Genomic DNA, 105499 nt, shown 5'->3' with positions numbered 1-105499 from the left:
CCTCCCTGCCCTACGCCTCCTCCCTGTGCGGCGCCTGCTACGAGGTCTGCCCCGTCGCCATCGACATCCCCGAGGTCCTCGTCCACCTCCGGGAGCGGGTGGTGCAGGGCGGCCCGGCCGTCCGGGGCGGCAACCGGGTCGTGCTGAAGCCCGCCAAGGGACACGCCGCCGAGCGGGCGGCGATGCGGGCGGCGCGGTGGGCGTTCACGCACCCGGGCGCGCTGCGGACCGGGCAGCGGCTGGCCTCGCGCACCCGTCGGCTGCATCCGCGCACGCTGCCCGGCCCCGGCCGGGCGTGGAGCGGCAGCCGGGACCTGCCGACGGTGCCCGCGGAGCCGTTCCGGGACTGGTGGCAGCGCACGCACGGTGGAAAGGGCGGGGCGAAGTGAGCAGTAGGGAACGCGTCCTGGGCCGGGTGCGGCGGGCGCTGGCGGATGTGCCGGACGACGCGAGGCCCTACGAGGAGGCCGTCGCCCGGGACTGTCTGCGCGAGCACGGGCAGCGGTCCGTCCGGGAGACGGTGGACCTGCTCGCCGAGAACCTGGCGGACTACCGGGCGGTCGTGCACCGCACGGACGAGGAGGAACTGCCGCTGCTCCTCATGCGGCTGCTCGCCCAGCGTGGACCCCGGTACGTACTGGTGCCGCCGGGCCTGCCGCCCGAGTGGATGTCGGCCGCCGATCCGACGCGCGTGCACGACCGGGCGGTGAGCACACCGCAGGAGCTGGACCGCGTGGAGAGCGTCGTGACCGGCTGCGCCGTCGCCGTCGCCGAGACCGGCACGATCGTCCTGGACGGCTCCCCCGACCAGGGGCGGCGGCGCATCACCCTGATCCCCGACCACCACATCTGCGTCGTGCGGGTGCCCGACCAGGTCGTGTCGTCGGTGCCCGAGGCCCTGGAACGCATCGACCCGAAGCGGCCGTTGACGTGGATCTCCGGGCCGTCCGCCACCAGCGACATCGAGCTGGACCGCGTCGAGGGGGTGCACGGCCCGCGCACCCTTGAGGTGGTGCTGCTGAGCGGTTCGTAGCGGCCTGCCGGGGTGTCGCTGAGTACACCCCCGATACGGGCTCTGCACCCAGTGTGGTCCGGTCCCACTCTCCGTAGCGTCTTCCACGAGGCACCGCACAGGGCGTGCCACACGGAGGGTGATGACGATGTTCCGCACCGGCGCACGAGGCGACGACCCGGGCCCCGCCTCCCCGGAGGCGCTGCGCCTGGTCAAGGTCACCAGGACCTACGGCACCGCCGCGAACGCCGTGACCGCGCTGGACGGGGTGACGCTGACCCTGGGGCGCGGCACGTTCACCGCGGTCATGGGACCGTCGGGCTCGGGCAAGTCCACGCTGCTGCAGTGCGCGGCCGGGCTCGACCGGCCGGACGGCGGCATCGTGTGCGTGGACGGCACGGAACTGACGGGGGGCAGCGAGGCGGAACTGACCCGGTTCCGGCGCGGCCGGGTCGGCTTCGTGTTCCAGCAGTACAACCTGCTGGAGACGCTGACGGTCGCGCAGAACACGGTGCTGCCGCTCAGACTCGCCGGCCGGCGGGTGGACCGGAGGCGGACCCGGGAGATCCTGACCACCGTCGGTCTCGGTGACCGGCTCGGCCACCGGCCCGACCAGCTCTCCGGAGGTCAGCGGCAGCGGGTGGCGATCGCCCGCGCGCTGGTCACCGAGCCCCGCGTGGTCTTCGCGGACGAACCCACCGGCGCGCTGGACACGCGCAGCGCACGGCAGGTGATGCTGCTGCTCCAGCAGGCGGTGCGGGTGCACGGCCGGACGGTGGTGATGGTGACGCACGACCCGGTCGCCGCCTCGTACGCCGACTCGGTCCTCTTCCTCGCCGACGGACGGCTGGCGGGGCGGATGGACGCCCCGACCCCCGAGGCGGTCGCGGAACGGCTCGCACACCTCGGCGACGACGTGCCGTCGGGGGTGTGACCGATGTTCGTGCTGGCCCTGCGGTCGATCCGGCGACGCCCCGGACGGTTCCTCGCGACGCTGCTGTCCGCCTTCCTGGGCGCGGTGATCATCATGACGTTCCACTCGATGCACGACACCGCCGGTCAGGACGGCGTGGACCCGGTCAGCGCGGACACGCTGGGCACGGCGGCGGGGGTCGTGGGCGGCTACGGGACCCTGCTGGTCTTCTTCGCGGTCGCCTCGACGCTCACCGTCAACGTGCGTCAGCGCGCCGCCGAACTGGATCTGCTGCGCTGCTCGGGGGCGACCCCGGCGCAGATCAAGCGGCTGGTCGTGGGTGAGGCGGTGGCGGTGGCCCTGGTGGGCACCGCGGCGGCGACCGGCCCGGCGGTGCTCGGCGGGCGGGCCCTGCTGGGGATGTTCCAGGACGGCGGCCAGGTGGCGCGGTCGGTCGAGTACTCCTTCGGCCCCCTCGCGCTGTCCAGCGGCGTGGGTGTCACCCTGCTCGCGTCGGCGGGCGCCGCCTTCCTGGCGGTGCGGCGGGTGACGCGGGGCGGCCGCGAGCGGGCCGGGGCCAAGCGGTTCCTGGCCTACGGCGCGCTGGTCACCGGTGCCGCGGGGGCGGGCTCCACCCTCCTGTTCTCCGCGACGGACGAGGCACTGATGGCACCGCCGGCCTACGGGGCGATCCTGCTGTCGGTGGGCTTCGCGCTGCTGTCGCCTCGGCTGCTGAAAGGCGTGCTCGTCCGGCTTCCGCTGAACGGGGCGAGCGGCTGGCTGGCCGTGCGCAACCTGCGCGAGCGGGCCGATCACCTCGCCGGCATCCTGGTGTCGCTGATCATGTTCACGGCGGTCTCGACGGCGACGATCACCATGCAGGCGGTGGAGAGCGACGCGGTGCGGGCGTCCGGCCTGGTCAAGTCCGTCGACGCCAAGAACCTGGAGACGCTCAACCTCACGGTGGTCGGCATCGTCGCGGTCTTCGTCTGCGTGATGCTGGTCAACTCGCTGTACGCGGCGACGACCTACCGTTCCCGTGAGTTCGGCCAGCAGCGGCTGGCGGGGGCCACTCCGGGGCAGGTGCTGGGCGTGGTCGGCGCCGAGGGCGCGATCCTGACGCTGACCGGCGTGTTCTTCGGGACGGTCGCCGCGCTGGCCGGGGTGGTGCCCTTCACGGTGGTACGGACCGACGCGGTGCTGCCGGACCGGTTCCCCGGCGTCTGGCTCGCGATGGTGGCGGTGACGGCCGCGGTGACCCTGGGGACCAGCCTGGGGACGGCCCGGCGGACGCTGCGCACACCGGCGGTCGCGGCGGTGGTGTCAACCGCGTGAAGGGGGCGGTCCGGATCGCGGACGGGGGGGGCGGCCACCGCGCTGGTCGCCCCCCTCGTCCGCGATCCGGGCCGACGCCCGGCCCGTCGTCCGGTTCTCAGATCCTCTGTCCGAGGTCACGGATCAGCGACGTGATCTTCACGGCGTCTCCATGTGCGTGCATCATGCACCTCACACCATGATCTTCAGGAGCCCCATGAGCCACCCCACGCCGCCGCCCCTGCCCGACTCGCCGTCGTCGGCGCAGGCTCCTGGAAAGCCCCGCCCGAAGGCGCTCGTCATCGGAGCAACGGTCACCACCATCGCCGCGATCATCGGCACCGGTGCCATCATCACGCACCTTCCACGCGACGACGGTGCGCAGGCCACGACCGCCAGGTCGAGCGCCCCGGCCGAGGCTCCCGCCACCCCCGAAGCGCAAGAGTCGACCCCGAGAAGAACGGTCTACGCCGAGCCCACCGTCGACGATTTCCTCATCACGCTGCACACCACGAAGCGGCAGTGTTCCGGAAACGCAGGCTGCACTGTGATCGTCGAGCCGGACTTCGCGTACATCGGTGCCGAGGACACCGACCCCGTCGCGTCGTACGACGTCACCTACGAGATTCGAGGCGACAAGTCCGGCCCGATCACAGCGACCGCCGAGCTGTACCCGGAGAGCATGTCCTTCTCGCCCACGATGGTCGAAACCGCCTCGTCGGACACGAAGGTGACCGTGAGGATGACCGACATCGTGCGCGGGGCGTACTGACCCGCGCCCCGCACACGCGCAGACCTGATCCGACCGAAGTCGCCTAGTCCGCCTTGGCGTACTCCTTCGCCATGGCGCCCGCGAAGTCGTACACCACGCACTGGTCGTCGCCGACGACCCAGGCGTCGTGGCCGGGCGAGCAGACGAAGACGTCCCCGGGCCCTACCTCGCTCTCCTCGCCGTCGTCCATGCGGACGCACATGCGACCCTCGGACACGTAGCAGTTGTGGTGGATCATGCAGCTGTCGGTGCCCGCGATGGGCGCCACGGACTCCGACCAGCGCCAGCCCGGTTCGAAGGTGGCGACGGCGAAGTCGAGTCCCTCCATGTGCACGGCCTCGATGTGCCCGCGGGGGAAATCGCGTCGCTCGTCCGGCTTGTCGAGCGTCTTTGCCTCGAACATGACGCTCCTCCTTTCGCTGGCCCCACCACCCCATCGTCCGCCTGTCAACTCGGCGCCGCCATCCGGGGGACGCCCGGGGTCAGCGGGTGCCGCCGCAGAGCTCGGCGAACCGGCCCGCGTCCACGTTGCCGCCGGACAGGATCACGCCGACCCGGCGCGGCAGGGGGCCCGCGCGGCCGGTGAGGAGTGCTGCCAGTGAGGTGGCGCCGCTCGGTTCGAGGACGGTCTTCAGCCGCTCGAAGGCGAAGCGCATCGCGTCCCGGATCTCGTCGTCGGAGACCAGCACGACCCCGTCGAGCAGCCGGCGGTTGAGGGAGAAGGTCAGCTCGCCCGGCGTGGGCAGGGCCTGGCCGTCGGCGATGGTGCGCGGGACCGGGACCGTGACGCGCCGACCGGCTTCGAGGGAACGCCTGGTGTCGTCACCGGCCTCCGGTTCGACGCCGATCACCCGGGTCCCGGCGTGCAGGCCCTTCACGGCGGTCGCGCTCCCGGCGATCAGCCCGCCGCCGCCGACCGGTGCGATCAGCGCGTCCAGCTCCCCCGTCTCCTCGACGAGTTCGAGGGCGGCGGTGCCCTGTCCGGCGATGACGTGCGGGTGTTCGTAGGGCGGGATCAGGCTCAGCCCCCGTTCGGCGGCCAGGACCTCGGCGACGGCGACGCGGTCGCCGGTGTAGCGGTCGTAGGTGACGATCTCGGCGCCGTAGCCGGCGGTGGCCGCACGCTTGGAGGGCGGCGCGTCCTCGGGCATGACGATGACGGCGGTCGTGCCCAGCTCTCGCGCGGCCAGGGCGACCGCCTGGGCGTGGTTGCCCGAGGAGTAGGCGGCGATGCCCCGGGACAGCTGCTCCGGCATGAGGCGGGAGGCCGCGTTGTAGGCACCGCGGAACTTGAAGGCGCCCACACGCTGGAGGTTCTCGCACTTGAGGAAGACCTCGGCGCCGGCCAGGGCGTCCAGGGTGCGCGAGCGCAGCACCGGGGTGCGGTGCGCGACGCCGGCCAGGCGTGCGGCGGCGGAACGGACGTCGTCGAGGGTGACCGGCGGGGTCGTGGTCGTCACGCGTGTCCTCCAGCGGGGTCGGCGGCCGGGCCGGCCTCGGCGCGGGCCCGGGCGAGGTAGGTGTAGGCGGAGGCCCGGGAGATGCCGAGCCGGGCGGCGACCTGTTCGACCGAGCGGCGCACGGCGAACACGCCGCGTCCGTCCAGGTCGCGGAAGAGCTCCAGGCGCCGGTCGCGGTCCAGTGCCGCCCAGCTCCGGTCCCGGCGCAGCGGGTGGGCGTCCAGGATGGCGTCGACCACCTTGTCGATGTCGTCGCCGAAGGTGGTCGCCGGTGGCTCGGCCAGGGCCGCCACGGTTCCGGAGAGGGCCCCGAGCAGGGCCTGGGCGCGGTCGACGGCGGTGACGTCCAGGTTGACGCACAGGGCCCCGAAGACGGCTCCCGTGGAGTCGCGCAGGGCGATCGTGGAGGACTTCAGCAGGGTGCCGTCGGTCGTCCGCGTGACGTAGTTCAGCTCGTCCCGTGCCTCGTCGCCGCGGGCGAGCATCCGCATGCCGATCTCGCTCATCGCCCCGCCCACCGACCGCCCGGTCACGGAGCCGGCGACGGCCACGACCGACCGCTCGGGGCGCCGGTAGTCGTGCAGGACCACCTCGCAGACCGGGCCGAACGTGGCAGCGATGCCGTCGACGACGGGGCGCAGCGCGGCGAGGACGGCGTCCTGTTCGGCGCCGCGTACGGCATCCCGTTCGACCTCCCGCTCGACGCTCCCGCCCACCATGCGTTCGGCGTCCCCGTCGGCGTCGTGTTCGACGTTCCGTCCGGTGTTCCGCTCGGCGTCCCGCGCCGGTTCGTTCACGAGGTGCCTCCCAGTCCGAACCCCCACCAGGGGCGAGACTATACGTCCAAGCCCTGGACGGAAAGTCCACGTGGCGTGATCGCGGCGTCCGGCCACCGCGAAGACGTCCGGAACCGGCCCCCACCCGTCCGGCCGCGAGCCGAAGGGGTGCACGGCCCGGCGCGGCCATGTCGTCCGCTTCCGCGCGGCCGGTCCGGCCGGAGACTACTGGTCGTTCCAGTGGGCCGGCACGGCCCTCCCCGGCACCCTCCTCACCGCCCCGCCCCTCACCCGGAGGTCGATCCGCCCGTGCCCGAGGCAGCCGAGTCCCCGAAACTGCGCAGCAACCGCGCCGCGCTCCGCCACAAGGTCGGATACGCGCTGCGCCACCCCGAGCGCGTCGGCCCGTACCTCCGGCGGGCCGGCCGGGACGCCTGGCTGCGGCTCAGGCAACCGGACCACGTCGGTTACTACCGGGCGGTGATGGCCTCCGACGCCCGCCGCGACCCGGAGGCGGCGGTGGGCAGCCGGACCCACGACCGCTGGCTGGCGCTCGGGCGGATGCAGTTCGACTACCTGGTCGAGCACGGCCTGCGTCCCGAGCACCGCATGCTCGACATCGGCTGCGGCAACCTGCGCGGCGGCTGGCGGTTCATCGACCACCTGGACGCCGGCCACTACTACGGCATCGACATCTCGCCGGACATCCTGATCGCGGCGAAGGACACCGTGACCGAACGGGGCCTCCAGGCGAAGCTGCCCCACCTGACGCTCACCCGGGACCTCCGGCTGGAGTTCCTGCCCGGGGACCACTTCGACGTCGTCCACGCGCACAGCGTCTTCTCGCACTCGCCGCCGAGCGTCATCGACGAATGCCTCGCGCACGTCGGGCGCGTCCTGACCGCCACCGGGTTCTTCGACTTCACCTTCGACCGTACGGAGGGCGCCGAGCACCAGGTGCTCCGGGAGGACTTCTACTACCGCACCGACACCCTGCTCACGCTGGCCGCCCGGCACCGCCTGCACGCCCGCTTCATGGAGGACTGGGAGAAGCGGCCGCACGGCCAGTCCAAGATCCGCGTCAGCCGCTCGCCGCTGCCCTCGTAGGCGCTCCCCGCCCGCACGACACCCGTGCGGTAAGGACCATGCCCCGGCCCTACGGGCGCGGGTTGACGCGCCGCCAGCCCGGGCGGGCGTCCGCACCCCGGCGGCCCGCCGCGGCGGCGCAGCGGGGGCAGACCCGGCGGACCTCGTCGGCCGCACCGCCCGACTCGGGCAGCACGTCGGTCCAGGCGACCGCCGCGAAACGGGACAGCCGCGAACGGTGGAGCGAGAGGCCGCACACCGTCTGGTTCATGCCCTGCTCCCAGGCGTGCACCTCGCCGGCCGGCAGCCACCGGTTGTCCTCCGGGTCCCACCAGCGACCGGATGCGGCCACGCCGTAGCGCCGTGTCCTGGCCATCGGCTCCGCCACCCGCCTTCCTCGTACCCGTCCCGTGCGCCCCTTCCCCGGACGGCCCGGGTGCCCCGGGCGCGGGGCGCCACACCGGCGTACCTCCTCCTGTGTGATCACTCAGCAAGTCCTGACGGTTTCGGCTGTTTTGTCTGCTTAGAGTGCGGGGTCCGCGCATCACGGGTCGACGCCACCGCGCGACGGGACCCCGGCACGGACGGCGCACCACACCGGCCCGCCCCGACGGCGAGTACCCCGGGCCGGCGTGCGTCGGGCGACCGCCCGGGGCCACCCGGTTCCCCGTGCCGCTCGTCCACGGACCGCCCGCCCCGTACGAGAGGACACCAGATGGCGCCCACGGGCCGTCACAGCCGACTGGCCGAGCACGCCTTCTCCCCGCACGACGCCGTGATGGGCGCCGCCGCACGCCACATCGGCCGCCGGCGCTTCCTCACCGTCACCGCGGCCGCCGCCGCGCTCGCCTTCTCCACCAACCTGCCGGCCCGCGGCGCGGTCGCCGCCCCCCTGCGCAAGGCCCGGATCACCAGCGACCCGTTCACCCTCGGCGTCGCCTCCGGCGACCCGCTGCCGGGCTCGGTGCTGCTGTGGACCCGGCTGGCGCCCGAGCCGTTCCTGGAGGACGGCGGGATGGGCACGGAGCGGGTCACGGTCGAGTGGGAGGTCGCCCTCGACGAGTACTTCGCGGCCGTCCTGTTCCGGGGCACCGCCGAGGCGCACGCCGAGTACGCCCACAGCGTGCACGTCGACGTCCAGGGCCTGACCCCGGGCACGGTGTACTACTACCGGTTCCGCACCGGCGTCTGGCTCAGTCCGACGGGCCGCACCCGCACCGCTCCGGCGGAGAGCAGCGCGACCTCCTCGATGAAGCTGGCGGCCGTCGCCTGCCAGGCCTACCAGGACGGCTACTACACGGTCTACCGGCACGTCGCCCAGGACGACGTCGACGTCGTCCTCCACCTCGGCGACTACCTCTACGAGTACGCGGTCAACTCGGCGGGCGGAGAGCGCCGCTACACCGACATCGTGCTGCCCGACGTGTTCAACCGCGAGACCATGACCCTCGCGGACTACCGGCTGCGCTACTCGCTGTACAAGAGCGACGAGGACCTCAAGGCCGCCCACGCCGCGCATCCCTTCGTGGTCACCTGGGACGATCACGAGACCGAGAACAACTACGCGGGCAGCATCCCGGAGAACGGCATCCCGCCGGAGGAGTTCCTGCTGCGGCGGGCGGCCGCCTACCGCGCCTTCTGGGAGAACCAGCCGCTGCGCGCGGCCCAGCTGCCCCAGGGCCCGGACGCCCAGCTGTACCGCCGGCTGCACTGGGGCACGCTCGCCCAGTTCGACCTCCTCGACACCCGCCAGTACCGCTCCGACCAGGCCTACGACGACCGGCCGCACGCGCCCGGCCCCGAGTCGGACGACCCGGCGCGCACCATCACCGGCGCCGCGCAGGAGCAGTGGCTGCTCAACGGCTGGCAGAGCTCGTCGGCACTGTGGAACGTGATGCCCCAGCAGGTCTGCTTCTCGCAGCGCAAGTTCGACGTGACCGCCGACGCCGCGCTGTCCATGGACGCCTGGGACGGCTACCGCGCGTCCCGCGCCCGGGTCGTCGCCGGGGCGAAGGCGGCGGGGGTCGAGAACTGGCTGATCCTCACCGGCGACGTGCACGTGGGCTACGCCCTCGACGTCAAGGAGGACTTCGACGACCCGGCCTCCGCCACCGTCGGCACCGAGGTCACCTGCACCTCCGTGGCCAGTGGCCGGGACGGCGTCGAGAAGCCCGCGAACTGGGACCTGTACATGCAGGCCAACCCGCACATGAAGCACTACGACGCCAGGCGCGGCTACGTCCGGGCCGAACTCGGGCGGCTGTCGACCCGCCTCGACTTCAGGACCGTCTCCGCCATCAGCACGCCCGGTGCCCCCGTCGCCACGACCGCGTCCTTCGTCACCGAGGCGGGCGCGCCCGGCCTGAAGCCGGCCTGAGCGCGGCCCGGCGGGCGCCCGCGTACTGCACATGGCACCCACCGCGTCCCCCATAGCGCGAAAGAGGGCCGGGTCCGACATCCCGGCGCGTCCGCGCGGCAAGGACTGAGACGTCGCCGCAGTCGCACCCCGACCGACGGTCCCCCACCGATCCCGCTGTCTCGCACAGCCCCTGAAGGAGGCACATCGCATGGTCGCCGGACATGCCGCGCGCAGCCGCCGCGCCGCCCTGACCGCGCTCGGCACCCTGGTCCTGACGGCACTTCCCTCGGTCGCCTCGGCCGCGCCGCCACCCGCCCCGGGGCCGCGGCCCTCCGCCGCGCCGACCCTCGGCGCCGACCGGCCGTCGGCGCAGGTGCTGCACGCGATGGAGCGGGACCTGGAACTGACGCCGGGCCAGGCGTCGGCCCGGCTGGTCAACGAGGCCGAGGCGGGCACCCGCGCGGGCATGCTGCGCAACACGCTGGGCGACCGCTTCGCCGGCGCCTGGGTGAGCGGCGCGACCTCCGCCGAGCTGACGGTCGCCACCACCGACGCCGCAGACACCGCCGCCATCGAGGCGCAGGGCGCCAAGGCCGCCGTCGTCGCCAGGGGGCTCGGTGAGCTGCGGACGGTCAAGCAGCGGCTGGACGACGCCGCCGCGGCCGGTTCGCAGTCCCCCGAGACGCCGGTCTGGTACGTCGACGTGAAGGCCAACCGGGTCACGGTCCAGGCCACCAGCGAGCGGGCCGCGGCGGCCTTCGCCGAGGCCGCCGGAGTCGGGAGCCAGGACATCGGTGTCCGGGTCTCGGCCAACCGGCCCCGGGTGCTGGAGGACCTCGTCGGCGGCGACGCCTACTACATCGACGGACAGGCCCGCTGCTCCATCGGGTTCTCCGTGACCAAGGACCAGCAGCAGGGCTTCGCCACGGCGGGGCACTGCGGCAAGCCGGGCGCGACGACCACCGGCTTCAACGAGGCGGCCCAGGGCACCTTCCAGGCGTCGACGTTCCCGGGCAAGGACATGGCCTGGGTGGGCGTCGGCGCGGACTGGACGGCCACGCCGGACGTCAAGGCGCAGGACGGCCAGAAGGTGCAGATCGCCGGCTCGGTGGAGGCGCTGGTGGGCGCGTCGGTGTGCCGTTCGGGTTCCACCACCGGGTGGCACTGCGGCACGGTCCAGCAGCACGACACGAGCGTCAACTACGCGGAGGGCACCGTCGACGGGCTGACCGAGACGACGGTGTGCGCGGAACCCGGCGACTCGGGCGGCCCGTTCGTCGCGGGCGCCCAGGCGCAGGGCACCACGTCCGGCGGCTCCGGTGACTGCACGAACGGCGGGACCACGTTCTACCAGCCGATCAACCCGCTGCTCAGCGACTTCGGTCTGACCCTGAAGACCACCTCCGCCGAGGCGGGGACGCCCGCGCCGCAGGACAACGCGGCGGCCGACGCGTGGGCCGCGGGCCGGGTCTACGAGACCGGGACCACGGTGTCCCACTCGGGCGTGCGGTACCGCTGCCTGCAGAACCACCAGGCGCAGGGCGTCTGGTCGCCCGAGAGCACGCCGGCCCTGTGGCAGCGTGTCTGACCGACGGTGAACCGCCGGGCGGCGGCCGGCGCTGGACGCGGCGGCCCCGCGCCCGCCGTTCCCGGTGGCCCCGTCACCCGTCCATGAGGAACGCGTACGCGGTGGCGATGAACGGGTCGCGGGCGCGGAACCGCCGGCTGCACAGTGCGGCCAGGGCCGTGCCGGTGTCGGGCCGGAAGCCCAGGAACGCCTGCTGGCCCAGGGTGGCTCCGCTGTGGAAGTACATCGGTCCGCCGTCGGCGGGGTGCCGGAACCAGGCCACGGTGTGCACGTGCCGGTGCCCGAGCCCGCGCCTGAGCACCGGCACGCGTACGGCCCGCAGCGCGCCCGCCAACGGTGAACCCGCCGGATCGAGGTGGGCCTCGAGGAAGGCGAGCAGGTCGCGAGGGGTGGAGCGGACGGCGCCGGCCGCCTGGAAGCCGCCGGCGTCCAGCGCGGGCACGGGCGTGCGGCCGTCCTTGCGGTGCCCGGTGGCGTCGGTCCCGGGACCCTCGGCGTGCAGGGCCGTGCCGCTCAGTCCGAGCGGGCGCAGGACGTGCGCGGTGAGCAGGTCCTCCCACGCCGTGCCGGTGGCCGCGGCGACGGCGTGGCCGAGGACGGAGACACCGTAGTTGGAGTAGTGCCAGCGGGCGCCGGGGCGGTGCCTCGGGCGGTGGTCGAGGAACGCGGCGGTCAACCGCTCGGCCGGGTAGCGGGCGTAGGGGTTGGTGCGCCACTCGGGGAGGGCACGGCGGACGAAGCCGGGGGGCAGCGCGGGCAGTCCCGAGGTGTGGGTGACGAGGTGGGCGAGCGTGACCGGGTCCGGGCCGGGCGGCCGGGTCGCGTCGAGGCAGACGGCCGCCGCTTCGCCGCCGGTGAGCGCGCCGCCTCGGATCAGCCGGGCCAGCAGCAGTCCGGTGAACGTCTTGGAGGCCGAGCCGATCTCGTAGCGCAGGTCCTCGCGCGGGACGGCGGGCGGCGGGGCGGTGCCCCCGCTGTGCAGGGTGCGCCGGCCGTGCCGGGAGACGGCGAAGACGACGTCGGGTGCGTCGGCGGCGTCGACGGCCTCGGCCAGCCGCTCGCGCAGCGCCCGCTCGTCGCCGGGCCCCGGGAGGTCCGGGCGCGGGGGCGGTGCCGGGACGTCCTCGTCGGCGGGGTCGCCGGGCCAGGGTGCGGCACGGCCCGTCATGAGGCGGTGTGCGCCAGCTCGGACAGGGCGCGGGAGGTGGCCAGCACCGAGGCGAAGGCGGCGACCAGCGTCGGATGGTAGATCATGTCGAACACGCTGTCGCGGTCGCCCTCGGGCATCGTCCGCACGGCGGGCATGGCGCCGTCGGGCTGCTGGGCCGCGGCGAAGCCCTGCCAGGCGGGTTCGTCGAGGGTGGGCCGGGGCAGGCAGGCGTCGACGACGAGGAGTTCCCCGAGCAGGTCCCAGCGTTCCAGGTCCAGCCAGTCGTCGATCCACACCGGGAGCCAGGTGGCGAGGTAGTCGGCGACGGGGCCGGGCAGGCCCTCGGGGTGCTCGCCCCAGTCGGTGAGGTGGAAGACGGTGTGGGTGATGTCGTAGGCGGTGTGGCCCTCGACGGTCCACGGTTCGGGGGTGCCGGCCAGCCAGGTGGTGCCCACCAGGTCGGCCTCGGGGGGCCGGGCCGCCAGGCCGAAGCGGCGCTGGAAGGCGGACAGGCCCAGGCGCCGGGTCGCCGTCATCGGGAACCGTGCCCAGCTGTCCAGCCGGTGGTTGAGCACCGCGGCCCGCTCCACGTCGGGCTGGCTGTACCCCAGTTCCTTGAACGGCAGGTACACCTCGAAGGGGACGGGCGAGAAGGGCTCGATGCGCTGCCCGCGCACCAGCATGCGGCCGCCGTCCAGGGTGTCCCGCCAGACGTGGTCGAGCAGCTGCCGGGCCAGTTGCGCCTGCCGGGACCCGGCGACGCCCTCACGGAAGAGCACCTTGCAGATGAGGGCGAGTTCACCGATCGGCTTGAAGCGTTCCAGGAAGCCGATCTCGGGGTCCACGTCCGGCTCCAGCCGGAAGCCGTCGCGGTGGGCCCAGAGCCACTCCAGGGCGTCGGCTCCGACGCGGTGGATCAGGCGGGTGTCCGTCATCTGGGCACTCCTTGTCCGGCGTGGTCCACGTCCCTGAGCCGTGCGGTGGTGAGGGCAGCCGCGAACACGGCCATCAGGGTGGAGTGGTAGCAGTCGGTGAAGGCGTAGGGGTCCTCGTGGCCGGCCCCGGACCCGCCTGCCGCGGCGTCCTGCGTCGCGCCCTCCTCGGGGAGCGCGCCGGACGCGTGCTGCGCCTCGGCGACGCGCTGCCAGGCGTCCTCCAGCACCGCCGGTCCGGGCGGCCGCGGCAGGCTCGCCGCCACGGCCAGCAGCTCGCAGCTCAGGTCCCACATCCGGGCCTCCAGGCAGGTGTCGAGCCAGGGGGGCAGCCAGTGCAGCAGGTAGTCCGCGAGGTCCGGTGGCATCCCCTGGGGGGTGCGGCCCCACTCGGTGAGGTGGAAGACGACGTGGGTCAGCGCGTAGCCGCTCGCACGTTCGAAGGTCCACGGTTCCGGCAGGCCGCCCAGCCAGGTGCGGCTCAGGGCCTGTGGCACCGGGCCGTGCGGGCGCAGACCGCTGCGCCGCTCCGCCTCGACGACCCCCAGCCGACGGGTGGGGTACTGCTCGGTCAGCCGCCAGCCGCGGGTCCGGGCCACCACGGCGGCGGACGCCTCGTAACCGGCGTGCCGGTGGCCCGCCGAGGCGAAGGCCGCGTACACCTCCAGCGGGTAGGTGGCGAACGGCTCCAGCGACTGCATCAGCGGGAACAGTTCGCCGCGGCGGGTCTGTTGCCAGGCGAACTCCAGCAGCTCGGAGGCGCGGGCGTGGACCGGGTCCGACGGCACCGTGCAGGCGGACACCGACGCGCAGACCTGAGCCAGTTCGCCCAGCGGCTTCCAGGTGCGGTTCACCTGCCCGTCGGCGGCCAGCGCGTCCTCTCCGAGCACGAACCCGTCGCGGTGCGCGCTCACCCACTCCAGGGCGGCCTCCTCCACCCGCCGGACGCTCACAGGAGCACTCCGGCGGGCATCAGCCGGGCCGCCTCGAGCTGGAGGGCCACCCGGGGGTCGCCGCCGCCCATCAGCCGTACGAAGTCCAGTCCGGTCTCCAGGCCGAGGGTGTCGGGCACCCCGTCCAGCAGGGAGAGCCAGCGGCCGGCTCCGGCCGCCTGCCGCCAGTCGCGGCGGCGGACCGCCCGTACGAAGCCGCGGGCGACGTCCACCGGCCGGTCGCGGGCCGCACGGGTCACCGCGCACTCCTCGCCGGGCAGCGCGAGCGGCGCGAGGACGGCGAGCTGATGGGTCAGGACCTGCCAGCTCGCTCCGTCGAGCCAGCCGGCGTCGGGCTCCGCGCCTGGGTCGCCGGCGAGCGGGTCGTCCAGGGGCTGTTCGATCCGGCACAGGGCCCGGGCCATGGCCCAGTGGCTCCACACCACGGCGGGGGCCGCGTCGTCGCGCGGCGGATGGGACGCCACGGCGTCCTTGAACACGGCCAGTTGCCCCGGGTCGGGCGGAACGCGCAGCAGGGCGGTGGGCAGCAGCGTGTCGGCACCCAGCACGCGCATCGCCGCACGCGCCACGCCGTCACCCGCGCCGCCTCCCGCCGAGGTGATGCCCCCCGCTCGCACGTGGTCTCCGCTCCGAAGAGCGGAGACCACGTCGGAAGCGAGGTCCAGCACCGTGCCCTCTAGGAGGGCTGATGTGCTCGACTGCTCCATGTTGTCACTCCCGTCGATCCGTCAGCCCTTCTTCGGGCGCGGGGTCGGCGGCGAGAGCAGCAGACTGGTTCCTCCGGACTGGAGGGCGAGCGCGGCGCACTCGCGGCTGTCACGGAAGACTCCGTCAGGCTCGGCGGGGTCGAGTGCCGCTTCGATGTCGATGTTCTCGGTGCGGGTGAGTTCCTCGAGCACCTTGTCCTTGGAAGTCATTTCTCCATCTCCCTCTGGTAGCCGAAGGGCCTTCACACCACAGGTGTCCGGTGAGCCACAAAGCATGCCTCTCTTCTCAAAATTCTCAGAAGATAACTTCTTCAACAAAACGGACATGCAGGATGCGGGGGGGGTCAGCCCTCGCCCCCGCCCTCCTCCGGTGCGACGGTGAGCAGGTCCTCCCGGCCGGCCAGGGCCTCCAGGGACAGCGTGCGGTAGCCGGCCCGGTCGAACAGGACGGTGATGCGGTCCCCGTCCTCGCTCAGCACCGTCCCCTCGCCCCACTCGGCGTGCCGCACCCGCGTACCCACCGGATAGGCGCCGGCGGGCGTCGCCGGCGCCCCGCCCTCCCGGGGCCCGTTCCCCTGAGACCCGTTCTCCTGTGACCCCTTCTCCTGAGCCCCGCCCTCCCGTGCCTCGCAGACGTCGCAGGCGCCGCACGGAGGCTCGTACTCCTCACCGAAGTAGCCGAGCAGGAACCGGCGTCTGCAGCCGGTGGTCTCGGCGTACGCGCGGGCCATCGCGACGCGGGTCCGGTCGGTCCGCCGATGGGCGTCGGCCGCGTCCTCGGCCAGGTCGGCCGCCGCCTCGGGCGGCGTGCCGGGGTCCGGCCGGACCCCGCCGTCCTCGCCGGTGGCGACGGCCCCGGACTCCTCCAGCAGGTTCACCGCGGCGGTGACGCGGTTGCGCGACATCCCGGTGTCCCGGCGCAGTTCGTCCAGGTCCGCCGGGTCGGTTCCGTGGTCGTGGACGGCGTCGGCGACCTCGGACAGCACGCCGCGGCCGGGGGTGCGGCCGGCGAAGTACGTCTGCATGCCGGTGTCCTCGGGCCGGTAGTGGAGTACGGCGAGCGCCGGATCGCCGTCCCGGCCGCAACGGCCGATCTCCTGGTAGTACGCGTCCGGCGAGCCCGGCAGCGAGGCGTGCAGCACGAACCGTACGTCCTCCTTGTCGATGCCCATCCCGAACGCGGAGGTGGCCACGACCACGTCGGCGTCCCCGGCGAGGAACGCGTCGTGGACACGGGTGCGTTCGGCCGCGCGCAGTCCCGCGTGGTAGGCCTCGGCGGCCAGCCCGAGGGCGGACAGCTCCTCGGCGAAGTACTCGGCGTCCTTGCGGGTGGCCGCGTAGACGATGCCGGGTTTCGGTTCGGCGGCGGCCCGTTCGACGAGCGCGCGGCGCCGGTCGTCCTCGTCGCGGAAGCGCTGGACCTCCAGCCGGATGTTCGGGCGGTCGAAGCTCGTCACCGTCACCCGGGGCCGGTCCATGCCGAGCCGTTCGGTGATCTCCCGGCGCACGGGCGGGGCCGCCGTCGCGGTGAGGGCGAGCACCGGGGGCCGGCCCACGCGCCGGGCGGCCTGTCCGAGGCGGAGGTAGTCGGGGCGGAAGTCGTGGCCCCAGGAGGCGACGCACTGGGCCTCGTCCACCACGAAGAGGGCGGGCCGGGCATCGGCCAGCCGTTCCAGCACCTCGTCCTTGGCCAGTTGCTCCGGCGACAGGTACAGGAACCGGGCCTCGCCCCGCCGCACCGCGTCCCAGGCGGCCTCGGTCCGGGCCGCGCTGAGGTCGGAGTTCACCGCCACGGCACCCGGGGCGCGGGCCCCCTCGGGCAGCCCGGCGATCTGGTCCCGCTGGAGGGCGAGCAGCGGGGAGACGACCACCACCGGTCCGGACAGCAGGACGCCGGGGACCTGGTAGACCGCCGACTTGCCGGAGCCGGTCGGCATGACGACCAGGGCGTCCCGGCCGCCCAGCACCGCCTCCATGGCCTCCAGTTGCTCGGGCAGGAGGCTGTCCCAGCCGTACACCTCGGCGGCGGTACGGCGCAGGCGCGCCGCCCGCCCTTCGGCCTCCGACCGACTCTGCTCACCCATGGCGGCTCCCTCGCTCCCCGGTTCCTGTCCGGGCGCACCGGTGCCGGTCACGCCCGCGGCCTGGGTACCCGGGGCGGCCTGCGGGAACCGGCCCGGGACAGCGCTGCGCGGGGCGGGGGCTCACACCCTCCGCAGACGCCACACGTGGTCGTCGCGGTGGCCCTCGACGCCCTCGGGGGAGACGCTCGGCCGGCGGACGGTCTCCTTGGTGTCGACGGTCCACTCGCCGTCCGGCAGGGCGAGTTCGGCGAGGACGCCGTCCAGGGTGGGGAAGACCGCGTCGAAGGGCGGTTCGGTCTGCCAGGAGGGCCAGCCCGCGTGCAGGACCAGCAGCAGGGTGCCGCCGTCGGCCACGGCCCGTGCCGCGTCGCGCAGGACGGTCCGCTGGTCGAGCGGCACCGGGGACTGCAGGTAGTGGGCGCTCACCAGGTCGAAGGACCCGTCGGGGAAGGACCGGCCCAGTTCGTGGCGTTCCCAGGCGACCCGGTCGCCCACCCCGGCGTCGGCGGCGTGGCCGGCGGCGCGCTCCAACGCGGTGCCGGAGATGTCCACACCGGTGACCCGCCAGCCGCGTGCGGCCAGCCACACGGCGTCCGCCCCCTCGCCGCAGCCGAGGTCCAGCGCGGTGCCGGGGGCGAGGCCGCTCGCCTCGCGGACCAGCAGATCGTTGGGACGGCCGCTCCAGACGCGGTCGGCGTCACGGTAGCGGGCCTCCCAGAAGTCGGTGGCGGAAGCCTGCGCGGACGGGTCGGTCATGGTGCCTCCCGGAGACGGACGGAACGGTGCTCGGCGGACACGCGGCGACCCGCGCGCCCTGGGTGCAGGCTGCCCCCGGTGGGGCCCGGACGACAAAGAACTTTGCCGGTCCGGCAAACCCGCACACCGGGCCGGCGGCCCGCCCACGAGGCAGGCCAACGCGCTCAGGGGCCCTCGACCCCGCGCCGCGGTCCGCTTCGGTGGCCACGCGGCCGGCTACGTCGTCCAGCGCGGCGACGACGACCGGTTCGGGCGGTCCGTCCGCTCGGCGGGCCTAGGCGTCGGCCTCCGCCGCGTCACCGCGCATCCACACCGCCCGCGCGAAGGGGATGTCGATCCCGGCCGCGTCGAGGGCGTCCTTGACGCGGCGCCGCAGTTCACGGGTGACGGCCCACCGCTGAAGCGGCACGGTCCGCACCGCGACGCGCACCGTGACCCCGTCGGCGTCCAGCGCCTGCACGCCCCACACCGAGACGTCCTCGAGCAGGAGGTCGGCGAAGTCGGGGTCCTCGCTCAGGGTCCGGCCGGCCTCCTCCAGCACGCGGTAGACCGTGTCCAGGTCGGCGTCGTAGGTCACCGCGACGTCCAGGACCGCGCGCGCCCACTCCTGGCTGTCGTTGCGGACCCGCATGATCTCGCCGTTGCGGATGTGCCACAGTCCGCCGTTGAGGTCGCGCACGTGGGTCAGGCGCAGGCCCACCTGTTCGACCTCTCCGACGGCCTCGCCGAGGTCGACCGAGTCACCGACGCCGTACTGGTCCTCGATCATGATGAGCAGGCCGGACAGGTAGTCGGCGACCAGGCTCTGCGCGCCGAAGCCGATCGCCAGACCGACCACCCCGGCACTGGCCAGGAGCGGGCCGAGCGCGATGCCGACCTGGTCGAGCACCATGGCCACGCCGACCATGAACAGCACGATGGTCACGGCGCTGCTGAGCACCGAGCCGATCGTGCGGGCCCGTTGTTCGCGCCGCTGCCGCGCCCGGGACCGGTCGCGGTGCAGTACGGCGGCGCCGCGGCCGGAGCGCCGGGGGCGGCTGCGTTCGGGCTCGCCCGCCGGAGGCTCCAGCACCCGCTGGACGACCCGGGTGATGGCCCGCTTGGCCAGTGCGCGCACCACCAGCAGGATGACGACGATGAGCGCGATGCGCAGGGGTATCCCGACCAGTGCCGCCGTGTGGTCGCCGAACCAGTGCGACCACGAGGCCGCCGACTGCGCGTTCTCGGTCGTGCCGGTGGGCGGTGAGGTGTGCGACATCGACTCAGGTGCTCCGTTCCTCGGGGATGACGTGTCTGCCGTCGGCCCCGCCTACCCAGGGACGGTGCGAGCATGGCGCCTGACCGGATTCGCCCCGATCAGTCAGATGATGTCTGCTCATATGCCTTTGGGTGGGTTCAGTGCGTTTGCCTGATGGTTGCGGCATCTTCACTCGGGACCGGCCATCACCGGCGCCGGGCCGGGCAGCCGGGAGGAGTCGTCCACCGGAGGGGGCCCCGGCGTGGTTGTCGTCGCCGTCCTGCTGCTGCCCGGCCTGGGGCTGCTGCTGTACACCATGACCTGCCTGGAGGACCGGCTCTTCGGTGATCCGGACTCGACCGCCCGGCACGCCCGGCGCCGCCATCTGCGACTGATCCCCGGGGGCGGAGCCGGCGGCCCCGCGGCCAGGCGTTCCGGGCCGGCCGGGCAGCAGGCCGCCGCGCACCGGTCAGCCGGACGCCGGTCGGCCGGACACGGGGCGGCCGGACGCCGGTCGGCCGACCGCGACGCCGCCTGAGCCGGGGCCGCCGCGCACGGATCCGCGGACCGGCCGCCCGCGACGGCGCCCGCGCTCGGGCCGCCAGGTGGCCACCAGCGCCGCGGCCAGCAGGAGTTCGGCGAGGTCTCCCGCGTAGTACATGATCTCCGCCGCCTGCCGCACCTGGTCGACAGGTGCGCGGACGTGGACGAAGAGCCCGCCGTACATCGCCTGGGCGATGAGGGCGTGGGCGGCGATAGCGACGCCCAGGTACACCAGCCGGGCCGGTACGCCGGGGCGACCGGGAGCCGGGTCGGGGCCGGCGACGGCGTACGCGAAGAGGCATCCGGAGGCCAGGAAGTGGGCGTTCATCAGCCAGTGCCCCGCGGGGTGGCCCATCGCCGCCTCGTACAGCGGGGTGAAGTACAGCAGGCCGAGGGTGCCGGTGCTCAGTACGAGCGCGGCGGCGGGGTGGGCGACCAGGCGTGCGGGGCGGCTGTGCAGCAGCGAGGTGATCCGGCGGGCACCGGCCGGTGACAGGGCGCGGAGCGCCAGGGTGACCGGGGCGGCCAGCACCAGGGCCGGCGGGGCGTACATGCCGATGAGCATGTGCTGGGCCATGTGCCCCCGGAAGTCGGTGTGTGCGGCCGGCCCCAGCGGGGGCAGCAGGGCGACGGCCACCACCGCCAGCCCGCCGAGGAACGACGCCGTCCGCCAGGCGCTCCAGCCCCGGGCGGGGTTGCGGTGCCGGGCCCGGCGGACGGCCAGCAGGTACCCGGCGGCCGCGACCAGGACGAGGGCGAGGACGAGCACGGTCGGCGCCGCCTCCAGGAGGCCGCCCGCGGTGCCCGGGTCGTCGTGGTGCGCGGGGTGCGCGGGGTGGACGCCGTCGTGCGGGGCGTGGGGTGAGCCGAGGGACGAGCCGAGGGGCGAGTCGTCCATCAGGCGCGGCCCTCCGTGCGGCGCGGAGCCTCGGGGTCGAAGGGCTGTCCGCCGCGCTGGAGCAGATGCCCGCCGGCCACGAGCAGGGCGCCGAGGACCAGGAACCCGGCGTCCCACCATGCCTGGTGGGGGCCGCCGTGGACGTGGTGGATGCCCAGGACGTGGTGGTCCAGCACGCCCTCGACCAGGTTGAACAGGCCCCACCCGACGAGGATCCAGCCCCACAGCACCCGGGAGGCCCACACCGCCCGCCGGTGGTGGGTGACCCGGGAGTACAGGAGGGCCAGCCCCAGCAGGACCGAGAGCCAGCACACCGTGTGGAAGACGCCGTCCCACACGGTGTTCATCTCCAGCCCGGAGACGGTGTGCGGGTTGTAGTACTTCACTCCGATGCGGTCGTGGTTGGTGCTGGTGAGCATGTGGTGCCACTGGAGGAGCTGGTGGAGGAGGATGCCGTCGACGAAGCCCCCGAGTCCGACCCCGAGGACGATGCCGGGCAGCCTGATGCTGTTCGGCGCCGTCGCGGCCGCTCGGGTCTCCCCTGTCGTGCTGGCCATCGCCTGTACTCCGTCCCGTCGGCGTGCGCGGACCTTCGGGACACGGCTTCCCTCCGGGCGGCCTCCTGTCACGCGCCGGCCGGATCCTTCCGCCCTTTCCCGTCAGATGTGCCGGTGGCTGACCCGGCCCTTGCGCGGCCCGGTCCCCCGGCCATCGGGGGGGTGCGCGCCGCCGGTGCCACCCCGGTCGCGCACACTGGTCGGGCCGGCCCCGGCGCCACCACCTCCGGGCGCCGCGGCACCCCACGTGAGGAGATGCGATGAACACCGAGGAACTGCACGAGGCGGACGCGGAGTTCGTGGAGTTCTGGCGGGAGCGCCGGGTGTGCTTCCTGTCGACGCCGCGCGCCGACGGGAGCCCGCACCTGGTCCCGGTCGGGGTGACGTACGACCACACCACCCGTACGGCGCGGGTCATCACGAGCCGGGGCACCGCGAAGGTCCGCAACGTCGAGCGGGCGGGGCGTCCCGTCGTCGCCGTGGGCCAGGTGGACGGCAGGCGCTGGTCCACCCTGGAGGGCGTCGCCACCGTGCGGGACGACGCCGAGTCGGTCCGCGACGCGGAGGCCCGGTACGCGGACCGCTACCGGCAGCCCCGGGCGAACCCGGAGCGGGTCGTCATCGAGATCGCCGTACGGCGCTGCCTCGGCACGGTGCGCCCCCTCGCACCGGCCGGGGCGGACGCCCGACGCGGCTGAGTCCGGGTCAGCCGCCGTCGGTGGGGCGGTCGGCCGGCGTGCCGGACCGCTCGCCCGGCTCCTCCCGGGAGAGACGGCCGGGCCACCACGCGACGGCGCCGATGTCGCGGGCGAGCGCCGGAACCAGCAGCGAACGCACCACCAGCGTGTCCAGCAGGACGCCGAAGGCCACGATGAAGGCGATCTGCACGAGGAACGCCAGCGGGATCACCCCGAGCGCGGCGAAGGTGGCGGCGAGGACGACACCGGCCGAGGTGATCACTCCGCCGGTGGCGGTCAGGCCCCGCAGGATGCCCTCCCGCACGCCGTGCTGGAGCGCCTCCTGCCGTACCCGGGACATCAGGAAGATGTTGTAGTCCACGCCGAGGGCGACCAGGAACACGAACCCGTACAGGGGCACGGAGGCGTCGGTGCCGCTGAAGCCGAACACATGGGTGAAGACGAGAGCCGAGACGCCCAGGGTGGCGAGGAAGTTCAGCGCCACCGTGGCCACCAGCAGCACCGGCATCAGCAGGGAGCGCAGCAGGGCGATCAGGATGACCAGGATGATGCCGAGGACCACGGGCACGATGAGCGTGCGGTCGTGTGCGGCGGTGCGCTGGGTGTCGTACTGCTGGGCGGTGTAGCCGCCGACCAGGGCGTCGGCCCCGGGCACGTCGTGGACGGCGGACCTGAGCCGGGCCACCGTGTCCTTGGCGGCGTCGCTGTCCGCCGGTGCCTGGAGCGTGGCGTCGATCCGCACCCGCCCGTCGACCACCTTGGGGTCCGCGCCGCCGGGCCGGCCGGAGGCGGTCACCGCGTCCGCGGAGGCGATGCCGCGGGTGTCGCGGGCCGCCGCGAGGACGGGATCGAGCCGGTCGGCGTCCGCGATGACGACGGCGGGGTTGCCGGAACCGCCCGGGAAGTGCCGGGCCAGGGTCTGCTGGGCGGCGACGGAGGGCGTGTCGTTGACGAAGATCTCGTCCAGCGGGACGCCCTTGGACGAGAGGCCCGGCGCGAAGGCGGCGCAGGCGATCAGCGCGGCCAGCGAGACGGCCCACACCCGTCGGGGCGCCCGGTCGACCAGGGCGGCGATGCGGTGCCACAGGCGGTGCCCGGCCTCCGGGTCGCCGGCCCGGACGGGCTTGGCCGGCCAGTAGGCGGCCCGGCCGAGCAGGACCAGGACGGCGGGCAGGAAGGTGAGGGTGCTCAGCACGGCGCAGACGATGCCGATGGCGCCGACGGGTCCGAGCGCGCGGTTGTTGGTCAGGTCGCTGAGCAGCAGCGCGAGCAGGCCCAGGGCGACGGTTCCCGCGCTGGCGACGACGGCCCCCCAGGAGGCGCGCAGGGCGGCGCGCACGGCGCCGAAGCGGTCGGGGTGCAGGGCCAGTTCCTCGCGGAAGCGGGCGGTGACCAGCAGCGCGTAGTCGGTGGCGGCGCCGATGACGAGGATGGAGAGGATGCCCTGGACCTGCCCGTCGACGCGTACGACGCCGCGGTCGGCGAGCGCGTAGACGATCGCGCAGGCCAGCCCCAGCGCGAAGACGGCGCCCAGGATGATGACCAGGGGCAGCAGGACGCTGCGGTAGACGAGCAGCAGGATCACCAGCACCGTGATCAGCGCGACGCCGAGCAGCAGTCCGTCGATGCCCGAGAACGCGTCGGAGAGGTCTGCCTGGGAGGCCGCCGGGCCGGCCAGTTGCGCCCGGGTGTCCGGGACCCGGTCGGCGGCCGCGCCGATGCGTTCCAGCACGTCGGGCAGGCGGTCACCGAGGTCGGGCTCGACCTGGACGACGGCCTGCAGTGCCTCGCCGTCCTCGGACGGCAGGGCGGGTGTCACGGGGCCGGCGACGCCGGGCTCCCCCTCCAGGCCGGCCACCGACCGGGTGGCCTCGGCCCGGTGGCCGGTGACGGCGCCGCCGCCGTCCGCGGTCCACACCACGATCACGGGAAGGGTCTCGTCCTGCTGGAAGGCCTCCTGCTCGTCGATCACCCGGGTGGACTCGGCGCTGCGGGGCAGGAAGGCGGCCTGGTCGTTGGTGGCGACCTCGCCGAGCTTCCCCGCGTACGGTCCGAGCGCACCCCCGATGCCGAGCCAGGCCAGGAGCAGGACGACGGGGACGAGCCAGCGGGCGCGTCGGGAGGGGATGGACATCGGTGTTCAGGTCTCCTGGAGCTCAGAGGCGCGGAAAAGTGACTCGATCATAAACAATCTCAATGATTGAATTACTTGGGTCCTCGTGACACGCCTACTACTGCCCGCGCCCCTCCCCCGGATGCACCACGCGTGCGGGAATCAGCGCTCGTCCGTCCGGACGAGCCCCAGCTCCTCGTTCATCGCCGCCATGAAGCGGAGCACGACCGCCAGCTCCCCCTCGTCGAAGCGGGTGCAGGCGGCGGCTGCCGCGCCGGCCAGCGGACGGAAGTAGCTCCGGGCCGCCGCGCGCGCCTCGGGCACGTAGTGCAGATGGACCACGCGACGGTCGGCGGCCTCCCGGACCCGGCGCACGTGCCCCGCGCGCTCCAGCCGGTCCACGCAGGCCGTGACCGCTCCCGAGGTGAGCCCGAGGTGCTCGCGGAGCCGGCCCGGCGTCATGGGCTCCTCGGCGTCCAGGATCGCCGCGAGCGCCTGCACGTCGGTGGCGTGCAGACCGTGGGTGCCGGCGAAACCGTGCACGAGGCGGTTGATCTCGCCGTTCATCCGCCGCATCCGCGCGGCGAGTTCCTGCAGGTCGCCCGCCTCAGGCCCGGTCCGGGTCCCCCGTTCGTGCGCGTGCTGTCCGCGCTGGTTCGCTGTCGACACGTGATCAGCGTATAGAAGGCCCGTCGTGTGCGGCCGCGCGTCCACCGCCGGGACCCGCAGACCACTGCCGTCAGGCGAAGGGGGCGTTCGGCCGCCGGGTGCCGGGGCTGTCGGGGCGAGCCGTGTGGTCCGGGTGGCCCCGGGTCCGGCGGGTCTCCTTCATCTCCGCCTCGAACAGGTGGTCGCGACCGTCCGCGAGCCGCTCCACCGCCTCGCGCTCCAGGTTTTTGAACGCCTGGTAGTACGTCCGGTCGTAGGCCTCCACGATCTGGAACGTCCAGTGGCCCGGGATGACGTTGCGCCCCAGGATCTCCCGCTCGACCCGCTCCGCCCACTCCGGGTGGCCCGCCTTGCGCAGCAGTTCCACCGCGCGGTCCAGTTCGAGGTCCGCCGTGCCGGTGAGCTGGTGGAAGGAGAACAGGTGCCCGCGGGCACGCTCGGTCGTCTCCAGGGCCTTGGACAGTGATCCGAGGGCCGCCACCGTGTCGTCGTCGAGACCTTCCGGGCGCTGGTGCGCGTCCTGTTCGTCCATGTGCCGCAGGTTCCTTCCGTCGATGCGCTGGTGCTGTGCGGGCCTGGCGCCGTGCGGGGCCTCGAAGGGGGGCGAGGCGCGTGGGCGCGCCGTCAGGCCAGTGGGTCGTGGCCCCAGTTCATGAGCGAGTACCGCCACTTGGTGTCCTGGACGTCGCCCGAGGGGCGCTGGGCCAGGTGCCGGCGGATGTAGCCGACGACCTTGCGCATGTGGCGGTAGTCGTCCTCCGTGAGGTCGCCCTTCTTCGTCCGCTGGATCTCCACGATCCGGCGGCCGGACGCGTGACCGGTGGACTCTCCCCCGTCCTGGTGCTGTCCCACGTCCCTGGACCGGTCGGACTCCAGCCATTTCTCCAGGTCGGCCGGCTTCATGTTCACCAGCTCCTGGAAGCCGTCCCAGGTCTCCTTCTGCTCCTCGGCGTCCACGGCCGCCTCACTTCTTCTTCAACGAGGACGGCTTGTGCACCGCGGACTTCCCGGACTTGTCACTGCGGACCTCGTACTGCGGGTCGTCGGGGGAGGCGTCCACCGTGCGGCCCGCGGCCTCGGTCCGCTCGGTGATCTTCTTCTCGACCTCGCCCTCGGTCGTGGTGCCGTGGGTGCTCCAGCTGACCTCGTCGCCCTTCTTCAGGTGGTCGCCCTTGTCGCGGTTCTTCGCCATGTCGTGCTCCTTCGTACGTCGGTCGATCCGGACGGCGGGGGCTCGCCGGTCGTGTCCGGCGCCTGGCTCGCCGCTCGTCGCGGGGACGGGAGGGCGGGTCACGGCGGTACGCCGTCCCTCCCGGTGTTCGCGGGAAGCGCGTCCGTCGGATGCGGTCGCGCCCACAGGTCCGCCAGGACGTCCCGCGCCGCCCGGCTGCCGGAGGCCAGCGCGCCCTGGACCGATCCGGTGGCCCGGTGGTCGCCGCAGACGTAGCGGCCCTCGGACCAGCGTGTGGTGCGGCTCAACGGCCACGGGGGACGCATGACGGGGAGCGCGCCCTCGACGGTGTACGTGGCGACCGACCGCCAGTCGGCCGTGTCCGTCTCGTACAGCTGTGCCAGCCGCCGCCGGACGCCGTCCTCCCGGCCCGGCGCGTCCGCGCCCAGGACCGACGTGGACACCAGGGCGGTGCCCGGCGGCGCGTAGGTGGGGCTGACCTCGGTCAGCACGCAGGTGTTCAGGACGGCCAGCGTGCTGTCGACCACGAGGATCGGCTCCGACAGCGGTGAGCGGTCGGTGGCGTGGTAGTAGGTGGTGACGGTCCGGCCTGGCGGTACGTCGAGTCCCGGCAGCAGCCGGGCCGCCGTCGCCGCGTCGGTGGCCACGACCACGGCGCCGGCCCGCAGCTCGGTGCCGTCCTGGAGGACCGCGCCCCGGTCGGTGAGGCTCCGTACGGGTGACTCGAGTCGCACGGTGCCCTCGGGGAGCCGGGCGGCCAGCAGCCGCGGCACGCTGCCGATCCCGCGGGCCGGCAGGCAGAGCGTGCCGCGGGCCGTGCTGCGCCACACGAGGTGGAAGAAGCGGGCCGACGTCTCCAGCTCCGGCTCCAGGAACACCCCCGCCAGGAAGGGACGCAGCAGGTGGTCCACCGCCTCGCGGGACAGTCCGCTGCGCGCCAGGGCCTCGGCGGTGGTGCGGTCGCGGCCGCGCTTCAGCAGGGCGGCCGGGGCCACCACGTCCCTGGCGGTGAGGCCGGTCAGGGCGGCCAGGTCCCTGGCCCCCAGGGCCCGGCCCGGCAGCAGCCGGCCGGCCTCGCGCGGGCGGCGGGTCGGGTCGGTGAGCCGGACGACGCCGGACGGCGTGTGGGCCAGCACCCCCGGGGTGAACGGCCGCAGTCCGAGTCTGCGCAGCGGCAGCCGGCGCCGTACCTGCGGATAGGCGGTGTTGAAGACCTGGAAGCCGCGGTCCAGGAGGAAGCCGTCCCGGCGGTCCGTGCGCATCCGTCCGCCGACCTCGTCGGAGGCCTCGTGGACCGTCACGTGCAGGTTGGCACGGCTGAGGTCGAAGGCGCAGGCCAGCCCGGCGAGACCGCCCCCGACCACGAGGACGTCCGGTTCCCGGCCGTGCCCGTTGCTCATCATGCGCGCTCCTTAGGCTGTGCACCAGCGTGGACCCGGTGCCGGGGTTCCACCACTCGGCCGCGGACCGCCGACCGCCGTGCGACGGCCGGGCGAAGGTCCGGGTCCCCGGTTCGGGGGCGTCGATCCGGCCGTCCGCCGCGGATCCGTCCTGGGCGCGGCCCGGGCCCCGCCGTCCGGGGGACGCCTCGCCACCGTCGCCGTTCCAGGAGCAGCCCGTTGCACACCAGCGCAGCGACCCCGGACAGCCCCTACGAGCGGATCGACGAGCACCACTGCAAGCCCACCGCGCACTCGGGGGGCGGGGAGCGCGGAAGAAGCGTGAGGCGCGCGGTCCGCGTCCCCCGTGCCGGGCTCCCCGCCGGAACGGACCGGGATCGCCCCCCGCAGGACGATCAGGAGGGGGTGAGGAGCAGGCGGCCCCGGACCTCGCCCGCCTCCAGCCTGCGGTGGGCCTCCGCCGTCATCGCCAGCGGCAGTCGATTGCTGATGCGCGGACGCCACGGCGTGTCCCGCAGGAGGCCCACGACGCCCTGCGCCGCGTCGGCGAGGTCCGCCGTCGTGGCGTTGCTGATGGCGAAGCCCGCGATGGCGGCGTCCTTGGTGTAGAGCCGGCCCAGCGGCAGCGCGGCGGCGCCCCGGCCCAGTCCGACCATCGCGACCAGGCGTCCGCCTCGGGCCAGCACGTCCACGGCGTCGGCGAGCACCCCGCGCCCGGACGTGTCCAGGTGCACGTCGTACCCGTCCGGAGCGGCGCGGCGCACCTTCTCGGCCAGGTCGGGCGACCGGTGGTCGAGGATCTCGGCGGCGCCGAGGCCCAGCACCGCCTCGGCGTCCTCGGCGCGCGCGGTGGCGACCACGCGGGCCCCGGCCCGGGCCGCCAGCGCCACGGCGGCGCTCCCCACGTTCCCGGCGCCGCCGCCGACGTAGACGGTCTCCCCCGCCCTCAGCCGACCGTGCCGGAACAGGGCGAGATGGGCCGACGCCGCCGGGTGCGCCGCGGCCACGAGGTCCTCCCCGGCGAGGTCGGACGGCGCCGCGTAGAGCCGTTCGGCGGAGACCGTCGCGTACTGGGCGCAGGCTCCTTGGCGTCCCTCGTGCCCCAGGCTGTCGCACCACACCCGCTGCCCGGGCACGAAGCCCCCGGCGCCGGGTCCCGCCAGGGCGACCTCGCCCACCAGGTCCCGGCCGACGACGAAGGGGAACGGCAGCGGCGTGGCGTACGCGCCGGAGCGCACGAACGTGTCCACGGGGTTCACCGCCACGGACTCGACACGCACGAGCACGTCCGTGGGCCCCGTGGGCGGCACGGGAAGCTCTCCGTGACGGATGTGGTCCGGGGGGCCGACGGAGTCGATGTACGCCGCCCGCATCACGTCGGGGACGGGGCCGGTCATGACCTCATGCTACGAACCGGCCGTCCACCGCGCAGTGGTGCGGGGCCGGCGTCGGTGGCGCTTCGGTGGCGGGTCACCCGCTCCCACTCCGGCGGATTCGGGCGGTGAGTGTCCGGTCGGAAAACGGCGCCTTGCCCCTGCATTAACGAGGACCTGCGCGATTCGGAATTTAGGTCTGTTCCGTACGCTCTTCACCGAACAACCGACAGAATCGTTCCGAAACACACGTCGGCATCACTATGCTGAGAGCGCTTCGCCGAATCGGCGCAGCGGCTGCCCAGGCGCCCGGGGAGGGGGGCCGAAGCAGTTTCGGGGGGTGCGGAGAAATTCGGGGGATCTCGTCGCCGGGGGCTCAATTCATTTCGTGTGCAGCGGCCTTTTCCGTTCCTGCCGCGAAAGCCCCGCGAAGGCAACCGTGAATCCGTCGCGGGCCTTTTGCCCGCCGCCCCGGTATCCGTTTGAGGAAAGCTGAGGAAATACTGTGAGACGCATGACCTCCGTCCTGCTGTCCCTGAGCGCCGTGCTGGCGACCTCCGCACTGGTCGCTCCCGCGGCCGGGGCGGCCCCGGAAGCCGACCGGCCGGTCGCCGCGCCCGCCGGCTGGGAGGTGGTGGACGCCGCCGGTCTGGCTCGGATCACCGAGGAGACGGCCGCCCGGAAGGCCCCCCTCGCCGGGGAACTCGCCGCGGAAGCGGCCGCGGAGCCCGAGCTGCTGGCGATGCAGTCCGTCCGCAACGGCCGGTTCGTGGCCACCGAGGCGAACTACGCCGCCCCGAACACCGGTGTGCTGCGCGCCCGTTCGGCCGAGTTCGGCGGCTCCTGGGAGGGCTTCTCCTTCGAGTGGGACGAGGCCACCGAGACCTACGCCCTGAAGTCCCTGGCGAACGACCGCTACGTGGCGGTGGAGAAGAACTACACCGGCAGCGCGCAGAACGTGCTGCGGGCCCGCTCCACGAGCGTCGGCGGCTGGGAGCGGTTCATCGTGTACTACAACGAGACCCTGGACCGCTGGGCCCTCCAGTCCACACTGAACGGACTGTTCGTCACCATGGAGAACGGCTACACCGGTTCGCTCCAGTACGCGCTGCGCGCCCGCTCCGCCGAGCCCACAGGCTCCTGGGAGGAGTTCGTCCTCTACGGCATCGGCGCCTGACACCCGCAGGACCGACCCGTAGGACCGACCCGCCGGAGCCCGGGCAGGACCGGGCGCCGGCGGGTCCGGTCGCGGCGCCGGGCTCGGCACATCGGTGGGCGATCCGCACGTTTTGCCGTTTTTCTCCTGGTAACCCGGTGCGGGAGCCCATCCCTCATGTGACGAGGTGAGAACCATGCTGGTGCTGGGACTCCTGCTCATGGCGGGCGCCGCCGCTTTCGCGGGACTACTGATCGCGTACAACCTGTCCGGCGGTCCGGACTACACGGTGACACTGCTGGGCAGCCAGCCGTTCACGGTCAGCACACTCGGGGCGTTCCTCGGCGGCATCGCCCTGACCCTGATCTTCGGCCTGGGCATGTGGATGCTGCTCGCCGGAACGGCGCTGGCGCGCCATCGCGGCAAGAAGCGCCGCGGGGAGAGGGAGACCGCCCGGCGGGCCACCGCCGAGCGCGACGAACTGGCCGGCCGCATGGACGGCGGAGCCGGAACGGGGGACGGTGCGCCGGACCGGCGCGGCCCCGCCCCGCACCGACCGAACTGGCTCCGACCGCACAGCCACTGAGGCGGTCGGGAGGGCCGACTCGGCGCGGGTGCCCCGTACAGTCCCGCCCCTGGAGCCGGAACCGGTCCCCGTCCCCCGCGACCCGCACTCGCCCGCGTGACGGCCCTGCCATGGCCACCCTGGCTGCCACGAGAAGGTCGGCGCCGATCATGCCCGTGATGACGGTCGGGCGGCGCTGCGGTGGCTCCCGGCCTCCGGGCGGATCAGCCCGGCGGCCGGCGGCGGCACCGTCCGCGCCCCCCGTCGGCGGCAGTGAAGGGCACTCGGCCGGGGCGCCGGACGCCCCGGCCGGATGCCGTGCCGGTCAGCGGGTTCCGTTCGGCCTGCCGTAGCCCTTCTCCGCCAGGAACTCGGCCTGGCCCATGGGAGTGGCGTTCTCGAAGAGACGGTTGAGGAGTTCTCCCTCCCATTCCACCGACTCCACTTCGCCGACCCCGTACTCCGCCAGGATCCTGCCTATGGCTTGAAGGGCTAGCAGCGAGTATCCGCCGAGTTCGAAGAAGTCACCGTGGTGCACGTCGATCGCCTCGGCGTCCGCCTCCAGCACCTCCGCCCAGATCCCGCGCACCACCTCCGCCGCCGCTTCCGCGTCACCCGTCAGATGCCGGGCCTCTCGGTCCGTCAGGGTGGCGGAGACGTGGGTCCTCGCCATGTCTGCCATATTCGCCTTGTCCGCATTGTCCGTCACAGTTCCTCCATGGGTCGCCGTAAGGGTCCGGTCGTCGGGGCAGGGGCTCATCAGTTCCTCATAGCTCGGTCTCGGGCCGCTCGGCCAGCGCGGCGAGCAGCGGGGGGAACGCCGAGGTGAGGCGGCCGGCGGTCGCCTCGTCGTAGCGGGCCAGGTCGTACTCGAGGACGCCCGCGAAGCCGCCGTCCGCGTCCTCCTCGAGCATCACGGTGACGTCGAACTTCGCCGAGCCGGTGTCGACCCGCACGGGCTCCGCGACCAGACCGGGGAGCTCGGGCGCGCGCACCGAGAGGCCGCCGTAGGAGAACATCAGCTGGAACAGCGGGGTGCGCTGCCGGTCGCGGGCGGGCCGGAGCTCCCGCACAACGCGGTCGAAGGGGACGTCCTGGTGCTCCAGCGCCCCGTACACCACCTCCCTGGTCCGGCGCAGCAACCGCCGGAACGTGATGCGCGGAGTGAGGCGCACCCGCAAGGCCACCGTGTTGGTGAACAGGCCGATCATCCCGGCGGACTCCGGCCGGCCACGGCCCGACACGAGGGAGCCCACGACCAGGTCACGGGCCCCGCTCTCCCGGTGGACGAACGCCAGGAAGCCGGCGAGCAGCACCGTGTAGGTCGTGGCGCGCTCACTCGCGGCCAGCTCCCGCAGGCGTGCCGCGACGCCGGAGCCGACGGAGAACGGGCAGGCCAGTCCCGCCGAGGGCGGTCCTGCCGCGTCACGTGTGGGCGACAGTGCCGTCCGGGCCGGAGCGCCGTCCAGCACGCCCTTCCAGTAGGTGAGTTGTCCGTCTGTCGCGACCGGGTCCGGCGCGGCCTGCCGGGACGCGTACGCGGCGTAGGAGACCGGCAGGGACGGCAGCCGTGCCGGCACTCCGGTCAGGGCCTCCCGATAGAACTCCGGCAGTTCCCGGAAGAGGACATCGATCGACCAGCCGTCGAAGACGATGTGGTGGAACACCAGCGCCAGGAGGTGGTCGGTCGGGCCGGTGCGCAGCAGGTCCGCTCGCACCAGGGGGCCCCGGGCCAGGTCGAAGGGGGCGGTGGCCCGTTCGGTGAGGACCCGGCCCGCCTCCTGCCCCGGGGCGTCGGACAGGTCGGTGATCCGCAGCGGGAGGACGGCGGCGCCGGGCGGGGCCACGCGCTGCACGGGGTGTCCGTCCTCCGTTCCGATGGTGACGCGCAACGCCCCGTGCCGCCGGACGACCTGCCGGAGCGCGTGCTCCAGAGCGGACGGCACCAGCTCGCCCCTGAGGCGCAGGACCACCGGTTCGTTGTAGGCGGCGCTCGTCGGCACCATCCGGTACTGGAGCCACATGCGCAGTTGGGAGGAGGTGAGGGGCACGCTCTCCGGTTCCGTGTCCGCGCCACCCTCCCCGCGCGTGCCGGGACCCGCGCCCGGGTCCGCCGTGGCCTCGGCGTCGCCCGCGCGACGCAGATCCGCGGCGACGCGTGCCAGCGCCCGCGCCGTCGGCGCGTCGAACACCGTGCGCTGGCGTACGTCCAGGGCAAGCGCCTCCCGCAGACCGGCCGCGATACGGGTGGCCGTGAGGGAATCGCCGCCGAGGGCGAAGAAGTCGTCGTCGGGACCGACCAGGGGAAGGCCGAGGGCCATCGCGCACACTCCGGCAACGGCCGCCTCCAGCGCGGTGTGTGGCACGGCGCCGTGCGGCGGGTCCGGTTGCTCGTCGAGGGGGAGGTGCGGCAGGGCGCGGCGGTCGACCTTGCCGTTGGGATTGAGCGGGAGGTCCGCGACCGGAAAGAGGCGCGCCGGCACCGATGCCCGGGGCAGGACGGCCGCGAGGTGGGCGCGCAGGCCCACCGGATCGTCGCCGTCCTCCCAGACCACGCAGGCGCACAGCTGCCGCGTTCCGGCCGCCGTCGTGCGCACGAACACGGCGCTCGCGATGACGCCCGGATACGTGCCGATCGCCGACTCCACCTCACCGGGTTCGATGCGCACACCGTGGAGTTTGATCTGGTGGTCGGCACGTCCGAGGAACTCCAGCACACCGTCGTCCCGGCGGCGTACGAGATCGCCGGTGCGGTACATCCGGTCGCCCGGCCGGTCGGCGTACGGGTCGGGCAGGAAGCGTTGCGCGGTCGCTTGGGGCCGTTTCAGGTATCCGCGCGCCAGGCAGTCACCGGCGAGGTACAGCTCGCCGGTCCGGCCGTCCGGTACCGGGCGCAGACGCTCGTCGAGCAGCCGCACCCGCACGCCGGCCAGCGGGGTGCCGATGGGCAGCCGGGGCCAGTTCCCCACCTGCACGGCGTCGTGGGGCGCCTCGTACAGGAGTTGGGAGACGGTGCCCTCCGTCGCGCCGTACTCCTGTACCAGGCGCACCCCCGTGGGCAGCCAGTCCGCGACGCGGTGGACGGAGACCTGCTCGCTGCCCACGACGAGCAGCCGCAGCGAGGCGGGTGGGCGTGGGGTGCCGTCGTCGTCGAGTTCCCGCAGCCACTCGTACCAGTACGCGGGAGTGAGCTGCAGGACGGTGACGCCGTATCGCTCCACGGCGGCGGTCAGCCGGGCGCTGTCCGCGAGCGCCTCGTCAGGATCCATCACCAGACAGGCCCCGGCGGCCCAGGTGGCGAGCATCTCCTCGGCGGCCACCGAGAAGCCGACGGAGGCGAACTGCAGGACGCGGTCGCCCGGCCCCAGGTCCAGGCGCAGCGCGATCTGCCGGGCCAGGTTGGCGAGCGGGCCGTGTTCGAGCGCGACGCCCTTGGGCGTCCCGGTCGACCCGGAGGTGTAGGCGATCCACGCCAGGTTCCGCGGACGGGGCACGGCGGTGCCCTCCTGGCCGCTCCCGTCCCCTCCGTCGCCCTCCCCCGCACCGTCCAGGCACAGGACGGTTCCCGGGTACGCCGTGGCGTCGAAGGCCGGCCGTCGCTGGGCCAGGACGACCGGGGCACCGCTGTCCTCCAGGGCGAGCCTTTGCCGCTCGCGCGGATGGGTGGGGTCCAGGAGCAGGCACGCCCCGCCTGCCTTGAGCACGGCGAGTACCGCCACGGCCAGTTCGACGGAGCGGGTCAGGTGCAGGCCCACGGGCACGTCGGGGCCGACGCCGAGGCGGCGCAGGCGCGCGGCCAACCGGGCGGCGCGGCGGTCGAGTTCCGCGTAGCTGAGCCGCCGGTCGCCGCAGAGCAGGGCGAAGGCGTCCGGCGCGTCGCGGGCGTGCCGCTCCACCTCCTCGTGCGCGCAGCGGTCCCGGGAACGGGCCGTGCCCCCGTCCGCCGCGGGGGCGGTGGTGGAGAGGCTCACGGGATCAACACCACCTTGCCGACCGCCCCGGAGTCGAACAACCGGAACGCCTCCGGGGCCTCGGCCAGCGGCATCCGGTGTGAGACGACGAAGGTGGGATCGATCCGGCCGCCCCGCACCAGGTTCATCAGCGGCTCACGGTCGCTGATCGGGTCGCCGACGGCGAAGCGCACCGTGACCTCCTTGGCGAACGCGAGTCGTGTCGGCAGGGGCATGGCGTCGGAGGCGTGGGCACCCACGGCGCACACCACCCCGCGGGGCCGGACCGCGTGCAGCGCGGTCAGCAGCGCGTCGTCCGTGCCGACGGCCTCCAGTACGGCGTCCGCGCCACGCCCGTCGGTCAGGTCGGCGATCTCCCGGGCGGCGTCGGGCCCGCCGGGCACCGGGTGGGCGCCGCGTTCGGCGGCCCGTCGGCGCCGGCCCTCCAGCGGGTCGACGGCGAGCACCCGGGCCGCGCCCAGCGTCCAGGCGGCCTCCAGGGCGAGCAGGCCCACGGGACCGCAGCCCACCACGGCGACCGTGTCCCCCGGCCGCACCCCGGCGCCCACGGCGCACGCGTAGCCGGTGGCGAGGACGTCGCCGATGAACAGCGCGCGTTCGTCACCGACGTCGTCAGGGATCGGGAACAGGACCACGTCGGCGAAGGGCACCCGCACGTACTCGGCGTGCCCTCCCGCGTATGCCCGGGCTCCCACTACGGTGTCGTAGCCGAACAGGCCGACCCGGTCGCACTGGTAGTGCCAGCCGTCGTGGCAGGACCGGCACCGGCCGCACGCGATGATGTCCGACGCGACGACCCGGTCGCCGGTCCGCAGGCCGTGCACCTCGGGTCCGACGGCCTCGACCACGCCGGTGAACTCGTGGCCGGTGACCGTGCCCGGCGTGAAGCCGGCGATCTCGCCGCGGTACGGGTGGAGGTCGGTGCCGCAGATCGCACTGCGAACGACACGGACGACGGCGTCCCTCGGGTCCTCGATCCGGGGCACGGGCAGGTCGTCGGCAACGGCCACCCGGCGGGTGCCGTGCCACTGCAGCGCTCTCATGTGTCCTCCGGTTCGCGGCAGGCGGCGTCGAGCACCTGGCTCAGGTCGTCGAGCAGACGGCCGGCGACGGTGTCGTCGTACTGGTCGGGGTGATGGGTCAGCAGGGCCCGCAGCCTGCCTGCGTCCTCGTAGAAGCCCAGGTCCAGGGGGTAGGGCGAGAAGGGATCGTGGTCGACGAGTGTCACGTCGAGCCCTTCCAGCGCGGGCGGCACCTCCGGCGTGGTCTGGAAGGAGACGCACACGCTGATCACCGGCCGGAACCCGGGCCGCCACAGCCCCAGGTCGGCGGTGAGCCGCTCGAAGGGCACGTCACGGTGGGCATACACGCCGAGCAGGTTGCGGCGGACCTGGTGCAGCAGGTCACGGAACGCTCCGTCCTCCGTCACCCTGGTCCGCACGGGCAGCATGTTCACGAAGAAGCCGACGGCCTTCTCGAACTCGGCCCGGGTACGGAACCCGCCCCGGGTGGCGACGAGGATGTCGTCCGTGTCCACGTACCGGCGCAGCACCCGGGTGAACGCGGCGAGCAGCAGCATGAACACGGTGGCGCGCTCACGGCGGGCGGTGGCCCGCAGCCGGTCGTACAGGGGCTGCGGGAAGGTCAGCCACCTCGTCCGCGGAGGCCGTGCGTCCCTCGACGGCGCGGGACGGGCCAAGCTGAGCGTGGGCAAGGGGGTCACGTCCGCCAGCGCCTGTCGCCAGTAGGCGAGGTGTCCGGGGTAGGCCGGCCCCGTGAGCCAGGCGTGCTGCCAGCGCGCGAAGTCCGCGTACTGGGTGGGCACGGGCGGCAGGGGGGAGGGCTGCCCGACCAGCCGTGCCGCGTAGAGCCGTTCCAGTTCCCTCAGAAGCACCGCCCACCAGGACCAGGCGTCGGAGACCAGATGGTGCAGGGTGATCCGGACGATGTGCTCACGCGGGGCCAGTCTGAGCAGCACCGCCCGTACCAGGGGGCCGTGGGCCAGGTCGAACCCGCGGCGCAGGTCCTCGGCCAGGAACCGGGCCGCGGCGTCCTCGCGTTCCGCCGCGGGAAGCGCGGTGAGGTCGGTCAGGGGCAGCGGTACAGGGAGGTCCGGGGCCACAACCTGGACGGGCCTGCCGTCGACGACGGGAAAACACGTGCGCAGCGCCTCGTGGCGGCGGACGAGTTCTTCGATGCTCTCCCGCAGCGCCGTCACGTCCAGTCCGCCGGTGAGGCGGAAGGTCATGGGGTCGGCGTACCGGGTCGTGCCGGCGCGGCGCTCCAGGAACCACATGCCCTGCTGGGCGTACGACAGGGGGAGGCCGGCGCCGTCCCGTGACGCGGCGCGCTCAGGCGTCCCGGTCCTGTTCCTCATGCGCACCTCCCCCTCGTCCCGGGTTACTTGACGCCCCATGCGAAGAGCCAGCGGCGGGGCACCTCGGTCAGCTCCAGCCGCTCGAAGGTGGTCCGCAGTCCCTCGGCCAGCGCCGCGGAACCGAGGGCCGGATCGTCGATCCCGGTCGCGCCCTCGATGAACACCGAGTACCGGCACAGGGCCTCCCAGTCCTGGAGCGTCCAGGCGTACACCGCCTCCTCCGACGTGACCCGGGAGAATCCCGCGGCCGCGAACAGCTCCTCGTGCTGCTGGGGGGTGAGTGTCTGCATCGCCACCGGCTTGGTCCGGGTGACCACGAGGTCGCTGCCCGCCGCACGCAGGACCTCCCGCGTGGCACGCAGCCAGTGGGCGTAGAAGGGCCGGGTCTCGGGCAGGACGGCCCCCTCGTAGAACAAGGTGTTCAGGGCGCATCGCCCACCCGGCGCGAGCAGCCGGTGACAGCCCTCGACCACGGCGCCGCGCTCCGCCGCCGGTATCTGGTGCATCACGTTGCTGAGGACGGCGACGTCCACGGGTCCGGTCAGGGACTCGACGTCCTGAGCGCGTCCCTGTACGAAGCGCACCTTGGGGTCGCGCAGTCGTGTGCGGGCGATGGCGAGTTCGTGTTCCGAGGGGTCGATACCGATGACCGCGCCGACGTGCGCGGCGCGGGCGAGGAACAGTTCGGTGGCGAGGCCGGAGCCGCAGCCGACGTCGGCGACGACGCCGCCGGCGGGTGCCTCGCAGATGTCGACGAGACGCTGGGTCACGTCGCCGTACAGGGGGCGACGCGACATGGCGTCGAACTCGTGGCCGTGGACGAAGGACATCGCACCTCAACTCGTCGGTTCGGGCGGGAAGTCGGAATGGCTCGGGAGGGCGGTGCGGGCGAGCAGCCGCTCGGCCGTGCCGCCCATGAGGGCGTGGTACTCCGGCGGTGAGAGCGGGGCGCCGCCCGGCGGCCACAACGCGTGGTCGTGGGCCAACCGCGCCATCCTGGCCACGGATCCGGTCATGGAGGCGAAGGGGAAGTCGGTCCCCCACAGCAGGCGGTCCAGGACGCCGCTGTCACGGGCGTACGCCAGTGCCGAGGCCACGGTCGCGGGCGGCTGGTACGAGCCGAAGATGGACAGGTCCGCGTAGAGGCGGGGACGGCGGGCGAGCAGGTCGACGCACTGCCGGGTCCAGGGGGTGCCGAGGTGGGCGAGGATCACCGTGAGGCCGGGGAAGTCCTTGGCCACCTGCTCCACGAGCAGCGGGGAGAAGTAGCGGGGGTCGGCGTTCCGGGAGGGGGTGTACCCGGTGTGCATCAGGACCGGGATGCCGAGGTCCTGGGCGGTCTCGTAGACGTCGTACCAGCGGCGGTCCGCCGGGGACATGCGCAGGTAGCAGGGGGCGGTCTTCAGTCCGCTCAGTCCCAGGGCCGTCACGGCGTGGCGCAGGCGCGCGGCCGCGCCCGGGGTGCCCGCGTCCACGGAGGCGAAGCCGGTGAACCGGTCGGGGTGGCGGGCACACAGCTCGGCGACGAACTCGTTGGGTACCGAGAAGCCCTCGACACGCCGCACGTCGAAAGCGAGCAGCACGACCCGGTCGACGCCCGCCGCGTCCATCTCGGCGAGCAGCTTCGCCTCCGGCGCGGACAGCGCCTCGGGTGGCATGCCGGTCGTAGCGGTCATCTGCGCGGCGAACCGGGCCGAGTAGTGGCGGTAGTACTCCCCCGCGTGCACATGCGCGTCGATGATCACGAGCGTCGCTCCTCGGACCGTGACCGGTGGCCCGGGTGGTCCGGTGCCTGGTCCGTGGCCCCGTCGCGCCAGAACAGCAGGCGGATGCCCTTGGGCTCCAGCGACAGCTGCTCCGTGGCCTGCGGGGTGCCGTCCGCGGTCGGGCGCCGCACGGTCGTCCGCACCGGCTCGGGCGAGTGGTTGATCACCACAGCGCAGCGTTCGGCGCCGCGGCCGAGCACGGTCGTCTCGACGACCGGGTCGTCGACGGTCAGCGGCGCGCGTACGCCCGCCGCCTCGGCCAGGGCCGCGTACAGCCGGTGCCAGGACGCCTCCTGAAGACGAAAGGGGGCGTTGAGCTGGGCCTCCAGCGGGGCGTTGAGGTAGTGGGCGGTCCCCTCGCCCAGACGGTGGCGGGTCAGCGCGGGCGAGCCGTCGGCGAACGCGGCGAGCACCTCGGCGCCCACCGCGTCGATCACCGGAACGGGACCGGGCTCCCAGTGCAGCGGGTAGTGCTCGCCCGCCCAGGTGAAGCCGGCGTGGGTGCCGGCGGCCAGGGTGAAGTCGCGGACCCGGATGCCGAACAGCTCCTCGTCGCCGGCGCCGTCCAGCAGGCTGCCCGTGGAGTAGAGCAGTACGCCGCCGGAGGTGACGTACCGCTCCAGTCGGCGGCGGTCGGGCAGCGAGAGCTGCCGAACCGAAGGGCAGATCAGCAGGGCGTGGCGCTCCAGCTCCGCGTCACGGTGGGTGAACTCGTAGGGCAGGTGTGCCTGCTGGAGGAGCAGATGGGCGTAGAAGGGGGCGGGGGCGTCGCTGCCCGACGGGGTCAGATAGCCGGCGCCGTCCTCGGGCTCGTGCCCGGGAACGAAGACGCCCACCGGGGCGGGCAGGGGCCGGAATCCGGCCAGCTCACCGGTGACGCGCCGGGCGAACGCCCGGTACTCGGCCAGGACGGGCTTCTCGCGGCCGTCCGCGGCCAGCAGGCCGACGCGCCGCTCGTTGGGCCGCAGGGCGTACGGCCTGCGGTCGGTGGTGAAGTCCTGCCAGCACCACACGGCCGTGCCGACGGCTCCGGCCGCGAAGGCGGAGTGGGCCGCGGCCCGCAGATAGCCCGCCGCCGTCGCCTCGTCGCAGCCGTAACTGCCCAGCTCGTCGACGTACACGGGCCGGTGGGCGCTGCCGCGCCGCACGAGGTAGGGCACGAACGCGGTGGCCTTGTGGGCGGCGACGGACTCGATGTGGAACGGCGTCCACACCGGGAAGCCGTGCAGTCCCAGCAGGTCCAGCGGCCGGGCGTGCTCCGGGCGGAAGGCGTGGCCGCCGAGGACCGCGGACGCCTCGTTGGCCTGGAGGACCAGGGCGGCGGGGTCGGCGGCGCGGATCGCGTCCGCGAGCCTCCCCCACCACGCACGGACCTCGTCCGCGTCCAGCGCCGCGGACGACGCGGAGTCCGCGTGGATGATCTCGTCTCCGAGGTCGTACGCCAGGACGTTCGGCGCGTCCCGCAGTGCGGTGGCGATGTGGTGGGCGAAGGCCCGCTGACGCTCGACCAGGTCCGCGTCACGCCACAGGTCCCGGCCGCCGCGCCACGGCGGGTCGAAGCGCTGGCCGTTCATCCAGATGGTGAGCAGGGAGGGAAGGCAGAACAGGCCGTGACGGTCGGCGGTCTTGGCCAGTTCCCGCAACCGGTCCGTCATCACCGGGTCGTAGAGGCCCTCCTCGGGCTCGAAGTCGGCCCAGAAGACGAAGAACCGCACGGTGTCGACACCCACCGCGGCCATGCGGCGGAAGTCGTCGTCGATGCGGGCGCCGTCCCACTCCCGCCAGTAGTCGCATCCGGTGGTCGAGGGGTGGTAGTTGACGCCGACGCTGGTGAAGGGCCGCCCGTCGCGGTGCGGGACACCGTCGACGAGGGTGACGCGGCCTCCGCTCACGGGCGCCATGCGGCGCTCACCGCCTCCGCGACCCGTCCGACCCCGGCCTCCCCGAGGTCCGGGTACAGCGGCAGGGAGAGCTGGCGGGCCATCACGTCCTCGGTCACCGGCAGCAGACCCGGTCCGAGGCCGTAGCGTTCCCGGTAGGCGGTGAACAGGTGAGTGGGCGGATAGTGCACCCCGCTCTGCACCCGTGCCGCGCGCAGCCGGTCCTGCAGCGCCTCACGGTCGGCGCCTGCGGGCAGCAGCACCGCGAAGAGGTGGTGGGCGCCCTCCTCCACCGGCCGGGCGGCGAACGGCACGGTGAGTCCGGGGAGCCCGGCCAGCTGCTCTCGGTATCCGAGGACCGCTTCCCGGCGGCGGGCCTGCGCGGCGGGCAGGGCGTCGAGCTGGACACGTCCGATGGCGCAGGCGATCTCCGTGGACCGGTAGTTGAGGCCGAGGCCGTCGACGTCGTAGCCGGAGGGCCCACCGCGGTGGCGCTGCTTGGCGCTGACGGTGAGGGCGTGCGAGCGCAGCCGTCTGATCCGCTCGCGCAGGGCGGGGTCGCGGGCGATCACCATGCCGCCCTCGCCCATGGCCAGGTTCTTGGTGGCGAAGAAGCTGTAGCAGCCGATGTCGCCGACCGTGCCGAGCATCCCGTGGACCGAGTCGGTGACGGGGGCGTGGGCGCAGTCCTCGATCAGGGCCAGCCCATGGGCGCGGGCCAGCCGGGAGAGAGCCGTGAGGTCGGCGGCGTGCCCGCCGTAGTGCATGGCGACGATCGCCCGGGTGCGCGGGGTGATGCGGCCGGCGGCGTCCTCGGGGGCGAGGCACAGGTCGTGCGGGCCCCCGATGTCGGCGAACACGGGGGTCGCGCCGGACAGGGCGACGGTCGCGGCGGCCGACACGAAGTTCAGCGAGGGCAGCACCACCTCGTCGCCCGGGCCGATGTCCAGGGCCAGCATCGCCAGGTGCAGGGCTGCGGTGCCACTGCTGACGGCGATCGCGGACTCGACACCGAGGGCGGCGGCGTACTTGCCCTCGAAGTCCTCCGTGACGGGTCCGGCCGACAGCCATCCGGAGCGCAGGACCTCCGTGACCGCCTCGACCTCGGCGGGACCGAACCCGGGGCGGTACAGCGGGATGTCGAAGGCCGTCATCCGGTCACCGCCCTCGAGAACGCGCCGGTGTCCGCGCACCGTTCGGCCGCGCCCCGCCGGCCCAGGTAGCGGGCCCGGTCGGCGCGGAACGCCGTGGTGGCGAGGTCGAGTTGCTCGGGTGTGCCGATGTCGCGCCAGTCGCCCTCGACGACGTAGCCCTCGACGCGCTCGCCGTGCGCGCGGGCACGGTCGAGCAGGGCGGGCATGTCGTGCCGTCCCCGGGGTGGCAGGAAGCGCAGCAGGGAAGGTTCGAGGACGTAGATGCCGGCACTGACCAGGAAGGTGAGCCGCGGCTTCTCGCGGAAGTCGGTCACGCGCCGTTCTTCGTCGAGTTCCACCACACCGTGCGCGATGTCGATCTCCTGAGGGCTGAGCGCGATCGTGGCGGCGGCTTGCGACTTCCCGTGGTGGGACCACAGGTCGGCGAAGTCGACGTCGGTGAGCAGGTCCGCGTTCATCACGAGGGTGGACTCCTCGAAGGGCGGCAGCAGGGCGAGCGGACCGGCGGTGCCCAGCGGCTCCTCCTCCAGCGAGAAGTCCAGTTCCAGTCCGGACCAGCGGTTCCCGCCGAAACTGGCCCGGATCATGTGGGCCCGGTAGCCGAGGGAGAGCGTCACACGGGTGAAGCCCGCGTTCTTCAGCTGCGTGAGGATGATGTGCAGGATCGGTATGCCGTCGATCGGTATGAGGGGTTTGGGGACGGTCAGGGTGGCGGGCCGCAGTCGGCGTCCCTCGCCTCCGGCCAGTACCACTGCTCTCATCGGGCCTTCTCCGTTTGCTTCCGGGCGGCGATCAGCGTGCGGTAGACGGTGTGGACCCGGTCGGCGACCGCGTCCCAGCCGAGTTCTCGGCGCACCCTGTCGTGGCCGTACCGCCCCATGGCGCGGCGTTCCGAGGGCCGCGCGAGGAGCCGGCCGACCGCCTCGGCGACGGGCCCGGCGGCGGGCCGGGCGAGCAGGCCGTCCCGTCCGTGGGTGACGACCTCCCCGCTGCCGAGGAAGGTGGAGGCGACGACGGGCTTGCCGCAGGCCCACGCCTCCACGTAGACGAGGGGGAAGAGGTCGACGGTGGAGGGCACGCACACCAGCTCACAGGCGGCGAGCGCGCTGTGTTTGGCGTCCTCGTCGGCCAGGTCGAGTTCGATGACGCGGGGGTCGGCGTACTCCGCGAACCGCTGTGCGCAGTCGTCGTCCCAACGGGGTCCCATGAACACGAAGGAGGTGTCCGGGTGGTCCTCCCAGATGAGCCGGGTCGCCTCCAGGAGCGTGACGTAGCCCTTCGAGCGCATCTTGCGGCCGAGGAAGAGCACCATGGGCCCGTCGATGCCGTGTTCGCGGCGGAACCGGGCGGGGTCGGGGGTGCCGGGCAGGTGCGGTCCCTGGCCGATGATGTGCAGGGCCGAACCGCGGACACCGGCGTCGCGCAGCGTGTCCCGCTCCGCCGCGGAAAGCGCGAAGACGGCGTCCGCGCGCCGGCACGCGTCGAGTACGGCCGCCCGGTCCGGCCAGACCTCGGGCGCGGACGCGGGGGTGACGGCGAACGGCACGTCCCAGGCCCGTGCCAGGCGCAGGCCGACCGCGATGTCCTGCGGGTGGTAGGCGTCGAAGGCGTGGACCAGGTCCGCCGGGTCGGCGTCGTCGGGGGTGGCCGGCAACGGCTGGACCTTCACGCCGGTCTCCCGCATGAACCGCGCGGTGTCCTGGTCGACGTGGCCCGAGTACACGCCGACGTCCCATCCGCGCCGGCTCATCGTCGCGGCGAGGTACTGCGTCATCAGCTCGGCGCCGGCCCGCGCCGGGAAGTAGCCTCGGTGGACGTATCGCACGCGCAAGCCGCTCACGCCCCGGTTCCGCGCGCCGCGATGTCCTGTGCGTACCAGGCGCAGGTGCGGCGCAGTCCTTCGTCCAGACCGACCTTGGAGCGGTAGCCGGTCAGTTCGCGCAACCGGGTGACGTCGGGCAGGCGCCGGGCCGGGGACAGCGGGGGCGCGGGGTGGACGTCGACGGCCGGGTGGCGGTCCAGGGTGTCGAAGACCTTCCGGGCCAGGTCCCTGATGCGGATCTCCTCCTCGTCGTTGCCGACGTTGACGAGCAGGGGTTCCTTGGTCGGCAGGGCGGTCAGCGCGATGATCGCGTCGACGGCGTCGTCGACGTGGCAGAAGGCGCGGGTCTGGTCGGCGCCGTGGATCTCGAAGGGGTCGGCACCACGGAGCAGCCGCTCGACGAACTGCGGGATCACATGGTCGTAGCCCATGCGCGGGCCGTAGACGTTGTGGAAACGCACCATGCGCAGGGGGAAGCCGTGGGCGCGTGCGTAGGTGCGGCACAGCACCTCCCCGGCGATCTTGCTGAAACCGTAGGAGGAGCGGGCCACGGTGGGGTCGGGCAGCATCAGCGGAACGTCCTCGGCGGTGGGCACGGCGGCGAGGCCGGCCTCCACGCTGCCCGCGTACGCCTCGCTGGACGAGGCGAAGCAGAGGGTCGCGCCGGTCAGCCCCGCGAGCCAGTCGAGGAGGTGGACGGTGGTGAGCAGGTTGGTACGCAGCACCCGTCGGGGGTTGTCGTTGGACTCGGCGACTCCCACCACGGCAGCCAGGTGGTAGACCTCGGTGAAGTCGTCGGCGAGCAGCCCGTCGGGCACGGGGGTGGTCAGATCGTGTTCGACCAGCTCGACGTGGCCGAGCAGATCGGACAGCGCGGTGTCGGACCGGCCCCTGCTGAAGTCGTCGAGCAAGGTCACGTCGCTGGTGGCGGACAGTCGGCGGGCCAGGTGCAGGCCGATGAAGCCGGCCCCTCCGGTGATCAGGGTCTTCTTAGGCACGGCCGAGCCTCATCGCCTTCGTCGAGGGCGGGAGGACCCGCCAGGTGTCGTAGACCACGGCCGGCTCCGCCATCCGCGCCACCAGGTCCGCGGCGTCGATGTCTCCGTAGCGGGGGTGGTCGTTGAGGAGGACGGCCGCGTGGGCCCCGGTGAAGCCCTCGGTCAGGTCGACCGCGCGGACGCCCAGCGCCTCGATGCGGGCCGACGGCACCACGAAGTCGTGGCCGACGATCTCCTTGACGCGCTCCCTGAGGAACGGCAGCAGGCGCTCGTAGGGGGCGCCGCGCAGGTCGTCGGTCTCGGGGCGGCCCTTGTAGGCGAAGCCCGAGAGCAGGATCCGGGCGTCGGCCGGGTCCTGGCCGCGCTCCCGGAGCGCGGCCAGGACGCGTTCACCGACCCTGCGCGGCATGGACTCGTTGAGGCTGCGCGCGGCGGTGATCATCTGCGGCGTGTGGCCGTACGCGGCGACCGAGTGGGTGAGGAGGTAGGGGTCCTTGGTCAAGCAACTGCCGCCGACGAAGCCCGGCTTGTGGAGGGTGGGCCTCGGGTAGCCGAGGTTGGCGGAGTCGATGACCTCCCGCGCGTCCAGACCGAGTTTCTCGGTGAGGAGAGCGACCTCGTTGCCGAAGCCGTAGATCAGGTCGGTGTGGCAGTTGCAGACCAGCTTGACCAGTTCGGCGGCCTCCAGTGAGGAGACGGGCACCACCTGGTCGGTGAGGGTGGCGAAGAACTCCGCCGCCCGCTTGCCGGCCTCGTCGGTCAGGCCGCCGACGATCTGCGGCAGCGACAGCACCTCCGCGAGCGCCTGCCCCTGGATGGTGCGCTCGGGGCAGTAGGCGAGCAGTGGTTCGGCGGTCCTGCGGCGCAGGACGGGCAGCACCAGGTCTCGCGAGGTGCGTACCGGGACGGTGCTGCGCACGATGACCAGGGTGTCGTCGTCGGTGCCCGCCGCGATCGCCTCGGTGGCGGCCCGCAGATGGCTCAGGTCGGGCGTGGCGCCGCCGACCCGGATGGGTGTGCCGACGCAGATGATCACGACGGGCGGCAGTCTCCGCTCGCCGAGGTCGCCCGTGACGGCGAAGGCGCCGGACTCGACGCCGTCCCGGACGGCCTCCTCGACGCCCGGCTCGGCCACCTGGAGCCGCCCCTGGGCGAGTTCCTCCGCCACCGCCGGATTGTTCTCGTAGCCGAGGACGCTTCTGCCGGTGCTGAGCAGAGCGGCGGCGAGGGTGACGCCGACGTAGCCCAGCCCGACGACGCACACGTCGAATTCCTCGTACGGCCTGTTCGCTGGCATTGACATGACTCCCTGGATGTGGCGCGTGGGAAGATGGAGCGGCGGTGGGTCAGCCGACGACCCAGTGGGTCTTCTCGGCTCGGCCGCCAAGCTGCCGTTTCTGGTCGTCGAGGCCCTTCACCTCGGAACCGCCCGCGTCGACCTCGCGGATGCCGTGCCGCCACATCTTCTGGAACACGGTCAGCCAGACGTACTGGGGAATGGCGGTGAAGCCGGTGGGGTCCTTCAGGACGCCGGTCAGCCGCTCGGGAAAGCGCATGGTCATCGTGCAGTAGAGCGAGGCCCTGAGCGGGGCGGTGCGCTCGCCCGCGAAGAACAGCACGGGGATCTCCTCACCGTCCGGCAGGAAGAGGCCGCCGAGATAGGCGAAGTAGTCCCGCTCGTTCTGCCCGCCAGGGCGCTGGGTGATCAGCGCGCGGTAGTCCTCGGGGGTGGAACCGACCAGGGTGCCCTGCTCCCGGCGGGCGTCGAAGTAGCCCTCGACGATGGCGCGGGCCTTGCGCGTCTCCGGCTCGGTGTAGCCGTACGGGCGGATACGGAACTGCAGGTGGTCGTTGCGCTGGAGGAAGTTCTCGAACCGGCGGAAGGCGAGGCGGCTCTTGCTCTTGTACCGGCGGTGCTCCTCGCTCGGCAGGTTGCGCACGCGGAGGCTGCCGTCCGGCTGTTCGTCGAAGAGCGTGTCGAGGTAGTAGACGCGATTGGGGTGGGTCTCGTCCTCCTCGGGCGCCACCGGGTGCCACGGATCCTTGGTCACCGGGTCGAAGCCGGCGTCCAGGAAGGCGGCATGGTCCTCCGGCGTCAGGTGGCGGACGTAGACCGAGGTCAGGGCGAGCCCGGCCTCGCGGACGGCGGCGATGAAGGACGTGACGGCCGCCACCTTCCCCGGGCCCTTCGGCGCGACGAGGTGCAGGTGCTTGGCCGGGCCGTCCTCCTTGCTGAAGTAGCCGACGCCGAAGAGGTTCTCACCGTCGTGGTAGACCAGGCCGTTGGGATGGCGGGTGCTGGTGCCGCGCAGGTTGTAGCCGTTGGTGTACAGCATCAGCCCCAGGTGCCCCATCGCGAACGACCCGTCCTTGAATCGCTGGATGGCGTCGAAGGACTCCTCCACAGGGCGCAGCTTGTCCCCGAAGAGGCTCTCCAGGCGGGCTTCGAACTCATCGCGTTCATGGGGAGGCAGGCGCATGGGTTCTCCTCTGGTCGAAGGCGCGCGGTGCACGAGTACGGTCCTGCTCACGGGGACGCGGCGACGTGCCCGGGGCCGCTGGACGCGGCGGGCCGTCCGGCGGCGTCCCGGGCGGGTTTGCCCAGCAGTTCGACGATGCCGTCGACCAGGTGCCAGAACAGGCGCTCCCCCAGCTCGGCCGAGGCGCCGGTGGCGGAGGACAGCACGCCCTGGTTGGAGATCTTCTCGGCGTCGACAGGATGCCGGTAGACACCCGCGGGCGGCGGCGAGGCGTGGCTGGGCCGCTGAGCGCGCACGACGTCGGGGCGCAGGTACATCATCAGGCTCGTCTCGGTCAGCCCCGCGTGCTCCGCGTGCCAGCCGGGGAACCGCGGGATGTGCTCGCCGAGCCAGTCCTCGGTGACCAGGCTCCACCAGCTGAAGGCGACCACCTCGGTGTCGGGGAACACGGTGCCCGGCGCACACCCGTCGATCGCCTCGAAGAGCAGGCCCTCGTTCTCGTAGTGCCCGTTGATCACGACGAGCCGGCCGAGGCCGAGGCGGGACAGGGCCGTCAGGCAGTCCGTGAGGTACGCGATGAAGGTGGCGCCGCCGAGATGCACGGTGCCGGGGAAGTGGAGCCCGCCACCGCTCTGCGGCAGTGACCTCGCCGAGACCGGCTGGCCGGGCAGCAGCAGCCCGCCGACCTCCGCGGCCACCTGCCGGGCCAGCGCGTCGGGGATGTCCATGTCGACGGAGAGCGGAAGGTGGGGGCCGTGCTGCTCCAGTCCTCCCACCGGCCACACCAGGGTGGCGCCGCGCATGGCCGTCGGCACCTCCGGACTGGTCAGGTCTCCGTAACGGGGTACGTTCGTGTCGCGTTGCCGCATCGCCCTCACCTCATGACCTCTTGACACTGCGCCCGACCAGGTCCGCCACCGTGCCACCGTGTGCGCCCAGCCAGTCGTCGAAGCCCGCGCGGATGGCCCGGAGCGTGGCGTGCATGTCCCGGTGCAGTGCGGTGTAGACCTGGACGGCGTCGGCGCCCACGCTCAGGTACTCCGCCACGTCCTTGCCGTTCTCGACCCCGCCGCTGGCCATCACCGGCACCGTCAGCCCGGCGCGGCGCAGGCCGAAGATCTCGGCGAGCACGAGCGGTTTGATCCCGGGCCCCGAGTAACCGAACGCTCCTCCGAGGCGCACTTCACCGGTGTCCGCGTCGACGGCCAGTCCGGCGACGGTGTCGCTCAGGGTGATGGCGTCCGCACCGCAGGCCAGGGCCGCCTCGACGCGCTCCCGCACCCGCTCGCCGGCCGCCAGCTTGACGCTGAACGGCACCGGCGTCCGGCGGCGCACCGCATCGGTGTAGGCGGCGACGCGCTCCGGGGTGTCGTCCAGCCCGCCCTCCTCGTTCAGACAGGAGATGCCGAGTTCCAGGGCGGGGCTGCCCGCCTGCCTCACACGGTCGGCCAGCTCGGCGAGTTCGTCCGGGGACTCCGCGTGCACGGAGGCGATCACCGGCAGCCCGTCGTCGGCGAACCGGCGGAGCATCGCACACCAGTCACCGACCGGCCGACGGGAGTACGTGGTGCTGTTGAGCAGGCCGGTGGGCAGGCGCAGCAGACGTTCGTCGCCCGCGGGGCCGGGGTCGGGGTGGATGGTCTTGGTGACCACGGCTGACGCCCCGTCGTCGAAGAGGCGGCGGATGTTGCGCTCCTGGTCGGTGAGCAGACCGGAGCCCACCACGACGGGGGACGACAGCCGCAGCCCCAGAATCCGCGCGGTGCCGTTCACTCGGACATCACGGCCTCCCGGCCCAGCTTGTCGAGCAGCCGGAGCAGTTCGGCGGGGTGGGCGCGGGCCTCGGCCAGGTCGAACACCGTCACGTCGCCGACGGAGGGCAGCCCGCGCAGCAGATGGCTGGCGTTGGGCGCCATGGGCGTCGGCGTGACGACGACGATGGGCCTGCCGAGCGCGGAGGCCCAGCCGAGTTCGACGTGGGTGCCGTCGGTGCGCATCAGCTCGCCCGCGGCGTCCACCGGCAGCACCGGTACGAACACGTCGCAGCGGCGCATCCAGTCGTAGTCCCGGACACTGACCTGGTCCGGGGTGAACAGGGCGGTGTCGTCGCCGAACTTCTCGGCGACATGAGCGGAGAAGACCGTGCCGTTCGCGGCCGAGACGGCGTCGATGATGTCCCTGATCGCGTGCCGCAGCGGCTGGTGGAAGCCCTCGGCGCGGAGGGCGTGCTGGATGGGCCCGCCGACGAAGACACTGACTCCGGTCAGGTCGAGGCCCTCCGTCCTGTCGACGCCGGCCACCGTGGTGTCCCTCATGACATCTCCCGATCTGCTTGGCGAAGCGCGATGTGGCGCACCTTGAGCTGCGTGTACTCGTGAAGACCCCAGGGGCCGTACTCCACGCCGATCCCCGAGTCCCGATGGCCGCCGAACGGCACGTCGTGCCGCAGGACGCCGTGGGTGTTGATCCACACCGTTCCGCACCGCGGCCGGTCGGCCAGGGCCCGCGCCCGGTCCTCGTCGCCCCACAGGGAGCACCCCAGCCCGTACGGCGAGGCGTCGGCACGGTCGATCGCCTCCTGCGGGTCGTCGTACGGGACGACCGGGACGACCGGGCCGAACTGCTCCTCGTCCTCGAGGCGGGTGCCCGACGGGAGGTCGGTGACGACGGTGGGCGGATAGAAGTGGCCGGGCCGGTCGGGGACGAGGCCGCCGGCCAGGACCCGGGCGCCGGAGCGGACGGCCTCGTCCACCATGCCCGCGACGCGGTCCCGCTGGGCGCGGCTGACGAGCGGGCCGTACTCGGTGGCCGGGTCGAGCCCGTCGCCCACGACGGCGGCGCTCGCCAGGTCGGCCATGGCCGAGGCCAGACGGTGGTACTGCGTGCGGTGCGCGTAGACGCGTTTGACCGCGGCGCAGAACTGCCCGCTGTTCGTCATGGCCCGGGTGAACAGGTCCCCGGCGACGGCGTCGACGTCGGCGCCGGGGAGGACGACGGCAGGGTCGTTGCCGCCGAGTTCCAGCACGATCCGCTTGAGGCCGGCCGCGGCCTGCCGGGCGATGGCGCGTCCGGTGTCGACCGAACCGGTGAAGGACACCAGCCGGACCGCGGGGTGGACGGTGAGCCGGGCACCCGACTCCGTGCCGCCGCCCACGACCGCGAAGGTGCCGGCGGGCAGCACCTCCCGGAGGGTGTCGCCCATCATCAGGCTGGACAGCGGCGTGTCCGGGGAGGGCTTGAGGACCACGGTGTTGCCGGCCAGCAGCGCGGGCGCGATCTTGCACACGGCCAGCAGGACGGGGTAGTTGGAGGGCGCGATCGCTGCGACCACGCCGTGGGGGACGCGCTCCAGTGCGACGCGGACGGCGGGCTCGTCGACCAACCGTTGCGGACTCAGGTCCAGCCGGGCGGTATGGGCGAACCAGTCGGCCGCCAACCGCACTTCCGCCCGGGCGTGCCTCAGGGGTTTGCCCTGCTCCCGGGTGAGCAGGTCCGCCATCGGCTCCACGGCGGCCAGCAGGGCGCGGTGGCAGGCGAGAAGGTGCTCGCGACGGGTGTCGAGCGGCGTCGCCGCCCAGCCGGGGTGGGCGCGGAGCGCGTCGTCCAGGACCGCGTCGAACTGCTGGGGCGTGCACCCCGGGGTATGGGCGAACACCTCGCCGAGGGCGGGGTTCTCGACCGGTGCGGGTCCGTACCGCTCGGCCCCGACGCCTTCGGCCGGGGGTGTGCGGGTGACCGGCCCGGCGGCGCGGGCGTTCACCCGCAGCCCCCCGTCCGCTGCGGCACGCGGTCGAGACGGAACGCGGTTGGTCGGTGGGCGAGTCGGACTACGAGTACGGGCATATGCTCCCGCCAGGAGGAGGTCGCGTCGGGACGGTGGCCGAGGAGGGGAGGCGGACCGGTACGGGGTGCCGGGGCATCCCGCGGGCCGGGCCGGTCGGCGGTGGACGGTCGCGGTGGGCGCTTTCGCCGGGCATGCGCGCGGTGGCCGCCAGGACGGCGGGTCCGAGGCACTGGCCGGCGTCCGGTTGCGGGACCGCCGCGTTATTGCCTGACCTGACCTGTTCTGGGTGGCACGGAGAACAGTCTTGCCAGGGCGCGGTGAGGGTGCCACCCCCACTTTGGGCTATGGTCATCCGGCTACGCCGAACGCCCGGCCGGATGCGCCTGGCGGGTGCGGACGGGTGCGGGGACCATGAGGAAACGCGGATGTCCGCCGGCCACGCGCGCCTCAGCCGACGCGGGGACGCGCGAGGGGGCTCTCCGCTCTCCGGACTCTTCGCGGCCTCTGGAGGCGTGCACCGCACGTGTGCGCCGGAGTTGCCCATCGCTTGTCTTCCGTGCAGGCCTCTGCGGGGCATCGCCTTACCGCGCCTCACCGCGAGTCCGGACGACGGGTTGTTCCGGGGCACGGCCGCGCGAGCCACCGCACCCGGCACCACGGGCCGCGGCAGCGGGTCGGCGCAAGCGGCGCCCCGGGACGCGATGGCACCGGCAAGGCGGCCATGCCGCCGGAGCCTGCGGCCACAGCCCATGCGATGCGGTCCGGTGCCCTCGGCCGTGTCAGCCCGCCGGGGGGGCGAGGCCCGTCAGAGTCCGTCCGCCACCGCGTGTTCGGCGTGCTCGACGAGCGCGCGTTCGACGTCGTACAGGAAACCGCGGACCCCGGACGGCGTGAGCGCCCTGGCGTCGGCGTTGAGTACCAGCCGGACCCAGCCCGGTTCCTCGTCGTCGATCACCAGGAAGAAGGTTTCGCCCTCCTCGAACTCGTGGGACGCCACCACAGTGTCCGCCATCGCCATCCGCAGGGCGGCGCCGGACACGCGGCTCGCCCGGTCCCCTGCCGCCTCGGGCGGCCCGTGGCCCGCCCTGATGTCGTTGAAGCAATAGGACAGGTCGACGTGGACGCCCCGCTCACGGGTGGTGGCCTCGAACAGGTCCGACACCTCGTCCGGGTCGTAGAGACCGTTGGCGTAGGCGGCGGTGCAGGCGGCGAAGGCGCGGCGGGCGATGTCCTCGACGAGATCCCCCTCCAGGTCGACCGTCACGGCGACCTCGGCATGCAGGTTGGCGACGGTGCCGCGCAGCTCGGGGTCCGACCGGTTGGCCGTGAGCAGGCGCAGGGTGCACGAGGACGATCCGGCCCGCCGCCCGAGGAACTGGGCGACGACGGTCAGCAGCACCGCGGAGGTGCTCACCCGCCAGTGCCGCGCCAGCACCGGCAGTGCGAGTGCCACCGCCCGGGAGTCCAGAGCGGCGCTGTAGCGCACGGCCGCCGTGGATTCGCCGTCGGTGCCGGCCGACCGCCCGCCGGTCCCGTCCGGCACGGGGAACAAGGTGGCGGGCGCGCTCGCGAGTTGACGGCGCCAGTACGCATGGGCGCGACGCAGCAGGGCCTGGCCGCGCGGGGAACGCTCGAACCACGCCTGTTCGACGGGTTGCCGGGACGGCACGGCGGGCGGGAAGGGACGCCCGACGGAGGCGGCGTCGAGCAGCCGGGACGTCTCGTCGGCCAGCAGGCGCAGTGACATCAGGTCCGCCGCCAGATGGGACACGCAGAAGCCGGCGAGCACCGGTGCTCCGTCGGCGACGGTGACCATGAACCGGACCAGCGGGGCGCGAGCCGGCTCGAAGGGGGAGTGCCGCATGCGCAGCCGCCAGGCGTGCAGCACGCTCTCCTTGTCCTCACCGTCACCGATGGTCCACACCTCGGCCTCGAACTGCCCTGATGCGGCGACCCGTTGGACGAGGGCGCCGTCCGGGGTGTGGCTGAAACCGGTACGCAGCGACTCGTGGCGGCCCAGCAGTTCGGCGAAGACCGCGAGCAGCTCCTGCGCGGTGCCGCGGCCGGGCAGGTCGACCCAGTGGCACACGTTGTAGAAGGCCGCGTCCGGCAGTTGCCGCTCCATCAGGTTCCACATGTGCCGCTGGGCGCAGGTGGCCGGCGCTACGGCGGTCCGTCGCCCGCGGAACGGAACACGGTGCGTAACGGGCAGCGCCACGGCTCGCTCCTCTCCGGGGCTGTCACGGCCCCGCTCACCGTAGCTGCCGTCCGGCGCGGGCGGCACCGGTACATATGGCCCTGCCCGTTCGGGTACACCGGTCGTGCGCCCGCTTGAGACTTCCCCACGGAACGCCCGTCCCTGGAACATCGCCCCATGAACGTTGCCCGACGCGCCACGACGCGTGGTGGCCCGGTCACCGGGGCGGCGACCGGGCCGACGCCCCGTCCGCCACCCGCGACCACCGGGTGGGACCACCCGCGCCCGGTCACCGCGCCGCGAGACGGACGGCACGGTGACCGGGCGCGTGACGGGGACGCCCCCCGGCCGCTGAGGCCTGTCAGCAGCTGATGAGACCGTTCTGTATGGCCGTCACCACGGCGGCGGTCCGATTGGGCGCCCCCAGCTTCAGCAGCAGGCTGGCGACGATGCGCTTGACGCCATGGCTGGATATGCCGAGGCGCCGGGCGATCTGCTTGTTGCTCATGCCCTCGGCGAGCAGGAGCAGCACCTCGTTCTCCCGGGCGGTCAAGGAGACCTCGCGCTGCCGGTGGTGCCCCGACTCGCGGAGGCGGTGCAGCAGTCCTCTGGTGACGGAGGTGGGCATGGGCACCTCCCCCGCCAACGTCCGCCGAAGAGCGTCCTCGACCGCGGAGGCGGTCAACTCGTCCTCCACCAGGAACCCGTCGGGCACCGGGGGTCCGGCGAGTATCTCCTCGCGCACGTCGTCACTGCTGAGTAACAGCATTAACTTGGGCCGTCGGCGCCGGACGCCGGCGAGCACTCCGCGATCGCGGAGGTAATCGTCCTCGTGCAGCAGCAGGACGTCGACTCGACCCGCGCCCAAGGCATCCTCCACTTCCCTCCAGTCACCGCAGTGCCTGACCTCGCCCACGGAAGGGGCGTCCGACAGCACGGCTCGCAGCCCGAACCGCGGGGTTCCGTTGCGCACAAGAGTGGTCACCACGAGCTGGTCTCCTTGACAGGGGGGGTGGCACAGCGTCTGGCTCACTCGTACTCCTCCTCACTGCCGCCTTGCGCCTCTGGCCCCCCGGGAGAACGCGACTGCCCCCGTACCGGCGCGCCGGTACGGCCGAGTTGCCATGAACACGCAATAGCGACTCATGCTCAACAATGACGCTCACGGTACCCAGACGAATGGTTCCGGATCAACCATTCCCATGGTTTCGCGCGGGCGGCCGGCACGCCCCCTGCAATGCCCACCACGCACGCGATCCGCCCACTGTTTAATTTTCACCTACTTGCTGCATTTCACACCTCAGAGCCAGGCTTTCGTTTTTCTCGAAAAACAAGTAGCTTCCATGCCGAGGGAAGCCCGCACCCCATTGCACCGCTGCGGGAAAAACTCGACGACGCAGCCCGAACCTCGATCCACCACACCACAGAAACACCCTCTGAGCAGGGGCGACATCCGTCCGTCCCGGCGCGCCGCCATCCCGGCCACGCCGCCTCGTCACGCGCCGGATGAACACTCGCCTGCTTCGGCCCGCGGGTCGGCGCCCTGCTCGGATCTCCTGTACGCGGCCCTCCGCGGAACACATCGGAGAGCAGCGACCACTTCCCGCGGCGCCCGGCGACGCCCCGGTGCCATTTTCAAGCCAGGCTGGAAAACCCCGCGCGTCCGGGAGCCGCAAAATTCGGGAAGCAATGGCCGAAACCATGGGCCGATCATTTTTTCCGGGACCCGCCGGTTCGCATGTGACCCAGCCACCGACCCCTGAGAAGGAGTGCCGATGACCGCCGAGACCGTCCCCCCGGGGAAGGATCCGGCCGACACAGCGGGCCCGGACGGCGCCGCTCACGGTGCCGAGGCGCGGGCCGGCGTGGCCCGCTGGCTGCTGGCGCAGATGCGGCCGTTCCGGCCGTACATCGCCCTCCATCTGCTGGGCAGCCTCGTCTGGCAGTCGCTGAACGCGGCGATCCCCCTGGTCGTCGGCCTGGCCTTCGACGCGGTCCTCGACCACGACGGATCCGCACCCGACTTCGGCACCTTCCACGCCATCGTCGCCGTTCTGCTGGCGCTCGTGGTCGTCCGGGCGGCGGGCGGCATCGTGGCCACCTACTGCCTGGAGTCCTTCGCCAGCGGGCTGGAGCGCGAGGCGCGCGCCCAGGTCTTCGCCAGTCTGCTCCGCAAGAGCCAGGGCTACTTCAACCGACGCCGGATCGGCGACCTGTCCGCCCGTGCCACCGGTGACACCGAGTCTCTGAACCTGATGGTGTCGCCCGGCTTCGACATGGCGGTCGACCTGGCCCTCAACGTGCTGATGCCGATCGTCTTCATCGCCCTGGTGGACCCGCGGCTGCTGCTGTCACCGGTCGTCTTCGTCCTGCTGTTCGCGGTGGCCCTCGCCGAGCAGGGGCGGCGCCTGGAGCCCGTGTCGGACCTGGCCCGGGAGCGCTTCGGCGACATGACGGCCCAAACCACCGAGAGCGTCGCCGGGGTCGAGGTGGTCGAGTCGACGGGCGGCGTCGACCAGGAGCGTGACCGGTTCGCCGAACTGGCCACGGCCTACCGCGACGCCTCCGTGCGTCAGATCCGCACTCAGGCGCTGTCCTTTCCCCCACTGCTGCTGACCCTGGCCACCGCGGGCACCCTGGTGCACGCGGTGGTCCTGCTGCGTGGGGGTTCCCTGAGCATCGGCGAACTCGTCGCCGTGCTCGGTCTGATGGGCACCCTGCGCGCTCCCACCCAGCTCGCCTCCTTCAGCCTCGGGCTCATCCACCTCGGCATGGCCGGGGCCCAGCGGATCAAAGAGGTCGTCGACGACCCGGACGGCGAGGACGAGCGGGGCGGCCCGCATGCCGCGCCGCTCACCGGTGAGGTCGCCATGGAGCACGTCACCTTCGGTTACGAACCCGGCGAGCCGGTGCTGTCCGACGTGTCGTTCCGGGTGGCTCCCGGCAGCACCGTGGCCGTCGTCGGTGCCACGGGCAGCGGCAAGTCCACGCTCCTGCACCTGCTGAATCGCACCTACTCCCCCGACGCGGGGCGCGTGCTGGTGGACGGGGTCGCCACCACGGAATGGGACACCGGGTCGCTGCGCTCGCAGATCGCGGTCGTCGAACAGGACGTGGTGCTGTTCTCCCGCACCATCGCCGAGAACCTCGCGCTCGGCGCGGAGAGCGGCGTCGGCCGCGCCGAACTGGAGGCCGCGGCCCGTACCGCCCAGGCCCACGACTTCATCACGGCGACCGAGCATGGCTACGACACCGTCCTCGGCGAACGCGGGGTCACCCTGTCCGGCGGGCAGCGTCAGCGCCTGGCCATCGCCCGCGCGCTGGTGGCCGATCCCCGCGTCCTCGCCGTGGACGACGCGACCAGCGCCGTCGACGCCGTCACCGAGCACGATCTGCAACGCGCCATGCGGCAGGCCTCGGCCGGGCGGACCACGTTCCTCGTCACACCCAGACTGTCCCGTATCCGTGCCGCGGACCACATCCTCGTCCTGGACGCCGGCCGGATCGTCAGCCAGGGCAGCCACGAACAGCTCCTGCGGGACTGCTCGTTCTACCGACGGATCTTCGCGCCCTACCTGGACGAGCCGGCTTCCTCCGGCCCGCGCACCGTGGGCGACAGGAAGGAGAGCCACTGATGGCGCACTTGCTGGAGGGCATCGAGCAGGACGGCTACGACCGCCGCTACCGCGATCGCGAGCTGGCCCGCCGTATCGCCCCCTACTTCCGCAACAGGGGCGGCACGGTGGCGTTCGTGGCCGTCGCCGTGGTCGTCGCCGCCGCGGCGGGCAGCGCCGTACCCCTGCTGCTGGCCAGAACCGTCGACTCCGCCCTGGGTGACGACCGCGACGACCGGGTGGCCTGGCTGGTGACGGCGGTCCTCGCCGCGGGCACGCTCGCCTGGCTGTTCACCTACCTCCAGGAGCGGATGGCCGGCACCCTGGTCAGCGACGTCGTCCTCAGCCTGCGCCGACGCGTGTTCGAGGCGGCCATGCGACAGGACATGACGTTCCACGACACCTACGCCACCGGTGTGGTGGTCAGCCGGGTCACCAATGACACACAGGCGTTCGCGACGCTGATCAGCCTGGTCCTCAGCCTGCTCGGCCAAGTACTGATGATCGTCATCCTGCTGACCGCGCTGTTCCTGATCCACGTGCCGCTGGCCCTGGTGACGACGCTCGTCGCCGCGGTCGTCGTCGCCGTCAGCCTCGCCTTCCGGCGCGCCGCGCGCAGCGCCTCCCTGCGGCAGCAGGAGGCACTGGCCGAGGTCAACGGCTATGTGCAGGAAACCCTGCGCGGCATCGCCGTGACGCGCAACCACAGCCATCAGCGGACCGCGCAAGCCGGACTCGACGAGGTCAACCACCGCTGGTTCCGGGCGAGCGTGCGGTTGAACCGCATGTTCAGCGGCATCTTCCCGCTGTTGATCTCGCTGACCGGGCTGGGCACGGTCGCGGTGGTCCTGCTGGGCGGCCACGGCGTGGACTCCGGCAGTGTGACGGCGGGTCAGTGGGTGCTGTTCCTGGAGGCGCTGGTCCTGTTCTGGTCGCCGCTCACCAGCATCGCCTCCTTCTGGAGCCAGCTCCAGAAGGGACTGGCCGCCGGGGAACGGGTCTTCGCGCTCGTCGACCGCGAGCCCGCGGTGCGTCAGCGCGACAGCCTCCCCGTCCCGCGCCTGCGCGGCGAGATCACGCTGCGCGACGTCCGCTTCGGCTACGACGCCCAGCACCCCGTTCTCAAGGGTGTGAGCCTGACCGTCCCGGCGGGCCGCACCGTGGCGCTCGTCGGACACACCGGGGCCGGCAAGTCCAGCCTGGTGCGGCTGATCACGCGCGCGTACGAGTTCCAGGAGGGAAGCATCGAGATCGACGGGCAGGACGTGCGCACCCTGGACCTCGACCAGTACCGGCGCTGCCTCGGTGTCGTGACGCAGACCCCGTTCCTCTTCTCCGGGACGGTCGCCGACAACATCGCCCGCGGGCGGCCGGGCGCCACCCGCGACGACGTCGAGGCCGCCGCACGCGCGGTGGCGGACGGCGACTGGCTGGCCCAGCTCCCGCAGGGCCTGGACACCCCCACCGACGAGGGCGGACGCAATCTGTCCACCGGTCAGCGACAGCTCGTCGCCCTCGCCCGGGTCTTCCTCCAGGACGCTCCGGTGTTGATCCTCGACGAGGCCACGGCCAGCATCGACCCCCTGACGGAGGCACAGGTGCAGGAAGGTCTGGACGCCCTCGCCAAGGAGCGCACCACCATCGTCGTCGCCCATCGGCTGCCCACCGTCCGCAAGGCCGACACGATCGTCGTCGTCGACGACGGACGGATCACCGAGGAGGGCGACCACACGGCCCTGCTGGCCCGTGACGGTGCCTACCACCGCCTGTACGACCGGTACTTCCGCCACCAGGAACCTGACGACGACCCCGCCGACGACCCGCGTCTGCTGTCCGTCGTCGAGAGGAAGGCGTGAGCGATGGCCACCAAGTCCGGCACCGGGAAGGCACCCCTTCCCGTGACCCTCGACGACCTGCTCGACCGCGCGTCCCGCGCCCGTCCGGACGCCGTCGCGGTGCGCTGCGGGGGCCAGGCCCTCACGTACGGGGACGTGCACGCGAGGGTGCGGGCCACCGCGCGCCGATGGGACTCCCTCGGCCTCCCTTCGCACGGCACGGCGGCGCTGCTCCTGGAGAACACCCCGGAATGCGTCATCGCCTTCCTCGCCGCCGCGCGCCTCGGGGTACGCCTGGTCCCCCTCGAGCCCGGCACGACCCGGCCCCAACTGGCCGCCCTGCGGGCCGCGACGGGCCCTCTGTTCGTCGCGGGACACGAGGCGCAACTCCGCGCGCTCGGCGGCGGCGGCGAGGAGGAGGATCCGCTCGACGACCGCGTCCTCGTCTCCGTGGACGAACCGGCCGACGTCGCGGACACACCCGCACGGCGAGGCCCCACCCGTAGGCCCGACGACGAGCCGCGGACCGCCGAACCCGACGCCCCCTTCCTGTACCAGTACACGTCCGGCTCGACCGGGGAACCCAAGGCGGTCGTTCACACGCAGCGCAACCTCGTCAACGGCGGCGGGATCTACACGCGCGCCTACGGCGTCGGCGAGGACGACCGCGTCCTGGTCGCCGTCCCGCTGCTGCACTCCTTCGGCATGGTCGCCGGGCTGGTCACCGCTCTGCGGGCCGGGGCGCAGCTCGTTCTCCTCGGCCGCTTCACCCCCGCACGGCTCCTGAGTGCCCTGGACGAGCACGCCTGCACGGTGCTGGTCGCCGCCCCCATGGCCTACGACCTGACGACACGCGCGGCCGCCGCCTCTCGCCCCCCGCGACCGCCGCGCGCCCTGCGGCTGTGCCTCTCCTCGGGGGCCGCCCTGCCGCCGGCTGTGGCACAGCGGGCCCGGGAACGGCTCGGCTTGGACGTCCAGCAGGTCTACGGCTGCACGGAGGCCGGGGTCATCGCCGCGCACCGGCCCGAGGACGGCCCCGGCGCGGGCCACGGCGTGGGCCGCCCCCTGCCCGGCGTACAGGTCCGTGTCGTCGACGACCACGGGCAGGAGGTGCCGAGGGGCGAGGAGGGGGCGCTACTGGTCCGCACACCGGCGATGTTCACGCACTACCTCGGCCATCCCGAGGCCACCCGGCGGGCCTTTCGCGACGGCTGGTACGCCACCGGCGACGTGGCCCGCATCGCCCCGGAGGGCCACCTGCACCTGGTCGGCCGCAAGGACTCCTTCATCAACGTGGGTGGCAAGAAGGTGAACCCCCTTGAGGTGGAACGGGCCCTCCTCGCCCACCCGTCGGTCGCCGAGGCGGTCGTGTGGGGCGAGGAGACGGGTGACACCGGCGAACGCGTCCGGGCCGCCGTCGTCGCCCTGGCTCCGTTGCCCGCGGCGGAACTGACGTCCCACTGCCGTGCCCGCCTCCTCTCCCACCAGGTCCCCACCGCGGTCGACTTCGTCTCCGCCCTTCCGAAGAACTCCATGGGCAAGGTCCGGCGCGCGGCGGTCCGCGCCACCACCCCGGGCGTCGACGGCAACGGCGTGTAGGAGCGCCGTGCCGCCGAGATCAATCGATCAGGGGGTCGACGAACCCTTCCGCGAGGCTTCAGCGGTACCGCCGGCAGCTCGGGGGCGGCCGGCGGGGCGCCGTCGTACCCCTTGACCTCCCCGAACCGCGACCCTTCCGTCCAGCCCCGGCGGGCCTGGACGATCTCCTCCTGAGAGCGCCCGATCCAGCCTTCGGCTCCGTCCGGGAGTTGGGGAGTGCCATGGGTACCGTCTCGTCGTTCGGTCCCGTCACCGAGCACCACCCGAGCACCGGTGGATGGGGGTGTGGGCGCCGGTCAGGGAGGCGCCCGTGCCACCGTGGCGGGTCGCGACGATCTCGGCGGCGATGGACAGGGCCGTCTCCTCGGGGGTGCGGGCGCCGAGGTCGAGGCCGATGGGCGACCTGAGGCGGGCCAGCTCCCGGTCGCTCAGCCCGGCCTCGCGCAGGCGGGCCTCGCGGTCGAGGTGGGTGCGGCGGGAGCCCATCGCGCCGACGTACGCCACCGGAAGGCGCAGCGCCAGCCGGAGCAGCGGGATGTCGAACTTGGCGTCGTGGGTCAGAACGCACAGCACCGTGCGCGCGTCGACCTCGGTGCGCCCCAGGTACTCGTGCGGCCACTCGACGACGATGTCGTCCGCCCCTGGGAAGCGGACCGCGGTGGCGAAGACGGGACGGGCGTCGCACACCGTCACGTGGTAACCGAGGAACTTGCCGACCCGCACCAGCGCCGAGGCGAAGTCGATCGCGCCGAAGACGATCATGCGGGGGGCCGGGACGGAGGACTCGATCAGCAGGGTGAGCGGTGCTCCGCAACGCGAGCCCTGCTCTCCGATCTCCAGCGTGCCGGTGCGCCCGGCGTCCAGGAAGGCGCCGGCCTCGGCGGCCACCGTGCGGTCCAGCTCGGGGTGGGCGCCGAAACCGCCCTCGACCGTGCCGTCCGGGCGGACGAGGAGGGCGCGGCCCGTCAGCCCGGCCGGGCCGCTGACGATCCGCGCCAGCGCCGCCGCCCCCCGTGCGGCGGTGGCGAGCGCGGCGGCCAGCACCGGACGGGCGGGATCGTCCGCCCGTACCGGGGTGACGAGGATGTCGATGACGCCGCCGCAGGTCAGCCCCACGGCGAAGGCGTCCTCGTCGCTGTAGCCGAAGCGTTCCAGGACGGTTTCGCCGTCCTGGAGCGCCTGCCGGCACAGCTCGTACACGGCGCCTTCCACACAGCCGCCCGAGACCGAGCCGATCGCCGTGCCGTCGGCATCCACCGCGAGGGCGGCGCCGGGCGGCCGGGGCGCGCTGCCGCCGACGGCCACCACGGTGGCCACGGCGAAGTCACGGCCCTGCCCGACCCACCGGTCCAGCTCTTCGACGATGTCCAGCATCTTTCCCGGTCGCCTAGTCGGTTCCGGTCGGTGACACCCGGCGAGTGGCGGCCAGCCGTCCGGAGATGAGCGCCTCGGCCTCCGCCACGATCCGCCGCACGACGTCCCGGACGGTCGGGATGTCGCCGATAAGGCCCTGGGCCATGCCGGCGCTCCAGATGCCGGCGTCCAGGTCCCCGTCCTCGAACACCTTGCGCCCCCTGGTCCCGGCAACCAGCTCCCGTACGTCCGGGAACTGGCCCCCGCCGTGGAGTATGTCGACGACCTTCCTGCTGACCGAATTGCTCGCCACCCGGGCGGTGTTGCGCAGGGGACGGAAGATCAGCTCGGTGTCGAGTTCGCTGTTGGCGACGATCTGTTCCTTGACACGCCGGTGTACGGGGGATTCCGCGGTGCACAGGAAGCGGGTGCCCATGTTGATGCCCTCGGCGCCCAGCGCGAGAGCGGCCACCAGACCGCGGCCGTCCGTGAATCCGCCGGAGGCTATGACCGGAATGGACACCCGTTGCGTGGTCGCGGGAATGAGGACGAGGCCCGGGACGTCGTCCTCCCCGGGGTGGCCGGCGCATTCGAAGCCGTCGATGCTCACGCCGTCGACGCCGATCTTCTCGGCCTTCACCGCGTGCCGGACGCTGGTGCACTTGTGCAGCACCTTGACACCGTGGGCGCGGAACTCCGGAAGATGCTCCGCGGGGTTGAAGCCAGCGGTCTCGACGACCTTCACGCCGGATTCGATGATCGCACGGCGGTATTCGTCGTACGGGGGCGGGTTGATCGACGGCAGGATGGTGAGGTTGACGCCGAACGGCTTGTCGGTCATCTCCCGGCAGCGTGCGATCTCCTCGACGAGCGCCTCCGGTGTCGGTTGAGTCAGAGCCGTCAGGAAGCCGAGCGCGCCCGACTCGGCAACTGCGGCGACGAGTTGCGCCCGGCCCACCCACTGCATGCCGCCTTGGACGATCGGGTGTTCCACGCCGAACGTCTCGCAGAAGCGTGTGGTCAGCATCGCGGCTCCTACAGTCCGTAGGTCTTGCCGATGATGTCCCGCTGGATCTCGCTCGTGCCGCCGTACACCGTGGACACGACGGTCGAACGGAGCAGGGCTTCCATGCCGTACTCCGTGGCGTATCCGTAACCGCCCATCATCTGCATGCCTTCCAGGGTCACGTGTTTGGCGAGCTCGGTGCACTTGAGCTTCGCCATGGACGCTTCGCGCGCGAACACCCGGCCGGGTTCGGCGTCGATCGCGCGGGCGACGTCGTCGAGGAGCAACTGGGCGCATTCGAGTTCGGTGGCCATGTCGGCGATCCGGTGCTTGAGCGCTTGGAAGGAGCCGATGGGACGGCCGAACTGTTCGCGCTGGCGGACATAGGTGAGGGTGTCGTCGAAGGCCCGTCGTGCGACGCCCAGCATCAGGGCGGCGAGGATCATCCGTTCCAGGTTCAGCCCGGCCATGAGCTGCGTCCAGCCCTGTCCGGGCTCGCCGACCACCGCGGAGTCGGGCAGGAAGCAGTCGGTGAAGTAGAGGTCGTTGACGTCCCTGCCGCCCATGGTGTCGATGCCTCTGACCTGAAGGCCGTCGGCGTCGGCCGGCACCATGAACTGAGTGATTCCGTGGTGTTTCGACTCCCCTTGCTCCGTGCGGGCGATCAGCAGGATGTGGTCGGCGAAATGAGCGTTGGAGCACCAGGTCTTCTGGCCGTTGACCAGGTATCCGCCGGTGGTGCGTTCCGCACGGCAGGTCAGGGCGCCCACGTCGGAGCCGGCTCCGGGTTCCGACATCGAGATGGCCTCGACCCGGCCGGCGGCCACGCCTTCGAGTACGGTGCGCTTCTGCTCCTCGGTGCCGAACTTCTCGTAGGCGGAGGCCGCGATGACGGTGGTGCCGAAACCGCTGATGGGGGCCAGCCCGTACGAGGTCTCTTGGAGGAACAGGCAGAGATCGGTCATTCCCTGGCCCGCGCCTCCGTACTCCTCGGGGATCGCTATGCCGAGCCAGCCCAGGTGCGCCATCTTCTCGTACAGCTTCTGGTTGTGCTGCTCCTGACCGTTTGCGGTCAGCTTGTCGCGCTGTTCCTTTGTTCCGCACTCGCGGCGGCAGAAGTCGGCGATCGCCTTGACCAGGTCGCGGCGTTCATCTGACAGGACTCGGGGCATGGACTTCTCTCCTTGGCAGGGGCGCTGAAGGGTGGAGTCACTTGTCGCGCAGGGCGGGGTAGACCGTGTCGACCAGGTGGAGAACGGTGCGTGTGAGCATCACGTGCAGGTCGCTGCGGCTGAGGGTGCCGCGCACCAGCCATTCGCGGGAGGCGGCCTTGAGCATGCTGCTGTGGGCGCGGATCATCGCCCGGAGCTTCTCCCGGCCCTCGGTGACGTCGGCCATCATGGCGGCCTCGAGGACACGGTCGGTCGCGATCTCGTCGGCTTCGAGCATGATCTGGTCGATCTCCGGGTCGCTGCCGAGCGCTTCCAGGCCGATCGCGGACAGCCACATCTCCCGGTTGCGTTCCACGACCTCGAGCCACCGGTCGACGCAGATCGAAACGCGCTCTTCCGCGGTGGTCGGCGGCAGCCGCTGCGAGACGGACGCCGGCACGACCATCATCTGCCGGACCACCTCCAGGTACAGCTGCCGCTTCCCGCCGAAGTAGTGGCTGACCAGGGCACGGGCCACTCCTGCCTCGGAGGCGATGTCCGCGATGGACACCGTGCTGTAGCTCTTGGCCCCGAACAGCCTGCGGGCGACGCCGAGGATCTCGGCTCGCCGGGCGTCCGGCTCCATCCTGCGGCGCGGGGCCTGGCGCTGAACGCCCATGTGGTGGTTCCTTCCGTGGTCGCGGGTGTACTGGACCTATGTGTACATCGACTCGATCGTGGCGGCGTGCGCTTCGTCTATGGCGCGGCGGCGAAGGCTCAGCTTGGGTGTCAGCTCGCCGGTCTCGGCGGTCCAGGGGCCCGCGAGGACACGGTGATTCTTCACCTGCTCCGTGCGCGACAGCACCGCGTTGGCCTCGGCCACGGCCTGGTCGAGCGCCGCGTGGACCTTCGGGTGACGGGCCAGCGCGTCCACATCGGACGCGTCGGCGACACCGTTCGCCCGTGCCCACAGCGGGGCCGTCTCCTCGTCCAGTACCAGCAGGGCGGTGACGTAGCGCCGCCGGTCCCCGATGACGACGGCATGGGCGATCAGAGGGTGCGCTCGCAGGAGGGACTCGATCTTGGTGGGGGCGATGTTCTTCCCGCCGTCAGTGATGATGATCTCCTTCTTGCGGTCGGTGATGGTGACGAAGCCACGTGAATCGACCGCTCCCACGTCTCCGGTGGGCAGCCAGCCCTCCGCGTCGGTCGCAGGCTCGATGCCACCATCGCTTTGCAGGTAACCGGCGAACACGACCGGTCCCCTGACGAGGAGTTCGCCGTCATCGGCTGCCTTGACCTCGATGCCCGGTCCCGGCCTCCCGACCGAGCCGAGTGCGAAGGCCCCGGGGGTGCTGACCGTTGCCGCGCCGGTGGTCTCGCTCAGTCCCCACACCTCGTACACCGGCAGGGACACGCTCGCCAGGAACTCCAGTACGCGGGTCGGAATCGGTGCCGCGCCGCTGAAGGCCCTGTGGCATTCGTCGAGTCCGATCGCGGCCCGGACCGGCCGCATCACCCGGGTATCGAGTTGCTCCAACACCTCGGCGAGCTTTGCCGGGACGTCCTTGCCGTCGGAGCGGAGCAGGTACGCCTCCAGGGCGGTCTTCCGGGCCTGCTCCATGGCCGCGGACCGTTCCTCAGGCAGTGCCGCGAGCTTCGCCCGCAGGCCGGCGGCGAGCTTCTCCCACACCCGGGGCACGCCGAAGAAACCGTGCGGACGCACCGTGAGGAGCGTGGGCAGGAGTTGATCGGGCTCAGGGCAGATCGTGACGTGGCCCGCGTTGCAGATGGGCATGTAGATGCCCAGGACCCGCTCGGCGATGTGGGCCAGGGGAAGGTACGCGACCGAGCGCGGGTGGTCCGGCACCTTGACGAGCTGCTCCTGCATCAGGCACTCGTGGATCACGTTGCGATGGGAGAGCACCACGCCCTTGGGGTCACCGGTCGTACCCGAGGTGTAGGCAAGGGTCAGCGGATGGTCGGTGGTGACGGCGTCCGTGAGCTCTTCGAACCCGGCGTCGTCGGGAGGCACCGCGCCGCGTACGGCCGTGTAGCTGACGAAACGCGGGTCGTCGGCAGGAGCGGCGTCCCAGTCGAGCACGACGACGGCGCGCAGCTTCGGCAGGTCGTCCAGGACCGGACGCCACCGCCGCATCTGTTCCTTGCCTTCCAGGACGAGGACGGCAGCCGCGCTGTGCCGGGCCAGGGCGCCGATCTGCTCGGTGCTCAGCGTGTCGTACGTGCTGCAGGGCAGGGCACCGACATGGACCGCGGCCAGGTCGGCGATCCAGTGCTCCGCCCGCTTGGACATGGCGATGAGCATGCGATCGCCCCGGTTCAGTCCCAGGGCCACCAGGCCACGGGTGACCGCGGCGACCTCGGCGCGCAGCTGCGACCAGGTCAGGGTCCCGGCGTCCGGGCCGATACCGGTGGTCAGCGCCGGACGCTCAGCGTACTGATGGGCGTTGCGTCGTAGTAGTGCGGTGATCGTCAGCCCTTCGACAGACTCGTGCAACTGCTCTGCTGTGGCCATGACGGGTCCCCTCCCTCGCGAGACGTGAGCGGATTGCTGAGCGGACCCCACAGTGAACCGCTCTTGGCGACGAGTCAATAGAGGCGTACACCCGAGCGCTCAGCACCATCGCCGAACTCGCATTGCCTCTCACACTTCGGCCAGCACCAAGCGATGTGACGGTGCCTCAACGCTATTGACGGATAGCCAACAAACGCTCTTACTTGTCCCCACCGGATCCACCACCTGCACCCGGAGTGCCCGGATCGGCAGCACGTCGCCTGCCGACGAGAGGAAGTGCCAGGACAGTGACTGAAGCATTCATCTACGATGCGATCCGCACCCCGCGCGGTCGGGGCAAACGGGGTTCGCTGCACCATGTCAAGCCGGTCTCACTGGTGACGGGCCTGATCGACGAGATCCGCCGCCGTCATCCCGGTCTGGACCCGGACCGTCTGGACGACGTCGTGCTCGGCGTCGTCTCCCCGGTCGGTGACCAGGGCATGAACATCGCCAAGACGGCGGCGCTGGCGGCGGGACTGCCGGACCACGTGGCCGGCGTCCAGCTCAACCGGTTCTGCGCATCGGGGCTGGAGGCGGTGAACACGGCCGCGCAGAAGGTCCGTTCCGGCTGGGAGCGCCTGGTGATCGCCGGCGGCGTGGAATCCATGTCGCGCGTGCCGATGGGCAGCGACGGCGGTCCGATGGCCGCGGATCCCGAGACCGCCTTCGACACGTACTTCGTGCCGCAGGGCATCGGCGCCGACCTGATCGCGACCATCGAGGGCTTCTCGCGCGACGACGTCGACGCGTACGCGGTCCGGTCGCAGCAGCGTGCCGCTCAGGCCTGGTCCGGCGGCTACTTCGCCAAGTCCGTGGTGCCGGTCAGGGACCGCAACGGCGTCATCGTGCTCGCCCAGGACGAGCACATGCGTCCGGAGACGACGGCGGCGGCGCTCGGCGAGCTGAAGCCCTCGTTCGCGGACCTCGGCACCATGGCGGGCTTCGACGCGGTGGCTCTGCAGAAGTACCACTGGGTGGAGCGCATCGAGCACGTACACACCCCAGGCAACGCCTCGGGGATCGTGGATGGTTCGGCGCTCGTCCTGGTCGGTACGGAGCAGGCGGGAACGGAGTGCGGCCTGGTACCACGGGCGCGCGTCGTGGCGACCGCGGTCAGCGGAGCCGACCCGACGATCATGCTCACCGGACCGGCGCCGGCCACCCGCAAGGCGCTGGACCTCGCCGGTCTGACGGTGGACGACATCGACCTGTTCGAGATCAACGAAGCCTTCGCCTCGGTGGTCCTGCGCTACGTCAAGGACCTCGGTCTGCCGTGGGAGAAGGTCAATGTCAACGGTGGCGCCATCGCCATGGGACATCCACTCGGCGCCACGGGGGCCATGCTGGTGGGCACCGCCCTGGACGAACTCGAGCGCCGCTCCGCGCGACGGGCCGTGGTCAGCCTCTGCGTGGGTGGCGGCATGGGCATCGCCACCGTGATCGAACGGCTGTGACCCCCTCCCGGCCGCCCCGCGTGCCGGGCACGTACATCCCCTCGAAAGGAGCGCCGTACCGATGCTGGCGAAGAACATGATCCACTGGGAACAGGGGCCTGACGGCGTCGTCCTGCTGACCATGGACGATGCCGATCAGCCGGTCAACACGGTGAACCGGACCTACGTGGATTCGATGGAGGCCACCGTCACCCGCCTCGAGGCGGAGCGGGACAACATCACCGGGGTCGTCCTCACCTCCGCCAAGAAGAGCTTCTTCGCCGGCGGAGACATCGGCTTCATGAGCAGGGCACAGCCGGACAACGCCGCGGAACTCAGTGAGCTGTGCACGGTCCTGAAGTCACAGCTGCGTCGGCTGGAGACCCTCGGCAGGCCGGTGGCCGCGGCCATGAACGGCACGGCTCTCGGCGGCGGGCTCGAGATCGCGCTCGCCTGCCACCGGCGCATCGCCCTGTCCACGCCGAGCAGCCGCTTCGGCCTGCCGGAGGTGACTCTGGGCCTGCTGCCCGGCGCCGGTGGAGTCAGCCGGACCGTCCGTCTCCTGGGGCTCCAGGACGCGCTGACCGACATCCTGCTCACGGGGCGGCAGTACAAGCCCCAGGAGGCGCTCGCCAAGGGGCTGGTCCATGAACTCGCCCAGACGCCGGAGGAACTGCTCGCCAGGGCCAGGCAATGGGTCCTGACCCATCCTGAGGCCACTCAGCCGTGGGACGCCCCAGGTTTCCGCATGCCGGGCGGATCCCCTTCCCATCCGAAGGTGGCGGCGATGCTGCCGACCCTCTCGGCGCACCTGCGCAAGCAGCTCAAGGGTGCGAACGTGCCGGCGCCGCGCAACATCCTCGCCGCGGCCGTCGAGAGCGCACAGGTCGACCTGGAGACCGGGCAGAAGATCGAGACCGGCTACCTCGTGGAACTGATGACGGGTCAGGTCTCGACCAACATGATGCAGGCGTTCTTCTACGACATGCAGCACATCGGCTCCGGTGGAAGCCGTCCCGACGGCTACCCGCCCCACATCGTCCACAGGGTGGGCGTACTGGGCGCCGGCATGATGGGAGCCGGCATCGCGTACTCCTGCGCGCGCAGCGGCGTGCCGGTGGTACTCAAGGACGTCACCTACGATGCGGCGACGAAGGGCAAGGACTACTCCCGACAGGTCCTGGCCAAGGCCGTGGCACGCGGACGGCTCTCCCAGACCAAGGCCGACGAGGTGCTCGCACGGATCATGCCGACCGCCGACCCGGCAGATCTCGGCGGCTGCGATCTGGTGATCGAGGCGGTCTTCGAGGATCCGGACCTCAAGCAGCAGGTCTTCCGCGACATCGAGGACGTCGTCGCGCCGGACGCCGTGCTGGGGTCCAACACCTCCACGCTCCCGATCACCGGGCTGGCGGAGGCGGTCAAGCGCCCCGAGGACTTCATCGGTCTGCACTTCTTCTCCCCCGTGGACAAGATGCCCCTGCTGGAGATCATCACCGGGGAGAGGACCAGCGAGCACACCGTGGCGAAGGCGGTCGACATGGCGCGGCAGATCGGCAAGACGCCGATCGTGGTCAACGACAGCCGGGGCTTCTTCACGAGTCGCGTGATATCCAAGTTCATCGACGAGGCGGTGGCCATGATCGGCGAGGGACTGCCTCCCGCCTCGGTGGAGCAGGCCGGCTCGCAGGCCGGCTACCCCGCGCCTCCGCTGCAGCTGCTGGACGAACTGACGCTGACCCTGCCCCGGAAGATCCGTGAGGAGACCAGGGCCGCGGTCCTGGCCGAGGGCGGCGACTGGCGTCCGCACGGCTCGGAGCCGGTCATGGACCGCATGATCGACGAGTTCGGGCGGGGCGGACGTTCCTCGGGCGCCGGGTTCTACGAGTACGTCGACGGCCGGCGTACGCGGCTGTGGCGGGGCCTGTACGAGCACTTCGCCGTGCCGGGCCGTGAGATCCCGTTCGAGGACATGAAGGAACGGATGCTCTTCGCCGAGGCACTGGACACGGTCCGGTGTCTCGACGAAGGCGTACTGCGGTCGGTGCCCGACGCCAACGTCGGCTCCATCCTGGGCATCGGTTTCCCGGCCTGGACCGGCGGTGTACTGCAGTACATCAACGGCTACGCCGGCGGGCTCCACGGTTTCGCCGCCCGCTCCAGGGAGCTGGCCGAGCGGTACGGCGAGCGGTTCGAGCCGCCGCAATCCCTCGTGGCCAAGGCCGAGCGCGGCGAAAGCTACGAGTGAGGTGAGTGCGGTGGTCCGAGCATCGGCACGAGGAACTGCCGGGCCACCGCACGCAGCTGCTCATCGTCGTCGAGATCGATCACATGGCTGGGAATGACGAGGAACGACGCGGACATGCGCACCATCATCTCGGCCACCAGGTCCACCTGCACATGACCGGCGATGTTCCCCGCGCGCTGTTCCCGAAGCAGTCGCGATGCCACGAACTGCTGCACCACGGCCAGGGTGCGTCCTCCGTCACTGGTCATGGACGGGACCACGGCGTCCGGCTCGGCGGTCATGAGACCGCCGATGAGACGGTTGCGGCGGATGGCCCTGAGCGAACTCACGAACCCCACGACGACCCGGTCAGCGACGGTGTCGGCGTCCTGGATGTCCAGGATGAAGCGGTCGAAGTACCGCCGGAACTCACGCCGTACAACCTGCTCGACCAGTTGGTCCTTGGTAGCGAACCGGCGGTAGACCGTGATCCGGGAGACGCCGGCCAGCCGCGCCACGTCCGCCATGGTCGAGCGCTTGATGCCCATGCGGCAGAACTGCTCGTAGGCGGCGTCGAGCAGACGCTCCGAGACCTCGTCATCCCGCCCGGCACCCTCGACGGCCTCGGCGAACACGCTCTCCAGCACGGACGGAGCACCGGACGACGACCTCATGAGTGCCAACAGGACGGGTTCCACGACTGCCTCCCGGATTCTGTGAAGCCTCTGGCGTTCACGTCACGCATGTGCTCCCCTGTTGAAACAACGAAGCACTATGCGTTTCATCGTACCAACCCCTGCAGCGATGCCACGGAACTCAAGGAGGAGTTCGCAGCGATGGACGGACTCAGCAGGCGCAAGATGTTGTTCGCGAGCGGGGCACTGGGAGCCTCCGGGGCGCTGAGCCTGGCCTCGCCCACCCACGCACGGTCCCTGTGGACGTGGGCACCGAGCGGCTCGGTGGCGGGCAAGGGAGCCGGTCTCGACCCCGAATGGGTCTGGGACGAGGAGGTCGACCAGTTGGTCGCCGCCGTGATCGAGCGCGGCGACGTGGCCAAGACCAACGCAGCGCTGCGCTCTTGGACCCGCAACGACCAGGCGCTGCCGGCCGGACTCCCCGCGGACCTGCGCGACTTCATGGAGAAGGCCCGCCAACTGCCCGCCTGGGCGGACCGGGACAAGCTGGAGCGGGCGGCCGAGTTCAACAAGTCGAGGGGCCTGTACCTCAACCTGCTGAACGGAGTCGGCGGCGGCATGCTGAGCACCGCCATCCCTCGTGAGGCGCGCTCCGTCTACTACTCCAAGGGCGGCGCCGACATGGAGGACAGGGTCGCCAAGACCAGCCTGCTGGGTTTCGCGGTCGGGGACCTCAACGCGTTCCGGCCCGACGGCGACGTCATCGTGCAGGCCGTCAAGACCCGCCTGGTGCACGCGGCCGTACGGCACCTGCTGCCCCAGTCACCGGCCTGGACCCGGACCAGCGGCGGCCAGACGATTCCCATCAGCCAGCAGGACATGCTGGTCACCTGGCACAGTCTGCCCACCTACGCCATGCAGAAGATGCGCGAGTGGAAGGTACCCATCCCGGCCGCCGATTCGGCCGCCTACCTGCACGTCTGGCAGGTCACCGCCCACCTGCTCGGCATCCGGGACGAGTACATCCCCGCCACCTGGGACGCGGCCAACGCACAGTCCAAGCAGGTCCTCGACCCCATCCTCGCCCCCACGCGCGAGGGCGTCGAACTGACCGACATCCTGCTGCGCCAGCTCGCCGAGCAGACCAGCCCCGGCGGGATCGACCGCCCGCTCGTCAACGCCCTCGCCCGGTACCTGGTCGGCGACCAGGTCGCCGACTGGGACGGCATCCCGCGTGAGCCGTTCTGGGAGAAGGCCATCGCGACCGCCTGGCCGAAGCTGGTCGCCGCCCGGGAGAAGCTGATCCCTCTGCCCCTCGTACCGCCTCTGGCCTGGACGATCGACGAGGCGGCCCGGAAGTACATCCTCTTCTACCTCACCAAGGGACGCGGAACCCACATCGACATCCCCGAAACCAACCGTCCCGCCTGACCGAAGTCGACACCCGCGCGGATGGCCACGGCGGCCTCGGCGGAACTCAAGAAAGGGTTCTCAGCATGGACGACCTGAGCAGGCGCAAGATGCTGATCATGGGAGGAGCGCTCGGAGCGCTCGGAGCTCTGGGGGCCGCGTCACCGGCCCAGGCACGATCCCTGTGGACGTGGGCGCCGAGCGGCTCGGTGGCGGGCAAGGGAGCGGGCGTCGACCCCGACTGGGTCTGGGACGAGGAGGCGGATCCCGTCCTCGCCGCCGTGATCGAGCGCGGCGACGTGGCCAAAGCCAACGAAGCGCTCCGCAAGTGGACCCGCAACGACCAGCCCCTGCCGGCCGGACTCCCCACCGACCTGCGCGACTTCATGGAGAAGGCCCGCCAACTGCCCGCCTGGGCGGACCGGGACAAGCTCGCGGCCGCGGCCAGGTTCACCACGAAGAAGGGCATCTACACCGGGGCTCTGTACGGTCTGGGCAGCGGCCTGTTGAGCACCGCCATCCCGAGAGAGGCGCGCGCCGTCTACTACTCCAAGGGCGGCGCGGACATGAAGGACCGCATCGCCAAGACGGCCCAGCTCGGCTACGACGTCGGGGACCTGGACGCCTACCAGCCGCGGGGCGGGATGGTCGTGACCGCCGTGAAGACCCGGCTGGTGCACGCCGCCGTACGGCACCTGCTGCCCCAGTCACCGGGCTGGACTCGCACCAGCGGCGGCCAGACGATACCCATCAGCCAGGCCGACATCATGGTCACCTGGCACAGCCTGGCCACGTTTGTCATGCGCAAGCTAAAGGAGTGGAAGGTCCCGATCACCACCACCGAGTCGGACGGCTACCTGCACGTGTGGCAGGTCACCGCCCACATGCTCGGCGTCCGGGACGAGTACATCCCCGCCACCTGGGACGCGGCCAACGCACAGTCCAAGCAGGTCCTCGACCCCATCCTGGCGTCCACCCCCGAGGGCACCGAGCTGACCGACGTCCTCCTCGACATCGTCGCGGAACTCGACGCCGGCCTCACCAGGCCCCTCATCAACGGCTTCGCCCGGTACACCCTGGGCGACCGGACCGGTGACCTGATCGGGCTGGACAGGGAGCCGTTCTGGAAGCCGCTGATCAGCACCGCCTGGCCGCTCCTGGTGGCCTTCCGGGAAGGGCTCATCCCGCTGCCGCTGATCCCCCAGGCCGCCTGGACCGTGGAAGAGGCCCTCCGTAAGTTCGTCCTGCTCTTCCTCAGCGAAGGACAGGGCATCCACCTCGAGATCCCGGACGCCAACCGTCCCTCCTGAGCCACGTACGCCATCGACGACGTGGGGGTACGACGTCACCGGCGTACCCCCATCAGTGCACCCCACGTCCCGCTACCACACCGACGTCGAGAACGAGTTGAGACAATGACGACACCTCACGACAGCGAGACGACACGTTCGTGCTCGGCTCGGGCGCCCCACGCGCAGCCGCCGGCACCGGCCGCAAGGGCAGGAGACCGCCGGTGACGGACACCGATCACTCGTCCCGGCAGAACCCGAGCGCGCAGCCCTTCGCCAGACGCCGCTTCCTCGGGTACGTCCTGGCCGCTCCTACCTTGATGACGGCGGCCCAGCTCGTCCCCGCGTCCGAGGCTCGTGCGGACATACCCTCGCCGGAGATCACGGAACTGATCGACCTCAACGACGTGATGACAGCGGCGGCCCTGCCGACGTCCGGCCTGATCACGGTCGAGGTGAACACGGACGGCACCGTGTCCTTCGCGTTGCCGCGGACCGAGGTGGGGCAGGGCATCACCACGTCGACGGCCATGCTGATCGCCGAGGAACTCGGCATCCCCCTCTCCCGAGTGCACATCACTCTCGCGGAGGCGCGCCCGGAGTTGCTCTTCAACCAGCTCACCGGCGGATCCAATACGACGTTCTCCACCTACACCCCGATCCGGGTGGCCGCCGCCGTCGCCCGCAACCGGCTGCTTCAGGCCGCGGCCACCGAATGGGGAACCGCCGTCACCGAACTGAGCTGGGAGGCGGGACTCGTCACCGGTCCCGGAGGCCGGAAGGCCGACATGGGGGACCTGTCCCCGAAGGCGGCGCGCGCGCGGACCGAGGAGGTGTCGGTCAGCCTCAAGCCCCGCGACATGTTCACCGTCATCGGCAAGCCGCACAACCGCGTGGACGCCCACGCGGCGGTCACCGGACGCAAGACGTTCACGCTGGATCTGAAGGTTCCGGACGCCCTGCCGACCATGGTGTGCCGCCCGCCGACCATCAACGGCAAGGTCGGATCGGTGTCCAACCTGTCCGAGGTCCGTTCCATGCCCGGTGTCACCGACGTGGTCGTGATTCCGACCGGGGTGGCGGTGCGCGCCACCACCTTCGGCCGGTGCATCGACGCGGTGCGCGCCCTGCGGGTCTCGTGGCAACCCGGTAGCGCCGAGGGAAAGTCCGACGAGTCCGTGCTCGCGGAGTTGCGCGCCGCCGAACTGCCCATGGGGCTGCCGTCGGTGACGCCGAACGTGGAGGAACGCTTCACGTTCCACTTCCGCAGCAACAGCGCGCTGGAACCCAACTGCGCGATAGCCGACGTGCGCCCCGACCGTGCCGAGATCTGGTCGAGCCTCAAGGCTCCGATCGTCGCGAAGCAGGCGATCGCCACCAAGCTCGGCCTGCCGCTCGGGGCGGTGACCGTGCATGTCACGGAGGGAGGGGGCTCCTTCGGCCGCAAGCTCTTCTTCGACGCGGCGCTGGAGGCCGTCGAAGTCTCCCGGCGGATCCGCAAGCCGGTGAAGCTCATGTGGCACCGCGCCGACGACTCCCGCCAGGGTCGCACCCATCCCATGGCCACGTCGCGCGTGCGCATCTCCTACCTGGGCAACACCGTCCTCGGGTACAGACAGCGGCACACCAGCGTGTCCACCGACCTCAGCCACGGCCTCGGGGAGATCTTCACGGCCCTGGCCGCGAAACTGCCGGTGGGTGACATCGGATTCTCGGAGACCTTCTTCCAGCTCTCCCAGTCGATGCCCTACGACTTCGGTGCCAACAGCCGGCTCCTGAGCGAAACCGACAAGGGCTTCAACACCGGCAGCATGCGCAACGTGTACTCCCCCGACGTCACGTGCGCCCGGGAACTCCTGGTCGATCGGCTCGCCGGGAAGATGGGCAAGGACCCCTACCGGTTTCGGCGCGACTTCCTTCGGGACGACCGCGGCCGAGCCGTGCTGGACAAGGCCGCCGAAGCCGGGAACTGGGGCCGGAGCATGCCGGCGGGTACGGCGCAGGGCATCGCCTTCCACTCCGAATACCACTCCGCCAGCGCCGTCCTGGTGGAACTCGACTGCCGACCGGAGACCGTCGACCGCCCCGTCCGGGACGGTGTCGCCGGCCCACGCGTGACCAAGGCCGTCATCGCCGTGGACGTCGGCCTCGCCGTCAATCCGCGTGGCCTGGAAGCTCAGATGATGGGCTGCCTGATGGACGGCATCGCCCTGACCCTGACCTCCAGCCTGCACCTGCGCGACGGGCACTTCCTCGAAGCGAGCTGGGACAACTACTTCTACACCCGGCAGTGGAACACACCGCCCGAACTGCGGGTCATCGTCCTGCCGCCCAGCACCGGCAAGCCCGGCGGCGCGGGTGAACTCGGCGTCGCTGCGTCGATGGCCGCGGTCGCGTGCGCGTACGGCCGTGCCACCGGCACGATGCCCACGGTCTTCCCGATCAACCACGGCACCCTCTCCTTCGAACCGAAACCGACCGTCCCGCCCATCCCCGCGTCCCCCACCGATGGCCTGGACCACGTCCGCTGAAGCGCTGCGAAACATCTGGGAGTTCTCATGCCCACGCACACATTCCGCCTCAACGGTGAGCAGGTGACCGTCGATGCCCCGGACGACGAGCGGCTGCTGTGGGTCCTTCGCGACCTCCTCGGCGTCACCGGACCGAAATACGGCTGCGGCATCAACGTCTGCAAGGCCTGCACGAGCCACCTCAACGGCAGGGCGGCGAACCCCTGCGCCATCCCGGTGCGGGACCTGAGGCCGTCCGACGAGGTCACCACCATCGAAGGGCTGCCGGCCACCGTGGGAGCGGACCTGCATCCGATGCAAGAGGCGTGGCTCGACCAGGACGTGGCCCAGTGCGGCTACTGCCAGCCCGGCCAGATCATGGCCGCCGTAGCCCTGGTCCGCCGTGTCAAGGAAGAAGGCCGCACCATCACCGAGGCCGACCTGGACGGTATCCGCAACATCTGCCGGTGCGGCACCTACCCCCGCATCCGTGAAGCGATCAGAGCCGGCGCCGAGAACATGTGACCAGACAAGTGGAGGGAGGACGCCGTGTCCGCACGTCGTCCGTCGATCGTACTCATCACCATGGCCGTGATCCTGGTCGCCGCCGCGGCAGTCGTACGTCTCGTAGTGGCCCCGAACGCGACGAAACTGCCCGACGACACCGACCAGACGGTGCACTACGCGGGCGAGACCACCATGCTGGACGGCAAGGCCCTCCGGTCCGGAGACACCGCGCATGCGCTCCGGCCCGGCATCCCCGTCACCGCCGACCGGCGGGTGCGGGTCACCTCCACACACGGTGACACGGCCGTGCTCGAGGACACGATGACGGTCCATGCCGGTGAGCAGTCCCTACCCAGCTCGAAGACGTACGCCATTGACCGAACAAGCAGGAAGGGCGCGTCGCCACCGGCCTCGACATCGGCGGAGAACTCACGGGGCGCACTGAGTTCGGCCTTTCCGCCGGATGCCGAACAGGACGACTCCTACACGTACTACGACGCGACGACCCGTTCGATCGTGCCGGTTCGCTACACCGGAACCGCCCGACGGGAGGGCCGTGCCGTCAATGTCTACGAGATCAGGGTCTCAGCGCCCGTCAAGGACCCGGCGGTGCTCAAGCCGCTACCGACCGCTCTGCCGAAGAAGCTCGTCGCGAGCCTGGTGCCCGCTCTCGACTCCAGGACGCGGGCCCGTCTCACACCCACGGTGCTGGCCGCGCTGCCGGACCCCGTTCCGCTCACTTACCTGGGCCAGTCAACCCTGGTCGCCTACGTCGACCAGCAGACCGGCATCGCCGTGGACCAGACGGTGAGCCGGAGAACGGTGGCGACCACCTCCGTCGCCGGGGCTCCAACGCCTTTGCTGCCGGTGTCGGCCCTGACACTCGAGGTCACTCCCGAGAGCGTGCGAGACCTGGGCGACAAGGCGACATCAGCCGGTCGGATCCTGACCGCCCTGACCGTCCTCGCACCGCTCGCGATGGTCGTCGTCGCCGCCCTGCTCCTCTTGGCCACGTTCATCCTCGCGCGGAGGCGCCGACACCGCTCCCGAGTCCGGGGATGAGGCCCGCGGCACCCGTTCCGCCCGACCCGGCGGTCGCCGCCGCAGCCGAGGGCGTCAAGACTCCGCCACCGTCCACCTGAACAGCCACAACATGCACGGGTGTACTTGTCACGGGCTTGAAGCCGGTGGGGCCGGCATGCCGCGCCAGACGGTTTCGAACGCGGCCCGGCAACGCTCCTGGACGACGGGGTCTCGGCCGGGTCTTCTTCGAACTCGTCCAGCGCGACGGCGGCCACCGCCGTCGTCGTCCTGCACGGCTCGGGCCGGACCCTCCTCGACCTGTGCGACGGCACCCGCACGGTCGACGAGATCACCGCTCTCCCCTCCCCCGGCGGCTCGGATCCCCACCCCGCGTAGCTGACCGCACCGGCCCGAGCCAGGCGGCCGTCTGGACGCCTTCCGGCAGGCAGACGGAAGACAGCGGGATCGGCCCGACCGTCTTCCGTCTCGCAGCCACCAATGCGGACGTGTTTCCGCAGGTCAGCGCACCCTTCCCCGCGGCTTCAGCGGCATCGGCGGCAGTTCCGGTGCGGGCAGTGGCGCACCGTCGTACCCCTTCACCTCCCCGAAACGGGAGCCTTCCATCCAGTCCCGACGGGCTTGTACGATCTCCTCCTGCGACCGCCCGATCCAGTTCCAGAACATGATCAGCTCCTCCTCGAACGGCTCGCCGCCCAGGAGCATCAGGGCCGCGTCCGAGTCGGCGCGCAGGGGGAGTTCGTCGCGGCCGCAGCCGAGGTAGAGCATCGATCCCGGTACCAGCGGCACGCCGTCGACGTAGGCCTCGCCGGTCATGGAGAGGACGGCGTACTCGAAGTCCCGTTCCAGTGGGAGGCGGGCGTCCGTGCCGGCGGCGAGGGTCAGGTCGGCGCCGACGAGCGGGGTGTAGGTCGTCCCCGGGGAGGTGGTGCCGTCGAGGCTGCCGAGGAGCAGGGTGGCGGTGAGGCCGGGCGCCGTGACCCGGGGCAATTCGGCGTGGAACTCGAAGTGCGGATCGGTGTGGCGGTGGGCGTCCGGGAGGGCCACCCACAGCTGCGCGCCGTGCAGGTGGCGGGCGTGCGAACGGGGGCTCTCCTCGGAGTGGCTGATCGCGCGGCCCGAGGTCATCAGGCCCAGCTGGCGCGGGCGGATGGTCTGCAGACTGCCGGTCGAGTCGCGGTGCAGCACCTCGCCCTCGTGCAGCCAGCTGACCGTCTGCAGGCCCATGTGCGGGTGCGGGGGCACCTGCATGCCGGGCTCGTCGGCGATGTCGTCAGGGCCGTAGTGGTCGACGAAGCACCAGGCGCCGACCATGCGCCGGCCCAGGTTGGGCAGCAGTCGGCGGACCTCGGTGGACTCGCCGAGCCGCACCTGCCGGGGGCTGAGGAGTTCCCGTACGGGTTCCGCCACCACGAAGCCGCGGCCGCCGCACAGGGAGGGAACCGCCTCGCGATCGAGATTGCTCATGGCGCCCAACCTAGCCCCGGACGGCCGTCCGCGTCAGACAGTCCCACGGCCGTCCCCACGGTCGGCGGAGCCCTCGACCCGATGGTGGAATGTTGAACGACCTGGCGTGGTTGCAGCACACCGAAGGAGGTCACCAGTGGACACGACGTACTACGACCACGGAACGCCGACGGAGCGCTGGGAGCGCGCGCGGATGTTCTTCGACGCCAAGGACTACGCCGCCGCGGCGCGCGTCCTCAGCGGGCTGGTCGAGGAGGTGCCCGAGCAGTCCGGGCCGCGGCTGTTGCTGGCGCGTTCCTACTACCACTCGGCCCAGCTCCGGCGTGCGGAGGCGGAGCTGCGTCGCGTCGTCGAGCGCGACCCCGTCGAGCAGTACGCCCGGCTGATGCTGGGACGCACCCTCGAGCGGCAGGGGCGGCAGGAGGAGGCCGACGCGCAGCTGCGGATCGCCGCCGCCCTGGCGGGCGACTTCGCCGACCGCTGAGCGGCGGGGCAGGCGGCCGAGGGGCGGCGCGCCGGGAGTACGGTTCCGTGCTCCCGGCGCGCCGCCCCTCTCACCGTTTCGCCGTCGTCACGCCCGCGTACGTCCGCCGCCCCCGCCGGTGGGCGGTCTCGCCGAGCACCACGTCGACGGCGACGAACACGGCCAGCGGAACGCCCAGCAGCGGGACGAAGTAGCCGAGGACGGCGACGGCCGCCAGCAGCGGGACGAGGACCGCCGGTGGCACCTGCTGCCAGGCGCCGCGCGGGACCGGACGGCCGAAGACGGAGCCCCGCCCGCGCTGCCACCACATGCGGTAGCCGAGGACGACGAGCAGGATCAGACAGGCGGCCAGCGCCATCAGCCCGATCTGGTTGGCCAGGCCGAACAGGCTGCCCGTGTGCAGGTCGATGCCCCAGCGGCTGAGCTTGGCCAGGACCGGGTAGTCGGCGAAGCGCAGCACGTCCGTCACCTCTCCCGTCACCGGGTCGACGGCGACCGAGTCCTGCTTCTCGGGCCAGCTGCGCTGCACCTGCTTGACGACGTAGGCCGAGGAGGCGTCGGCGGGCGGGACCACCTCCACGGGGTCCCCGAGGCCTTCGGCCCGCGCGGCGGCCAGGACCTTGTCCAGCCCCACCCCGTGCGCGGCGTCGCCGCCGGCCCCCGCCGCCGCGCCGTGGCCCGCGTGCTCGCCGCCACCGGCGGCCGACGCCGACAGGGACGGGGTGGTCTGCCCGAGGGAGACGCGCAGGTCCTCGATGTTCGCCCCCGCGTACGTCGACCAGGTCAGGCCGGTCGCCGACAGGAAGACGAACCCGGCCGCGACCCAGGCGCCGACCGTGCCGTGCAGGCCCAGGGTGCGGCCCCGGCCGGCGGTGCCGCGCAGCTTGCGCCGGGACCGCCGGCGGGAGAACCACAGCACGAGGCCGCCACCCGCGATCACCCAGAGCCAGCTCGCGGCGAACTCGCTGTACAGACGGCCGGGTTCCCCGAGGTGAAGGTCCCGGTGGAACTCGTCGATCCAGGTGCGCAGCGGCAGCGCGCCGCTCGACCCGTACTGCTCGAGGGCGCCGCGCACCTTCGCGGTGTACGGGTCGACGAAGACCGCGAGCGTGTGGTTCGGGTCGACGCCCTCGACCCCGGAGAGCAGCACCCTGGTGGTGGCGTCCGCGTCCGGTGAGGGGCGTACGGCCGACACCGTGCCGTCGGGGTGGGCCTGCCGGGCGGCGGCGACCTGCTCGGAGAGGGGCAGCTTGCGCTCACCGGCGTCGGGGACGGTCAGTTCGTGCGCGTAGAGCAGCTTCTCCGCCTGGAACGAGGCGGCGTAGAGGAAGCCGGTGGCTGCCGCGACCAGCAGGAAGGGGGCCACGAACAGCCCGGCGTAGAAGTGCAGGCGCAGAACGAGCGGGCGCAGCGCGGCCCAGGTGCCGGGTCCGGGCGGCGTCGCCCGGCCCGGTGCCTCGTCCGTGGGGGGCGGGGAGGTGGTGGCGGTCATCGGTGTGCGCTCCGGGGACGTCGTGGGGGCGGGGTGGTACCAGTGGTCGGAGCGGGAGCGGGTCCGGTTCCCCGCCGCGGAAGTGGCGTGGGTCACGTTCGCGGGCCGGGTGGGTGCGCGGGCCGTGGCATCCTGAGGGCCATGGGAACTCCGAGTGACCGCGCGCCCCTTGCCGAGCGGGTCGAGGAACTGCTCGCCGGTGACGGACCGTTGCCGATCGTCGCGGCCGGCGATCCGGTGCTGCGCCGCCCCGCCGAGCCCTTCGACGGTCAACTGGAACCCGCGCTGCTGGCACGCTTCGTGGAGGCGCTGCGCCTCACCATGCGCGCGGCGCCGGGGGTGGGCCTCGCCGCGCCGCAGGTGGGGGTGGGGCTCAGGATCGCGGTGATCGAGGACCCGGCACCGGTCCCGGACGAGGTGCGGGTGGCCCGCGGCCGGGTGCCGCAGCCGTTCCGGGTGCTGGTCGATCCGTCGTACGAGCCCGTCGGTCCGGGCCGGGCCGCGTTCTTCGAGGGCTGTCTGAGCGTGCCGGGCTGGCAGGCGGTGGTGGCGCGCCACGCCGAGGTGCGGTTGGTGGCGCGCGACGAGCACGGGCGTGCCATGGACGAGGTGTTCCAGGGCTGGCCGGCCCGGATCGTGCAGCACGAGACGGACCATCTCGACGGCGTGCTGTACCTGGACCGGGCCGAACTGCGGTCGTTGGCGTCGAACGGCGCGATGGCCGAGCGGTGGGCGCAGCCGACGCCGCACCGGGCGGCGGCGGCGCTGGGGTTCGAGCTGCCCTGACGAGGCGGGGGGGCCGGCGCGTGGCGGGCAGGGGGACCGACGTTCCAGGAAGGGGCGTTCCTCCCGGAACGCCCCTCCGCCCGGACCATCCGGTCAGTTGTCCCGGTACGCCTCGAGCAGCCTCAGCCACACCTCGCTGATCGTCGGGTACGCCGGGACCGCGTGCCACAGGCGGCTGACCGGCACCCGCCCGGCGACGGCGACGGTCGCGGAGTGGATCAGTTCGCCCACGCCGGGGCCGACGAAGGTGACCCCGCGGACGATCTCCTCCTCCAGGTCGACGACCATGCGGGCGCGGCCCTTGTAGCCGTCGCCGTACAGGCTCGAACCCGCCACCGCGATGTCGACGTCGACGGCACGGACGCGGTGGCCGGCCTGCTCGGCCTCGGCCAGGGTGAGGCCGGCGGACGCCGCCTCGGGGTCGGTGAACACCACCTGGGGCACGGCGTCGTGGTCGGCGGTCGCGGCGTGCGCGCCCCAGGGGCCGGAGTCCACGTCCGAGCTCCCCGAGGCGCGGGCGGCGATGGCGGCACCCGCGATGCGCGCCTGGTACTTGCCCTGGTGGGTGAGGAGGGCACGGTGGTTGACGTCGCCGACGGCGTAGAGCCAGTCGTGCCCCTCGACGCGCAGGCTCTCGTCGACGGGGAGCCACGAGCCGGGTTCCAGTCCGACGGTCTCCAGGCCGATGTCGGCGGTGCGGGGCACGCGGCCGGTCGCGAAAAGGATCTCGTCGGCCTCGAGACGGTCACCGGCGTCGGTGACCGCGACGACGGTGCCGTCCTCCCGGGTGACGGACGCGACGGAGGTGCCCGTGCGGATGTCGACGCCGGCCTCGGTGAGCGCCTCGGCGACCAGTTCCCCGGCGAACGGTTCCATCCGGCCGAGCAGGCCCTCGGTGCCGCGCACCAGGAGCGTGACCCGGGAGCCCAGGGCCTGCCAGGCGGTGGCCATCTCCACGGCGACGACCCCGCCGCCGACCACGATCAGCCTGCCGGGCGCCGCCTGGGCGCTGGTGGCCTCACGGCTGGTCCAGGGGCGCACGTCGGCCAGTCCGGGCAGGGCGGGCAGGGCGGCGGCGCTGCCGGTGCAGACGGCGACCGCGTGGCGGGCGGTCAGAACCCGCCGGGTGCCGTCGGGTGCGGTCACCTCCACCGTGCGCGGCCCCGCCAGCCGGCCCAGGCCGCGGTACAGGTCGGCCCCGATGCCCTCCACCCATTGGACCTGACCGTCGTCCTTCCAGTGGGAGGTGAACTCGTCGCGGCGGGCGAGCACCGCGGCGGCGTCGAGGGGTTCTCGCACCGACCGGCTCAGACCGGGCAGGCGGCGGGCGTCCGCGCGGGCGAGGACGGGGCGCAGCAGGGCCTTGCTGGGCATGCACGCCCAGTAGGAGCATTCGCCGCCGACCAGTTCGCTCTCCACGATCGCGGTCGCCAGTCCGGCCGCACGGGTGCGGTCGGCCACGTTCTCCCCCACGGGGCCCGCGCCGACCACGACGACGTCGTACGCGATGGAATCCGATTGCGTCATGGGGCCAGTGTGGTGGGTGGTGTGCCACGTGGCCACATGGGTACGTGCGCGGAATACGCACCAGGTCGGCAGTGTTGTGCCGACGGCTTTGCCCCGAACCCAGGAAGAGGGTCACACCATGAGCAGCACCGTGGAGCTCACCAAGGAGAACTTCGACCAGACGGTCACGGACAACGAGTTCGTCCTGATCGACTTCTGGGCGTCGTGGTGCGGTCCGTGCCGTCAGTTCGCCCCGGTCTACGAGAAGGCGGCCGAGGCCAACCCCGACCTGGTGTTCGGCAAGGTGGACACCGAGGCGCAGCCCGAGCTGGCCCAGGCCTTCGGTATCCAGTCGATCCCGACGCTGATGATCGTCCGGGACCAGGTGGCCGTGTTCGCCCAGCCCGGCGCGCTGCCCGAGGAGGCGCTCACCGACGTCATCGGTCAGGCCCGGAAGCTGGACATGGACGAGGTCCGCAAGGCGGTCGCCGAGCAGCAGGCGCAGGCCGAGGGCCAGGCCGGGCAGGACGGCCGGTAGCCGGACCCCGCGGACCCGCCCGAGGTCAGGTCGACTCGCGGCGCACGACCGCCGCGCCCAGCACCTCGTGCCGCTCGGGCGCGGCGCCCGGGTCGTGCACCGCACGGTCGACCAGTGCGGCCAGGTCGCGGCCGGAGGGAAGTTCCAGGTGGACGGTGCTCAGCCGGGGCCTCAGCAGCCGTCCCAGCATCAGGTCGTCGGAGCCGATCACGGCGGTGTCCGCGGGCACGTCGACGCCCGCGTCCTGCAGGGCGCGCATCAGCAGCATCGCGTACTCGTCGTTGTACGCGAACACGGCGTCCAGACCGAGCGATCCCCAGCGGGCGGCCAGCCGTGCCGCGTCCCGCTCGTCATAGGCGAGCGGCAGCGCGGTGACGGTGGCGTCGGTACCGCGGACGGCGCGCCGGGCACCCTCCAGACGCGGCGCCGAGAAGACCTCCAGGCCGTCCTCCACGGGGACGACGACGCCGATCGCGCGCCGGCCCCGGTCGTGCAGGTGCCGGGCCGCGCGGTGGCCGACGATCTCGTGGTCCATGAGCAGGGCGTGCGCCCCCTCGACGGCCTCCGGGCCCAGGGTGACGACCGCCCGGGCGCCTGAGCGCTTGAGGATCTCCACGCCCTGCGGGCCGAGGCCCGAGCCGGGTACGAGGACCGCGACCGGGCGCAGTTCGGCCCAGGCGCGGGCGGCCTCGTCGCCGTGCGTGCCCGGGGTGCCGTACTGGACGACGGTGTAGTCCAGGCGGCCGAGGGCCCCCTGTAATTCGGTGAGGAAGCGGCTGAAGAGCGGTCCGGCGGGGAAGGACGGCGCGGGCATCAGGACCGTACGGCTGCGCCCGGCGCGCAGCCAGCGGGCCGCCGCGTGCGGGACGTACCCGAGCTCCCTGGCGGCCTCGCGGACACGGCGGCGGGTGGGTTCGCTGATGCGGACGGCGTCGGCGTTGTTGAGGACGTAGGAGACGGTCGCGCGGGAGACGCCGGCCAGACGGGCCACGTCGGCGCTCGTGGGGACGGAACCCGGTGCGAGGGGCTCGTCGGCGGGGGGGTTCGGTATCTGCACCATGAGGTACGGCATCTTGGCAGAGCCCGGCGACCGGGCGGCGGCCGGGGCGACGCGTTCGGGACGGACGTGGCGGCCTGTGCCGGGGGGGCGCTGCGGCCTGTACGGCGGGCGCGGTGAACCACACGCGGGTGCGGTGACCCCACCCGGCGGGCGTGCAGAGCCCCCCGGCAGGCGTGGCGGCCCGATGGGTGCGATGGCCTCGGCAGTGCGGTGACCCCGCCCGATGGGCGTGAAGGCCCGGCAGGCACGGCGGGGCACTGCGGGCGCGGTGGTCCGCGCCGGTGCGGTGCCTCCGCCCGTGACGGGCGTGGAGATCCGCCCCGGTGGGCGCGGACATCCGCCCGAGCGGGCAGGGTGAGTCGCCCGGTCGGGCACTGCGGTTGCCCGGTCGGGGCGTACCGACTGCCCGGCGGGACGTCGAGATCCGCCCGGCAGGACGCAGAAGCCCTCCCCGCCAGGCGCAGAGATCCACCCACCAGGACGCGGAGACCCTCCCGCCCGGGCACCGTCGTCCCGGGTTCGGGCCGGGTCAGGCCGGGGGTTCGGTGCGGGTCACGCGCGCGACCAGGTCCAGCCAGCCCGCCTCCAGCCGCACCGGAGGCATCCCGCACTGCTCGGTGAGGTGGTGCACCAGCGCGGGGTCCAGGTATGCCATCAGCGTGTGCGAGAGCAGCTCGCTGTCCGCCTCCGGGACCGCCTGGCGCAGCAACAGGGCGACGTGTCCGCGCAGGAAGCGGCGCGGCGCGGAGGTGTAGCGGCGTTCGGCGCTGGGCTCGGCGGCCAGCTGCAGTTCCAGCTCGTCGACGCAGCGGCGCAGCGTCGCGAGGCCGAAGGCGCGCAGCCGCTCGACGGACGGGGCCCCGGGCCCCAGCGGCGGGGGCCCGCTGAGCAGCGCGGCCTGGAAGTTCTTCTCGGAGTGGTCCAGCAGCGCCGTGAGCAGACCGGTGCGGTCACCGAAGCGCCGGAAGACCGTGCCCTTGCCGACGGAGGCCGCGGCGGCGACCGCCTCCATCGTCAGACCCGCCGCGCCGTGCTCGGCGACCAGCCGGGCGGCGGCCTCCAGCAGCCGGGCCCGGTTGCGGGCGGCATCGGCGCGCAGGCAGGGCTCGTCCTCCTCGGTCCACGGCCCGAGCTGCAGCAGCTCGGACGGACCGGCGGTCTTCTCGGGCTCCGGGAAGGGCGGCAGGGCGGCGGGCATGTCGCCAGCGTAAAGCATCGGGAAGAAACTGGACCGCGGTCCGGTTAAGGTGTTACACATTAACCGGACCCCGGTCCGGATCGTAACGGCAGTGTTTCAGCGGCGTCTGTCCCCCAGCGTCCGCGTCATCAGTGGGAGTACTCATGTCTGTTCGCATCCTTGCGCTCGTCGGCAGCCTTCGCGCCGGTTCGCACAACCGCCAGCTCGCCGAGGCGGCCGCCCGGTTCGCCCCGGAGGGTGCCGAGGTGCAGCTGTTCGAGGGGCTCGCCGACATCCCCTTCTACAACGAGGACATCGACGTCGAGGGCAGCGTCCCGGCCGCCGCCGCGAAGCTGCGTGAGGCCGCCCAGGCATCCGACGCCTTCCTGCTCTTCTCGCCGGAGTACAACGGCACCATGCCCGCCGTCCTGAAGAACGCCATCGACTGGCTGTCCCGTCCGTTCGGCGCGGGTGCCTTCGCCGGCAAGCCCGCCGCCGTGGTCGGCACCGCCTTCGGCCAGTACGGCGGCGTGTGGGCGCAGGACGACACCCGCAAGGCCGTGGGCATCGCCGGCGGCAAGGTGATCGAGGACATCAAGCTTTCCATCCCCGGTTCGGTGACCCGCTTCGCCGAGGTGCACCCGGCCGACGACGCCGAGGTCGCCGCCCAGCTGACCGAGGTCGTCGCCCGGCTGCACGGCCACGCCGACGAGGTCATCGCCGCCTGACCCGCCGCACGACGCCGCACGGGACCGGAGCTCGGCCGAGCTGCGGTCCCGTGGTGTGTCCCGGGGGCGGGTGCGCCGGACCCTGACATGTGCGAGGTTCCGGCACGAGCCGTCTTCTCCTTGACTGGTCCCGCAAGCGAAAACGCGCGACCTCATGGGGGTACACATGAACCGCAGGAAGAACCTCGTCGCCGCCGGGCTGGCCGCCACCGTCTCGGCCCTGGCGCTCACGCTGGCCGGTTCCGCCGTACCGGCGCAGGCCGCCCCGTCAGCGGCGGCGGCCGGCGTGGACTGCGACGGCTGGGTGCACAACAACAACCCGGACCACGGCATCGCCGGCTGCAGCAACAACACGGACCGCACCGTCACCTTCCGCGCCGAGATCGTCTGCGGCTGGGCGCCGGACGTGTCGGGACAGTGGGTGACGCTGGCGCCCGGCCAGTACGGCGAGTCCTCGGGCGTCTGCGCGATCTACAGCTCCGGCGTCGGCAGCGTGGGCTGGACCATCCAGTAGGCCCTCGTCAGACGCCCGGTCCCGGCGACCGCTCCTCCTCCCGCCCCTGATCCCGATCCCGCTCCTGGTCCTGCTTCCTCGCGGCCCACAGGCTCGTCGCCGTGGTGACCGCGAGGACCAGCACGATGAAGGCGAGCGAGAAGGGGATGCCGATCTCGGGGACGTGGACCCCGGACTCGTGCAGGGCGTGCAGGACCAGCTTGACGCCGATGAAGCCCAGGATGACCGACAACCCGTACGAGAGGTGCACGAGTCTCTTGAGCAGGCCGCCGATGAGGAAGTACAGCTGGCGCAGACCCATCAGGGCGAACGCGTTGGCCGTGAACACGATGTACGGGTCCTGGGTCAGGCCGTAGATGGCGGGGATCGAGTCCAGGGCGAACAGGACGTCGGTCATGCCGATCGCGAGCATCACCACCAGCATCGGGGTCATCACCCGCCGGCCGTTCTCCTCGATCCACAGCTTGGTGCCGTGGTAGCGGTCGGCGACGCCGAAGCGGCGCTCGATCGACTTCAGCAGCTTGTTCTCCTCGTACTCCTCGTCGTGCCCTCCCTTGCGCGCGTCCTGGATGAGCTTCCAGGCCGTCCAGATCAGGAAGGCTCCGAAGAGGTAGAACACCCAGGAGAAGGTGGAGATGATCGCCGCGCCGGCCGCGATGAAGCCGGCGCGCAGGACCAGGGCCACGAGGACGCCCACCATCAGCACGCGCTGCTGGTACTGCGAGGGCACCGCGAACTTCGCCATGATCAGGACGAACACGAAGAGGTTGTCGACGCTCAGCGACTTCTCGGTGATGTACCCGGCGAAGAACTCGCCGCCCGGCCCGCCACCGCCGAGCACGAGCAGTCCCACGCCGAACAGGGCGGCCAGGACCACCCAGACGGCCGTCCAGATGCCGGCCTCCTTGATCGAGACGTCGTGCGGCTTGCGGCCGATGAGGAAGTCGACGGCGATGAGGACGCACAGGCCCGCGACGGTCAGCAGCCAGACCGTGGGGGAAACGTTCACCGGGGCTCCTGACACTGGGGGACCGCGTACGGCTTCCTGGTCAGGGTGTTTCCGGTGAGCGGCGCAGGCAACCCGGCGCGGCCGCGTGTTCCCCGGATCAGCTGGCCCAGTCCAGCAGCCGGTCGCGGGTCTCGGGGGCGCGCAGGTGGTCGAGCGAGGCCTTCTCCAGCTGGCGGACGCGTTCCCGGGTCAGTCCCACGTGCTGGGCGACCTGGTGCAGGGTGCGCGGGCGGCCGTCGTGCAGGCCGTAGCGCAGGCTGAGGATCATGGCCTCGCGGGGGGCGAGGGTGCCGACGGCCTCCCGCAGCTCGGCCGCCAGCGCCTGGAACTCGGCGACCTCCGGGGCCTGGAGCACCTCCGTGTCCGGGATGAGGTCGCCGACGACGGTGTCCCCGGCCTCGTCGACGGGGGTGTCCAGACTGACCGCGTCCCGGCCCACCCGGCGGAGCCAGACCACCTTGTCGCCGTCGATGCCGCTCTCGGCGGCCACCTCGTCCGCGGTCGGCTCGCGGTCCAGGTGCCCGCGGAGCTTGCGCTCGACCTTGGCGAGCTTCTGCAACTGCTCGACGACGTGCACCGGCAGCCGCACGGTACGCGCGTGGGTCGCCAGGCCCCGCTCGATGGCCTGCCGGATCCACCAGGTCGCGTACGTGGAGAACTTGAAGCCCTTGGTGTGGTCGAACTTCTCCACGGCCCGGATGAGGCCGAGGTTGCCCTCCTGGATGACGTCGAGCAGCGGCAGTCCGCGGTGGGCGTGCCGTTTGGCCATCGAGACCACCAGCCGCAGGTTGGCCCGCACCATGTGGTCCTTGGCCGCCTGACCGTCGTGGACGGTCTCCTCCAGCGCGCGGCGGCGAGCGGGCGTCGGGGCGGGTTCGCCGGTGTCGGCCGCCTCCAGTTCCTCCCGGGCCCGCACCCCGGCCTCGATGCGGCGGGCCAGTGTCACCTCGTCCTCGGCGGTGAGCAGCGCGGTGGCGCCGATCCGGGCCAGGTACTGGCCGAGCAGGTCGGGTTCCTCGTCGGGTTCGGGGATCCGGCTGCGCAGCCGCGCGGTGCGGGTGGCGGCGCGGCGGTCCCGCGTGCCGGTCTCGGGGGTTCGTGCCTGGAGAGTCATCTCGTTCCTCCGTCCCCTCGTACCGCGTCGCCCGGGTGGGCCGGCGCGGCCGCCGTGCGGGCCGGTGGTCCGCGCACCGGCCGGCTCAGCCCAGGTCGATCAGGGCCAGGCCGATGTCGGGGCGGTGCTTCTTGGCCAGTTCGGCGGGGCTGTCCCGCACGACGACCTCCAGCGTCGGCCAGACCCGGCCGGACAGCAGGTGGCCGCCGCGGGTGGAGCCGTCGGAGAGGCCCAGTACGGCGTGCAGGTGCGGGGCCGGCCCGTCGTCCGCGACGGCGATGTCGCCGAGCAGCGACAGCACCTCGCACTGCTCCTCGACGGGGATGCGCCGGTAGTCCTTGGCCTCCCGGTCGAACCAGCCGACCACCGCCTCCGAGAAGGCGCCCACGGCGGTCACCTGGGACGCTCCGAGCCTCCGGTCACGGGCGAAGGCGGTGAGCTGGGCGACGGCGTCCTCGCCGGGGTCGAGTACCACCACGTACACCGCCGACGGGCCCTCCTGCACCTGCTGCCACTTCATGTGCGCCCGGGTACCCGACCGGTGCCGCGGCAACCGCCGGGCCGGGGGCTTCGCGCACCGGCGGACGGTGTGCGCGGCGACCGACGCGGCTCAGGTACCGAGTGCCCGACGGAGCTCGGCGAGCCATCCGTCGACCGGTCCGAAGGTGACCGTCCCGCTGCCCGCCCCGGCGAGTTGACCGGAGGCGGGCAGCAGCCGCCGGTACGTCCGCTCCAGGGCCGGGCGAGCGCCGAGCCGGAGGGCGAGCGCGGCCTCGGCGCAGCACAGCGCCTCGTAGAGGAGGTCGGGGGGCGGTTCCGCGAGGGCGTCCAGGGCGGCCCGGGCCTCGGCGTCACGCCCCTCGTCCAACAGGGCGAAGGGTGCGGCCCAGGGCCGGTACGGTCCCCAGTCCGCGCGCGGGTCCACCTCCGCCGGCCTGCCGTGGGCCAGTCGCAGGCCGAGCAGCGCCAGGGGCTCCAGCCCGCGGGCCAGGCCCGGCATCCCGGCGCCGTCGAGCCGTGCGGCGGCCGACCGGTAGGCGGCCACCGCGCTGTCGTACGGGCTGCCGGTGGCCGCCCGGCGCAGGGCCCGGTACCACTCGGTGAAGACACTCACGAGCGGCCGTTCATGCCGGTCGGCCAGGTGGTCCGCGGCGGCGGCGTGCTCGTCGGCGGCGGCGAAGTCGGCGAGGGCGGAACGGGCCTGGAGCCGGATCAGCCGACCGAGTACCTCATGGTTGACCAGACCGTGCCGGGCGGCGAGCGCGACGAGTTCGGCGCCGATCGCGTCCCGGCGCGGGGCCAGTCCGGCGGTGGTGCAGGACTGCATGAAGACCCCGTTGAGGGCGAAGGCGAGCAGCGCGGGGTCGTCCAGGCGGCGGGCGATCCGCTCGGCCTCGTCCGCCGCCCGGGGGCCGCGCGGGGAGCGGACGCCCCGGGACTCCAGGGCGATCGTGGCGAGCAGCCGGCAGCGCGCCGCGTCGGTGCTGGTGTCGTCCGGCAGGGCGGCGAGAGTGCGTTCGGCGGCCGCGACGATCCGCCGCGCCGGCTCCGGGTCGTCGCTGCGGGTCCAGTTGGCGGGCACGTCGTAGGCACCGATCACCCGGGCGGTCAGTTCCGCGTCGCCGGTCTCCTCCGCTGCGGCGACCGCGGCCGACCGGTGCTCGCGGGCCGCTTCCAGACCGCCGCCGCCGGTCACGGCGAGGTGGCGCAGCAGGCCGACGGTGGACTCCAGGCGGGCGCGGGCACCGGCGGCGACCGTGCGGTCGTACGCCTCGGTCGCGCGGGCCCACAGGCGGGCCGCGGCCTCCGCCGGTTCGCCGGGCGGGTCGAGGCCGGGGTCCTGGGCGAGGATGCCGGCCTCCAGGCGGCGCAGCCGGGGGCCGGGGTCGACGCCCAGGTGTCCGGCCAGCAGGTCGCGGGCCCGGCGCAACACCGCGAGGGCGTCCCCCTGGCGCCCGGTCCGGTAGAGGGCGAGGGCCAGCAGCCGCCAGGCCTCCTCGCGCCAGGGGTGCTCGGCCAGGTGGGCCTCCAGGTCGGGGACCGCTTCGACGGCCCGCCCCAGGCCCACCAGCAGCTCCGCCCGGCGTTCGACGGCGCGCAGCCGCAGCTCGGTGAGGCGCAGGCGCTCGCCGCGGGTCCACTCCGCCCCGCCGAACTCGGCGTAGGCGGGGCCTTGCCACTCCCCCAGCGCCGCTCGCAGCAGGTCCGGGGCGCGAGCGGCGGGCGTCCGGTCCGCCTCCGCGACGGCCTCCTCGAAGCGCCACGCGTCCACCGCGTACGGCGCCGCGCGCAGCGTGTACCCGGGGCCCTCGGTGACGAGCAGCCGGGCCGGGGCGCGCGGGGGACGGCCGGGTTCCAGGGCGCGGCGCAGATCCCCGACGAAGGTGCGCACGGAGCCGACGGCCCGCGGCGGCGGTTCGTCCCACAGGTCCGCCACCAGGCGCTCGAGCGGGACCATCCGCCGCCGGGCGACGAGCAGGCGGGCCAGCACGGCACGGTGCCGAGGGCCCCGGAGGGCGAGCGCGTCACCGGCACGCTCGGCCGTGACCGGTCCGAGCACGGTGAAGGTGACCGCTTCCATGTTCCGTCCGCTCCGCTCCGCCACCACCCGCCGGGCCTCCACGGTACGCGTGCTGATCCGTTGCTGATTCGCGCCCGGCAGGGTCGAGGACGTCACCGGCACGCCGCGGAACCGCCCCGGCGTGGAACAGAGAGGCCCGGCCCAGCCATGGCACCGACCATCCCCGACTTCACCCACGACCGCGTCGCGGTCGCCGACGGCGTCACCCTGAAGGTGGCCGTCGGCGGCTCCGGCAGCCCGGTCGTGCTGCTGCACGGCTTCCCGCAGACGCATCTGATGTGGCGGCACGTGGCCGCCGACCTCGCGGCCGACCACACGGTCGTCTGCCCCGACCTGCGCGGCTACGGCGACAGCGACAAGCCCGCCGACCCCGACGGCACCGCCTACGCCAAGCGGACCATGGCCGCCGACGTCGTCGCCCTCGCCCGGGCGCTCGGACACGAGCGGTTCGCGCTGGCCGGGCACGACCGGGGCGCGCTCGTCGCGGTGCGGGCCGGCCTCGACCATCCGGACGCGGTGACCCACCTGGCGGCGCTGGACGTGCTGCCGACCCTGGACATGTGGGACGTCCTGCGCGGCACCTCCGCGGCCGTGGGCTTCCACCTGTTCCTGATGGCGCAGCCGCCCGGGCTGCCGGAGCAGCTGATCGGCGCCGCACCGGACGCGTTCTTCGGCCACTTCCTCGACGGCTGGACCCGGGACCCGGACGCCCTGCCCGCCGACGTCCGCGCCGCCTACCTGAAGGCGTCCCGCGAGGCGGTGCCGTCCATCGTGGCGGACTACCGGGCCTCGGCCGGCATCGACGTCGTCCACGACCGGGCGGACCGCGAGAACGGCAACCGGCTGGGCATGCCGGTCACCGTCCTCCAGCAGGACTGGGGCGCCGCCCTCGGCTACGACGCCGCCGCGCTGTGGCGGGCCTGGGCCCCCAACCTGCGGCACGAGACCGTCGACTGCGGGCACTTCATGGCGGAGGAGGCGCCCGGCGAGGTCACCGGGGCACTGCGGGAGCTGCTGACGCGGTAGTCCGGGCAGGCGGCGGGTGGACGCCGTCACCGGGCGGCCACCGGCCGACGGGTGGCACCGCCGCGCGACGGTCACCGGGCGCCGAGGCGGCGACCCCCGTGCACAACCGGCGGTTGTGCTCCGCCACCCATCGGTTGTTTGATCGCGGGGGCCGTCGCTCGCTTGGATGGCGGGCGTGTCGATATCGGGTGGGTCGAGGAGCGGGTCGCTGGGGCGGCGGTTCGGATGGCTGTGGGGCGCGTACACCGTCAGCACGTTCGGCACCCGGCTCGCCTTCGACGCCTTCCCGCTGATCGCGGTCATGGTCCTGGACGCCGGTCCCGCCCGGGTGGCGGCGCTGGCGGCGGCCGGTCTCGCGGTGGGCGCGCTGGTGGCGGTGCCGCTGGGGCCGTGGGTGGAGTTCCGGCGCAAACGGCCCGTCATGATCGCGACGGATCTGGTGCGGTGCGCGGTGCTGCTGAGTGTTCCCGTCGCGTACGCGTTCGGCCGGCTCGGCTTCGCCCAACTGCTGGTGGTGTCGGTCGTCGTGGCCGCGGCGGACATCACCTTCCGGGCCGCCGCCGGTTCCTGCCTCAAGGCGCTGGTGCCCCGGGAGGACCTGCTCGCCGCGAACGGCCGTTTCGAGGCGACGACCTGGACCGCGACGATGCTCGGACCGCCGGTCGGCGGGGTGATGGTCCAGCTGGCCGGGCCGGTGGTGACGGTGGCGCTCGACGCGGTCAGCCATCTGCTGTCGGCCCTGGGCATCCGGGCCATTGGCGGCGGGGAGCCGCGCCCCCGGCGTGCCGACGGCGCACCGCGGCTGCGGGTCGGTGACCTGCTGGAGGGGTGGCGGTACGTCCTCGCCGCCCCCGGCCTGCGTCCGCTGTTCCTCAACTCACTGCTGGTCAACGGTCTGATCATGGCGACCGCGCCGCCGCTCGCCGTCCTCATGCTGGGCGACCTGGGATTCGCGCCCTGGCAGTACGGCCTCGCCTTCGCGGTGCCGTGCGTCGGCGGGCTGCTCGGGTCGCGTCTGGCCCGCCGGCTCGTGGACCGCTTCGGGGAGCACCGGGTGCTGGTCACCGGTGGCGTGCTGCGGGTCTGCTGGCCCGTCTGGCTGGCCTTCGTCGGTCCCGGCACCGGAGGGCTGGTCCTGGTGATGGTCGTCGAGTTCGGCCTGATCACCTGCATGGGTGTGTTCGGCCCGGTGCTCGCCACCCGCCGGCTCGAACTGACCCCCTCGGACCGGGTCGCCCGCACGCTGTCCGCGTGGACGGTCAGCGGCAAGCTGGCGACCGCGGCCCTGACCGCCCTGTGGGGTCTGCTGGCCGGTCTCGCCGGGCCGCGTACGGCGATCGCGGTCGCGGGGGCGCTCATGCTGGCGACCCCGCTGCTGCTGCCCCGGCACGACCACGCGTCGGGGAAGGGTCCCGGTGCCGCGCGGTCCAGCGCGGTACGGCGGCGGACCCGCCGGTGAAACTCCGTGGAACGCCGCGCCCGCCCCGTGCTTGCATGGAGCCATGGTGTCTCCCGACCGTCTGCTCGCCTTCGCGGCGCTGTCGCTGCTCCTGATCGTGGTCCCGGGTCCCAGCGTGCTGTTCGTGGTCGGCAGGGCGCTGGCGCGGGGACGCCGCGCCGCGCTGACCACGGTGGCCGGGAACACCCTGGGCTCCTACGTTCTCGTCGTCGCCGTCGCCCTGGGGGTCGGGGCGGTCGTCGAGCGGTCGGCCGTCGTCTTCACCGTGCTCAAACTGGCGGGCGCCGCCTACCTGCTGCACCTCGGCGTCCGGGCGTGGCGCGCACGCCGGCGTCCCCTGGCCGGGTGCGCGGGAGACGCGCCGAGCGACGAGGGCCTGCGGCGCACCTTCTGGGAGGGGTTCGCCGTCGGCGTGACCAATCCCAAGACCATCGTGTTCTTCGCCGCCGTGCTGCCGCAGTTCGTCGACCGGGACCGGGGCGGGGCCGCCGTGCAGATGCTGCTGCTCGGTCTGGTCTTCAACGCCATCGCGCTGGCCTGCGACAGTCTGTGGGGGCTGCTGGCGGCCACCGCGCGCGACTGGTTCGCGCGGTCACCGCGCAGGCTGTCCGCCGTCGGCGGGGCGGGCGGCCTGGCGATGATCGGTCTCGGCGTCACCGTGGCCACGACCGGGCACGGGGACTGAGCGGCGCCCGCCGCCCCGGCCGCGGCTCAGCCGGACTGGTCGCTGTCCTTCATCGCGCCCCAGCCGTGCCAGCGCTCGACCTCGACCCAGGCGTTGACCCGGGCGCGGACGCGGTCCGGGTAGGCGTTGCCGGTGTAGTGCCGGGAGAGGCGGTCGATGCCGGTCAGGCCCTCGTCGTCGCGGATCTCCGTGACCCGGCCGATCAGGGTGACGTGCGTGTACCAGTCGTCGCCCGCGAGGACGGTGAGGGTGACGCGCGGATCGCGGCGCACGTGCCTCAGCCGCACCCGGCCCTCGTCGAAGTTGACCAGGACCCGGCCGTCGTCCTCCCACAGGTACCAGGTGGGCGTGGAGACGGGCGACCCGTCCGAGCGGAGGGTGGCCATCACACACGGGTTGGGACGGCGCAGCAGCTCGACGGCCTCGGGCGGCAGGGGCGGCTTGGACATGCGGGCTCCTCTGATCTCGATGTGCGCCGAGGCTACGTCGGCGTTCCGGTCGTTTCGCTCACCCGGTACCCCGGGCGCGCTCAGTCGGACGTCTGCTCCGCCGTCTCGGGCGCCGTCTCGTCGAAACTGGCGAAGTACGCCGCCGCCATGTCCTCGTCGCCGTGCCCCTGCGCCGCGGCCCGCGCCAGGCGTTCCGCGCCGGCGGCGGCGACGTCCAGGCGGACGCCGTTCGCCTCGGCGGCCTCCACGATGAGCCGGGCGTCCTTCGCGGCGGTGGTGACCGCGAACTGGGCGGGTGTCAGGGCGCCGTCGCGGATCAGACCGGCCTTGGCCCGCAGGTAGCCCATGTCGAGCGGGCCGCCGGCGATGGCGTCGAAGAAGCCGTCCGGGTCCACGCCGAGTGCCTTGGCGAGCGCGAGCGCCTCACCGACCGCGTTGGTGGCGGCCAGCACCCAGCTGTTGGCCACCAGCTTCAGCCGGGTGGCGCTGCCGGCCGCTCCGTCCTCGCCGGTCCACACGGTGCGGGAGCCCACGGCGTCGAGGATCGGGGTCACCGCGTCGCGCGCGCCGGCCGGTCCGGCGGCCAGCACCAGCAACCGGCCGGCCTCGGCGGGCTGCCGGGTGCCCAGCACGGGGGCGTCGAAGAAGACGAGGCCGTGTTCTTGGGCGAGGGCGGCCAGGTCGGCGACCGCGTCGACGCCCGCGGTGGTCGACTGCACCCACGCGGTGCCGGGCCGCAGTCCCGGGGCGGCCTGCCGCATGACGTCGAGGGCGGCCGGACCGTCGTACAGCATGGTGAGGACGGCGTCGGCCCCGCGCACCGCCTCCGGTGGACTGTCGGCGACGTGCGCGCCGTCGGCGGCCAGCGGCTCGGCCTTGTCCCGGCTGCGGTTCCAGACGCGGACGGTGTGTCCGGCGCGGGCGAGGTTGCGGGCCATGGCGGCACCCATGATGCCGGTGCCCAGGACACTCACGGTGAGCTGGTCGGTCATGACGTCGGCTTTCTGTGGTCGTGCGGTGGCCGGCCGGGGCCCCGGGCGGCGCGGGGTCCGGTGATCAGCCTGCCACCCGGCCGCGGTGGGCGCGCATCGGCCCGACCCCGTATGCGGCGCGCGCATCGACCCGGCCGGCCTGTCCGCGCGGCCGCCCCGCCCCGCCCCGGACCGACCCTCGGGCCGCCCGTGGGTGTCCCGTACGGTACGGCCGTGAGCGCCTTCAGCAACGACACCGTCCCCGGCCGCCACGGCCCCTCCGCCACCACCGAGGCCGACCCCCGGAACGTGGGCCGGGTACGGACGGAGTACTCCCCCGCGCACGACGGGGACCCCGATCCCGGCGAGATCGTCTGGACGTGGGTGCCGTACGAGGAGAACGACGGGCGGGGCAAGGACCGGCCGGTGCTCGTCGTCGCCCGCGAGGCCGCCGGCACCCTGCTGGCCGTGCGGCTCTCCAGCAAACGGCACGTCGGGGACCGCGACTGGGTGCCGATCGGGAGCGGGCCGTGGGACCGGTCGGGGCGGGACTCCTGGGTGGCCGTGGACCGGGTGCTGCGACTGCACGACGCCGGCATGCGCCGCGAGGCCTGCGCCCTGGACCGGATGCGGTTCAACCTCGTGCGGCAGCGGCTGCGGGAGCGCTACGGCTGGAGCTGACGCCCCGGAGCCGCCCTAGCGCCCCCCTCGGGGAAGGCGCGCGCGAACGCCTCCCGGACCGTGCCGCCCGGCGTGCGGTCCAGGATGCCGAACGTGACCCGCCCGAAGGCACCCGAGAAACGTCCGCCGGGCCCGAGCAGCGCCCGGAAGGCGCCGGCGACCTGAGCGGGGTCGTTGCGGAACACTCCCAGCCCCAGGCGCCCAGCACGAGCGTCCGGTACCCGTGGGCCGCCGCCGTCTCCAGCACCCGCTCGGCGCGCACGGCCAGGGCGGCGGGCAGTCCCGCGGCACGCTCCGGGGCCGTGCGCAGCACCACGCCCGCGTTCGGCGCGGGGGAGGTGAGGAAGCCGGCGGTGTACGGCTCGTCCAGCAGGCGGCCGCGGTCGTCGCGGAAGACGGGGACGGCGGGCGAGTGGATGACCCGGTCCGTGTAGAACGGGTCGCGGTGGGCGCGGTGGTGGTCGTAGAACGCGCGGGCCCGCAGCAGGCAGGTGTGGAGCGCGGAGGACCGGCACAGCGCCTCCTCCTGCGCCTGGGCGCCGTTGAGGTAGCCGCCGCCGGGGTTCCGGGCGGAGGCGAAGTTCAGGACCGCGACCTCGCCGCCGAGGCGGTGGGCGGCCTCCAGACTGCTCTCGCCGGTGACCTCGAAGACCGTCCGCACCGACGCGAACGCAGGCACCTCCACGGGCTCCGGGCCGTACGTCCGCGTACCGGCCCGGGCCGCCTCGACCGCCGCCCCGATCAGCACCTCGCGCCCGTCGGGCGCGCGGTAGGCGCCCGCCGCCACGATCTGCTCGGTCTCCTGTGCGATGCCCCGCAGGCGCGCGCTCATGGCGCCACCCCCGTGGACGCCATGACCGCGCGCCGCGCGGTCTCCCCCGTCGTGCTCATGAGGAGATCCTGGGTGATGCTGGGGAGGCGGTGCAACGGAGTTTCCCGGCCGGATGACGCCGGGGGTATCCCCCGGAAACGGACGGGTCACGGAGTTTGTCGATCCGAAAAGCCCCGATATGCACCCTTGTGCGGAGCGTCGCGAGGGTCTTGGGTGGGACGAGTGTGCCGACCCGGCCCACCGCGCACGGGTCGGTGGCATGGATGGACCTCAGGAGGATCCCGACATGTCCGATACCACCAGTGGCTGTACCCGGCCACGCACCACCGCCACCGAAGCCGAGGTCGAGGCGCTGGTCCACGGCATCTGCTTCAAGACCGGCCCGCCGAAGCGCCTCGGCGTCGAGGTGGAATGGCTCGTCCACGAGCTGCGCGCCCCGCGGCTCCCCGTCTCACCCGAACGGCTCGACGCGGTCTACGCCGCACTGCGGGCCGTGCCCCTGCGGTCCGCGCTGACCGTGGAACCCGGCGGCCAGCTGGAGCTGAGCTCGCTTCCCGCCGCCTCCCTGACGGAGTGCGTCGACACCGTCTCCGCCGACCTCGCCGCCGTCCGCGCCGTCCTGCGCGAGGACGGTCTCGGCCTCGTCGGTTTCGGCCACGACCCCTGGCAGGCGCCGCGCCGCTACCTGCGGCAGCCGCGCTACGACGCCATGGAGGCCTGCCTCGACCGCGACGGTCCGGCCGGCCGCGCCATGATGTGCACCTCCGCCTCCGTACAGGTGTGCCTGGACGCCGGACACGAGGAGCCCGGCCCGCTCGGCCATGTACGCCGCTGGTGGCTGGCCCACCTGCTCGGCGCGGTCCTGCTGGCCGCGTTCGCCAACAGCCCGCTGGCCGGCGGCCGCCCCACCGGCTGGCGGTCCACCCGGCAGCTGCGGTGGGCCCAGATCGGCACCGCCCGGGCGGGCGGCCCCGCGCTGGACACCGACCCGCGCGGCACCTGGACCCGGCACGTCCTGGACGCGCCGGTGATGTGCGTGCGCGGGGACGGCGGGCCCTGGGACGTGCCGGACGGCCTGACCTTCCGGCAGTGGCTCAGGAACGGGCGGCCGCGGCCGCCGACCCTGGAGGATCTCGACTACCACCTCACCACGCTGTTCCCGCCGGTCAGGCCGCGCGGCCACCTGGAACTGCGCATGATCGACGCGCAGCCCGGGGACGACGGCTGGAAGGTACCGCTCGCCGTGACGGCGGCCCTGTTCGACGACCCGGAGGCCACCGAGACCGCCTACCGGGCCGTGAAGCCCCTCGCCGAACGCACCCTGGGCCGGCCGGCCCCGCACAACCCGCTGTACGAGGACGCGGCCCGCGACGCCCTCACCGATCCGGAGCTGCGCGAGGCGGCCGTCACCTGCTTCGGCGCGGCGCTCGCCGCCCTGCCCCGGCTCGGCGCCGGCGCCGAGGTCACGGACGCCGTCGCCAGGTACCTGGAGCGCTACGTGCGCAGGGGCCGCTGCCCCGCCGACGACCTGCTGGAGATGCCGGACGGCGCGAGCCGTGGCCCGCACGGGAGGGAGACCCGCCCATGACCGACCCCGCCATGGAGACCGCCACCGACACCGCCGCCGGCGGGCCCGTCGACGCCGAGACCCTGCGCGAGCGGGCCCTGGCCACGCTCGTCACCGCCCGCGACCGCACCACCCTGCTGACCAGTTGCGTGGAGGGCCCCGACCTGACCGCCCAGGTGTCGCCGCTGATGTCCCCGCTGGTGTGGGACCTGGCGCACATCGGCAACCAGGAGGAGCAGTGGCTGCTGCGCGCCGTCGCCGGGCAGGAGGCGATACGACCCGAGATAGACAACCTGTACGACGCCTTCGAGCATCCTCGTGCCGAGCGGCCCCGGCTGCCGCTGCTGTCCCCCGCGGAGGCCCGCCGGTACGCGGCCGACGTCCGCGGCCGCGCGCTGGACGTGCTGGAGGGCGCCGCGTTCCACGGGACGCGGCTGACCGAAGCGGGCTTCGCCTTCGGGATGATCGCCCAGCACGAGCAGCAGCACGACGAGACCATGCTCATCACCCACCAGCTCCGCAAGGGCCCGCAGGCCCTGACCGCCCCCGACCCGGAGCCCGTACCGCTGTTCACCGGCCCGGCGGAGGTCCTGGTGCCGGGCGGCCCGTTCACGATGGGCACGTCGACCGAGCCGTGGGCCCTGGACAACGAACGGCCCGCGCACCGCCGCGAGGTGGCGGCGTTCCACCTCGACACCACGCCGGTGACCAACGGCGCCTACCAGGCGTTCATCGACGACGGCGGCTACGAGGACCCTCGCTGGTGGGCACCGGCGGGCTGGGACCACGTCCGCCGGCACGCGATCACGGCCCCGTTGTTCTGGCGCCGCGACGGCGGGCAGTGGCTGCGGCGCCGCTTCGGCGTCACCGAGGCCGTGCCGGCCGACGAGCCGGTGGTGCACGTGTGCTGGTACGAGGCGGACGCCTACGCCCGCTGGGCCGGGCGGCGGCTGCCCACCGAGGCCGAGTGGGAGAAGGCCGCCCGCCACGACCCGGCCGGTGACCGCACCGCGCGCTACCCGTGGGGCGACGCGGACCCGGGCCCGGAGCACGCCAACCTCGGTCAGCGGCACCTGCGCCCGGCGCCCGCCGGCAGCTACCCGGCGGGCGAGTCGCCGCTCGGCGTACGGCAGTTGATCGGTGACGTCTGGGAGTGGACGTCGAGCGACTTCGCCCCGTACCCGGGTTTCGAGGCGTTCCCGTACAAGGAGTACTCGGAGGTGTTCTTCGGGCCCGAGTACAAGGTGCTGCGCGGCGGCTCGTTCGCCGTGGACGCGGTGGCGTGCCGGGGCACGTTCCGCAACTGGGACTATCCGATCCGGCGGCAGATCTTCTCCGGCTTCCGCACCGCCCGTTCGGCGGAGGCCTCCTGATGTGCCGTCACCTGGCCTACACGGGTCCTGCGGAACCGCTCGGCCGGCTGCTCGTCACGCCGCCGCACGGCCTGTACCGCCAGTCCTGGGCACCTCGGCACCAGCGGTACGGCACGGTCAACGCCGACGGGTTCGGCGTCGGCTGGTACGCCGAGGACGACCCGGTGCCGGCGCGGTACCGCCGGGCCGGGCCCATCTGGGCGGACCGGTCCTTCGCCGACCTGGCCCGGGTGGTGCGCACCGGGGCACTGCTCGCCGCCGTGCGGGACGCCACGCTCTCGGGGGCGGACGCGGAGGCCGCGGCGGCGCCGTTCGCCGCGGGGACCTGGTTGTTCAGCCACAACGGAGCCGTGGCCCAGTGGCCCGGGTCGCTGGCGCGGGTGGCCGGGACGCTGCCCCCGGAGGATCTGCTGGCCCTGGAGGCCCGCAACGACTCGGCGCTCGTGTGGGCGCTGGTGCTGGCCCGGCTGCGCGCCGGGGACGACGCGGGCCGGGCACTGGCCGAGACGGTGCTCGAGGTCGCCGCGGCGGCCCCCGCCTCCCGGCTCAACCTGCTGCTCACCAGCGGGGACACCATCACGGCCACCACCTGGGGCGACACCCTGTGGTACCTGACCCGCCCCGGCGGCGGCACCGTCGTCGCCTCGGAGCCGTACGACGACGACCCGCACTGGCGGGAGGTTCCCGACCGCACCCTGCTCTCGGCGAGCCGCACGGACGTGCAGCTCACTCCGCTCAAGGACCCGGGCGCCAACGCCCTCGCAGACGCTTTCGTCTCCCCGAAGGAGCCCCGCACGTGAGCCCGTTCCGCCTCACCCGCACGCTGCCCGAGGACGCCACGGACGCCGCCCTGCGCGCCGATGTCCTGGCCGGCCTGACGAGCACGCCCAAGTGGCTGCCGCCCAAGTGGTTCTACGACGCGCGGGGCAGCGAGCTGTTCGAGGAGATCACCGCGCTGCCCGAGTACTACCCGACCCGGGCCGAGCGGGAGATCCTCGTCGACCGGGCCGGCGAGATCGCCGCGGCGACCGGTGCCCGCACCCTGGTGGAACTGGGCTCCGGTTCCTCGGAGAAGACCCGGTTCCTGCTCGACGCGCTGACCGGTCTGCGCGCCTACGTACCGGTCGACGTCAGCGGGAGCGCGCTGACCGGGGCCGGGGAGGCGCTCGTCGCCGAACGGCCGGACCTCCAGGTGCACGCGCTGATCGCCGACTTCACGGGAGGGCTGACGCTGCCCGAGACGCCGGGTCCGCGGCTGGTGGCGTTCCTCGGCGGCACGCTCGGCAACCTGCTGCCCGACGAGCGCGCCGCGTTCCTGGCCGGCGTCCGCGCCCTGCTCTCCCCCGGCGACGCCCTGCTGCTGGGCACCGACCTCGTCAAGGACGAGCGGATACTGGTCCGGGCGTACGACGACGCGGCCGGGGTGACCGCCGCCTTCAACAGGAACGTGCTGTCCGTGATCAACCGGGAGCTGGCAGCCGACTTCGCGCCCGCCGCCTTCGAGCACGTGGCGCTGTGGAACGCCGAACGGGAGTGGATCGAGATGCGGTTGCGCTCGCGCGCCGCGCAGACGGTCAAGGTCCAGGCGCTCGACCTGGCCGTAAACTTCGCGGACGGGGAGGAGCTGCGTACCGAGGTGTCCGCGAAGTTCCGGCGGGAGGGCGTACGGGGCGAACTGGCCGCGGCCGGCCTGGAGCTGACCCACTGGTGGACGGACGGCGAGGGCCGTTTCGCGCTGTCCCTGAGCAGGGTGCGCTGAGGACGGTGCGCTGAGCACCGGGGCCCGCGCACCGGGGGCCCGCGCGCCGGGCGTCAGCCCGCGTCGAGGTCCAGCAGTGCGGTGATGCGGTCGGAGGCCCGCCCGGCCTCCGACTCCGCGTCGGCCCCGGTGAGCACCTTCGTCATGTAGTCCTTGATCGGGTTGTCCGCCTCGACCGCGCCCCACCGGGGCGTGCCGGGGGTCGCCCGCCCCTGCGCGGCACCGGCCGCCATGGCGGCGACCCCCTCCTCGCCCGCGACGGCCTTGGCGAGGGACTTCTTGTTCGGCACGTAGTTCATGGTGCGGGCCAGCTCGGTGTTCCACTTGGTGCCCACGAGCGCCTCCACCACGGCGAGCGCGCCCTCCCGCTGGTCGGTGTTCTTCGGGACGACGAGGTCGGAGCCGCCGGTGAAGACGGCACCGGGCTTGTCGGCGGTCTTCCCCGGCACCGGGAAGAAGCCCAGCTTGTCCTCGAGGTCGGGGTTCTCGCGCACGATGGACTGGGCGAGCCCGGGCACCGCGACGATCTGCGCCACCCGCCCCGCGGCGAACACGCCGGCCTGCGGGGGGTGTTCCTCGTCGGCGTCGACGGGCCCGTCGCCCAGTGCCTGCAACGCGCGGTAGAAGTCCATGCCGCGCAGGGCGGCTTCGGAGTCCAGGGCGCCCGTCCAGACGCCGCCGTTCTGCGTGGCCAGCTCACCGCCCTCGTCCCAGATGAACCCGGACAGGGTGTACCAGTCCTGGCCGGCCAGGTAGATGCCCTGGTCGGCGACCGAGTCCAGCGCTTCGGTCGCGGTGAGCCATTCCTCGCGGGTGCGGGGCGGCTCGGTGATGCCGGCCTGCTCGAACAGGTCCTTGCGGTAGATGACCACGCGGTTGGCGGCGTACCAGGGGATGCCGAACTGCTGGGACAGCCACTGCCCCGGTTCGGCGAGGCCGGGCAGCCAGTCCCGGATGCCCCAGTCCCGCATCGACTCCAGCGTCAGGTCCTGCAGCCGGCCGCCCTCCGCGTACTCCGGGACCTGGGTGTTGCCGACCTCGATGACGTCGGGCCCGTTCGTGCCGTCGGCTTCGAGGGCGGTCTGCACCTTGTCGCCGATCCCGGTCCACTCCTGGATCCGGACGTCGAGGTCGAGGCCGGTGTGCTCCCGCTCGAACTCCTCGGTGAACCGGTGCAGGAAGTCCTGCGAGGCACTGTCCTTCATCAGCCACACGGTGACGGTGCGCCGCTCCCCGCCGCCGTCCTGCGACGCCAGGCCGCAGCCGCTGAGCAGGGAGGCGGACACACAGACGAGGGCGAGCAGGCGACGTCTCACGAAGGGGTCCTTCTGTCTGACGGACAGGGCGGAGCGGACAGGAAGGTCCTGCGCACGCGAAGGGAGACCCGACGTGGGGGCACGAGCCCGAGGCTCGAACGGGTGTCTGAGATTTTGGTATGGACCAATGCGGAGGTCAAGGGGGCGGCGAGGCCCGGTCGCCGACGTCTCGCGCTCCGTCGCCGCTTGGGGCACGGTGGAGTGACGCACGGCACACCGCTGCCCCGCGGAAGGGAGCACCCGCATGTCGAACCACACCTACCGGGTCACCGAGATCGTCGGCACCTCGCCCGACGGCGTCGACCAGGCCGTTCGCAACGGCGTCAGCCGCGCCTCGCAGACACTGCGCAACCTGGACTGGTTCGAGGTGACCCAGGTGCGCGGCCAGATCGAGGACGGGGTCGTAGCGCACTGGCAGGTCGGCCTGAAGCTCGGCTTCCGCCTGGAGGAGTCCGACTGAGGGCGCGGCAGGCGCCCCGCTCCCGGCCCGTCCGGACGGGTCAGGTGCGGCCCTCGCGCTCCTGGGCCGCCCTCAGCTCGGCCGACCGGGCCGCCCAGCGTGCCCGGACGACGGTGAAGCCGGCGCGCTCGGCGTCGTCGCAGACCAGCTCGTCGTCGTCCACGAGGACCCGGACCTCGCGGTTGCGCGCGAGCCGCCGCAGGATCTCCAGCTTGGTGCGCCGGGCGGGCCGGCGGTCGGCGTCGCCCCGCATGTGCAGGGGCCCCGCCGGCAGCCCGTGCGCGGCCAGCCAGTCGAGCGTGTCCCGCCGGCAGCGCTCGGGCCGCCCGGTCAGGTAGACGATCTCGCATTCCTCGGCGTGCTCCCGCACCAGCGCGACGCCCTCCGCGAGCGGCGGGTCGTGCGGCGCGGCGGCGAAGAAGGCGTCCCAGGCGCGCGGCCGGCGCTCCAGGAACCGCTGCCGGTGCGCGGTGTCGGCGAGGGTGTTGTCCAGGTCGAACACGGCCACCGGAGGCCTCTTGGTGTCGCTCACCGCTCCACCCTAGAGCGGGGCGCCGGGAATCCTGGCGCCCCGCGGACGTTGAACCCGGTGTGAGCTCAGCGATCGCGACCACCCGATTCTCCGTCCTGGACCGCTCCCGCATCCGCGAGGGCCGCAGCGCCCAGGAGGCGCTGCGCGACACCGTGGAGCTGGCGCGGGAGGTCGAGCGGCTCGGCTACCACCGCTTCTGGGTGTCGGAGCACCACGGTGTGCCGGGGGTGGCCGGCTCCGCGCCGACCGTGCTGGCCGCCGCCGTGGCCGGTGCCACCCGGACGGTCCGGGTCGGCACGGGCGGCGTGATGCTGCCCAACCACCGGCCGCTGGTCGTCGCCGAGCAGTTCGGCGTGCTGGAGTCGCTCTTCCCCGGCCGGATCGACATGGGCCTGGGCCGCTCGGTGGGCTTCACCGACGGGGTGCGCAGGGCGCTGGGCCGGGACAAGGACGACGCCGAGGACTTCGGCGCCCAGCTGGCCGAGCTGCTGGGCTGGTTCCGGGGCACCTCACCGACCGGCGCGCACGCCCGGCCCGCGGAGGGACTGACCGTCCCGCCCTTCGTACTGGCCATGGGCGAGGGCGCGGCGGTCGCGGCCCGGGCCGGCCTGCCGATGGTCATCGGGGACCTGCGCGACCGCGACAGGATGCGCCGCGGCATCGACCGCTACCGGGCCGGTTTCCGCCCCTCCGAGTGGAGCGCCGAGCCGTACGTCGTCGTCTCCGGCACGATCGCGGTGGCCGCCACGCCCGAAGCGGCCCGGCGGCTCCTGGTGCCGGAGGCCTGGTCGATGGCCCACGCCCGTACCCGCGGCACCTTCCCTCCCCTGCCCCCGGCCGAGGAGGTCGAGGCGCGGACGATGACCGCGAAGGAACGGGAGCTGTACGAGGCCGGGCTCGACGGCCACCTCGCGGGCACCGAGGAAGAGGTCGCCGAGGAGCTGGAGGCGCTGGTGGAGGAGACGGGAGCGCAGGAGGTCCTCGTCACCACCAGTACGTACGACCGGGCGGCGCTGCTGGACTCCTACCGGCGGCTCGCCCGCGTCACCGGCA

96 protein-coding genes and 2 pseudogenes (1 of these 98 only partly in view) are annotated in these 105499 nt (G+C 72.9%); 37 read left to right on the top strand and 61 right to left on the bottom strand.

Going from position 1 to position 105499, the window contains the following annotated elements; translation table 11 throughout:
* From ACZ6EG_RS20015 to ACZ6EG_RS19995, 5 genes are all read left to right on the top strand, one after another.
* On the top strand, nt 1-389 hold a 389-nt coding region (locus ACZ6EG_RS20015), incomplete at its 5' end, for a lactate utilisation protein LutB domain-containing protein (RefSeq protein ID WP_391972211.1).
* Nucleotides 386-1033 carry a LutC/YkgG family protein gene (locus tag ACZ6EG_RS20010; protein ID WP_391972212.1) on the top strand — a complete coding sequence of 216 codons (648 nt, stop codon included), beginning with the start codon at nt 386-388 and terminating at the stop codon, nt 1031-1033. The genes ACZ6EG_RS20015 and ACZ6EG_RS20010, both read left to right, overlap by 4 nt.
* 121 nt (nt 1034-1154) lie before the next feature.
* Nucleotides 1155-1946, top strand: coding sequence for an ABC transporter ATP-binding protein (locus ACZ6EG_RS20005; protein WP_469606184.1), 792 nt, complete (start codon nt 1155-1157; stop codon nt 1944-1946).
* Nucleotides 1947-1949: 3 nt separating this feature from the next.
* Nucleotides 1950-3260 (top strand): FtsX-like permease family protein, encoded by a 1311-nt coding sequence (locus ACZ6EG_RS20000; protein WP_469606181.1) that lies wholly within the window; start codon nt 1950-1952, stop codon nt 3258-3260.
* Between the two features lie 196 nt (nt 3261-3456).
* A complete protein-coding gene (locus tag ACZ6EG_RS19995) occupies nt 3457-4011 on the top strand; it encodes a hypothetical protein (protein ID WP_469606178.1) in 555 nt (184 codons plus the stop codon).
* Nucleotides 4012-4054: 43 nt separating this feature from the next.
* Here ACZ6EG_RS19995 and ACZ6EG_RS19990 read toward each other — a convergent pair whose 3' ends face one another.
* From ACZ6EG_RS19990 to ACZ6EG_RS19980, 3 genes are all read right to left on the bottom strand, one after another.
* Nucleotides 4055-4414 carry a cupin domain-containing protein gene (locus ACZ6EG_RS19990; protein ID WP_356605118.1) on the bottom strand — a complete coding sequence of 120 codons (360 nt, stop codon included), beginning with the start codon at nt 4412-4414 and terminating at the stop codon, nt 4055-4057.
* Nucleotides 4415-4493: 79 nt separating this feature from the next.
* The gene (locus ACZ6EG_RS19985; protein ID WP_391972216.1) at nt 4494-5471 is read right to left on the bottom strand and encodes a pyridoxal-phosphate dependent enzyme; all 978 of its coding nucleotides are present in this window, start codon (nt 5469-5471) and stop codon (nt 4494-4496) included.
* The gene (locus ACZ6EG_RS19980; protein WP_469606214.1) at nt 5468-6190 is read right to left on the bottom strand and encodes a helix-turn-helix transcriptional regulator; all 723 of its coding nucleotides are present in this window, start codon (nt 6188-6190) and stop codon (nt 5468-5470) included. Before ACZ6EG_RS19980 ends, ACZ6EG_RS19985 begins: the two co-directional genes overlap by 4 nt.
* Nucleotides 6191-6556: 366 nt before the next feature.
* On the opposite strand from ACZ6EG_RS19980, the gene ACZ6EG_RS19975 reads away from it, so the two are divergent.
* Entirely contained in the window at nt 6557-7354 is a 798-nt protein-coding gene (locus ACZ6EG_RS19975; RefSeq protein ID WP_469606173.1) for a class I SAM-dependent methyltransferase, read from the top strand.
* A 49-nt stretch (nt 7355-7403) separates the two neighbouring features.
* Here ACZ6EG_RS19975 and ACZ6EG_RS19970 read toward each other — a convergent pair whose 3' ends face one another.
* On the bottom strand, nt 7404-7709 hold the full coding sequence (locus tag ACZ6EG_RS19970; protein WP_366766992.1) for a hypothetical protein: 306 nt from the start codon (nt 7707-7709) through the stop codon (nt 7404-7406).
* A gap of 339 nt (nt 7710-8048) precedes the next feature.
* Between ACZ6EG_RS19970 and ACZ6EG_RS19965 the strand changes: the two genes are divergently transcribed.
* Nucleotides 8049-9710 (top strand): alkaline phosphatase D family protein, encoded by a 1662-nt coding sequence (locus ACZ6EG_RS19965; protein ID WP_469606170.1) that lies wholly within the window; start codon nt 8049-8051, stop codon nt 9708-9710.
* Nucleotides 9711-9900: 190 nt separating this feature from the next.
* Nucleotides 9901-11280: a carbohydrate-binding protein gene (locus tag ACZ6EG_RS19960; RefSeq protein ID WP_391972219.1), complete on the top strand. Its 1380-nt coding sequence runs from the start codon at nt 9901-9903 to the stop codon at nt 11278-11280.
* A gap of 73 nt (nt 11281-11353) precedes the next feature.
* Here ACZ6EG_RS19960 and ACZ6EG_RS19955 read toward each other — a convergent pair whose 3' ends face one another.
* The 8 genes from ACZ6EG_RS19955 to ACZ6EG_RS19920 all read right to left on the bottom strand — a co-directional run bounded on the left by ACZ6EG_RS19955 (nt 11354) and on the right by ACZ6EG_RS19920 (nt 19120).
* Nucleotides 11354-12448, bottom strand: coding sequence for a serine hydrolase domain-containing protein (locus ACZ6EG_RS19955; RefSeq protein ID WP_469606166.1), 1095 nt, complete (start codon nt 12446-12448; stop codon nt 11354-11356).
* A complete protein-coding gene (locus ACZ6EG_RS19950) occupies nt 12445-13365 on the bottom strand; it encodes a DUF6895 family protein (RefSeq protein ID WP_391972221.1) in 921 nt (306 codons plus the stop codon). Before ACZ6EG_RS19950 ends, ACZ6EG_RS19955 begins: the two co-directional genes overlap by 4 nt.
* The gene (locus ACZ6EG_RS19945; protein ID WP_391972222.1) at nt 13362-14315 is read right to left on the bottom strand and encodes a DUF6895 family protein; all 954 of its coding nucleotides are present in this window, start codon (nt 14313-14315) and stop codon (nt 13362-13364) included. Before ACZ6EG_RS19945 ends, ACZ6EG_RS19950 begins: the two co-directional genes overlap by 4 nt.
* Nucleotides 14312-15022 (bottom strand): hypothetical protein, encoded by a 711-nt coding sequence (locus tag ACZ6EG_RS19940; protein ID WP_469606161.1) that lies wholly within the window; start codon nt 15020-15022, stop codon nt 14312-14314. The genes ACZ6EG_RS19945 and ACZ6EG_RS19940 overlap by 4 nt, the downstream gene beginning before the upstream one ends.
* Nucleotides 15023-15043: 21 nt before the next feature.
* Entirely contained in the window at nt 15044-15232 is a 189-nt protein-coding gene (locus ACZ6EG_RS19935) for a hypothetical protein (RefSeq protein ID WP_383638070.1), read from the bottom strand.
* 134 nt (nt 15233-15366) lie between these two features.
* The gene (locus ACZ6EG_RS19930; protein ID WP_469606157.1) at nt 15367-17106 is read right to left on the bottom strand and encodes a RecQ family ATP-dependent DNA helicase; all 1740 of its coding nucleotides are present in this window, start codon (nt 17104-17106) and stop codon (nt 15367-15369) included.
* Nucleotides 17107-17226: 120 nt separating this feature from the next.
* Complete coding sequence (locus tag ACZ6EG_RS19925) at nt 17227-17862, bottom strand: class I SAM-dependent methyltransferase (RefSeq protein ID WP_391972225.1); 636 nt, start codon at nt 17860-17862, stop codon at nt 17227-17229.
* Nucleotides 17863-18136: 274 nt separating this feature from the next.
* Nucleotides 18137-19120 (bottom strand): mechanosensitive ion channel family protein, encoded by a 984-nt coding sequence (locus ACZ6EG_RS19920; protein ID WP_469606152.1) that lies wholly within the window; start codon nt 19118-19120, stop codon nt 18137-18139.
* Between the two features lie 241 nt (nt 19121-19361).
* Here ACZ6EG_RS19920 and ACZ6EG_RS19915 point away from each other — a divergent pair, with 241 nt between their 5' ends.
* Complete coding sequence (locus tag ACZ6EG_RS19915; RefSeq protein WP_391972227.1) at nt 19362-19637, top strand: hypothetical protein; 276 nt, start codon at nt 19362-19364, stop codon at nt 19635-19637.
* On the opposite strand, the gene ACZ6EG_RS19910 is transcribed toward ACZ6EG_RS19915, so the two are convergent.
* Both ACZ6EG_RS19910 and ACZ6EG_RS19905 read right to left on the bottom strand, forming a co-directional pair.
* Complete coding sequence (locus ACZ6EG_RS19910) at nt 19569-20540, bottom strand: cytochrome c oxidase assembly protein (RefSeq protein ID WP_469606148.1); 972 nt, start codon at nt 20538-20540, stop codon at nt 19569-19571. The genes ACZ6EG_RS19915 and ACZ6EG_RS19910 overlap by 69 nt on opposite strands.
* Nucleotides 20540-21097 carry a DUF2243 domain-containing protein gene (locus ACZ6EG_RS19905; RefSeq protein ID WP_356605148.1) on the bottom strand — a complete coding sequence of 186 codons (558 nt, stop codon included), beginning with the start codon at nt 21095-21097 and terminating at the stop codon, nt 20540-20542. Before ACZ6EG_RS19905 ends, ACZ6EG_RS19910 begins: the two co-directional genes overlap by 1 nt.
* 260 nt (nt 21098-21357) lie before the next feature.
* On the opposite strand from ACZ6EG_RS19905, the gene ACZ6EG_RS19900 reads away from it, so the two are divergent.
* Nucleotides 21358-21795 (top strand): PPOX class F420-dependent oxidoreductase, encoded by a 438-nt coding sequence (locus ACZ6EG_RS19900; RefSeq protein WP_391972229.1) that lies wholly within the window; start codon nt 21358-21360, stop codon nt 21793-21795.
* 7 nt (nt 21796-21802) lie between these two features.
* Here ACZ6EG_RS19900 and ACZ6EG_RS19895 read toward each other — a convergent pair whose 3' ends face one another.
* From ACZ6EG_RS19895 to ACZ6EG_RS19865, 7 genes are all read right to left on the bottom strand, one after another.
* Complete coding sequence (locus ACZ6EG_RS19895) at nt 21803-23929, bottom strand: MMPL family transporter (protein ID WP_391972230.1); 2127 nt, start codon at nt 23927-23929, stop codon at nt 21803-21805.
* Nucleotides 23930-24070: 141 nt separating this feature from the next.
* Complete coding sequence (locus ACZ6EG_RS19890; protein WP_391972231.1) at nt 24071-24577, bottom strand: MarR family winged helix-turn-helix transcriptional regulator; 507 nt, start codon at nt 24575-24577, stop codon at nt 24071-24073.
* A 70-nt stretch (nt 24578-24647) separates the two neighbouring features.
* Nucleotides 24648-25109, bottom strand: coding sequence for a hypothetical protein (locus tag ACZ6EG_RS19885; RefSeq protein WP_469606142.1), 462 nt, complete (start codon nt 25107-25109; stop codon nt 24648-24650).
* Nucleotides 25110-25201: 92 nt separating this feature from the next.
* Nucleotides 25202-25534, bottom strand: a complete 333-nt coding sequence (locus tag ACZ6EG_RS19880) for a DUF3140 domain-containing protein (RefSeq protein ID WP_469606140.1) — start codon at nt 25532-25534, stop codon at nt 25202-25204.
* 7 nt (nt 25535-25541) lie between these two features.
* On the bottom strand, nt 25542-25769 hold the full coding sequence (locus tag ACZ6EG_RS19875) for a hypervirulence associated TUDOR domain-containing protein (RefSeq protein ID WP_391972233.1): 228 nt from the start codon (nt 25767-25769) through the stop codon (nt 25542-25544).
* Between the two features lie 98 nt (nt 25770-25867).
* A complete protein-coding gene (locus tag ACZ6EG_RS19870; protein ID WP_469606210.1) occupies nt 25868-27169 on the bottom strand; it encodes an NAD(P)/FAD-dependent oxidoreductase in 1302 nt (433 codons plus the stop codon).
* 395 nt (nt 27170-27564) lie between these two features.
* Nucleotides 27565-28566, bottom strand: coding sequence for an NADPH:quinone reductase (locus tag ACZ6EG_RS19865; RefSeq protein WP_469606136.1), 1002 nt, complete (start codon nt 28564-28566; stop codon nt 27565-27567).
* A gap of 490 nt (nt 28567-29056) precedes the next feature.
* Between ACZ6EG_RS19865 and ACZ6EG_RS19860 the strand changes: the two genes are divergently transcribed.
* Entirely contained in the window at nt 29057-29719 is a 663-nt protein-coding gene (locus ACZ6EG_RS19860) for a fascin domain-containing protein (protein ID WP_469606132.1), read from the top strand.
* A 175-nt stretch (nt 29720-29894) separates the two neighbouring features.
* Nucleotides 29895-30284, top strand: coding sequence for a hypothetical protein (locus ACZ6EG_RS19855; RefSeq protein ID WP_391972236.1), 390 nt, complete (start codon nt 29895-29897; stop codon nt 30282-30284).
* Nucleotides 30285-30588: 304 nt separating this feature from the next.
* Here ACZ6EG_RS19855 and ACZ6EG_RS19850 read toward each other — a convergent pair whose 3' ends face one another.
* The 19 genes from ACZ6EG_RS19850 to ACZ6EG_RS19760 form a co-directional block, all read right to left on the bottom strand.
* Entirely contained in the window at nt 30589-30936 is a 348-nt protein-coding gene (locus ACZ6EG_RS19850) for an acyl carrier protein (protein WP_391972237.1), read from the bottom strand.
* Between the two features lie 94 nt (nt 30937-31030).
* Nucleotides 31031-34234: an amino acid adenylation domain-containing protein gene (locus ACZ6EG_RS19845; protein ID WP_469606127.1), complete on the bottom strand. Its 3204-nt coding sequence runs from the start codon at nt 34232-34234 to the stop codon at nt 31031-31033.
* The gene (locus ACZ6EG_RS19840; protein WP_469606124.1) at nt 34231-35277 is read right to left on the bottom strand and encodes an alcohol dehydrogenase family protein; all 1047 of its coding nucleotides are present in this window, start codon (nt 35275-35277) and stop codon (nt 34231-34233) included. The genes ACZ6EG_RS19845 and ACZ6EG_RS19840 overlap by 4 nt, the downstream gene beginning before the upstream one ends.
* Nucleotides 35274-36611: a condensation domain-containing protein gene (locus tag ACZ6EG_RS19835; RefSeq protein WP_469606122.1), complete on the bottom strand. Its 1338-nt coding sequence runs from the start codon at nt 36609-36611 to the stop codon at nt 35274-35276. Before ACZ6EG_RS19835 ends, ACZ6EG_RS19840 begins: the two co-directional genes overlap by 4 nt.
* A 23-nt stretch (nt 36612-36634) precedes the next feature.
* Nucleotides 36635-37441 (bottom strand): class I SAM-dependent methyltransferase, encoded by an 807-nt coding sequence (locus ACZ6EG_RS19830; RefSeq protein ID WP_391972241.1) that lies wholly within the window; start codon nt 37439-37441, stop codon nt 36635-36637.
* A gap of 6 nt (nt 37442-37447) precedes the next feature.
* Nucleotides 37448-38356 (bottom strand): amidohydrolase family protein, encoded by a 909-nt coding sequence (locus ACZ6EG_RS19825; protein WP_391972242.1) that lies wholly within the window; start codon nt 38354-38356, stop codon nt 37448-37450.
* Entirely contained in the window at nt 38353-40278 is a 1926-nt protein-coding gene (locus ACZ6EG_RS19820) for a beta-galactosidase trimerization domain-containing protein (protein ID WP_391972243.1), read from the bottom strand. The genes ACZ6EG_RS19825 and ACZ6EG_RS19820 overlap by 4 nt, the downstream gene beginning before the upstream one ends.
* Complete coding sequence (locus ACZ6EG_RS19815) at nt 40266-41411, bottom strand: DegT/DnrJ/EryC1/StrS family aminotransferase (protein WP_391972244.1); 1146 nt, start codon at nt 41409-41411, stop codon at nt 40266-40268. Before ACZ6EG_RS19815 ends, ACZ6EG_RS19820 begins: the two co-directional genes overlap by 13 nt.
* On the bottom strand, nt 41408-42172 hold the full coding sequence (locus ACZ6EG_RS19810) for a nucleotidyltransferase family protein (protein ID WP_391972245.1): 765 nt from the start codon (nt 42170-42172) through the stop codon (nt 41408-41410). The genes ACZ6EG_RS19815 and ACZ6EG_RS19810 overlap by 4 nt, the downstream gene beginning before the upstream one ends.
* Nucleotides 42169-43251: a glycosyltransferase family 4 protein gene (locus ACZ6EG_RS19805; protein WP_391972246.1), complete on the bottom strand. Its 1083-nt coding sequence runs from the start codon at nt 43249-43251 to the stop codon at nt 42169-42171. Before ACZ6EG_RS19805 ends, ACZ6EG_RS19810 begins: the two co-directional genes overlap by 4 nt.
* Entirely contained in the window at nt 43248-44231 is a 984-nt protein-coding gene (locus ACZ6EG_RS19800; RefSeq protein WP_469606115.1) for an NAD-dependent epimerase/dehydratase family protein, read from the bottom strand. Before ACZ6EG_RS19800 ends, ACZ6EG_RS19805 begins: the two co-directional genes overlap by 4 nt.
* Nucleotides 44224-45528, bottom strand: coding sequence for a nucleotide sugar dehydrogenase (locus ACZ6EG_RS19795; protein WP_391972248.1), 1305 nt, complete (start codon nt 45526-45528; stop codon nt 44224-44226). Before ACZ6EG_RS19795 ends, ACZ6EG_RS19800 begins: the two co-directional genes overlap by 8 nt.
* Nucleotides 45529-45577: 49 nt before the next feature.
* Nucleotides 45578-46711 carry a hypothetical protein gene (locus ACZ6EG_RS19790; protein WP_391972249.1) on the bottom strand — a complete coding sequence of 378 codons (1134 nt, stop codon included), beginning with the start codon at nt 46709-46711 and terminating at the stop codon, nt 45578-45580.
* Between the two features lie 47 nt (nt 46712-46758).
* Nucleotides 46759-47580: a creatininase family protein gene (locus tag ACZ6EG_RS19785; RefSeq protein ID WP_391972250.1), complete on the bottom strand. Its 822-nt coding sequence runs from the start codon at nt 47578-47580 to the stop codon at nt 46759-46761.
* Nucleotides 47581-47590: 10 nt separating this feature from the next.
* The gene (locus tag ACZ6EG_RS19780; protein ID WP_469606110.1) at nt 47591-48484 is read right to left on the bottom strand and encodes a beta/alpha barrel domain-containing protein; all 894 of its coding nucleotides are present in this window, start codon (nt 48482-48484) and stop codon (nt 47591-47593) included.
* Nucleotides 48481-49026, bottom strand: coding sequence for a nucleoside 2-deoxyribosyltransferase (locus ACZ6EG_RS19775; RefSeq protein ID WP_391972252.1), 546 nt, complete (start codon nt 49024-49026; stop codon nt 48481-48483). The genes ACZ6EG_RS19780 and ACZ6EG_RS19775 overlap by 4 nt, the downstream gene beginning before the upstream one ends.
* Nucleotides 49023-50471 (bottom strand): aldehyde dehydrogenase family protein, encoded by a 1449-nt coding sequence (locus tag ACZ6EG_RS19770; protein ID WP_469606106.1) that lies wholly within the window; start codon nt 50469-50471, stop codon nt 49023-49025. Before ACZ6EG_RS19770 ends, ACZ6EG_RS19775 begins: the two co-directional genes overlap by 4 nt.
* An 829-nt stretch (nt 50472-51300) precedes the next feature.
* Nucleotides 51301-52713, bottom strand: a complete 1413-nt coding sequence (locus ACZ6EG_RS19765) for a condensation domain-containing protein (protein ID WP_469606103.1) — start codon at nt 52711-52713, stop codon at nt 51301-51303.
* A 340-nt stretch (nt 52714-53053) separates the two neighbouring features.
* On the bottom strand, nt 53054-53461 hold the full coding sequence (locus ACZ6EG_RS19760; RefSeq protein ID WP_391972255.1) for a response regulator transcription factor: 408 nt from the start codon (nt 53459-53461) through the stop codon (nt 53054-53056).
* Nucleotides 53462-54467: 1006 nt separating this feature from the next.
* On the opposite strand from ACZ6EG_RS19760, the gene ACZ6EG_RS19755 reads away from it, so the two are divergent.
* Genes ACZ6EG_RS19755 through ACZ6EG_RS19745 form a run of 3 tightly spaced genes read left to right on the top strand, consistent with a single transcriptional unit; the run spans nt 54468 to nt 59740 of the window.
* Nucleotides 54468-56327, top strand: coding sequence for an ABC transporter ATP-binding protein (locus ACZ6EG_RS19755; protein ID WP_469606099.1), 1860 nt, complete (start codon nt 54468-54470; stop codon nt 56325-56327).
* Nucleotides 56327-58162: an ABC transporter ATP-binding protein gene (locus ACZ6EG_RS19750; RefSeq protein WP_469606096.1), complete on the top strand. Its 1836-nt coding sequence runs from the start codon at nt 56327-56329 to the stop codon at nt 58160-58162. The genes ACZ6EG_RS19755 and ACZ6EG_RS19750 overlap by 1 nt, the downstream gene beginning before the upstream one ends.
* Nucleotides 58163-58165: 3 nt before the next feature.
* On the top strand, nt 58166-59740 hold the full coding sequence (locus ACZ6EG_RS19745) for a class I adenylate-forming enzyme family protein (protein ID WP_469606093.1): 1575 nt from the start codon (nt 58166-58168) through the stop codon (nt 59738-59740).
* Between the two features lie 38 nt (nt 59741-59778).
* On the opposite strand, the pseudogene ACZ6EG_RS19740 reads toward ACZ6EG_RS19745, so the two are convergent.
* From ACZ6EG_RS19740 to ACZ6EG_RS19715, 6 genes and pseudogenes are all read right to left on the bottom strand, one after another.
* Nucleotides 59779-59928: pseudogene (locus ACZ6EG_RS19740) on the bottom strand (pirin family protein); the annotation flags it as partial.
* Between the two features lie 61 nt (nt 59929-59989).
* Entirely contained in the window at nt 59990-61114 is a 1125-nt protein-coding gene (locus tag ACZ6EG_RS19735; RefSeq protein ID WP_469606090.1) for an XdhC family protein, read from the bottom strand.
* Between the two features lie 13 nt (nt 61115-61127).
* Nucleotides 61128-62120, bottom strand: coding sequence for an NAD(P)H-dependent flavin oxidoreductase (locus tag ACZ6EG_RS19730; RefSeq protein ID WP_391972262.1), 993 nt, complete (start codon nt 62118-62120; stop codon nt 61128-61130).
* Between the two features lie 8 nt (nt 62121-62128).
* Nucleotides 62129-63271, bottom strand: coding sequence for an acyl-CoA dehydrogenase family protein (locus ACZ6EG_RS19725; RefSeq protein ID WP_469606087.1), 1143 nt, complete (start codon nt 63269-63271; stop codon nt 62129-62131).
* A 37-nt stretch (nt 63272-63308) separates the two neighbouring features.
* On the bottom strand, nt 63309-63929 hold the full coding sequence (locus ACZ6EG_RS19720; protein WP_391972264.1) for a TetR/AcrR family transcriptional regulator: 621 nt from the start codon (nt 63927-63929) through the stop codon (nt 63309-63311).
* Nucleotides 63930-63965: 36 nt separating this feature from the next.
* Nucleotides 63966-65786, bottom strand: coding sequence for an AMP-dependent synthetase/ligase (locus ACZ6EG_RS19715; RefSeq protein ID WP_469606082.1), 1821 nt, complete (start codon nt 65784-65786; stop codon nt 63966-63968).
* Nucleotides 65787-66073: 287 nt separating this feature from the next.
* Between ACZ6EG_RS19715 and ACZ6EG_RS19710 the strand changes: the two genes are divergently transcribed.
* Nucleotides 66074-67282 (top strand): acetyl-CoA C-acetyltransferase, encoded by a 1209-nt coding sequence (locus tag ACZ6EG_RS19710; RefSeq protein WP_391972266.1) that lies wholly within the window; start codon nt 66074-66076, stop codon nt 67280-67282.
* 61 nt (nt 67283-67343) lie between these two features.
* Nucleotides 67344-69509 (top strand): 3-hydroxyacyl-CoA dehydrogenase NAD-binding domain-containing protein, encoded by a 2166-nt coding sequence (locus tag ACZ6EG_RS19705; RefSeq protein WP_469606078.1) that lies wholly within the window; start codon nt 67344-67346, stop codon nt 69507-69509.
* Here the strand turns inward: ACZ6EG_RS19705 and ACZ6EG_RS19700 are convergent.
* Entirely contained in the window at nt 69500-70186 is a 687-nt protein-coding gene (locus tag ACZ6EG_RS19700) for a TetR/AcrR family transcriptional regulator (protein ID WP_391972268.1), read from the bottom strand. The genes ACZ6EG_RS19705 and ACZ6EG_RS19700 overlap by 10 nt on opposite strands.
* 138 nt (nt 70187-70324) lie before the next feature.
* Here ACZ6EG_RS19700 and ACZ6EG_RS19695 point away from each other — a divergent pair, with 138 nt between their 5' ends.
* From ACZ6EG_RS19695 to ACZ6EG_RS19675, 5 genes are all read left to right on the top strand, one after another.
* Nucleotides 70325-71554 carry an oxygenase MpaB family protein gene (locus ACZ6EG_RS19695; protein ID WP_469606074.1) on the top strand — a complete coding sequence of 410 codons (1230 nt, stop codon included), beginning with the start codon at nt 70325-70327 and terminating at the stop codon, nt 71552-71554.
* 65 nt (nt 71555-71619) lie between these two features.
* Nucleotides 71620-72843, top strand: coding sequence for an oxygenase MpaB family protein (locus ACZ6EG_RS19690; RefSeq protein ID WP_356605227.1), 1224 nt, complete (start codon nt 71620-71622; stop codon nt 72841-72843).
* 299 nt (nt 72844-73142) lie between these two features.
* Nucleotides 73143-75353 (top strand): molybdopterin cofactor-binding domain-containing protein, encoded by a 2211-nt coding sequence (locus tag ACZ6EG_RS19685; protein ID WP_469606207.1) that lies wholly within the window; start codon nt 73143-73145, stop codon nt 75351-75353.
* 27 nt (nt 75354-75380) lie between these two features.
* Entirely contained in the window at nt 75381-75857 is a 477-nt protein-coding gene (locus tag ACZ6EG_RS19680; protein WP_356605229.1) for a (2Fe-2S)-binding protein, read from the top strand.
* Between the two features lie 24 nt (nt 75858-75881).
* Nucleotides 75882-76901, top strand: coding sequence for a porin PorA family protein (locus ACZ6EG_RS19675; RefSeq protein WP_469606070.1), 1020 nt, complete (start codon nt 75882-75884; stop codon nt 76899-76901).
* A gap of 480 nt (nt 76902-77381) precedes the next feature.
* Here ACZ6EG_RS19675 and ACZ6EG_RS19670 read toward each other — a convergent pair whose 3' ends face one another.
* Complete coding sequence (locus ACZ6EG_RS19670) at nt 77382-78347, bottom strand: pirin family protein (protein ID WP_391972271.1); 966 nt, start codon at nt 78345-78347, stop codon at nt 77382-77384.
* A gap of 136 nt (nt 78348-78483) precedes the next feature.
* On the opposite strand from ACZ6EG_RS19670, the gene ACZ6EG_RS19665 reads away from it, so the two are divergent.
* Nucleotides 78484-78831 carry a tetratricopeptide repeat protein gene (locus ACZ6EG_RS19665; RefSeq protein ID WP_356605239.1) on the top strand — a complete coding sequence of 116 codons (348 nt, stop codon included), beginning with the start codon at nt 78484-78486 and terminating at the stop codon, nt 78829-78831.
* A 70-nt stretch (nt 78832-78901) separates the two neighbouring features.
* Here ACZ6EG_RS19665 and ACZ6EG_RS19660 read toward each other — a convergent pair whose 3' ends face one another.
* Nucleotides 78902-80323, bottom strand: coding sequence for a PepSY-associated TM helix domain-containing protein (locus tag ACZ6EG_RS19660; protein ID WP_391972272.1), 1422 nt, complete (start codon nt 80321-80323; stop codon nt 78902-78904).
* A 141-nt stretch (nt 80324-80464) separates the two neighbouring features.
* Here ACZ6EG_RS19660 and ACZ6EG_RS19655 point away from each other — a divergent pair, with 141 nt between their 5' ends.
* Complete coding sequence (locus ACZ6EG_RS19655; RefSeq protein WP_469606065.1) at nt 80465-81109, top strand: peptide deformylase; 645 nt, start codon at nt 80465-80467, stop codon at nt 81107-81109.
* Nucleotides 81110-81202: 93 nt separating this feature from the next.
* Here ACZ6EG_RS19655 and ACZ6EG_RS19650 read toward each other — a convergent pair whose 3' ends face one another.
* The gene (locus ACZ6EG_RS19650) at nt 81203-82636 is read right to left on the bottom strand and encodes a dihydrolipoyl dehydrogenase family protein (RefSeq protein WP_391972274.1); all 1434 of its coding nucleotides are present in this window, start codon (nt 82634-82636) and stop codon (nt 81203-81205) included.
* Nucleotides 82637-82754: 118 nt separating this feature from the next.
* Between ACZ6EG_RS19650 and trxA the strand changes: the two genes are divergently transcribed.
* The gene (trxA, locus tag ACZ6EG_RS19645) at nt 82755-83153 is read left to right on the top strand and encodes a thioredoxin (RefSeq protein ID WP_356605247.1); all 399 of its coding nucleotides are present in this window, start codon (nt 82755-82757) and stop codon (nt 83151-83153) included.
* Nucleotides 83154-83178: 25 nt separating this feature from the next.
* Here trxA and ACZ6EG_RS19640 read toward each other — a convergent pair whose 3' ends face one another.
* Together ACZ6EG_RS19640 and ACZ6EG_RS19635 are read right to left on the bottom strand one after the other, a co-directional pair.
* On the bottom strand, nt 83179-84213 hold the full coding sequence (locus ACZ6EG_RS19640; protein WP_391972275.1) for a LacI family DNA-binding transcriptional regulator: 1035 nt from the start codon (nt 84211-84213) through the stop codon (nt 83179-83181).
* Between the two features lie 529 nt (nt 84214-84742).
* On the bottom strand, nt 84743-85411 hold the full coding sequence (locus tag ACZ6EG_RS19635) for a TetR/AcrR family transcriptional regulator (protein WP_391972276.1): 669 nt from the start codon (nt 85409-85411) through the stop codon (nt 84743-84745).
* A gap of 143 nt (nt 85412-85554) precedes the next feature.
* On the opposite strand from ACZ6EG_RS19635, the gene ACZ6EG_RS19630 reads away from it, so the two are divergent.
* Both ACZ6EG_RS19630 and ACZ6EG_RS19625 read left to right on the top strand, forming a co-directional pair.
* Complete coding sequence (locus ACZ6EG_RS19630) at nt 85555-86118, top strand: NAD(P)H-dependent oxidoreductase (protein WP_391972277.1); 564 nt, start codon at nt 85555-85557, stop codon at nt 86116-86118.
* A gap of 166 nt (nt 86119-86284) precedes the next feature.
* Nucleotides 86285-86632: a hypothetical protein gene (locus tag ACZ6EG_RS19625; RefSeq protein WP_469606058.1), complete on the top strand. Its 348-nt coding sequence runs from the start codon at nt 86285-86287 to the stop codon at nt 86630-86632.
* 7 nt (nt 86633-86639) lie between these two features.
* Here ACZ6EG_RS19625 and ACZ6EG_RS19620 read toward each other — a convergent pair whose 3' ends face one another.
* From ACZ6EG_RS19620 to ACZ6EG_RS19605, 4 genes are all read right to left on the bottom strand, one after another.
* Nucleotides 86640-87641, bottom strand: coding sequence for a TerC family protein (locus tag ACZ6EG_RS19620; protein ID WP_391972279.1), 1002 nt, complete (start codon nt 87639-87641; stop codon nt 86640-86642).
* Between the two features lie 97 nt (nt 87642-87738).
* The gene (locus ACZ6EG_RS19615; RefSeq protein ID WP_391972280.1) at nt 87739-88755 is read right to left on the bottom strand and encodes a sigma-70 family RNA polymerase sigma factor; all 1017 of its coding nucleotides are present in this window, start codon (nt 88753-88755) and stop codon (nt 87739-87741) included.
* Between the two features lie 85 nt (nt 88756-88840).
* Nucleotides 88841-89275, bottom strand: coding sequence for a PPC domain-containing DNA-binding protein (locus tag ACZ6EG_RS19610; protein WP_391972281.1), 435 nt, complete (start codon nt 89273-89275; stop codon nt 88841-88843).
* Between the two features lie 90 nt (nt 89276-89365).
* Entirely contained in the window at nt 89366-91336 is a 1971-nt protein-coding gene (locus ACZ6EG_RS19605; RefSeq protein ID WP_391972282.1) for an AfsR/SARP family transcriptional regulator, read from the bottom strand.
* A gap of 147 nt (nt 91337-91483) precedes the next feature.
* Between ACZ6EG_RS19605 and ACZ6EG_RS19600 the strand changes: the two genes are divergently transcribed.
* The 3 genes from ACZ6EG_RS19600 to ACZ6EG_RS19590 all read left to right on the top strand — a co-directional run bounded on the left by ACZ6EG_RS19600 (nt 91484) and on the right by ACZ6EG_RS19590 (nt 94506).
* On the top strand, nt 91484-92362 hold the full coding sequence (locus ACZ6EG_RS19600) for an alpha/beta fold hydrolase (RefSeq protein WP_469606052.1): 879 nt from the start codon (nt 91484-91486) through the stop codon (nt 92360-92362).
* Nucleotides 92363-92528: 166 nt separating this feature from the next.
* On the top strand, nt 92529-93821 hold the full coding sequence (locus ACZ6EG_RS19595; RefSeq protein ID WP_469606049.1) for an MFS transporter: 1293 nt from the start codon (nt 92529-92531) through the stop codon (nt 93819-93821).
* A gap of 43 nt (nt 93822-93864) precedes the next feature.
* Complete coding sequence (locus tag ACZ6EG_RS19590) at nt 93865-94506, top strand: LysE family translocator (protein ID WP_469606045.1); 642 nt, start codon at nt 93865-93867, stop codon at nt 94504-94506.
* A 26-nt stretch (nt 94507-94532) separates the two neighbouring features.
* Here the strand turns inward: ACZ6EG_RS19590 and ACZ6EG_RS19585 are convergent, their stop codons facing one another.
* Together ACZ6EG_RS19585 and ACZ6EG_RS19580 are read right to left on the bottom strand one after the other, a co-directional pair.
* On the bottom strand, nt 94533-94955 hold the full coding sequence (locus ACZ6EG_RS19585) for a PPOX class F420-dependent oxidoreductase (protein ID WP_391972286.1): 423 nt from the start codon (nt 94953-94955) through the stop codon (nt 94533-94535).
* Nucleotides 94956-95035: 80 nt separating this feature from the next.
* Entirely contained in the window at nt 95036-95947 is a 912-nt protein-coding gene (locus tag ACZ6EG_RS19580; RefSeq protein ID WP_469606041.1) for an NAD(P)-dependent oxidoreductase, read from the bottom strand.
* 213 nt (nt 95948-96160) lie between these two features.
* Between ACZ6EG_RS19580 and ACZ6EG_RS19575 the strand changes: the two genes are divergently transcribed.
* Nucleotides 96161-96607 carry a type II toxin-antitoxin system PemK/MazF family toxin gene (locus ACZ6EG_RS19575; protein ID WP_391972288.1) on the top strand — a complete coding sequence of 149 codons (447 nt, stop codon included), beginning with the start codon at nt 96161-96163 and terminating at the stop codon, nt 96605-96607.
* Here ACZ6EG_RS19575 and ACZ6EG_RS19570 read toward each other — a convergent pair.
* Nucleotides 96592-97439, bottom strand: a pseudogene (locus ACZ6EG_RS19570) (TIGR02452 family protein). The gene ACZ6EG_RS19575 and the pseudogene ACZ6EG_RS19570 overlap by 16 nt on opposite strands.
* Nucleotides 97440-97725: 286 nt before the next feature.
* Between ACZ6EG_RS19570 and egtA the strand changes: the two are divergent.
* The 4 genes from egtA to egtD are packed head-to-tail and all read left to right on the top strand — an operon-like array spanning nt 97726 to nt 102138.
* Complete coding sequence (egtA, locus tag ACZ6EG_RS19565; protein WP_469606037.1) at nt 97726-99027, top strand: ergothioneine biosynthesis glutamate--cysteine ligase EgtA; 1302 nt, start codon at nt 97726-97728, stop codon at nt 99025-99027.
* On the top strand, nt 99024-100379 hold the full coding sequence (gene egtB, locus ACZ6EG_RS19560) for an ergothioneine biosynthesis protein EgtB (RefSeq protein ID WP_391972291.1): 1356 nt from the start codon (nt 99024-99026) through the stop codon (nt 100377-100379). The genes egtA and egtB overlap by 4 nt, the downstream gene beginning before the upstream one ends.
* The gene (gene egtC / locus ACZ6EG_RS19555; RefSeq protein WP_391972292.1) at nt 100379-101179 is read left to right on the top strand and encodes an ergothioneine biosynthesis protein EgtC; all 801 of its coding nucleotides are present in this window, start codon (nt 100379-100381) and stop codon (nt 101177-101179) included. The genes egtB and egtC overlap by 1 nt, the downstream gene beginning before the upstream one ends.
* Complete coding sequence (gene egtD, locus ACZ6EG_RS19550; RefSeq protein ID WP_469606032.1) at nt 101176-102138, top strand: L-histidine N(alpha)-methyltransferase; 963 nt, start codon at nt 101176-101178, stop codon at nt 102136-102138. Before egtC ends, egtD begins: the two co-directional genes overlap by 4 nt.
* Before the next feature lie 53 nt (nt 102139-102191).
* Here the strand turns inward: egtD and ACZ6EG_RS19545 are convergent, their stop codons facing one another.
* Nucleotides 102192-103454: an extracellular solute-binding protein gene (locus ACZ6EG_RS19545; protein WP_391972294.1), complete on the bottom strand. Its 1263-nt coding sequence runs from the start codon at nt 103452-103454 to the stop codon at nt 102192-102194.
* Nucleotides 103455-103698: 244 nt separating this feature from the next.
* On the opposite strand from ACZ6EG_RS19545, the gene ACZ6EG_RS19540 reads away from it, so the two are divergent.
* Nucleotides 103699-103914, top strand: a complete 216-nt coding sequence (locus ACZ6EG_RS19540) for a dodecin (protein WP_356605289.1) — start codon at nt 103699-103701, stop codon at nt 103912-103914.
* Between the two features lie 40 nt (nt 103915-103954).
* Here the strand turns inward: ACZ6EG_RS19540 and ACZ6EG_RS19535 are convergent, their stop codons facing one another.
* Nucleotides 103955-104446 carry a phosphatase domain-containing protein gene (locus tag ACZ6EG_RS19535; RefSeq protein ID WP_391972295.1) on the bottom strand — a complete coding sequence of 164 codons (492 nt, stop codon included), beginning with the start codon at nt 104444-104446 and terminating at the stop codon, nt 103955-103957.
* A gap of 59 nt (nt 104447-104505) precedes the next feature.
* Between ACZ6EG_RS19535 and ACZ6EG_RS19530 the strand changes: the two genes are divergently transcribed.
* On the top strand, nt 104506-105499 hold the 5' portion of the coding sequence (locus ACZ6EG_RS19530; RefSeq protein WP_469606027.1) for an LLM class flavin-dependent oxidoreductase. It continues 26 nt past the right edge of the window; only the first 994 of its 1020 coding nucleotides appear in the window; it begins with the start codon at nt 104506-104508; the stop codon falls past the right edge of the window.

It is taken from the genome of Streptomyces sp. NPDC041968, assembly GCF_055589025.1.
The sequence above is the reverse complement of the archived record's forward strand: the minus strand, read 5'-3'. Positions and strand labels throughout refer to the sequence as shown.

Bases quoted from the DNA above. Each gene is read 5' to 3' on its own strand.
- ACZ6EG_RS19940 (WP_469606161.1), bottom strand. From the start codon at position 15,022: ATGGAGCAGTCGAGCACATCAGCCCTCCTAGAGGGCACGGTGCTGGAC.
- ACZ6EG_RS19910 (WP_469606148.1), bottom strand. From the start codon at position 20,540: ATGGACGACTCGCCCCTCGGCTCGTCCCTCGGCTCACCCCACGCCCCG.
- ACZ6EG_RS19835 (WP_469606122.1), bottom strand. From the start codon at position 36,611: ATGAGGAACAGGACCGGGACGCCTGAGCGCGCCGCGTCACGGGACGGC.
- ACZ6EG_RS19735 (WP_469606090.1), bottom strand. From the start codon at position 61,114: ATGCTGGACATCGTCGAAGAGCTGGACCGGTGGGTCGGGCAGGGCCGT.
- ACZ6EG_RS19775 (WP_391972252.1), bottom strand. From the start codon at position 49,026: ATGAGGGACACCACGGTGGCCGGCGTCGACAGGACGGAGGGCCTCGAC.
- ACZ6EG_RS19580 (WP_469606041.1), bottom strand. From the start codon at position 95,947: ATGACCGACCAGCTCACCGTGAGTGTCCTGGGCACCGGCATCATGGGT.
- egtC (WP_391972292.1), top strand. From the start codon at position 100,379: ATGTGCCGTCACCTGGCCTACACGGGTCCTGCGGAACCGCTCGGCCGG.
- ACZ6EG_RS19685 (WP_469606207.1), top strand. From the start codon at position 73,143: ATGACGGCGGCCCAGCTCGTCCCCGCGTCCGAGGCTCGTGCGGACATA.
- ACZ6EG_RS19630 (WP_391972277.1), top strand. From the start codon at position 85,555: ATGTCTGTTCGCATCCTTGCGCTCGTCGGCAGCCTTCGCGCCGGTTCG.
- ACZ6EG_RS19795 (WP_391972248.1), bottom strand. From the start codon at position 45,528: ATGCCAGCGAACAGGCCGTACGAGGAATTCGACGTGTGCGTCGTCGGG.
- ACZ6EG_RS19745 (WP_469606093.1), top strand. From the start codon at position 58,166: ATGGCCACCAAGTCCGGCACCGGGAAGGCACCCCTTCCCGTGACCCTC.
- ACZ6EG_RS20000 (WP_469606181.1), top strand. From the start codon at position 1,950: ATGTTCGTGCTGGCCCTGCGGTCGATCCGGCGACGCCCCGGACGGTTC.
- ACZ6EG_RS19925 (WP_391972225.1), bottom strand. From the start codon at position 17,862: ATGACCGACCCGTCCGCGCAGGCTTCCGCCACCGACTTCTGGGAGGCC.
- egtA (WP_469606037.1), top strand. From the start codon at position 97,726: ATGTCCGATACCACCAGTGGCTGTACCCGGCCACGCACCACCGCCACC.
- ACZ6EG_RS19935 (WP_383638070.1), bottom strand. From the start codon at position 15,232: ATGACTTCCAAGGACAAGGTGCTCGAGGAACTCACCCGCACCGAGAAC.
- ACZ6EG_RS19635 (WP_391972276.1), bottom strand. From the start codon at position 85,411: ATGCCCGCCGCCCTGCCGCCCTTCCCGGAGCCCGAGAAGACCGCCGGT.
- ACZ6EG_RS19715 (WP_469606082.1), bottom strand. From the start codon at position 65,786: ATGGCCACAGCAGAGCAGTTGCACGAGTCTGTCGAAGGGCTGACGATC.
- ACZ6EG_RS19860 (WP_469606132.1), top strand. From the start codon at position 29,057: ATGACCTCCGTCCTGCTGTCCCTGAGCGCCGTGCTGGCGACCTCCGCA.
- trxA (WP_356605247.1), top strand. From the start codon at position 82,755: ATGAGCAGCACCGTGGAGCTCACCAAGGAGAACTTCGACCAGACGGTC.
- ACZ6EG_RS19590 (WP_469606045.1), top strand. From the start codon at position 93,865: ATGGTGTCTCCCGACCGTCTGCTCGCCTTCGCGGCGCTGTCGCTGCTC.
- ACZ6EG_RS19950 (WP_391972221.1), bottom strand. From the start codon at position 13,365: ATGACGGACACCCGCCTGATCCACCGCGTCGGAGCCGACGCCCTGGAG.
- ACZ6EG_RS20005 (WP_469606184.1), top strand. From the start codon at position 1,155: ATGACGATGTTCCGCACCGGCGCACGAGGCGACGACCCGGGCCCCGCC.
- ACZ6EG_RS19850 (WP_391972237.1), bottom strand. From the start codon at position 30,936: ATGGCGAGGACCCACGTCTCCGCCACCCTGACGGACCGAGAGGCCCGG.
- ACZ6EG_RS19955 (WP_469606166.1), bottom strand. From the start codon at position 12,448: ATGACGGGCCGTGCCGCACCCTGGCCCGGCGACCCCGCCGACGAGGAC.
- ACZ6EG_RS19785 (WP_391972250.1), bottom strand. From the start codon at position 47,580: ATGCGGCAACGCGACACGAACGTACCCCGTTACGGAGACCTGACCAGT.
- ACZ6EG_RS19790 (WP_391972249.1), bottom strand. From the start codon at position 46,711: ATGCGCCTGCCTCCCCATGAACGCGATGAGTTCGAAGCCCGCCTGGAG.
- ACZ6EG_RS19725 (WP_469606087.1), bottom strand. From the start codon at position 63,271: ATGCCCCGAGTCCTGTCAGATGAACGCCGCGACCTGGTCAAGGCGATC.
- ACZ6EG_RS19900 (WP_391972229.1), top strand. From the start codon at position 21,358: ATGAACACCGAGGAACTGCACGAGGCGGACGCGGAGTTCGTGGAGTTC.
- ACZ6EG_RS19855 (WP_391972236.1), top strand. From the start codon at position 29,895: ATGCTGGTGCTGGGACTCCTGCTCATGGCGGGCGCCGCCGCTTTCGCG.
- ACZ6EG_RS19965 (WP_469606170.1), top strand. From the start codon at position 8,049: ATGGCGCCCACGGGCCGTCACAGCCGACTGGCCGAGCACGCCTTCTCC.
- ACZ6EG_RS19680 (WP_356605229.1), top strand. From the start codon at position 75,381: ATGCCCACGCACACATTCCGCCTCAACGGTGAGCAGGTGACCGTCGAT.
- ACZ6EG_RS19615 (WP_391972280.1), bottom strand. From the start codon at position 88,755: ATGACTCTCCAGGCACGAACCCCCGAGACCGGCACGCGGGACCGCCGC.
- ACZ6EG_RS19920 (WP_469606152.1), bottom strand. From the start codon at position 19,120: ATGTCGCACACCTCACCGCCCACCGGCACGACCGAGAACGCGCAGTCG.
- ACZ6EG_RS19720 (WP_391972264.1), bottom strand. From the start codon at position 63,929: ATGGGCGTTCAGCGCCAGGCCCCGCGCCGCAGGATGGAGCCGGACGCC.
- ACZ6EG_RS19960 (WP_391972219.1), top strand. From the start codon at position 9,901: ATGGTCGCCGGACATGCCGCGCGCAGCCGCCGCGCCGCCCTGACCGCG.
- ACZ6EG_RS19650 (WP_391972274.1), bottom strand. From the start codon at position 82,636: ATGACGCAATCGGATTCCATCGCGTACGACGTCGTCGTGGTCGGCGCG.
- ACZ6EG_RS19600 (WP_469606052.1), top strand. From the start codon at position 91,484: ATGGCACCGACCATCCCCGACTTCACCCACGACCGCGTCGCGGTCGCC.
- ACZ6EG_RS19840 (WP_469606124.1), bottom strand. From the start codon at position 35,277: ATGAGAGCGCTGCAGTGGCACGGCACCCGCCGGGTGGCCGTTGCCGAC.
- ACZ6EG_RS19905 (WP_356605148.1), bottom strand. From the start codon at position 21,097: ATGGCCAGCACGACAGGGGAGACCCGAGCGGCCGCGACGGCGCCGAAC.
- ACZ6EG_RS19690 (WP_356605227.1), top strand. From the start codon at position 71,620: ATGGACGACCTGAGCAGGCGCAAGATGCTGATCATGGGAGGAGCGCTC.
- ACZ6EG_RS19540 (WP_356605289.1), top strand. From the start codon at position 103,699: ATGTCGAACCACACCTACCGGGTCACCGAGATCGTCGGCACCTCGCCC.
- ACZ6EG_RS19870 (WP_469606210.1), bottom strand. From the start codon at position 27,169: ATGAGCAACGGGCACGGCCGGGAACCGGACGTCCTCGTGGTCGGGGGC.
- ACZ6EG_RS19605 (WP_391972282.1), bottom strand. From the start codon at position 91,336: ATGGAAGCGGTCACCTTCACCGTGCTCGGACCGGTCACGGCCGAGCGT.
- ACZ6EG_RS19625 (WP_469606058.1), top strand. From the start codon at position 86,285: ATGAACCGCAGGAAGAACCTCGTCGCCGCCGGGCTGGCCGCCACCGTC.
- ACZ6EG_RS19640 (WP_391972275.1), bottom strand. From the start codon at position 84,213: ATGGTGCAGATACCGAACCCCCCCGCCGACGAGCCCCTCGCACCGGGT.
- ACZ6EG_RS19810 (WP_391972245.1), bottom strand. From the start codon at position 42,172: ATGAGAGCAGTGGTACTGGCCGGAGGCGAGGGACGCCGACTGCGGCCC.
- ACZ6EG_RS19980 (WP_469606214.1), bottom strand. From the start codon at position 6,190: ATGGTGGGCGGGAGCGTCGAGCGGGAGGTCGAACGGGATGCCGTACGC.
- ACZ6EG_RS19815 (WP_391972244.1), bottom strand. From the start codon at position 41,411: ATGACGGCCTTCGACATCCCGCTGTACCGCCCCGGGTTCGGTCCCGCC.
- egtB (WP_391972291.1), top strand. From the start codon at position 99,024: ATGACCGACCCCGCCATGGAGACCGCCACCGACACCGCCGCCGGCGGG.
- ACZ6EG_RS19755 (WP_469606099.1), top strand. From the start codon at position 54,468: ATGACCGCCGAGACCGTCCCCCCGGGGAAGGATCCGGCCGACACAGCG.
- ACZ6EG_RS19595 (WP_469606049.1), top strand. From the start codon at position 92,529: ATGGCGGGCGTGTCGATATCGGGTGGGTCGAGGAGCGGGTCGCTGGGG.
- ACZ6EG_RS19970 (WP_366766992.1), bottom strand. From the start codon at position 7,709: ATGGCCAGGACACGGCGCTACGGCGTGGCCGCATCCGGTCGCTGGTGG.
- ACZ6EG_RS19750 (WP_469606096.1), top strand. From the start codon at position 56,327: ATGGCGCACTTGCTGGAGGGCATCGAGCAGGACGGCTACGACCGCCGC.
- ACZ6EG_RS19585 (WP_391972286.1), bottom strand. From the start codon at position 94,955: ATGTCCAAGCCGCCCCTGCCGCCCGAGGCCGTCGAGCTGCTGCGCCGT.
- ACZ6EG_RS19930 (WP_469606157.1), bottom strand. From the start codon at position 17,106: ATGGGTGAGCAGAGTCGGTCGGAGGCCGAAGGGCGGGCGGCGCGCCTG.
- ACZ6EG_RS19655 (WP_469606065.1), top strand. From the start codon at position 80,465: ATGGGAACTCCGAGTGACCGCGCGCCCCTTGCCGAGCGGGTCGAGGAA.
- ACZ6EG_RS19865 (WP_469606136.1), bottom strand. From the start codon at position 28,566: ATGACCGGCCCCGTCCCCGACGTGATGCGGGCGGCGTACATCGACTCC.
- ACZ6EG_RS19875 (WP_391972233.1), bottom strand. From the start codon at position 25,769: ATGGCGAAGAACCGCGACAAGGGCGACCACCTGAAGAAGGGCGACGAG.
- ACZ6EG_RS19995 (WP_469606178.1), top strand. From the start codon at position 3,457: ATGAGCCACCCCACGCCGCCGCCCCTGCCCGACTCGCCGTCGTCGGCG.
- ACZ6EG_RS19830 (WP_391972241.1), bottom strand. From the start codon at position 37,441: ATGTCCTTCGTCCACGGCCACGAGTTCGACGCCATGTCGCGTCGCCCC.
- ACZ6EG_RS19610 (WP_391972281.1), bottom strand. From the start codon at position 89,275: ATGAAGTGGCAGCAGGTGCAGGAGGGCCCGTCGGCGGTGTACGTGGTG.
- ACZ6EG_RS19990 (WP_356605118.1), bottom strand. From the start codon at position 4,414: ATGTTCGAGGCAAAGACGCTCGACAAGCCGGACGAGCGACGCGATTTC.
- ACZ6EG_RS19705 (WP_469606078.1), top strand. From the start codon at position 67,344: ATGCTGGCGAAGAACATGATCCACTGGGAACAGGGGCCTGACGGCGTC.
- ACZ6EG_RS19820 (WP_391972243.1), bottom strand. From the start codon at position 40,278: ATGGCGCCCGTGAGCGGAGGCCGCGTCACCCTCGTCGACGGTGTCCCG.
- ACZ6EG_RS19730 (WP_391972262.1), bottom strand. From the start codon at position 62,120: ATGCTGACCACACGCTTCTGCGAGACGTTCGGCGTGGAACACCCGATC.
- ACZ6EG_RS19660 (WP_391972272.1), bottom strand. From the start codon at position 80,323: ATGACCGCCACCACCTCCCCGCCCCCCACGGACGAGGCACCGGGCCGG.
- ACZ6EG_RS19760 (WP_391972255.1), bottom strand. From the start codon at position 53,461: ATGCTGTTACTCAGCAGTGACGACGTGCGCGAGGAGATACTCGCCGGA.
- ACZ6EG_RS19670 (WP_391972271.1), bottom strand. From the start codon at position 78,347: ATGAGCAATCTCGATCGCGAGGCGGTTCCCTCCCTGTGCGGCGGCCGC.
- ACZ6EG_RS19695 (WP_469606074.1), top strand. From the start codon at position 70,325: ATGGACGGACTCAGCAGGCGCAAGATGTTGTTCGCGAGCGGGGCACTG.
- ACZ6EG_RS19895 (WP_391972230.1), bottom strand. From the start codon at position 23,929: ATGTCCATCCCCTCCCGACGCGCCCGCTGGCTCGTCCCCGTCGTCCTG.
- ACZ6EG_RS19885 (WP_469606142.1), bottom strand. From the start codon at position 25,109: ATGGACGAACAGGACGCGCACCAGCGCCCGGAAGGTCTCGACGACGAC.